At 70.8% G+C, this 106,415-nt stretch carries 94 protein-coding genes, 3 tRNA genes and 2 pseudogenes; 39 read left to right on the top strand and 60 right to left on the bottom strand.

All coding sequences use genetic code 11. The features are described 5' to 3' along the window. Window positions 1-338: 338 nt before the first annotated feature. From E0H26_RS24215 to E0H26_RS24185, 7 genes are all read right to left on the bottom strand, one after another. Complete coding sequence (locus E0H26_RS24215) at window positions 339-1,580, bottom strand: ATP-binding protein (RefSeq protein ID WP_131307552.1); 1,242 nt, start codon at window positions 1,578-1,580, stop codon at window positions 339-341. A gap of 162 nt (window positions 1,581-1,742) precedes the next feature. Further along, complete coding sequence (locus tag E0H26_RS30640) at window positions 1,743-2,516, bottom strand: LppU/SCO3897 family protein (RefSeq protein WP_131307550.1); 774 nt, start codon at window positions 2,514-2,516, stop codon at window positions 1,743-1,745. 132 nt (window positions 2,517-2,648) lie between these two features. After that, window positions 2,649-5,846, bottom strand: coding sequence for a UvrD-helicase domain-containing protein (locus E0H26_RS24205; RefSeq protein ID WP_131307548.1), 3,198 nt, complete (start codon window positions 5,844-5,846; stop codon window positions 2,649-2,651). A gap of 62 nt (window positions 5,847-5,908) precedes the next feature. Then, entirely contained in the window at window positions 5,909-7,189 is a 1,281-nt protein-coding gene (locus tag E0H26_RS24200; protein ID WP_131307546.1) for a metallophosphoesterase, read from the bottom strand. 13 nt (window positions 7,190-7,202) lie between these two features. Beyond that, window positions 7,203-7,451, bottom strand: a complete 249-nt coding sequence (locus E0H26_RS24195) for a MoaD/ThiS family protein (protein ID WP_131307544.1) — start codon at window positions 7,449-7,451, stop codon at window positions 7,203-7,205. A gap of 2 nt (window positions 7,452-7,453) precedes the next feature. Next, window positions 7,454-8,467: a GTP 3',8-cyclase MoaA gene (moaA, locus tag E0H26_RS24190; protein WP_131307542.1), complete on the bottom strand. Its 1,014-nt coding sequence runs from the start codon at window positions 8,465-8,467 to the stop codon at window positions 7,454-7,456. Then, on the bottom strand, window positions 8,464-9,378 hold the full coding sequence (locus E0H26_RS24185) for a fructosamine kinase family protein (protein WP_131307540.1): 915 nt from the start codon (window positions 9,376-9,378) through the stop codon (window positions 8,464-8,466). The genes moaA and E0H26_RS24185 overlap by 4 nt, the downstream gene beginning before the upstream one ends. A 228-nt stretch (window positions 9,379-9,606) precedes the next feature. Here E0H26_RS24185 and E0H26_RS24180 point away from each other — a divergent pair, with 228 nt between their 5' ends. Beyond that, the gene (locus E0H26_RS24180; protein ID WP_131307538.1) at window positions 9,607-10,644 is read left to right on the top strand and encodes a DUF4192 domain-containing protein; all 1,038 of its coding nucleotides are present in this window, start codon (window positions 9,607-9,609) and stop codon (window positions 10,642-10,644) included. A gap of 147 nt (window positions 10,645-10,791) precedes the next feature. Then, entirely contained in the window at window positions 10,792-11,505 is a 714-nt protein-coding gene (locus E0H26_RS24175; protein WP_131307536.1) for a GAP family protein, read from the top strand. A 9-nt stretch (window positions 11,506-11,514) separates the two neighbouring features. Here the strand turns inward: E0H26_RS24175 and fdhD are convergent, their stop codons facing one another. Next, window positions 11,515-12,366, bottom strand: coding sequence for a formate dehydrogenase accessory sulfurtransferase FdhD (gene fdhD / locus E0H26_RS24170; RefSeq protein WP_131307534.1), 852 nt, complete (start codon window positions 12,364-12,366; stop codon window positions 11,515-11,517). Between the two features lie 282 nt (window positions 12,367-12,648). On the opposite strand from fdhD, the gene mobA reads away from it, so the two are divergent. From mobA to E0H26_RS24155, 3 genes are all read left to right on the top strand, one after another. Then, window positions 12,649-13,377: a molybdenum cofactor guanylyltransferase gene (gene mobA, locus E0H26_RS24165; RefSeq protein ID WP_131307532.1), complete on the top strand. Its 729-nt coding sequence runs from the start codon at window positions 12,649-12,651 to the stop codon at window positions 13,375-13,377. Beyond that, entirely contained in the window at window positions 13,374-13,631 is a 258-nt protein-coding gene (locus tag E0H26_RS24160) for a DUF6457 domain-containing protein (protein WP_131307530.1), read from the top strand. The genes mobA and E0H26_RS24160 overlap by 4 nt, the downstream gene beginning before the upstream one ends. A 222-nt stretch (window positions 13,632-13,853) precedes the next feature. Continuing rightward, window positions 13,854-14,927, top strand: coding sequence for a T3SS (YopN, CesT) and YbjN peptide-binding chaperone 1 (locus tag E0H26_RS24155; RefSeq protein WP_131307528.1), 1,074 nt, complete (start codon window positions 13,854-13,856; stop codon window positions 14,925-14,927). A gap of 127 nt (window positions 14,928-15,054) precedes the next feature. Here the strand turns inward: E0H26_RS24155 and E0H26_RS24150 are convergent, their stop codons facing one another. Beyond that, entirely contained in the window at window positions 15,055-16,950 is a 1,896-nt protein-coding gene (locus E0H26_RS24150) for a beta-propeller domain-containing protein (protein ID WP_131307526.1), read from the bottom strand. 70 nt (window positions 16,951-17,020) lie between these two features. Then, window positions 17,021-17,479: an Lrp/AsnC family transcriptional regulator gene (locus tag E0H26_RS24145; protein ID WP_131307524.1), complete on the bottom strand. Its 459-nt coding sequence runs from the start codon at window positions 17,477-17,479 to the stop codon at window positions 17,021-17,023. A 59-nt stretch (window positions 17,480-17,538) separates the two neighbouring features. Between E0H26_RS24145 and ddaH the strand changes: the two genes are divergently transcribed. Continuing rightward, window positions 17,539-18,372 carry a dimethylargininase gene (gene ddaH / locus E0H26_RS24140; RefSeq protein ID WP_206025344.1) on the top strand — a complete coding sequence of 278 codons (834 nt, stop codon included), beginning with the start codon at window positions 17,539-17,541 and terminating at the stop codon, window positions 18,370-18,372. A 75-nt stretch (window positions 18,373-18,447) separates the two neighbouring features. Here ddaH and E0H26_RS24135 read toward each other — a convergent pair whose 3' ends face one another. Then, window positions 18,448-19,644 carry an ABC transporter substrate-binding protein gene (locus E0H26_RS24135; protein WP_131307522.1) on the bottom strand — a complete coding sequence of 399 codons (1,197 nt, stop codon included), beginning with the start codon at window positions 19,642-19,644 and terminating at the stop codon, window positions 18,448-18,450. Window positions 19,645-19,721: 77 nt separating this feature from the next. Beyond that, window positions 19,722-20,519, bottom strand: coding sequence for an alpha/beta hydrolase family protein (locus E0H26_RS24130; RefSeq protein ID WP_131307519.1), 798 nt, complete (start codon window positions 20,517-20,519; stop codon window positions 19,722-19,724). Window positions 20,520-20,620: 101 nt separating this feature from the next. On the opposite strand from E0H26_RS24130, the gene E0H26_RS24125 reads away from it, so the two are divergent. After that, window positions 20,621-21,226 carry a bacterial proteasome activator family protein gene (locus E0H26_RS24125; RefSeq protein WP_131307517.1) on the top strand — a complete coding sequence of 202 codons (606 nt, stop codon included), beginning with the start codon at window positions 20,621-20,623 and terminating at the stop codon, window positions 21,224-21,226. Window positions 21,227-21,352: 126 nt separating this feature from the next. On the opposite strand, the gene E0H26_RS24120 is transcribed toward E0H26_RS24125, so the two are convergent. From E0H26_RS24120 to E0H26_RS24110, 3 genes are all read right to left on the bottom strand, one after another. Continuing rightward, a complete protein-coding gene (locus E0H26_RS24120; RefSeq protein WP_131307515.1) occupies window positions 21,353-22,168 on the bottom strand; it encodes an HAD family hydrolase in 816 nt (271 codons plus the stop codon). Next, window positions 22,168-22,989, bottom strand: a complete 822-nt coding sequence (locus tag E0H26_RS24115) for an HAD family hydrolase (RefSeq protein WP_131307513.1) — start codon at window positions 22,987-22,989, stop codon at window positions 22,168-22,170. The genes E0H26_RS24120 and E0H26_RS24115 overlap by 1 nt, the downstream gene beginning before the upstream one ends. Before the next feature lie 203 nt (window positions 22,990-23,192). Then, on the bottom strand, window positions 23,193-23,915 hold the full coding sequence (locus E0H26_RS24110) for a hypothetical protein (RefSeq protein ID WP_131307510.1): 723 nt from the start codon (window positions 23,913-23,915) through the stop codon (window positions 23,193-23,195). A 149-nt stretch (window positions 23,916-24,064) separates the two neighbouring features. On the opposite strand from E0H26_RS24110, the gene E0H26_RS24105 reads away from it, so the two are divergent. The 3 genes from E0H26_RS24105 to E0H26_RS24095 all read left to right on the top strand — a co-directional run bounded on the left by E0H26_RS24105 (window position 24,065) and on the right by E0H26_RS24095 (window position 26,071). After that, window positions 24,065-24,496, top strand: a complete 432-nt coding sequence (locus E0H26_RS24105) for an OsmC family protein (protein ID WP_131307508.1) — start codon at window positions 24,065-24,067, stop codon at window positions 24,494-24,496. A gap of 456 nt (window positions 24,497-24,952) precedes the next feature. Beyond that, window positions 24,953-25,297 carry a metallopeptidase family protein gene (locus tag E0H26_RS24100; RefSeq protein ID WP_206025348.1) on the top strand — a complete coding sequence of 115 codons (345 nt, stop codon included), beginning with the start codon at window positions 24,953-24,955 and terminating at the stop codon, window positions 25,295-25,297. Window positions 25,298-25,354: 57 nt separating this feature from the next. Continuing rightward, entirely contained in the window at window positions 25,355-26,071 is a 717-nt protein-coding gene (locus tag E0H26_RS24095) for an AIM24 family protein (RefSeq protein WP_131307506.1), read from the top strand. A gap of 41 nt (window positions 26,072-26,112) precedes the next feature. Here the strand turns inward: E0H26_RS24095 and pheA are convergent, their stop codons facing one another. From pheA to E0H26_RS24075, 4 genes and pseudogenes are all read right to left on the bottom strand, one after another. After that, entirely contained in the window at window positions 26,113-27,069 is a 957-nt protein-coding gene (pheA, locus tag E0H26_RS24090; RefSeq protein ID WP_131307504.1) for a prephenate dehydratase, read from the bottom strand. 127 nt (window positions 27,070-27,196) lie between these two features. Then, window positions 27,197-27,652 (bottom strand): annotated as a pseudogene (locus tag E0H26_RS24085) (hypothetical protein); the annotation flags it as partial. Window positions 27,653-27,855: 203 nt separating this feature from the next. Next, on the bottom strand, window positions 27,856-28,314 hold the full coding sequence (locus tag E0H26_RS24080; protein WP_131307502.1) for a hypothetical protein: 459 nt from the start codon (window positions 28,312-28,314) through the stop codon (window positions 27,856-27,858). A 172-nt stretch (window positions 28,315-28,486) separates the two neighbouring features. Then, a complete protein-coding gene (locus tag E0H26_RS24075) occupies window positions 28,487-29,227 on the bottom strand; it encodes a hypothetical protein (RefSeq protein ID WP_131307500.1) in 741 nt (246 codons plus the stop codon). A 163-nt stretch (window positions 29,228-29,390) separates the two neighbouring features. On the opposite strand from E0H26_RS24075, the gene E0H26_RS24070 reads away from it, so the two are divergent. Continuing rightward, the gene (locus tag E0H26_RS24070) at window positions 29,391-30,590 is read left to right on the top strand and encodes an arginine deiminase (RefSeq protein ID WP_131307498.1); all 1,200 of its coding nucleotides are present in this window, start codon (window positions 29,391-29,393) and stop codon (window positions 30,588-30,590) included. Between the two features lie 69 nt (window positions 30,591-30,659). Here E0H26_RS24070 and E0H26_RS24065 read toward each other — a convergent pair whose 3' ends face one another. The 12 genes from E0H26_RS24065 to E0H26_RS24010 form a co-directional block, all read right to left on the bottom strand. Beyond that, window positions 30,660-31,544 (bottom strand): DUF5926 family protein, encoded by an 885-nt coding sequence (locus E0H26_RS24065; RefSeq protein ID WP_131307496.1) that lies wholly within the window; start codon window positions 31,542-31,544, stop codon window positions 30,660-30,662. Between the two features lie 82 nt (window positions 31,545-31,626). Next, window positions 31,627-32,040 (bottom strand): ATP-binding protein, encoded by a 414-nt coding sequence (locus E0H26_RS24060; protein WP_240742340.1) that lies wholly within the window; start codon window positions 32,038-32,040, stop codon window positions 31,627-31,629. 68 nt (window positions 32,041-32,108) lie between these two features. Then, entirely contained in the window at window positions 32,109-33,566 is a 1,458-nt protein-coding gene (locus E0H26_RS24055) for a PAS domain-containing sensor histidine kinase (protein WP_131307492.1), read from the bottom strand. 49 nt (window positions 33,567-33,615) lie between these two features. Then, entirely contained in the window at window positions 33,616-34,410 is a 795-nt protein-coding gene (locus E0H26_RS24050) for a glycerophosphodiester phosphodiesterase (protein WP_131307489.1), read from the bottom strand. A gap of 9 nt (window positions 34,411-34,419) precedes the next feature. Beyond that, window positions 34,420-34,755, bottom strand: a complete 336-nt coding sequence (locus E0H26_RS24045) for a rhodanese-like domain-containing protein (protein ID WP_131307487.1) — start codon at window positions 34,753-34,755, stop codon at window positions 34,420-34,422. A 58-nt stretch (window positions 34,756-34,813) separates the two neighbouring features. Continuing rightward, entirely contained in the window at window positions 34,814-35,755 is a 942-nt protein-coding gene (locus E0H26_RS24040; protein WP_476703381.1) for an LCP family protein, read from the bottom strand. 192 nt (window positions 35,756-35,947) lie between these two features. Then, on the bottom strand, window positions 35,948-37,138 hold the full coding sequence (locus E0H26_RS24035; protein ID WP_240742338.1) for an LCP family protein: 1,191 nt from the start codon (window positions 37,136-37,138) through the stop codon (window positions 35,948-35,950). Between the two features lie 184 nt (window positions 37,139-37,322). Then, window positions 37,323-38,549 (bottom strand): LCP family protein, encoded by a 1,227-nt coding sequence (locus E0H26_RS24030; RefSeq protein WP_131307485.1) that lies wholly within the window; start codon window positions 38,547-38,549, stop codon window positions 37,323-37,325. Window positions 38,550-38,616: 67 nt separating this feature from the next. Further along, on the bottom strand, window positions 38,617-39,591 hold the full coding sequence (locus tag E0H26_RS24025; RefSeq protein WP_131307483.1) for an NAD-dependent epimerase/dehydratase family protein: 975 nt from the start codon (window positions 39,589-39,591) through the stop codon (window positions 38,617-38,619). Window positions 39,592-39,668: 77 nt separating this feature from the next. Continuing rightward, window positions 39,669-41,336, bottom strand: a complete 1,668-nt coding sequence (locus tag E0H26_RS24020; protein WP_131307574.1) for a solute symporter family protein — start codon at window positions 41,334-41,336, stop codon at window positions 39,669-39,671. A 5-nt stretch (window positions 41,337-41,341) separates the two neighbouring features. Next, window positions 41,342-41,695 (bottom strand): DUF485 domain-containing protein, encoded by a 354-nt coding sequence (locus E0H26_RS24015; RefSeq protein ID WP_131307481.1) that lies wholly within the window; start codon window positions 41,693-41,695, stop codon window positions 41,342-41,344. Window positions 41,696-41,953: 258 nt separating this feature from the next. Then, window positions 41,954-42,721: a flavin reductase family protein gene (locus E0H26_RS24010; protein WP_131307573.1), complete on the bottom strand. Its 768-nt coding sequence runs from the start codon at window positions 42,719-42,721 to the stop codon at window positions 41,954-41,956. A gap of 531 nt (window positions 42,722-43,252) precedes the next feature. Between E0H26_RS24010 and E0H26_RS24000 the strand changes: the two genes are divergently transcribed. Both E0H26_RS24000 and E0H26_RS23995 read left to right on the top strand, forming a co-directional pair. After that, on the top strand, window positions 43,253-44,038 hold the full coding sequence (locus E0H26_RS24000; protein ID WP_131307477.1) for a helix-turn-helix domain-containing protein: 786 nt from the start codon (window positions 43,253-43,255) through the stop codon (window positions 44,036-44,038). Then, on the top strand, window positions 44,035-44,241 hold the full coding sequence (locus tag E0H26_RS23995; protein WP_131307475.1) for a DUF397 domain-containing protein: 207 nt from the start codon (window positions 44,035-44,037) through the stop codon (window positions 44,239-44,241). Before E0H26_RS24000 ends, E0H26_RS23995 begins: the two co-directional genes overlap by 4 nt. A gap of 226 nt (window positions 44,242-44,467) precedes the next feature. On the opposite strand, the gene E0H26_RS23990 is transcribed toward E0H26_RS23995, so the two are convergent. From E0H26_RS23990 to E0H26_RS23950, 9 genes are all read right to left on the bottom strand, one after another. After that, entirely contained in the window at window positions 44,468-46,159 is a 1,692-nt protein-coding gene (locus tag E0H26_RS23990) for an ABC transporter permease (RefSeq protein ID WP_131307473.1), read from the bottom strand. Then, complete coding sequence (locus E0H26_RS23985; RefSeq protein ID WP_131307471.1) at window positions 46,144-46,908, bottom strand: ABC transporter ATP-binding protein; 765 nt, start codon at window positions 46,906-46,908, stop codon at window positions 46,144-46,146. Before E0H26_RS23985 ends, E0H26_RS23990 begins: the two co-directional genes overlap by 16 nt. Before the next feature lie 143 nt (window positions 46,909-47,051). Then, window positions 47,052-48,692, bottom strand: a complete 1,641-nt coding sequence (locus E0H26_RS23980; protein WP_131307469.1) for a sodium/solute symporter — start codon at window positions 48,690-48,692, stop codon at window positions 47,052-47,054. Window position 48,693: 1 nt separating this feature from the next. Beyond that, window positions 48,694-49,044, bottom strand: a complete 351-nt coding sequence (locus E0H26_RS23975; protein ID WP_131307571.1) for a DUF485 domain-containing protein — start codon at window positions 49,042-49,044, stop codon at window positions 48,694-48,696. A gap of 270 nt (window positions 49,045-49,314) precedes the next feature. Continuing rightward, window positions 49,315-51,393, bottom strand: a complete 2,079-nt coding sequence (locus E0H26_RS23970) for a carboxypeptidase regulatory-like domain-containing protein (RefSeq protein ID WP_131307467.1) — start codon at window positions 51,391-51,393, stop codon at window positions 49,315-49,317. Window positions 51,394-51,517: 124 nt separating this feature from the next. Continuing rightward, the gene (locus tag E0H26_RS23965; protein ID WP_131307465.1) at window positions 51,518-52,288 is read right to left on the bottom strand and encodes a LytR/AlgR family response regulator transcription factor; all 771 of its coding nucleotides are present in this window, start codon (window positions 52,286-52,288) and stop codon (window positions 51,518-51,520) included. Beyond that, on the bottom strand, window positions 52,285-53,511 hold the full coding sequence (locus tag E0H26_RS23960) for a sensor histidine kinase (protein ID WP_131307463.1): 1,227 nt from the start codon (window positions 53,509-53,511) through the stop codon (window positions 52,285-52,287). The genes E0H26_RS23965 and E0H26_RS23960 overlap by 4 nt, the downstream gene beginning before the upstream one ends. A gap of 44 nt (window positions 53,512-53,555) precedes the next feature. Next, window positions 53,556-55,127 carry a sugar transferase gene (locus E0H26_RS23955; protein WP_131307569.1) on the bottom strand — a complete coding sequence of 524 codons (1,572 nt, stop codon included), beginning with the start codon at window positions 55,125-55,127 and terminating at the stop codon, window positions 53,556-53,558. A 267-nt stretch (window positions 55,128-55,394) separates the two neighbouring features. Further along, a complete protein-coding gene (locus E0H26_RS23950; RefSeq protein ID WP_131307461.1) occupies window positions 55,395-56,255 on the bottom strand; it encodes an Fpg/Nei family DNA glycosylase in 861 nt (286 codons plus the stop codon). A 24-nt stretch (window positions 56,256-56,279) separates the two neighbouring features. On the opposite strand from E0H26_RS23950, the pseudogene E0H26_RS23945 reads away from it, so the two are divergent. Next, window positions 56,280-57,362, top strand: a pseudogene (locus tag E0H26_RS23945) (glycosyltransferase); the annotation flags it as partial. 1,087 nt (window positions 57,363-58,449) lie between these two features. On the opposite strand, the gene E0H26_RS23935 reads toward E0H26_RS23945, so the two are convergent. From E0H26_RS23935 to E0H26_RS23915, 5 genes are all read right to left on the bottom strand, one after another. Beyond that, entirely contained in the window at window positions 58,450-59,163 is a 714-nt protein-coding gene (locus E0H26_RS23935; RefSeq protein ID WP_131307459.1) for a CDP-alcohol phosphatidyltransferase family protein, read from the bottom strand. Next, window positions 59,147-60,214 carry an iron-containing alcohol dehydrogenase family protein gene (locus E0H26_RS23930; RefSeq protein ID WP_131307457.1) on the bottom strand — a complete coding sequence of 356 codons (1,068 nt, stop codon included), beginning with the start codon at window positions 60,212-60,214 and terminating at the stop codon, window positions 59,147-59,149. Before E0H26_RS23930 ends, E0H26_RS23935 begins: the two co-directional genes overlap by 17 nt. Then, a complete protein-coding gene (locus E0H26_RS23925; protein ID WP_131307567.1) occupies window positions 60,202-60,933 on the bottom strand; it encodes a phosphocholine cytidylyltransferase family protein in 732 nt (243 codons plus the stop codon). The genes E0H26_RS23930 and E0H26_RS23925 overlap by 13 nt, the downstream gene beginning before the upstream one ends. A gap of 71 nt (window positions 60,934-61,004) precedes the next feature. Further along, window positions 61,005-61,775 (bottom strand): hypothetical protein, encoded by a 771-nt coding sequence (locus E0H26_RS23920; RefSeq protein WP_131307455.1) that lies wholly within the window; start codon window positions 61,773-61,775, stop codon window positions 61,005-61,007. Next, window positions 61,772-62,221, bottom strand: coding sequence for an NUDIX hydrolase (locus E0H26_RS23915; RefSeq protein ID WP_206025342.1), 450 nt, complete (start codon window positions 62,219-62,221; stop codon window positions 61,772-61,774). Before E0H26_RS23915 ends, E0H26_RS23920 begins: the two co-directional genes overlap by 4 nt. 179 nt (window positions 62,222-62,400) lie before the next feature. On the opposite strand from E0H26_RS23915, the gene E0H26_RS23910 reads away from it, so the two are divergent. The 3 genes from E0H26_RS23910 to corA all read left to right on the top strand — a co-directional run bounded on the left by E0H26_RS23910 (window position 62,401) and on the right by corA (window position 65,690). After that, a complete protein-coding gene (locus E0H26_RS23910) occupies window positions 62,401-62,925 on the top strand; it encodes an ester cyclase (protein ID WP_131307453.1) in 525 nt (174 codons plus the stop codon). Between the two features lie 130 nt (window positions 62,926-63,055). Beyond that, on the top strand, window positions 63,056-64,150 hold the full coding sequence (locus tag E0H26_RS23905; RefSeq protein WP_131307451.1) for an aminotransferase-like domain-containing protein: 1,095 nt from the start codon (window positions 63,056-63,058) through the stop codon (window positions 64,148-64,150). Between the two features lie 481 nt (window positions 64,151-64,631). Next, complete coding sequence (gene corA, locus E0H26_RS23900; RefSeq protein ID WP_420812872.1) at window positions 64,632-65,690, top strand: magnesium/cobalt transporter CorA; 1,059 nt, start codon at window positions 64,632-64,634, stop codon at window positions 65,688-65,690. A gap of 143 nt (window positions 65,691-65,833) precedes the next feature. On the opposite strand, the gene E0H26_RS23895 is transcribed toward corA, so the two are convergent. Continuing rightward, the gene (locus E0H26_RS23895) at window positions 65,834-66,592 is read right to left on the bottom strand and encodes a hypothetical protein (RefSeq protein WP_206025340.1); all 759 of its coding nucleotides are present in this window, start codon (window positions 66,590-66,592) and stop codon (window positions 65,834-65,836) included. A gap of 116 nt (window positions 66,593-66,708) precedes the next feature. Here E0H26_RS23895 and E0H26_RS23890 point away from each other — a divergent pair, with 116 nt between their 5' ends. Next, window positions 66,709-67,239 carry a peptidylprolyl isomerase gene (locus E0H26_RS23890; RefSeq protein ID WP_131307445.1) on the top strand — a complete coding sequence of 177 codons (531 nt, stop codon included), beginning with the start codon at window positions 66,709-66,711 and terminating at the stop codon, window positions 67,237-67,239. A gap of 134 nt (window positions 67,240-67,373) precedes the next feature. Continuing rightward, the gene (locus E0H26_RS23885; RefSeq protein ID WP_131307443.1) at window positions 67,374-68,282 is read left to right on the top strand and encodes a rhomboid family intramembrane serine protease; all 909 of its coding nucleotides are present in this window, start codon (window positions 67,374-67,376) and stop codon (window positions 68,280-68,282) included. Between the two features lie 95 nt (window positions 68,283-68,377). Here the strand turns inward: E0H26_RS23885 and E0H26_RS23880 are convergent, their stop codons facing one another. Continuing rightward, window positions 68,378-68,812: a PH domain-containing protein gene (locus tag E0H26_RS23880; protein WP_420812870.1), complete on the bottom strand. Its 435-nt coding sequence runs from the start codon at window positions 68,810-68,812 to the stop codon at window positions 68,378-68,380. Window positions 68,813-68,907: 95 nt separating this feature from the next. Between E0H26_RS23880 and E0H26_RS23875 the strand changes: the two genes are divergently transcribed. From E0H26_RS23875 to E0H26_RS23850, 6 genes are all read left to right on the top strand, one after another. Next, window positions 68,908-70,080, top strand: coding sequence for a thiolase family protein (locus tag E0H26_RS23875; RefSeq protein ID WP_131307441.1), 1,173 nt, complete (start codon window positions 68,908-68,910; stop codon window positions 70,078-70,080). A gap of 48 nt (window positions 70,081-70,128) precedes the next feature. Then, window positions 70,129-71,127, top strand: coding sequence for a phosphotransferase (locus E0H26_RS23870; protein WP_131307439.1), 999 nt, complete (start codon window positions 70,129-70,131; stop codon window positions 71,125-71,127). Between the two features lie 103 nt (window positions 71,128-71,230). Beyond that, on the top strand, window positions 71,231-71,743 hold the full coding sequence (locus tag E0H26_RS23865; protein ID WP_131307437.1) for a hypothetical protein: 513 nt from the start codon (window positions 71,231-71,233) through the stop codon (window positions 71,741-71,743). A gap of 70 nt (window positions 71,744-71,813) precedes the next feature. Then, window positions 71,814-72,506, top strand: coding sequence for a response regulator transcription factor (locus E0H26_RS23860; protein WP_131307435.1), 693 nt, complete (start codon window positions 71,814-71,816; stop codon window positions 72,504-72,506). After that, complete coding sequence (locus E0H26_RS23855) at window positions 72,490-73,887, top strand: HAMP domain-containing sensor histidine kinase (protein WP_131307433.1); 1,398 nt, start codon at window positions 72,490-72,492, stop codon at window positions 73,885-73,887. The genes E0H26_RS23860 and E0H26_RS23855 overlap by 17 nt, the downstream gene beginning before the upstream one ends. A 55-nt stretch (window positions 73,888-73,942) precedes the next feature. Then, the gene (locus E0H26_RS23850; RefSeq protein WP_131307431.1) at window positions 73,943-74,536 is read left to right on the top strand and encodes a hypothetical protein; all 594 of its coding nucleotides are present in this window, start codon (window positions 73,943-73,945) and stop codon (window positions 74,534-74,536) included. 24 nt (window positions 74,537-74,560) lie between these two features. Here the strand turns inward: E0H26_RS23850 and E0H26_RS23845 are convergent, their stop codons facing one another. After that, window positions 74,561-76,786 carry a hypothetical protein gene (locus tag E0H26_RS23845; protein ID WP_131307429.1) on the bottom strand — a complete coding sequence of 742 codons (2,226 nt, stop codon included), beginning with the start codon at window positions 76,784-76,786 and terminating at the stop codon, window positions 74,561-74,563. Between the two features lie 124 nt (window positions 76,787-76,910). Between E0H26_RS23845 and E0H26_RS23840 the strand changes: the two genes are divergently transcribed. Continuing rightward, entirely contained in the window at window positions 76,911-77,618 is a 708-nt protein-coding gene (locus tag E0H26_RS23840; RefSeq protein ID WP_131307561.1) for a glycosyltransferase family 2 protein, read from the top strand. Here the strand turns inward: E0H26_RS23840 and E0H26_RS23835 are convergent. Both E0H26_RS23835 and E0H26_RS23830 read right to left on the bottom strand, forming a co-directional pair. Then, on the bottom strand, window positions 77,615-78,511 hold the full coding sequence (locus E0H26_RS23835) for a transketolase family protein (RefSeq protein WP_131307559.1): 897 nt from the start codon (window positions 78,509-78,511) through the stop codon (window positions 77,615-77,617). The two genes, E0H26_RS23840 and E0H26_RS23835, sit on opposite strands and share 4 nt — an antisense overlap. Window positions 78,512-78,540: 29 nt before the next feature. Then, window positions 78,541-79,269 carry a transketolase gene (locus tag E0H26_RS23830; RefSeq protein ID WP_131307427.1) on the bottom strand — a complete coding sequence of 243 codons (729 nt, stop codon included), beginning with the start codon at window positions 79,267-79,269 and terminating at the stop codon, window positions 78,541-78,543. Between the two features lie 47 nt (window positions 79,270-79,316). On the opposite strand from E0H26_RS23830, the gene soxR reads away from it, so the two are divergent. Further along, on the top strand, window positions 79,317-79,754 hold the full coding sequence (soxR, locus tag E0H26_RS23825; RefSeq protein ID WP_131307425.1) for a redox-sensitive transcriptional activator SoxR: 438 nt from the start codon (window positions 79,317-79,319) through the stop codon (window positions 79,752-79,754). Between the two features lie 19 nt (window positions 79,755-79,773). Here soxR and E0H26_RS23820 read toward each other — a convergent pair whose 3' ends face one another. Continuing rightward, window positions 79,774-80,751 carry an NAD(P)H-quinone oxidoreductase gene (locus E0H26_RS23820; RefSeq protein ID WP_131307423.1) on the bottom strand — a complete coding sequence of 326 codons (978 nt, stop codon included), beginning with the start codon at window positions 80,749-80,751 and terminating at the stop codon, window positions 79,774-79,776. A gap of 167 nt (window positions 80,752-80,918) precedes the next feature. On the opposite strand from E0H26_RS23820, the gene E0H26_RS23815 reads away from it, so the two are divergent. After that, window positions 80,919-81,005: transfer RNA gene (locus E0H26_RS23815), tRNA-Ser, on the top strand. Between the two features lie 845 nt (window positions 81,006-81,850). Here the strand turns inward: E0H26_RS23815 and E0H26_RS23810 are convergent. After that, window positions 81,851-82,078, bottom strand: coding sequence for a winged helix-turn-helix domain-containing protein (locus tag E0H26_RS23810; protein WP_131307421.1), 228 nt, complete (start codon window positions 82,076-82,078; stop codon window positions 81,851-81,853). A 198-nt stretch (window positions 82,079-82,276) separates the two neighbouring features. On the opposite strand from E0H26_RS23810, the gene E0H26_RS23805 reads away from it, so the two are divergent. Continuing rightward, window positions 82,277-82,477, top strand: coding sequence for a hypothetical protein (locus tag E0H26_RS23805; protein ID WP_131307419.1), 201 nt, complete (start codon window positions 82,277-82,279; stop codon window positions 82,475-82,477). Next, complete coding sequence (locus E0H26_RS23800) at window positions 82,474-82,671, top strand: hypothetical protein (protein WP_131307417.1); 198 nt, start codon at window positions 82,474-82,476, stop codon at window positions 82,669-82,671. The genes E0H26_RS23805 and E0H26_RS23800 overlap by 4 nt, the downstream gene beginning before the upstream one ends. A 12-nt stretch (window positions 82,672-82,683) precedes the next feature. On the opposite strand, the gene E0H26_RS29430 is transcribed toward E0H26_RS23800, so the two are convergent. Then, window positions 82,684-82,839 carry a hypothetical protein gene (locus E0H26_RS29430; RefSeq protein WP_165521969.1) on the bottom strand — a complete coding sequence of 52 codons (156 nt, stop codon included), beginning with the start codon at window positions 82,837-82,839 and terminating at the stop codon, window positions 82,684-82,686. Between the two features lie 178 nt (window positions 82,840-83,017). Here E0H26_RS29430 and E0H26_RS23795 point away from each other — a divergent pair, with 178 nt between their 5' ends. Next, window positions 83,018-83,551: a YbhB/YbcL family Raf kinase inhibitor-like protein gene (locus E0H26_RS23795; protein ID WP_131307415.1), complete on the top strand. Its 534-nt coding sequence runs from the start codon at window positions 83,018-83,020 to the stop codon at window positions 83,549-83,551. An 86-nt stretch (window positions 83,552-83,637) separates the two neighbouring features. On the opposite strand, the gene E0H26_RS23790 is transcribed toward E0H26_RS23795, so the two are convergent. Then, window positions 83,638-84,348 (bottom strand): class I SAM-dependent methyltransferase, encoded by a 711-nt coding sequence (locus E0H26_RS23790; protein WP_131307413.1) that lies wholly within the window; start codon window positions 84,346-84,348, stop codon window positions 83,638-83,640. Window positions 84,349-84,557: 209 nt separating this feature from the next. Between E0H26_RS23790 and E0H26_RS23785 the strand changes: the two genes are divergently transcribed. Then, window positions 84,558-86,381, top strand: coding sequence for a hypothetical protein (locus E0H26_RS23785; protein WP_420812869.1), 1,824 nt, complete (start codon window positions 84,558-84,560; stop codon window positions 86,379-86,381). A gap of 6 nt (window positions 86,382-86,387) precedes the next feature. On the opposite strand, the gene E0H26_RS23780 is transcribed toward E0H26_RS23785, so the two are convergent. Beyond that, window positions 86,388-87,110 carry an IucA/IucC family C-terminal-domain containing protein gene (locus E0H26_RS23780; protein ID WP_206025346.1) on the bottom strand — a complete coding sequence of 241 codons (723 nt, stop codon included), beginning with the start codon at window positions 87,108-87,110 and terminating at the stop codon, window positions 86,388-86,390. 330 nt (window positions 87,111-87,440) lie between these two features. On the opposite strand from E0H26_RS23780, the gene E0H26_RS23775 reads away from it, so the two are divergent. Then, window positions 87,441-88,955 carry a peptide deformylase gene (locus E0H26_RS23775; RefSeq protein WP_131307411.1) on the top strand — a complete coding sequence of 505 codons (1,515 nt, stop codon included), beginning with the start codon at window positions 87,441-87,443 and terminating at the stop codon, window positions 88,953-88,955. Between the two features lie 206 nt (window positions 88,956-89,161). Here E0H26_RS23775 and E0H26_RS23770 read toward each other — a convergent pair whose 3' ends face one another. Next, entirely contained in the window at window positions 89,162-90,280 is a 1,119-nt protein-coding gene (locus E0H26_RS23770) for a globin domain-containing protein (RefSeq protein ID WP_131307409.1), read from the bottom strand. Window positions 90,281-90,496: 216 nt separating this feature from the next. On the opposite strand from E0H26_RS23770, the gene E0H26_RS23765 reads away from it, so the two are divergent. Further along, window positions 90,497-91,267 (top strand): CPBP family intramembrane glutamic endopeptidase, encoded by a 771-nt coding sequence (locus E0H26_RS23765; RefSeq protein ID WP_131307407.1) that lies wholly within the window; start codon window positions 90,497-90,499, stop codon window positions 91,265-91,267. A gap of 78 nt (window positions 91,268-91,345) precedes the next feature. Here E0H26_RS23765 and E0H26_RS23760 read toward each other — a convergent pair whose 3' ends face one another. Continuing rightward, window positions 91,346-92,071, bottom strand: coding sequence for a hypothetical protein (locus E0H26_RS23760; RefSeq protein WP_240742337.1), 726 nt, complete (start codon window positions 92,069-92,071; stop codon window positions 91,346-91,348). Between the two features lie 1,162 nt (window positions 92,072-93,233). Here E0H26_RS23760 and E0H26_RS23755 point away from each other — a divergent pair. From E0H26_RS23755 to E0H26_RS23730, 5 genes are all read left to right on the top strand, one after another. Beyond that, a tRNA-Ser gene (locus E0H26_RS23755) sits at window positions 93,234-93,324 on the top strand. 35 nt (window positions 93,325-93,359) lie between these two features. Then, a tRNA-Arg gene (locus E0H26_RS23750) sits at window positions 93,360-93,432 on the top strand. Between the two features lie 826 nt (window positions 93,433-94,258). Next, window positions 94,259-95,122: a hypothetical protein gene (locus E0H26_RS23745; RefSeq protein WP_131307405.1), complete on the top strand. Its 864-nt coding sequence runs from the start codon at window positions 94,259-94,261 to the stop codon at window positions 95,120-95,122. Window positions 95,123-96,012: 890 nt separating this feature from the next. After that, window positions 96,013-102,402 carry an RHS repeat domain-containing protein gene (locus tag E0H26_RS23735; RefSeq protein ID WP_338106230.1) on the top strand — a complete coding sequence of 2,130 codons (6,390 nt, stop codon included), beginning with the start codon at window positions 96,013-96,015 and terminating at the stop codon, window positions 102,400-102,402. A gap of 328 nt (window positions 102,403-102,730) precedes the next feature. Beyond that, a complete protein-coding gene (locus E0H26_RS23730; RefSeq protein ID WP_131307403.1) occupies window positions 102,731-103,624 on the top strand; it encodes a leucine-rich repeat domain-containing protein in 894 nt (297 codons plus the stop codon). A 122-nt stretch (window positions 103,625-103,746) separates the two neighbouring features. On the opposite strand, the gene E0H26_RS23725 is transcribed toward E0H26_RS23730, so the two are convergent. The 3 genes from E0H26_RS23725 to E0H26_RS30345 all read right to left on the bottom strand — a co-directional run bounded on the left by E0H26_RS23725 (window position 103,747) and on the right by E0H26_RS30345 (window position 106,127). After that, window positions 103,747-104,223, bottom strand: coding sequence for an IS3 family transposase (locus E0H26_RS23725; protein WP_131307401.1), 477 nt, complete (start codon window positions 104,221-104,223; stop codon window positions 103,747-103,749). A 25-nt stretch (window positions 104,224-104,248) separates the two neighbouring features. After that, window positions 104,249-105,523: an IS110 family RNA-guided transposase gene (locus tag E0H26_RS23720; protein ID WP_420812868.1), complete on the bottom strand. Its 1,275-nt coding sequence runs from the start codon at window positions 105,521-105,523 to the stop codon at window positions 104,249-104,251. Window positions 105,524-105,755: 232 nt separating this feature from the next. Continuing rightward, window positions 105,756-106,127, bottom strand: a complete 372-nt coding sequence (locus E0H26_RS30345; protein WP_165521968.1) for an IS3 family transposase — start codon at window positions 106,125-106,127, stop codon at window positions 105,756-105,758. Window positions 106,128-106,415: the final 288 nt, after the last annotated feature.

The raw sequence follows: 106,415 nt of genomic DNA, 5'->3' as shown, positions 1-106,415 counted from the left end.
TCGCCGCGAGGCTCGGCGTGATGGCACGTGCGGTTCAGCTCGACAGGGCCGTGCCACCGTCAGTTTGGTCGCCGCGAGGCTCGGCGTGATGGCACGTGCGGTTCAGCTCGACAGGGCCGTGCCACCGTCAGTTTGGTCGCCGCGAGGCTCGGCGTGATGGCACGTGCGGTTCAGCTCGACAGGGCCGTGCCACCGTCAGTTTGGTCGCCGCGAGGCTCGGCGTGATGGCACGTGCGGTTCAGCTCGACAGGGCGGCCGTGCCACCGTCAGTAGGTCGCCGCTCAAGGCGCGCCAAGGACCGCCAGCCCTGTTGCCGTCCTCAGTCGCGGACAGCTCAGTCAGGCGGGTTGGGTGCGGAGGTAGCGGCCGAAGTGCGGGACGGTGAAGGCGACGGTGCCGCGCTCTCCGGAGTAGATCAGGCCCTTCTTGATCAGGGCGTCGCGGGCCGGGGAGAGACTGGCGGGCTTGCGGCCGAGCGCACGGGCGATCTCCGCAGTCGGTACGGCCGCGTCCATGTCGTCCCGGCCGCCGCCGTCCGTCGCCCCCTCGACCAGGGAGAGTGCGGCCATCGCCCGCATGTACTCCCGTTCGGCCGGGGTGGCCCGCTCGAAGCGGGAGCCGAAGAAGCCCACCGCCAACTCCGCCTCGGCCTCGGGGGCGGCGACCCGTACGTCGGCGGCGGTGATCGGCGACCGGGGAGCATGGTCCCAGGTGGCCTTCCCGTACGCCTGGACGAAGTACGGGTATCCGCCGGACTTCTCGTAGAGCAGGTCGAGCGCCTTTGCCTCGTACTCGACATCTTCCCGCTCGGCTGGCGCGCAGAGTGCGTGGTCGGCGGCGATCCGGTCGAGTCGGTCGATGCGCTGGTAACGGAAAAGCCGTTCGGAGTACGACTTGGCCGCGCTCAGCACCGCCGGCAGGTGTGGCAGCCCGGCACCGACCACGATCAGCGGTGCGCCGAGTTGGGACAGTTCGTGACAGGCGGCGCAGAGCGCGGAGACCTCCTCCGGCCCGAGGTCCTGCATCTCGTCGATGAAGATGGCGATCCCGGTGCCGACGTCGCTGGCCACCGAGGCGGCGTCGGTGAGCAGCTCCACCAGGTCGATCTCGATGTCGCCGGAGTCGGCGCGCCCGCTGGCCGCCGGTACGTCGATGCCGGGCTGCCACCGGTCACGCAACTTGGGGGCGGCGCCGCCACGTCCGGTGGGGGCGCCCCGTTGGGCGAAGGCCTTGAGCACCCCGAGGAACGCGTCGATCCGCTCCGGTGCCCGGTGCCGTGGGGCGAGTTCCCGGGCGGCCATGTGCAGGGCGGCGGCGATCGGTCGACGTAGTGACTGGTCGGGCCGGGCCTCGATCTTGCCGCTGCCCCAGAGCCGGTTGATCGCCTGCGAGCGAAGGGTGTTCAGCAGCACGGTCTTGCCTACGCCCCGGAGGCCGGTGAGCATCAGGCTGCGCTCGGGGCGGCCCCGGGCGACCCGTTCCAGCACGATGTCGAAGACGTCCAGTTCCCGCCCCCGCCCGGCAAGCTCGGGCGGGCGCTGACCGGCGCCGGGGGCGTACGGGTTGCGGACCGGATCCACGAATCGCAGAGTATCGGGCCGTCTAGCCGAGAGGCTAGACATCGATAGACGAGGCTACCGGCGTGTCGGCCCTCGACATAAAACTAGTGCTGTCTAGCGTCCATGCTAGACAGCACTAGTTTCACCGATCGTCGGTCGCCGGAGCCGCTTCAGGTGCGTCGGTCAGCCGCGCCGCTTCAGGCAGAGCACGAAGTCGAGAGAGTCCAGCTCGCTGTCGAAGAAGTACCAGTTCGTGTAGCCGTCGACCTGGGCGCACTTCGCCTCGGCGTCCTTCTCGCCGCTGGTCTTGCCGTCGAAGCGTCGCAACACCTCGTACGTCGACGGCACGCAGTCGCTGATCAACAGCTTGGGCTTGCTGCCGGCCGGCGCGTCGTTGCGCACGCACTGGCCCTGCTGCACGAAGCGGGGATCGGTGGACGTGTTGCTGGCCGGCGTACTCGGCTCGGGCTCGTCGCCCTCATCCGGGTCCGCGGTCGGTAGCGGCGGATCCTGGGTCGGCGCGGCCACCGCCGTCGGCGTCGCATCGTCGTCCTGCCCCAGCAGGTAGTACGCCGTCCCACCGCCGAGCACCAGCACCAGCACCGCCACCAGCGTGGCGATCACCGGCGCACGCCCGCGCCGACGCTCCGGCGGTGGCGTCGGTTGGCCGGCGTACGCGTTGACCGCCGTGTCGTCCTGGTGGCCCCGGCCGCCCGGCGGGTACGCACCGTAACCGGGCCCGTCCGCGCCCTGCCCCGGTGCACCGTACTGCCCGGTGGGCCCATGTGGTCCGGGGCCGTACTCCGGCCCACCGGGTCGGTGCGGCCCCCCACCGTAGGTCGACTCCGCCCCATACCCCGGCCCCGAGCCGTAGACCTGACCGCGGCCGTGCACCTCGCCGGATCGCGGCTCCTGCCACGGCTGCGGGCCGCCGCCCGGTGGTCCGTAGTTCGCCATGCACGCCCTCCTGGATGGGATGCAGCCCGGCGGGTCATCACCGAGAACCCCCGCCACTACCCACGTCACCGTAGCGTGTGCGCCAGGTGGCTTCGGCCCGCACGGCAGCCCGGTCAACCATCGGCGGGTAGGTCAGATGAGCCGCAGTTGGCGGTCCTTCGGACGGCGGGGGCCGGCGCTGTCACCGAGACGCTCGAACAGGCCGGGATCGATCACGTCGAGGAACGGTGACGGCCGGGCGTCGCGTTCCGACCCGTGGCGGACCCGGGAGGCCGCGTGGCTGACATAGAGCCGGTCCTGTGCCCGGGTCAAGCCGACGAAGAACAACCGGCGTTCCTCGGCGACCGCGTCGTCGTCGGGCACCGAGCCCGGCCAACGTAGCGGCAGCAGCCCGTCCTCGGCGCCGACCAGGAAGACCACCGGGAACTCCAGGCCCTTGGCGGCGTGCAGGGTCAGCAGGGTGACCGCCTCGGCGCGCGGATCGAGGGCGTCCACCTCCGCGCCGGTGGCCAACTGGGACAGGAACAGCTCCAGGTCGTCGCCGCACCGCCGGGCCAGTGGCGTGAGCAGGTCCACCGCCGTTCGGACGTCCTCCGGGCGTACCCCGCCGGAACCGTCGAGGGTGGGGATGGCGAACCGCTCGGCGAGCACCTGTCCGGCCAGGCGTACCCGGGCGGGCAGGGCACCGTCCAGGCCCGAGGCGTGCCGCAGCTCGCGCGCGATGGCCAGCACCCCAGGTCGGTCCCGCAACCGGTCGTGCGAACGCTTCTGCACCGGGATGTTGGCCCGGGACAGGGCGTCCACGATCGGGGCCGCCTGCGCGTCGGTCCGGTAGAGCACGGCGATGTCGGAGAAGGAAAGGGTGGTCGACCGGCCGTCGATCCGGCCGGAGTCCAGCGACCGGTGGGAGAGACCACCGACCAGTTCGTCCACGGTGCGTACCACGAAATCGGCCTCGTCGGCGACGGAGGCTGCGGCGTACCGGCCCACCAGCGGGGCCTCCGGGTCGAGCCGGGCCGGATCCAGCCGGCGGCCCCGGACCAGCGACGACGGCGCGATGGCCTGCACCGAGGCGGCCAGGATCGGTGCCGAGGAGCGGTAGTTGCGGTTGAGGCGGACCAGTCGGGCGTCGGTGAAGTCCTGCGAGAAGCGCAGGAAGTATCCGACGTCGGCGCCCCGGAACGAGTAGATCGCCTGGTCCGGGTCGCCGATCGCGCAGAGGTTGCCGTCGGCCGGGCTGAGCAGCCGCAGCAACTCGTACTGCACCGCGTCGACGTCCTGGTACTCGTCGACGAAGATCCACCGCCAGCGGTTCCGGTACCGCTCGACCAACTGCCGGTCCTCGCGCAGCAGCGCCACCGGCAGGGTGAGCAGCTCGTCCAGGTCGACCATGCCCTGCTTGCGCAGCAGCGCGGCGTAGCCGGCGGGGTCGTCGCCGGCCTCCGTACGGGCCGCCGTCCGCTCGGCGTCGTCGGCGATCCGGAAGTCGTTCGGCAGGCCGGCCGCCTCCGCGTTCTCCCGCAGGATGCTCAGCCCGAGCGAGTGGAAGGTGCCCACCGTGACGTCCTCGGCGACCGGGCCGAGCAGGCCGTCGAGGCGGTGCCGCAGTTCCTCGGCCGCCCGGCGGGTGAAGGTGATCGCCAGGCACTGCTCGGGAAAGACGTTCAGCTCCGCGCAGAGGTACGCGATCCGGTGGGTCAGCGTACGGGTCTTGCCGGTACCCGGTCCGGCGACGATCAGTAGCGGGCCACCAGGTGCCGAAGCGGCTACCCGTTGCATCGCGTCGAGCCGGTCGAGCAGCCCGGTGCCGACCTCCTCCATGCCGGCGAGCATCGGCTCGAACGGCTCGTGTGGGGAGGGCTGCGGCGCGATCGGTGGTGGCGGCGGGGCCGGCTTGCGCTTCGGTTCGGCCTTCGGCGCCGGCCGTTTGACCTTGGCATCCGGCTTGACCGGTGAGTCGGCGGGCCGACGCTGGGCCGGCACCGGCACGTCGAACAGCGTCTCCTGCCCGCCCGAGGCGCCGCCACTGCCCAACTCCGCCGGATCGAACAGGGTGATCACGCCGTACTCGCCGTCGTAGCCGGGCACCCGGCGCACCTCGCCGCGCCGCAGCCGGCCGATGCCCTCGGCGAGCAACTCGCCGCCGACCCGGCCGATCTCGTCCAGCGGCGTACGGGTCAGGATCTCCAACTCGGGACCGAGTCCGGCGACCAGCTCGGTGAGCTTCCCCTCGACCCGCTTCGAGCGTGGGCCGACCTTGTTGATCTCACCGAGGATCTCGGCGAGCTGGATCAGGTGGGTCACCTCGCGAGCGTGCTCCGGCCGGTACCCCTCGGGGCGGTCCGCCAACTCCTCCACCCGGCTGAGTACGCCCACCGTCAACGGCTTGCCGCACTCCGGGCAGCGACCCCCGGCCTCCCGGGTGCGCTCGGGCGCCCAGTTCACCCCGCACAGCCGGTGGCCGTCGGCGTGGTACTTGCCCTCCTCGGGGAAGAACTCGATCGTGCCGGCCAGCCCGTCGCCGGTGCGCAGCGCCTCGCGGATGCCGAAGTAGTCCCGGGGTGCGGCGAAGACGGTGGCCTCGCGGGCCAGCGCGGGCGGTGAGTGCGCGTCGGAGTTGGAGACCAGCCGGTAGCGGTCCAGGCTGCCGACCCGCCAGTTCATCTCCGGATCGGAGGAGAGCCCGGTCTCCACCGCGAAGATGTGCTCGGCCAGGTCGGCGTAGCAGTCGGCGATGGCGTCGAAGCCGGACTTCGAGCCCAGCGCGGAGAACCACGGGGTCCAGATGTGCGCCGGGACCAGGTAGCCGTCGGGGCTTGCCTCCAGGGTGATCTCCAGCAGGTCGCGGGAGTCCAGGCCGAGGATCGGCCGGCCGTCCGAGCCGAGATTGCCGATCCGGCCCAGCGCGGCGTTGAACCGGCCCACCGCGTCCAGATCCGGCAGGTAGATCAGGTGGTGCACCTTGCGGGTCCGGTCGTCCCGCTTGTAGATCGTGGAGATCTCCACGCTGAGCATGAACCGGACCGGATCGGCATCAGCCTCGCTGGCCAGCCGGGGCGGCAGGCGGCGGGCGATGTCCCGTTCCATCTCCGGAGACAGCCGGTGCAGGCCGGGCTCGGCCGGATGCAGCGTCTCGCGCAGGTGGTCGTACCAGGCGGGATGGGTGAAATCGCCGGTGCCGAGCACCGCGATGCCCTTGCGCCGGGCCCACCAGCCGAGGTTCGGCAGGGTCAGGTCCCGGCTGCACGCTCGCGAGTATTTCGAGTGGATGTGCAGGTCCGCGACGAATGGCGGGAGGCCACCGGGGGGTACGACGCTGAACGGGGGCACGCCGCATCCTGCCACGACCGGCGGCGCTCCCGCTCGGCGCCACGCTCGGAAGGTGAGGTGCGCTATGCCGAGCGCAACTCCACCAGAGTGATCTGAGGCTCCGCACCGACCCGTACCGGCGGACCCCAGAAGCCGGCGCCGTTGGTGACGTACACCTTCGTGCCGTCCACCTCACCGAGACCGGAGACCACCGGCTGTTCCAGCTTGACCAGCAGGTTGAACGGGACGACCTGACCGCCGTGGGTGTGGCCGGACAGTTGCAGGTCGACGTCGTACTTGGCCGCCTCGAACGCGGCCACCGGCTGGTGGGCCAGCAGCACCACCGGCCGGGACGGGTCGCGGTCGCCCAGCGCGGCGGCGTAGTCGGCCGGCGCGGAGACTCCGGTGCCGGCCGCGCTCACGTCGTTGACCCCGGCCAGGTCGAGTACGCCACCCCGGGTGGCGATCTCCAGCCGCTGGTTCTGCAACACCCGCAACCCGAGCCGGTCGACCTCGGCCACCCACTCCTCGACGCCCGAGTAGTACTCGTGGTTGCCGGTCACGAAGTAGCTGCCGTGCCGGGCGCGCAGCCCACGCAGGGGTGCCGCCGCCTCGCCCAGCTCGGCCACCGTACCGTCGACCAGGTCGCCGACGACGGCGACGATGTCGGCGTCCAGGCGGTTGATGGCGGCGACGATCCGCTCGGTGTGCACCCGGCCGCGCAGTGGCCCGATGTGGATGTCGGAGACGGTGGCGATCCGCAGGCCGTCCATGCTGCGCGGCAGCTTCGCCAGCGGAATCTGCACCCGGTCCAGCTGAGGTGGGCCCATCGCGGTGCGTACGCCGCTGCCGACCAGGCCGGCGGCGGTCAGCCCGGCGAAGATCGCCGCACCCCGGGCGAGCAGCAGCCGGCGCCCAGGATCGTGGTCCGGCCCGAACGCGGCGGCGGCCGGCGGTTGGCTCGCCTGGTCGGCCGTCGGCAGGGTGCCGGTCGGTGCCGGCTCGTCGGTCGCCGGGGCGCCGGCCGTACCGACCAGCACCGGCTCCGGCGGGGCCACCGCCGCCCGGCGGCGCAGCACCAGCCGGGTCACCAGCATCGGGATCTCCAGCACCACGAGGATCACCAGCAGGTAGAACATCAGCGCGAGCCAGACGTAGCCCGGCCAGGCCAGCCAGTACATGCCCGCGCGCGTGCCGACCATGGTCGCCGGTACGAGCAGCGCCAACACCAGCGCGGTGACCGTCCCGATCCGCCGCCAGGGCCCCGCCTTGGTGGTGTCCTTGACCAGCCGCTTCCACAGGTAGAGATGGATCAGCCCGGTCACCAGGGCAAGAGTGGCCACGAAACCGAGTACCGCGAACACGTGTGAATTCCCCTCAGCCGCCGGCGAAGGGCGGTAGGACGTCGATCGTCACTCCGGCCGGCAGCGGTTTGTCACGATCATGACAGGTCACGCCGTCGACCAGAAAACTCGCCACCGCCAGCACGCCGACCAGTCGCTCCCCGTGTCGCTCGGCCAGTTCCGTCAACAACGCGTCAAGAGTACGACCGGCGGAAACGGTTTCCTCGCTGCGGCCGGCAGCGGCCCGCGCACCAGCGAAGTAACGAACGGTGACGGTTGCCATGGTCAGCCTCCGATGGCCGACATCGGCCTGGCGGGTTGCAGGAACGTCGGGTCGTCGATGCCGTGCCCGGCCCGCTTGCCCCAGGTCGCGGCCAACCAACGCCGGGCCAACTCGTCGTCGTCGGCCCCGGCGCGCAACGCCCCGCGCAGGTCCGCCTCCTCGGTGGCGAACAGACAGTTGCGGACCTGGCCGTCGGCGGTCAGCCGGGTCCGGTCGCAGTCGCCACAGAAGGGCCGGGTCACGGTGCCGATCACGCCGACCCGGGCCGGGCCGCCGTCCACCAGCCAGGTCTCGGCCGGTGCCGCGCCGCGTGCGGCCGGATCCGGGCTCAGCTCGTACGCGCTGCGCAGGGCGGCCAGGATCTGCGCCGCGGTGACCATGCTCGCGCGGTCCCAGCCGTGCTGTGCGTCCAGCGGCATCTGTTCGATGAACCGCAGCTCGTAGCCGTGGTCGAGGGCGAAGCGGAGCAACGCCGGTGCCTCGTCGTCGTTGACACCGCGCATCAGCACGCTGTTGACCTTGACCGGGGTGAGCCCGGCGGCAGCCGCACCGGCCAGGCCGGCGAGCACGTCGGCCAGGCGGTCCCGTCTGGTGAGCCGGACGAAGCGCTCACGGTCCAGAGTGTCCAGCGAGACGTTCACCCGGTCCAGTCCGGCGGCGCCCAGCGCCGGCGCCAGCCGGGCCAGGCCGATGCCGTTGGTGGTCAACGAGATCCGGGGACGCGGATCGAGTGCGGCCACGGCCGTGACGATGTGCACCAGGCCGGGGCGGATCAGTGGCTCACCACCGGTGAACCGGACCTCGTCGACGCCGAGCCGGTGCACCGCGACCCGGATCAGCCGGATCACCTCGTCGTCGGTGAGCAGCTGCTGCCCGGCCAACCAGGGCAGCCCTTCGGCGGGCATGCAGTACGTGCAGCGCAGGTTGCACTTGTCGGTCAGGGAGACCCGCAGGTCCCGAGCGATCCGGCCGTACCGGTCGACGAGGGGGCCGCCGGTCGGCGGCGCGACACTCATCCGTTGACCGTAGCGCGCCCGGACCCGCTCAGGGTGGCTCGGGCGAGCCCGATGACCGAATCTCGGTAAGCACTTCCGAACAAAGCGGTGTGCACGAGCATCAGGTGCAGCTGGTGCAGTGGCAGCCGCTGCCGCCAACCATCGGCCAACGGCCAGGCTTCGTCGTACGCGGCCGTGATCCGATCGGCGTGCGGCGGGCCGCCGAACAGCGCGAGTTGCGCGAGATCGGTTTCCCGGTGCCCGCCGTGGGCGGCCGGGTCGACCAACCAGACCCGGTCGTCGGCGCCCCAGAGCAGATTGCCGGGCCACAGGTCGCCGTGAATCCGCGCTGGCGGTTCGTCCCCACCGAACTCACCGATCCGGGTGACGACCTGCTCGACCAGGGTCACAGCGGTGCCGTCCAGGGCTGCGTTGTCGACCGAGCGGCGCAGGTAGGGCAGCAGCCTCGCCTGGGCGAACCAGTCCGCCCAGGGGCCGTCGTGCGGGGTGTTGTCCGCCGGCAGCGCCCCGATGAAACCGGGCCACGACGCCCCGAAGGTCGGTGCGCCGGCCCGGTGCAGCCCGGCGAGTTCCCGGCCGAAGCGTTCGGCGGCGTCGGCGCTGGCCTCGCCCGGCTCGATCCACTCCAACGCGAGCAACTCGGGCAACGCCACCAGCACCTCCGGCACCGCGACCGCGTCGGCCGCCCGCAGCCAGCGCAGCCCGGCCGCCTCGGTGGCGAAGAAGCCCTCCGGCACCGGCCGCCCCGCCTGCTCCGGCCACGTCTTGGTGAAGACCGAGTGGCCGTCGTCCAGCGTCAGTCGGGACGCCACGCAGATGTCGCCGCCGCCGACCGGCGTCTCCCGGATCCGCTGGTGGGTCAGGAAGGTCGGCAGGTGCTCCGGATGCGCCCGCAGGTACGCCAGATCCATGCCCCGCAAGGTATCGCCTCCGGCGAGAAGGAAGGGCACCTTCTTAACGCCTCCGGTAGAGGAAGGGCCCCTTGTTAACACCGTGCCAGGCAGGGCGGGCGGGTGCAGGTGGGCGACGGACCGTGGAGATTTCCCAGGAGCAGGGGAAATACGGTGGGTAGCTGTGGATAACCGGCGTGTCATCCACAGGGGCAGCGGTGCGTACCGGCCGGCTCGCACTCTGGCCGCATGAACTCGACGGAGATTCCCCGGCTGACCGTCCGCTCGCCCGCCGACCTGATCGCCGCGGTGCCGTACCTGCTCGGCTTCCATCCGACCGACAGCGTCGTGGTGGTGGCGATGTCCGGCTCCCGGGTCGTCTTCGCCGCCCGGGGGGACCTGCCCGGCGATGTTGACCACGGCGAGGCGGCCCGGCACATCGCTGCGGTGACCGCCCAGCAGGGCGCCGACTCCGCCACCGTGATCGGGTACGGCCCGGCTGCGCAGGTGACCCCGGCGCTCGACGCGGTCCGGGGTGCGCTGACCGTCGCCGGGTTGGCCGTCCTCGACGCACTGCGGGTCACCGACGGGCGGTGGTGGTCATACCTCTGTACGGAACCCGAGTGCTGCCCGCCGGAGGGAACCGCGTACGACCCACGGGGCAGCGCGGTACCGGCGGCGGCCGTCTTCGCCGGCCAGGTCGCGCTGCCCGACCGGGCGGCCCTGGTGGCCCAGGTGGCTCCGATCGGCGGGATGGCCATTCGGCAGGCCACCGAGCGGGCCGAGCAGCGGTTGACCGAGTTGCTGGCGGCGGCGCCCCCGACGGATCTGCTCGGCGCACGGGCCCTGCGGACGGCCGGGGTGGCGGCGTACCGCGTCGCCCGGCGCCGGTACGGCAACGGCGAGCACCTCACCGACGACGAGGTGGCCTGGCTGTGCGTGCTGCTGACCCACCTCCCGGTACGCGACCACGCCTGGGAGCGCACCGACGGCCGGGACGAGGACGTGGCGTTCTGGACCGAGTTGCTGCGTCGGGCCGAGCCGGGGCTGATCGGGGCGCCCGGCGCGCTGCTGGCCTTCGCCGCCTGGCGGGCCGGGCAGGGTGCGTTGGCGGCGGTGGCGTTGGAGCGGGTGCTGGCCGAGCACGCCGACTACTCGCTCGCCCTGCTGATCGACGACCTGCTCCGGCGCGGTGTGCCCCCGTCCCGGCTCGACGGTTGGCCGGTCAGCGGGCCGACGATGCCGCCGAGCCGAAAGCGGCGCCGGTCGCGCCGCCGCCCACGATGAGCCACGGGATGAGCCAGGGGGTGAGCCACGACAGTGCGGCACCGGACGGGGCACGACAGCGCAGCGGCAGGCATCGCCCTTGGGACAGCGCGGTCAGTCAGCGATGCTGGATAATCGGCAGATGTCCGAACCAGCGCCGGGGTACGCATGAGCGCCGCGCTGCTGCTCTCCCTCGCCGGGCTCGCCCTGATCGACAGCACCAGCATCGGCACGTTGTTCATCCCGGTCTGGCTGCTGCTGGCGTCCGGTCCGGTCAGCGTCCGGCGAGTGTTGGCCTACCTGGGCACCATCGCCGGGTTCTATTTCGTGGGGGGGCTGGCGCTCTATTTCGGGGGCAGTGGCCTGGCCGAGGTGTTGGGCGGCGCGCTGGACAACCGGCCGGTGCTCTGGGGCCAACTCGTGCTCGGGGTCGGCCTGCTGCTGTTGAGTTTCCGGTACGACGGCAAGCGAGGTGCCGGGACCGGCCGGGTGCTGCGTTGGCGGGATCGGGTGACCGCCGGTGACGCCTCACCACGGTGGCTGGTCGGGCTGGCGTTGTTCGCCGCGCTCGCCGAGGTGGCGACGATGCTGCCGTACCTCGGTGCCCTCGGCCTGCTGACCACCTCGGGTCTGGGCGTGCCGACGGTGGTGGCCCTGTTGGGTGGGTACTGCCTGGTGATGGTGTTGCCGGCGATGGTGCTGCTGGGCGCGCGAGTGGCCTGGCCGAGGCTGGTCGAACCGGTGCTCGCCCGGCTCAACGCGTGGATCGTGAAGTCGTCCGGCAGCATGCTCGGCTGGGTGCTCGGCATCGCCGGCTTCCTGATCGCCCGGGACGCGGCCGTCCGGCTCGGACTGTTCGAGATGCTGTTCACGAACCGCTGAGCGGGGACGTCAGCCGGTCACCCGGTGTGGGGCGGCGTAGACGTTCATGGTTCGGCCGCGCAGGAAGCCGACCAGGGTCAGGCCGGCTTCGGCGGCGAGGTCGACCGCGAGCGTGCTGGGCGCGGAGACCGCCGCGAGCAGGGGTACGCCGGCCATCCACGCCTTCTGGGTCAGCTCGAAGCTGGCCCGTCCGGAGACGAGCAGGACGTGCCCGGCCAACGGCAGCCGTCGCTCGCGTACCGCCCAGCCGACGACCTTGTCCACCGCGTTGTGCCGGCCCACGTCCTCGCGTAGCACCACCAGGTCGCCGTCGCCGGTGAACAGACCTGCGGCGTGCAGCCCGCCGGTGCGGTCGAAGCCCTGCTGCCCGGCGCGCAGCCGCTGCGGCAACTCGGCCAGCAACTCCGCCGCTACGGTCAGCGGGTCGCCGGCCACCTCGTAGCGCGAACGGGTCCGTACCGCCTCGATGCTCTCCTTGCCACAGACGCCGCAGGCGCTGGTGGTGAGGAACTGTCGGCTCGCCTCGACAGCCGGCTCCGGCACGCCGGGCGCCAGCGCCACGTCCACCACGTTGTACGTGTTCGGGGTCTCCGCGCCGGCACACAACTGCGCGGTGGACACGTCGTCCGCCGACCGGATCAGCCCCTCGGTGAGCAGGAAGCCGAGCGCCAGGTCCAGATCGGCGCCGGGCGTACGCATGGTGACGGCGAGCGGGCGGCGGCGAGCCGGTCCGGCCGCACCGACCCGGATCTCCAGCGGCTCCTCGGCGGCGAGGGTGTCCGGCCGGCGGGTCAGCGTGCGCCCGTCGGCGGCGTCGAGGTCCACGCGGAGCACCACGCGGCGGTCAGTAGCCCGTCCCACCCCACCATCCTGCCCCGACCCCCACCCCACCGCCCGCCCACCCCGCTGCCCACCCGACTGCCCACCCCACTGCCCGCCCACCCCGCGACCGGCCAGCGCCCTGCCACCCGGCTACCGACCAGCCTGCGGCCCGGTGGCCGGACCACCCGGGCAGCCGGCACTCGTGACGTGCTGACTGCGAACAGGGCACCCAGCGCCTGACCAGCCCACCGCCCGCCCAACTCGCCAGCCACCGTCCGGCCGGGACGGTCAGGGGGAGGGGCGGCGGGCTACGGTGGCCCGGTGAGGGCGTACGCGGCGGTGGTGCTCGCCGGAGGCGCGGCCCGCCGGATGGGCGGACTGGACAAACCAGCTCTGCCGGTCGGTGGTGTGCCGATGCGCGAGCGGGTGCTCGCGGCGGTGGCCGACGCGTCGCCCCGGATCCTGGTCGGCCCCGGGCCGGCCCCGGCCGGCGTACGGCTGGTCCGGGAGTCGCCGCCCGGCGGTGGGCCGGTGGCGGCCACTGCGGCCGGGCTGGCCCTGCTCGACGCCGACGTGGCGGCGGTTGCCCTGCTCGCGGCCGACCTGCCGTTGCTGACCGGCCCGGCCGTCGGCGAACTGTTGCGCCAGCTCGACGGCCCGCCGCCCACCCCGGCCAGCACGTCGGTGGGAGAGGGCACCCTCGACGGCGCGGCGGGAGTCGACGGCCAGGCGGGCGTCGACCCGCGACTCGCCGTCCGGTCGTACCGCACCGGGACCGGCCGGGACGCGGACGCCGAGGTCGACGGGGTCTGTTACGTCGACCAGTCCGGACGGCGGCAGCCGCTCTGTGGGGTGTGGCGCCCGGCGGCGTTGCGCGCGGCCCTCGACCGGCTGACCGTACGGCGTGGCGAGTTGGCCGGCGCCTCCCTGCGGGAGTTGCTCGCCGGGCTGGCCGTGCGCGAAATGACGTGGTCCGGTGAGGGCCCGCCGCCGTGGTTCGACTGCGACACTGAGCGGGACCTGCGGCGGGCGGAGGAGTGGTCGCGATGACGGTGATGGACGACTGGCTCACGGCGGCCGGTGCCGAGTTGGGTGTCGACCCGGCCGACGTGCCGGTACAGGCCGTGCTCGACCTGGCCCGAGACGTGGCCCATCAGGTGCTCCGGCCGGGTGCCCCGGTCAGCGCCTACCTGCTCGGCCTGGCCGTCGGGCGGGGTGCGGATCCGGCCACGGCGGCGGCCCGGCTGACCGAACTGGCCGGCACCTGGCCGGTCGAACTGGGTGGCGACCGCAACCCGGGCTGACCGGAGAGCCGGTCGAACAGGGTGGCGACCGCAACGCCGGCTGACCGGAGAGCCGGTCGAACTGGGCGACGACCGCAACCCGGGCTGACCGGACTGCCGCTCGAACTCGGTGGTGATCACAGCGCCGGCCGACCGGCGCGGGGGTGGCTGTCCGATCACGGTCCGGGCTGATCCGTCCCGGCGGCCGGCTGGGTAGGGTGGCCGGAACGGACGGAGGCGATCATGACGGCAGACCACCCCTCGGTACCGCCCGGCACGCCGGCACACCACGAGTCGATCCTGCTCGATGAGCCGAGCACGGCCGACCTGCGGGCGAAGGTGACCCACGCGTGGCGGGAGTTCGCCCGGGCGTTGGCCGACCGGTTGGCCGCCCTGCCGCCGGGAGCCCACCTGGAGTTGACCCTCGACCCGACGGCCTCCGGCATCGACGACGCCGTCTACTCCGTCAGCATCGAGGTCGCCGAGGAAGGTGGTCTGTCGGCTCGGGCGGTGGGCAACGCGACCCTGCCGCAGGGCTACCGGTTGGACCGGGCGGCCGTGGCCGACATGGTCGCGTTGGGCTGGTCGCCGCCGGGGGTGCTTGCGGGCTCGGGCGACCAGTTCGGCCTGCACTGTGCGGTGGACGAGAGCAGCCGGCTGGCTGCTCTGCTCTCGCGTACGCTGCGCGACATCTACGGCGCCCCGCACCCGGCGTTCCTGGTCTACGTGGTCGTGGACGCCGACGGCGAGCCGTTGCCCGGTGAGCCGCTGGGCACCGCGCGCAGTGAGTTCGGCACGGGTCGGGAGATCGAGACCGAGCTGGCGGAGGCGCTGACCGGTGGCTCCGGCGCGGACAGCGAGGTGCTGGAACTGGCCGAGCGGGTCCGGACGGTCGTGTCGACCATGCTCAAGTCCGACTCCGACCGGGTCCAGGTGGACTCCGACGGCGACATCAACATCCGCGCCGGCTCGGCGATGGTCTTCGTCCGGGTACGCGACAACCCGCCGCTGGTCGACGTCTTCTCGCCGGTGCTCACCGAGGTCGAGCCCACCGAGCGGTTGTACGTCAAACTCTCCGAGCTGACCAACCGGATGCCGATCGGGCGTCTCTACTGCGCCGACGACACCGTCTGGGCGTCGATCCCGGTCTTCGGCCGCAATTTCCAGCCCACCCATCTGATGCTCGCCGTACAGGTGATGACCGGCCTGGCCGACGAGTTGGACGACCGGCTGCACGGCGAGTTCGGCGGCAAGCGCTTCTTCGGCGAGGGGGACAAACCGGGTCGGGGTGAGCACCGCACCGGCATGTACCTGTGAGGGTGGTCGGCCGGTTCTCGCCCGGCTCGACCCAGTTCCGGTCTGCGGGCCGGAACTGGGATTGAGGTCGAGGGGTGGGGCCCGGAAACCCCGAGAAACCGAGCCCCACCCCTCGGGGGAGGGAGATTCAGGTCGTCGGGATCCAGTCGAGGCTTCGGGCCGTGGCCGGATCGGTGGCCCGCAGGCCGGCTTCGGAGACGGTCCAGAGGACGTCGCCGATCATCAGTGACCGGTGTGCGGAAGGCCACATGATGGCCCTTCCTGAGCTGGGTGTCACGTTCGGGTGGGCGATCCGGCCGATCTCGTCGATCTTGTTGTCGGTGACCCGCAGCAGCCGTAGGCCGTCGTCGACCGGCAGCACCACCAGGCCCGTGTGCGGCCAGTAGAGGAAGGCGTGCGGGTTGTACTCGACGGCGGACCATCCGGAGGGCAGGTGCCACTGGTCCAGGCGGGTCGGCCGGGTCGGATCGCGGACGTCGAAGAGGGACACCTGCACGCCCTCCGTACGCCCCTGCGCGTCGGCCTCCTGACCCACGCCGAGCAGTCGCCCGTCGGGCAGCGGGTGCAGGTACGCCGAGTAGCCGGTGATCTTCAGCTCGCCGGTCACCACCGGGGCGGCCGGGTCGGTCAGGTCGAGCGAGTAGAGCGGGTCGGTCTGCCGGAAGGTCACCACGTACGCGAGCGGCCCGAGATAGCGCACCGAGTAGATGCGTTCGCCCCGCCCGAGCCCGCCGACCGCCCCGACCGGCACCAGCGACCCGCCGTCGCGGCGCAGTGTGCGTACGGTCGACTCGGATCGGCGTCCCTCGCCCCAGACGTCGCCGACGGTGGTGGCCACCCGCAGGTGCCCGTCCCATTCGGACAGCGCGTACTGGTTGATCAGCCAGCCCGGTACGGAACCGGCGGCGAGATAGCGGGGTCGGCCCGGCGCGCCGGTGTCGAACTGGTAGATCTCGGTGATCTGGTCGCGGACGGTGGGCCGCCAGCGGAGCAGACCGGCCTCCCGTCGCGGCTGTTGGCCGGCGAGGTAGAGGCTGGTCGCCGTGCCGTAGACCGTGGTCGCGTCGGCGGCGACGCTGACCGGATCGCCGTTGCCCAGCCGGTCGGCGCCGACGTCGAAACTGAGCACGGTGAGCATCGAGGCGCCGGTCATCCGCTTCGGACGGCTCAGCCGATCGCAGTCGACCCGCCCGGTGTGCCGCTCGGCGCCGGCCGTCCACTCGTACGCCGGCAGCCAGGACTCGACGCCGGCGCGGTCGATCACCGCGCGGTTCTTCCTGGTCCGGGCCCGCTCGCTGCCGTCGCCGTCGAGCGGGAACTCGAACTGCGGCGCGGACCGGATCACGACCCGGGCGGTGCCGCCGGTCAGCCGGGCGTCGAGCAGGCTGCCCCCGATCCGGTACGTGCCGATCACCGTGGGCGCACCGGCCAGGTCGACCAGGAACAGGCGCGCCGCCTCGGCCGACGCCCCCGGCCAGGCCCGGTCGGCGGCGATGAACTGGGCCCCGTCCGCGAGCACCAGCGCTCGGTCACCGAGCAGCAGCAGGCGGTACGGCACCCAGTGCGCCGGCTCGTCGCCGGGCAGGTCGAGGTGACCGATGATCCGTCGACTGCCCGGGTCGATCACCCGCAGGACGCCGCCGGTGACCGTGACGATGCGTCGCCCGTCGGTCTTCACCACGTCCGGCTCGTCCGCGCCGGCCTCGTGGTTGTTGGTCGTGGAGTACTCCGGCGCGGCGCTGCCGCCCGCCTGGCTCCTCGCCTCCGCCCCGGTGGCGGCGACGGCCGCCCGGTCGCCGAACAGCGTGGCGCCCTCGAACCCGTACGGGCCGACCGACTCGCGGGCGGCGGCGCGCAGTTCGGTGAGGGCGTCGGCGCAGGAGTCGAAGGAGATCAGACCGGCCGCTGGCACCATCACCGGCCCGGTCGGCCGTTCCGGCGCCGAAGCAGCCGTGCTGCCGGCGAGCAGGGCCAGGGCAAGTAGGGTGCTCCCGGCCGCGACGACTTTGCTTCCCCGTTTCATGGCCGGTTCGACGCGGGACGGCCGCATCCGGTTCCGTACCGGATGCGAGGTCCCCGCGCGTCGATTCGGGTCAGCTGACCGACGGCCCGACGCCGGGGGACTCGACCAGCCGGGAGAGCACGATGGTGCTGCGGCTGGAGGTCACGAAGCTCTCCGCCCGCAGCCGCTCCAGCGCCTCTTCCAGGTGGGCGATGTCGGCGGCCCGCAGGTGCACGAGCGCGTCGGCCTCCCCGGAGACGGTGTACGCCCCGACCACCTCGGGGTGTCTGCGTACTGCGGCCCCGAGCTGTGCCGGGGTGGTCCGGCCGGCGCAGAACAGCTCGACGAACGCCTCCGTGGTCCAGCCGACCGAGGCGGGGTCGACGACGGCGGTGAATCCCCGGATGACCCCGGCGGCGCGCAGCCGGTCCACCCGTCGCTTGACCGCCGGAGCGGAGAGTGACACCCGGGTGCCGATGTCTGCGTACGAGGCGCGGGCATCGGCAACGAGCAACGCAATGATTCGCTGGTCAACCGCGTCGATCTGCAATGTTCCGCCCCTGAGAAGCAATGGTCGTGGCTGTTACTAAAGTTCTAGCCTACCTACTCTTGGTGACCGTGGACCAGCAGCGAGTGCCGCGAAAGCGGACATATCTCATGTGCTCGCCGGAGCATTTCGCGGTCGAGTATGCGATCAACCCGTGGATGGACGTGACCGCACCGGTCGACCCGGAGTTGGCGGTCAAGCAGTGGGACCGCCTGCGGGAGACCCTGGTCGGTTTGGGGCACGAGGTACACCTGCTGGCCCCCGAGCCCGGACTGCCCGACATGGTCTTCGCCGCCAACGGCGCGTTCGTGGTGGACGGGACGGTCTACGGCGCGCAGTTCAAGCACCACCAGCGGGCCGCCGAGGCGGCGGCGCACCGGGCCTTCTACGAGTCGCAGGGCTGGCGGTTCATCGCCCCCAACGAGACGAACGAGGGCGAGGGTGACTTCGCGTACCTGCCCGAGGCGCACGGCGGGCTGGTGTTGGCCGGGTACGGATTCCGTACCGAACTGCCCGCGCACGCGGAGGCACAGGAGGCGCTGGGCCGACCGGTGATCTCGCTGCGGCTGATCGACCCGCGCTTCTACCACCTGGACGTGGCGCTCGCCTCGATCGACGACGGCAACATCGTCTACTACCCGGGCGCGTTCTCCGCCGCCAGCCAGAAGGTGCTCGCCCAACTCTTCCCCGACGCGGTGCTGGCCGACGACTCCGACGCCCTCGCCTTCGGGCTGAACCTGGTCAGCGACGGCGCCAACGTGGTGCTCAACAGCGAGGCGACCCGGCTCGCCGGGCGGCTCAGGACGGCCGGCTACACGCCGGTGCCGGTGGAGTTGGCCGAGTTGAAGAAGGGCGGCGGCAGCGTCAAGTGCTGCATCGCCGAGCTGCGGCACTGAACCCACCGCCCAGCGGCACAGCCACGACGAGAGGGGTCGGCCCGCGCCGGCCCCTCTCGCGCGTCGATCGGGCGCTCAGCCCAGCGTGGCCAACTCGTTGACCAGGACGTTCGACAACACCTGGCCGTCGTGCTGCACCTCGCGCAGGTACCACTTCTGCTGCGGGGTACGCGGCTGGTTGAACTGCCACGCGCCACGCGGGCTGTCGATCTGACCGATCCGGCCCAGCGCGAGGTTGACCTCCTGCGGCGTGGGCGTCGAGCCGGCCAGCCGGATCGCCTGGTCGAGCACCTTGGCCGCGTCGTACGAGGCCATCGCGTAGGTGGTCGGCGAGGCGTTGTGCTTCTTGCGGTACGCCGATGCGAACCGGCGGTTGGCGGCGTTGTTCAGGTCGGCGGAGTAGTTCAACGCGGTGCGGATGCCGAGCGCCTCGTTGGCCGGCCTGATGCTCTCCAGCACCGAGCCCTCGGTGAGGAAACCGGGCGCGTAGATGCTGCCCCGGAAGCCGGCGTCGCGTAGCTGCATGATGAACTCCGCCGCCGCCGGGCCGGAGTAGAAGCAGAAGACCACCGTCGGGTTGCGGCTCAGGGCGCGTTCGATGTCCGTGACGTAGGTGCCCTTGCCCGGGTTCGGGCTGTTGGACGTGAAGACCACCGGGTCGGCGATCCGTGGGTCGGACTCGCCGAACTCCTGGCGGAAGCCGCGCAGCACATCATCTCCGCCGACGGCCGCCTCCGGCAGGATCATCGCCACCCGATCGGTGGGGCCGAGTTCGTCCTTGAGGTAGCGGCCGAGCGCCCGCCCGGCCTCGTCGAGCACGTACGAGGTGCGCCAGATGTAGACGACGCTCTGCAGGCTGGTGGGTGAGGCGTTGGAACCGATCAGCGGCACTCGGGCCTGCTCGATGACGTCCCGGATGCCGAACATGATCGCCGAGGAGGCGACCCCGGTCAGCGCGAGTACGCCCTGCTTGAGTAGCCCGTCCACGGCGGCCTGGCCGGTCTTGACGCTGTCTCCCTCGTCGGCGACGAGCAGTTCGACCGGGTGGCCGCCGAGCGCTCCGTCGCTGAGGTCCAGGTAGAGCTGGAATCCGTTGCGTAGCTCGTCGCCGATGGCCTTGCCGGCGCCGGACTGCGGTGCGATGAGCCCGATCTTGACCGGGCTTTTTGTGCTGGCCGGCTCCTCGGTGTCCGAGGCGCACCCGGCGAGGAGTCCACCTGTACCGAGCGCGGCCAGCAGTTGGAGTGCCCGCCTACGGTTCATCTGCGACACCGGGATCCCTTCAGATGCGTCACCGGGGCCTCCCGCCCCTTCGGCGTTCTACCTGTTTGGCGACGCTGCGTCAATGGTTAATGATCTTCGTGTAGAGACCGCAACCTGGCGGTTACCTGCGGCCAGGCTGGCGAATCCGGGTCGATGAGCCCGAAATGTTCGCACTCGGGCAGCTCCACAAGGTGCATATCCCCACCTGATGCCTGGGCTGCGGCCACGTACGCCCGGCTCATCTCTACCGGTACCTGCTGATCCAGGGTGCCGTGTATCACTACGGTCCGTGCTGGGAGCGGTACCACGATCAGCGGGTCCGCTTCCTCGTACCGCTCGGGCACGTCGGCTGGCCCGCCGCCCAGCAGCGCCGCCACCGCGCCCGAGTCCAGATCCAGCCGGTACGCCTCGGCCAGGTCGGCAACCGGGGCGAGCGCGAGCACTCCGCCGACGTCCTGCGGTGACCGTGCCGCCGCGTGCAACGCGAGATGGCCACCGGCCGAGTGCCCGACCAGGATCGGCGGCACCGGCGCGACCCGACCGGGCAGCGCCGCGGCGGCCAGCCGTGGCAGCGCCGACACCCCGCACCGTACGTCGGTCAGCGTGCCCGGCCAGCCGCCACCGGGTTGCCCGGTCCGGCGGTACTCCAACTGGGCCACCGGATACCCGAGCCGGGCCAGCGCGTCGGCCAGCGGATCGGTGTGCCGCCGGTCGTACTCCGCCCGCCAGAAACCGCCGTGCACCACGATCAGCAGCGGCCGGGGCGGGCCGGCACCGACCGGGCGACGCAGATCGGCGATCTGGTCGGGATCCTCGCCGTAGGCGACGGTCAGGTCCGGCTCCGGCGCGGGCCGGGTGAGCACGGCACGGGGATCGGAGGGCACCGGCCGACGGTAGCGCGATTCGCCGCCGGGCGAGGCCCCGGGTCGGCTGTGGTGATCGGGGTGCCGGGCCGGCGGGCGCGGACGGGGGTGACTGAGTAAAGATGGGTGTCATGACCGAAGCGCGCTCCGCTGGACAGAACGACGAGCCTGGCCGGGACGGCACCGGGCACTCCGGCACCGTGGTGGTGGTCGGGCCGGACGGCCGACCGGTCGGCACGGTGCATACCGACGACGAGCCGGGCGAGGACCCGACCCGCCTGGTCGAGCAGCCGGCCAAGGTGATGCGGATCGGCAGCATGATCAAGCAGCTCCTGGAGGAGGTGAAGGCCGCGCCGTTGGACGACGCGAGCCGGCACCGGATGCGCGAGATCCACGAGCGGTCGATCGTCGAGCTGAAGGAAGGTCTGGCTCCCGAGCTGCGTGAGGAACTGGAACGGCTCTCCCTGCCGTTCGCCGAGGACCAGGCACCCACCGAGGGCGAGCTACGGATCGCTCACGCGCAGTTGGTCGGCTGGTTGGAGGGGCTGTTCCACGGCATCCAGGCCGCCCTGGTCGCCCAGCAGATGGCGGCACGGGTGCAGCTGGAGCAGATGCGTTCCGGCCGGCAGGCGCTGCCGAGCGGGCCGAGCGGCGCGGTGCTGCCGGGAATGCCGGGCCTGGGCCAGGGAGCCGGCGGCGAGGGCCACAGCACCGGCCAGTACCTCTGACGGCGCCCGGGTGCGGCGGCCGGTGGCCTGCCGCACCCCGGGCCAGCCAGCCCGACAACCGGCCAGCCCGACAACCGGTCAGCCCGACAACCGGTCAGCCCGACAACCGGTCAGCCCGACAACCGGTCAGTCCGCGCCGAAGACCTTCTCCAGGTACGTCGCCACCCCGTCGGCGGAGTTCGCCGAGGTGACCTCGTCGGCGATGGCCAGTACGGCGGGGTGCGCGTTGGCCACCGCCACCCCCCGTCCGGCCCAGGTCAGCAGCGGTACGTCGTTGGGCATGTCACCGAAGGCCAGCACCTGGCTCGCCGCCACGCCGATCCGGTGGCAGTACCAGGCCAGCCCGGCCGCCTTGGTCACCCCGGCCGCCGAGATCTCCACCAACCCGGAATGCGAGGAGTGGGTGGCCTCCGCCAGGCCGGCGAGGGCACCGGCGACCAACTCGGTGAAGCGGTCCGGATCCTGCTGTCCCTCGGTCCGGGCCAGCAGCTTCACCGCCGGCAGCGAATGCAGTTCCTCCGGAGTCTCCACGGCCCGGATCGCCGCCTCGTCGGCATCCCAGCGCAGCGGGTAGTGCACCTCGTGCCGCATCTGCCGACTGTCGACGATCTCCACCGCGAAGCTCACCCCGGGCACCTCGGCCCGCAACCGGCGGGCCACCTCGGCGAGCAGCTCCGGGGCCAGCGGGTCGGCCCGTAGCACCTCGTCGTTGACCGGGTCGTAGACCACCGCGCCGTTGGCGCAGACGGCGGGCAGCGGCTCGGCCAGTTGGTCGTACACCAGCTTCAGCCAGCGGATCGGCCGGCCGGTCACCAGTACGACGGGCGTGCCCCGCGCGGAGAGTCGGGCCAGTACGGCCGCCGTGTGGGCACTGAGCGTACGGTCATCGCGCAGTAGCGTGCCGTCGATGTCGCTGGCGACCAGGCGTGGCGTTGCCTCCATCACCTGGACAGTAGCCGGTCGAGGTAGACCGCCACCCCGTCGTCGTCGTTGCGCAGTGTGAGATCGTCGGCGACGGCGCGCAGCGCCGGATGGGCGTTCGCGACCGCCACCCGCCCCCAGCCGGCCCACTCGAACATCGGCAGGTCGTTGGGCATGTCACCGAAGACCAGCACCTCGGCCGGGTCGACACCGAGGCGCTGCGCCACCACGCTCAGCCCGGTCGCCTTGTCCACCCCGGGTGGGCAGATCTCGATGAAACCGAGCCCGGCCTGGGTGAGCGTGGCCAGGTGCGGCGGGACGACCTGCCGGGCGACGGCCAGCAACTCGTCGACATGGTGGTCGGCGGTACGCGCGAACGCCTTGATCACGTCGCCGGCCAGGCACTCGGCGCGGTTGCGTACCTCGAACCGGTCCTGGTACGGCCAGTCCGGGTGGTAGTCGCCCCACAGCGGCGCGTCGTGCTCGTCGGACGCCTCGACCATCACGGTCAGCGGGCCGACCGCAGCTTCCAGGTCGGCCAACAGCGCGGCCAGGACCTCGCTGGAGAGTCGTTCGTCGCGCAGCACCACCGGCCCGACCGGGTCGCTCTGGTCGACCACCCGCCCGCCGCCGGCCATCACCAGGAAGTCCGCGGCCCGGATGTCGTTGCGGGTCAGTTCGGTCAGCCGTGGGCCGCGGCCGGTGGCGCCGACCACCGGAATTCCAGCGGCGCGCACCCGGTCGAGAATCTCGTGGGTATACGCCGAGACGGTGTCGTCGCTACGCACGAGCGTCCCGTCAAGGTCGGTGGCGATCAGCTTGGGCAGGCCCGGGCGGGTCATCGTTCCTCCTTCGCCCGCCGCCGTCGCGGCCAGCCGTTCCGGTCGCGAGTTGGCGACCCGGCGTGACGGCGGGCAGCAACCGTACCTCGCCGAACCGACCCCAACCACGACTTCCAGACGAATCGGTGCGGTACAAGGAAGGGCACCTTATTAACGCCTGGTGTATAGCAGGGGCCCCCTATTAACAACGCGGGGCAGCGCGATCAGTCCGGCCGAGCCTCGCGGGCGAAGGGCACGGTGGGGGTGACGGTGATGTCGATCGGCGGCCGGTCCGCTTGCTCGTCCGCCTCCTCGGCCTGCCGGCGGGGGCGCGGCTGACGCCGGCCCGGCTCGGCGGCCGCCGAGCCGTCCGGCCCGGAGCTGGTTCGAGCGAGGGCGGCGGCGAACAACAGGACGGCCACGAAGGCCATGATCAGACCTCGTCCGAACTCGACCGAGAAGCCGTCATCGCCGGAATAGACCACCGCCCGCCGGCCGCCGTCATCGAGGGAGACCGCGGTCGCCACCAGTACGGCGAGCAGCCCCACGGCCAGGGCGAAGCCGGCGACCCGGGCGTTGGGGCGTACGGCGACGGTGCCGCGTAGGGCGAGTGCGACCGTAGCGCCGAGCACGAGCATCCCGACCAGGTAACCGATGCCCAGACCGCCGATCTCGGACACGCTGCTCGGCATCTCGACCGGATCACTGCTGTCGGCACCACCGGTGGGAATCGTCACGGTGACCCACTCGCCGAGCAGCGAGGCGAGGGCGGCGGCGGTGCCGAGCCCGGCGAGCAGCAGCGGTACCCGGTGGTCGCGCCCGAGACCGGCGAGGGCTTGCCGCAACCGGCCCGTACCGGCGGGCTCCTCGTCCTCCGTGCCCCACTGGACGATGCTGGGGCCGTCGGTCCGGTCGTCTTGACGGGGGATGGGGAGGTCGTGGGTCACCGCTGCGCCTCTCCTCGTGGCCTGGTCGTACGCCCAGGGCGGGATCTGTGTCGCATCATGGCACAGCCGGCCATCCCCTTCACGGAACGTGGACGGGTAGCCGCGCTGGTCGGTCGCCTGCCGGCGCGTGGTCGACTAGCGTCAGGTGCATGCCTATTCGTACCGCTTCCGCACGCTGGCAGGGCAACCTCCCCGAGGGGTCCGGCACGATCCGCACCGGCAATGGTGGGCTGGAGGGCAACTACTCCTTCAAGTCCCGCTTCGAGTCCGGTGAGGGCACCAACCCCGAGGAGTTGATCGGTGCCGCGCACGCCGGCTGTTTCTCGATGGCCTTCGCCAAGGCGCTCTCCGACGCCGGCGCGACGCCGACCTCTGTGGAGACCACCGCGAAGGTGCACCTGGACAAGACCGAAGCCGGCTTCACGGTGACCCGCATCGAGCTGGAAACCGTAGGCACCGTGCCCGGCATCGACGAGGCCCAGTTCGCCGCCCTGGCCGAGACCGCCAAGCAGAACTGCCCGATCTCCCGCCTCCTCTCCCCCGCCGCCCAAATCACCCTCACCACCCACCTGACCCCCTAGGTTCTGTGTCGCGGATCTTGGTCCGGAATGGCCCCCATCGGGGCCGTTCCGAACCAAGATCCGAGGATGGGATCGGGACGCCGACCAGCGACGTTGGACCGCCCCGCGGACGAGCAACGCAGCCAGGCCGAACGCGACCTCAACGGCACAAGCACCGCCGCGACCAGGTACGACATCCCCGGTACCCACTTCCACGCCCTGCCCGACTCGCCGAACCTCGATCGGCCCACCCGCAACCCCCGACCCAACAAGAACCGCGAGACAGAACCTCACCCTCGCCCCCCACCCGCGCGTCGATCTTGCACTTCTGGTCGTGGCAAAACGGGATGAATGCCGCAAGTGATAGACCAGAAGTGCAAGATCGCGGGGAGTGGGGAGTGGGGGGGGTGGGGGTGGGGGTGCGTGGTGCGAGGGGGTGGGGGGAGTTGGTGGGTGGGGGAGAATGGGTGGGTGGCGGTGGAGATGGAACGGGAGCGGTTCGAGGAACTTGTGGGGGAGGCGCTGGATGAGGTTCCGGAGGAACTGCTGGGGCTGATGAGCAACGTGGTCATTCTGGTGGAGGATGATCCGCCACCCGGAGAGGACCTGCTCGGACTGTACGAGGGCCACGCGCTGACCGACCGAGGTTGGGACTACGCGGGTGTCCTGCCGGACCGCATCCTGATCTACCGCAACCCGATCCTGCGGATCTGCGACACCGAGGACGACGTCATCGACGAGGTGGCGGTGACCGTGGTGCACGAGATCGCCCACCACTTCGGCATCGACGACGCCCGCCTGCACGACCTCGGCTGGGGTTGACGGTTGCGCTGTTGACCTACCGTCTCGACCAGTCACGGCGAGTACGGGAGGGAAACCATGCGCAGCGAGCTGTTCTCGGCGGCGAATCTGGAGCGGGAGTCCACGCAGCCGGGCATGCGGTTGCAGAACTCCAAGATGCTGAAGATCGAACTGGACGGCGAGGTGTTGGCCCGCGTCGGTTCGATGGTCGCGTACCAGGGGCAGGTGCAGTTCCAGGCGCTCGGTTCCGGCGGGCTGGGCAACTTCCTCAAGCAGAAGCTGACCGGGGAAGGGGTGCCGCTGATGAAGCTCACCGGCCGGGGTGACGTCTTCTTGGCCGACTTCGCCAAGGACGTGCACGTCATCGATCTCGAACCGGGCGACGCACTGTCCATCAACGGCTCCAGCGTGCTGGCCTTCGACGCCAGCCTCCGCTACGACATCAAGATGGTCGGCGGGGCGGGCATGGCCTCCACCGGGCTGTTCAACTGCGTCTTCACCGGGCACGGCCGGATCGCCGTGACCACCCGGGGGACCCCCGTCGTACTCTCCGTCGACGCGCCCACCTACGTGGACCCGCAGGCGGCGGTCTGCTGGTCAGCCGGGTTGCAGACCGGCTATCACCGGGCCGACCAGGTCGGGCTGGGCACGCTGCTCGGCCGCACCACCGGGGAGGCGTACACGATGAGCTTCGCCGGACAGGGCTTCGTCGTCGTCCAGCCGTCCGAGGAACCGCCGATCATGGGTAGCGGCCAGCAGGATCAGGGCGGGGTGCTCGGCGGCCTGTTCCGGTGAGCGGACGCCAGGGCCGCCCATCACCGCACCGGCCCGGCTGTTCAGCTCAGCTCGCCAGCTCGGAGCCGGGCGAGCCAGGCGGCGGCGTTGGCGTAATCGGCGTCGGACCGTCCCTCCGGGGCGGGCACCGGGTGTTCCCCGGTGATCCCGCTCCACCGGTGACGCGGATAGGAGCCGAGGAAACGTACGTCGGCGCAGACCCGCCGTAGCCCGCGCAACGCCTCGCCGAGCCGGACGTCGGCGAGGTGGCCGGTGCAGTCGAGGAAGAAGACGTACCGGCCGAGCGCCTCGCCGGTCGGCCGGGACTCGATCCGGGTCAGGTTGACGCCCCGGACCGCGAGCTCCATCAGCACGGAGAGCAGCGCACCCACCCGGTCGTGCGCGATGTACACCGCCAGCGACGTCACATCGTCGCCGGTGGGCGGTGGCGGGGGACCTGGCCGGGCGACCAGCGCGAACCGGGTCACCGCGTCGGGGTGATCGGCGATCTTGTCAGCGAGCACGGCCAGCCGGTGTCGGGACGCGCCGACCGGAGCGCAGATCGCCGCGTCGTACTCGCCGGTGGCCGCACCGGCCGCCGCCGCTCCGTTGGAGAGTACGTCGATCACGGTCGCGTCCGGCAGGTGCGCCCGCAGCCAGCCCCGACACTGGGTCGACGCCTGGGGATGAGCGGCGACGGTACGCACCGCCGGCAGTTGGGTGCCCGGACGCGCACCGAGGACGAAATCCACCGGCAGGATCACCTCGCGGGTGATCACCAGCGGTTCTCCCTCGGCCAGCTCGTCGAGGGTCACCCCGACCGCGCCCCCGATCGAGTTCTCCAACGGGACCAGCGCGGCGTCGGCGTCACCCGCGCGGACCGCCTCCAACGCCTCGCCGACGCTACGGGCCGGCGTACGCGTGCCCTGCTCGGCCGCAGGAAGGGTGCGCAGCGCCTGCTCCGCGAAGGTGCCCTCGGGCCCGAGGAAGACGAAGCGTGTCGGCGGTGTTCCGGGCATGGCGCCCAGCCTACGCACCCGGGGTCGGCGAAGCGGTCGAAGGCGTCGCAGTGGGGGTCGTCGGCAGCGGAGTCGCACTGGTCGGCAGTGGAGTCGGCAGCGGAACCGTGACCGGGGCGTCATCGCCGCAGGCCAGCGTACGGATGCCAGGCGGCGCGGTGACCCGTACCTCGACCGAGCAGACATCGGTGCCGGCGGTGACCAACCGTGGCGTTCCCGCCCGGTCCCGGGTGACCACGTGCAGCGCTTCGTACCCGGTCACGTCGAGGGCGGTGAAGTGCCAGTCCGCGGCGCAGAGCGGGCCGTTGCGTACCTGCACCTTGGCGGTGCGGGGCAGCAGTCCATCGCGACCACGGATCAGGTCGACGATCTGCTGCGCGGACGGTCCGCTCCGGCACGCCACCGCGACCAGACCGGCGTCCGCCGACGGAGTGGGGGTACCGGCGACGGGCGGCCCGGCGACGGGCGGCGCCGACGTGGCGGACCCGCTCGCGCTCGGAGTCGCCGCGAGCGTCGGCAGTCCGGGGTTGCCCTGATCCGGAGGCTCGCCGCAGCCGGACAGCAGGAGCACGGCCAGCGCCAGGACGCCGCAGGCCCGCCGATAGGGGTGGAGGCCGCCGGACGGGCGGCCGGCAGCGGCGCGACGGAGCGGGGTGGGCGGCACGGGGTCGGTCCTCGCAGGAAGCGGCGGGGGATGGTGGGTGGCCGGCGGCCGAGCCCATGGTAGGAGGATCCGTTGCCACGGTGGAAGGGCCGCCGACCGATCGGCGGCGGCACGGCGTGGGCTCAGACCTCGGAGAAGAAGGTCAGCGAGCCGGCCACGGCGCCACCGGCGAGTACCGGTGTGGAGACGGCGTCGACGGTCGCGTCGGACCCACCTTCGATGGCCGTCTCGATCCGCAACAGACCCCGGGCCAGACGGCCGGAGGTGAGCGCGAGCAGCGGTGGGATCTTGTCGATCTCCGGCTCGGTCAGCTCGCCCCGGTTGGCGGTGAAGTCCAGCAGGCGCAGCCCGCCGTCGAGCAGCGGCAGCCCGATCAGCTCCTCCGGCGCGGCCAGGCAGAGCAACTCGCAGCCGGCGGCGGAGACGGCCACCACCCGGGTCTCGGCGTCGATCAGCAGGCAGGGCTCGTCGGCACTGGAGACCGTCGCCGACCAGCGGCCGAGGTTGTCGCACTCCTGCTCTGTCGGTGCCCCCGATGCGGGCGCGAACACTTCCGAGAGCGAGAGTTCGACGTGGGCCACCGAGCCTCCTATGTACACCGACGGTACGTCCACGCTAGCCGGTCGTCGCGGCGATCGCCGACCGTGCGATGCGCATCGGGGCCGTCGGTGTGATCGGTGCCCGGTCGGCGACCGCGCGGGCCGGCGGAGTACCGATCCGGGCCAACCCGGCCGCGTGGCGTCGCCGCAGACGTTACCGGTGGGTGGCCGCCTTGTCAGCGGCCGTTCGGCCGTCCTCGTACCACCGGTAGTCCGCCGCTGGCTGGTGGCCCCCGCTCATCCAGGTGCTCGGGTGCTGGGCCACTCGGGACAGTTTCTCGGCGGTGGCCGGGCTGATCCGGTTGCCCCCCGCGACGAGCAACCGGTCGAGCTCCCGGTGCGTGGCCATCAGACAGTCCTTCGGCAGGCCGTAGACGCTGATCACGCCGGAGCCGACGAAGGTCAGCACCGGCGTGACCGGAATCGGATGGCCGACCGCCGCGGTGAGGGCCTTGCTGGCCCGCCTGGCGTCCCGGCGGGCCTCCGTCACGTACGGCGGACGCTTGCCGTTGATCTGCACCACGTCGCCGGCGACCAGAACCCGGGCCCGACCGTGGTCGGCGATGGTGACGGCGAAGAGTCCGCTCGGCCCGATGGCGAGGAATCCGGCCCGGTTGTCGTCACTGTCATCGAGGAGCACTTCGGTGGCGTCCACGCGTGGCCAGTCGACGACGTGCCACGCCGGCCCGAGGTGGCCGAGTTGGCCCAGTGCCCGGTTGCCGGCCGCCTCCAACCGCCGGGCGCCCCGTTCGGCACGGCGACGGCGGGCCCACTCCAACGGGGACGGACGGGGGGCCGCAGTCACCCCTGGCGCCTCCGTCCGGGGGTGCGGTACCGCTACGGGCGGGAGCGCCCGGGCGGACGGTACGGCTCGACGAGCGGGGTAGACAGTCATCGCGACCTCCGGCAAAAGGTCCCTCGAAGTTACTTTCCCACTACCCTACGTTGCCGGTCCGGGTGGTCGGCAAGCCGGAGCGCCGGAATGAGTGCGGATGAATGCCTTATTCATCCACAGCCGTTTTCCCGGATGCCGCCAAACCCTGCCCTACGCTGCGAGAGTGACCCACTACGTGGACAGTGAGGTCGGTCGGCTGGGCTCCGTGTTGTTGCACCGACCGGGACCGGAACTCGCCCGGCTCACCCCGCGCAACAACGATTCCCTGCTGTTCGACGCCATCCCCTGGGTGGGGCGCGCACAGGAGGAGCACGACGCCTTCGCCGGTGCGCTGCGCGAGCGCGGCGTCGAGGTGCTCTATCTGACCGATCTGCTCACCGAGACGTTGGCCGTGGCGGAGGCCCGGGCCGAACTGACCGAGCAGGTGCTCAGCTCGCCCCGGCTCGGCGACACCCTGCGGGCCCGGGTCGCCGCGCACCTGTCGTACCTCGACCCGGCCGCGCTCGCCGGTGTCCTGGTGGCCGGCCTGGCCCACGAGGAACTGCGAATCGGTCGGGACCGCCCGGGTGGGCTGGTCTACACCCTGATGGACCGGCACGACTTCGTCATCGATCCGCTGCCGAACCTGCTGTTCACCCGGGACTCGTCGCTGTGGATCCGCGACCAGGTGGGCGTGACCAGCCTGGCCATGCCGGCCCGGCGGCGGGAGACCACGCTCACCGACGCGATCTACCGGTACCACCCGCGGTTCGCCAACACCCACTTTGTCTACCGGCCCGAGCTTGAGCACCTGGAGGGCGGCGACGTACTGCTGCTGGCGCCCGGGGTACTGGCCGTCGGGGTGGGCGAGCGGACCACCCCGGCCGGCGCCGAGCGGCTGGCCCGGCGGGTCTTCGCCGCCGAACTGGCACACACCATCCTCGTCGTACCGATCGCCCAGGAGCGGGCGACCATGCACCTGGACACCATCTGCACGATGGTCGATGTCGACGCGGTCCTGATGTACCCCAACGTCGCCAGCACGCTCTCGGCGTACACCGTGATCGCCGGCACCGACGGCGACGCCCCGCAGGTCGACGGCCCGGCGCCGTTCCTGCGGGCGGCGGCCGACGCGATGGACCTGGACCAGCTCCGGGTGATCGACACCGGGCTGGACCCGGTCACCGCCGAGCGGGAGCAGTGGGACGACGGCAACAACACGCTGGCGCTGGCACCCCGGCTCTGCGTCGGCTACGAACGCAACATCGAGACGAACGCGCAGCTGGAACGGGCCGGCATCGAGGTCATCCCGATCGCCGGCTCCGAACTGGGCTCCGGCCGGGGCGGGCCCCGCTGCATGTCCTGCCCACTGCTCCGGGGGTAAGGAGGGGGCCCTTCCTAACGCCTCCGGTAGAGGAAGGGCCCCTTCCTAACGCCCCGACGATGCTCCCGCTCAGCGGAGGGTGAGTTGGCGCCCGAGCAGACCCTGCCGGGACCGGCGAGCGGCCGCGTCGAGCGGCCCGGTCTCGGTGAGCGCCTCGGCGTACCGCTTGGCGAACTGGGCGACCGGGTCCTCCCAGTCGCCGGCCGGGGTGTCCTGGGGCAGATCCCAGACCGGCACCAGCCGCCCGTGGGCCCGGAACATGCCGGCGAACTTGGTCGACTCACCGAGGGTCAGCGAGCCGGCCGCGCTCAGTCGGGCCAGTGCGTCCAGGGCGGCTTCCTCGTCCTCCGGCAGCACCCAGCGCACGTGCGCCTTCTCCGGCACCTGACACCAGTACGCGGCCCGCGCGGCAGCCAGCCGTACGGTCGGGTAGATCGCCGCGTTGGCCCGCTCCAGCGACGCCTGCACGGTGGGGTCCTCGACGGCCTCCGGAACCAGCCAGAACTCGAAACCCTCGTGCAGGGTGATCTCCAGCGGGCCGTCGACCAGGATGTCCTGGAGACGGGGTCCGGGGCCGGGCAGCGGTGGCACAGCGACCGGGGCACCCGGCTCGGTCCGCAGCGCGCAGAGCAGCGACTCGGCCAGGTCCCGGGAGATGTCACCGGACTGCTGGTGCCGCTGGAGCCCGACGAAGACCTGCCCGTCCTGCCGGCTCATCGCCGGCGCGGCCATCGGCAGCACGGTGGCCAGCGCGATCGGACGGTCGCCGTACTCCTCGACCAGGGCCGGGGTGAGACGCAGCGGTGCGGAGGCGGCGGGTACCAGCTCTCGCAGCGCGATCCACTCCGGCTCGTCGGCCAGCCCCTCGAAGGGACGGGGGACGAAGATGTCGCGTACCCGCTCGCGCTTCCCGCTCGGCGCGGCTGCCCGCTGGTTCTTTCGACGCTTGCTCACGGCCTGACAGCCTAGAGGCCCCGGCGGTACGGCGTGGGCCGGACCCACCTCTGCCACCCCGACCGCCCGTCGGCGGAGTCGTTCAGCCGGCGGCCACCAGGCCCGGACGGTCCGGTACAGGGTCGAATTCGGCCCAGACGCTCTGACCGAGGCCGTCGCGCTCCACGCCCCAACGACTGGCCAGACCGGAGACGATGTGCAGGCCGCGCCCGTCGGCCGCGCCCGTGTCGGCCGGGCGGATCTGCGGGCCGCAGGCGGCACCGCCGTCGGTGACCCGGAGCCGGATCTGTGCCCCGTCGGCCGTGATCCGTAGCCGCCAGGCCACCCGGACCACCCCGCCGGGCAGCGGGTCGGCATGCCGGACGGCGTTGCCCACCAACTCGGCCAGCACCGCGACCAGGTCGGCGAGCACCGGTGGGGTCACCACCTCGGCCAGTTCGGTGGCGAGTCGGTGCCGGGCGACCCGTGCCCCGGTGGCATGGTGTGGCACCACCACACACCACGCTCGTTCGCCCGCTGCCGTCGACACCTCTGCCCCTCTTCCACCCCCGTGGTCCCCACCGCTCACCTGCGGGGCAGTCGCACCTCTGCGACCGTACCCCCACCTGTTCTCGGCCGAAGGAATACCCATCCATTCTGCTGTTCAACGATCCGGCGGACGAGATAGAGGCCCAGACCGGTGCCGGGGTATCGGCGCCGGTCGCCGGAGTCGCCCTGCCAGAACCGGTCGAAGGCGCGTTCGACGTGCTCAGGGCGTACGCCGATGCCACGGTCGCTGACCCGGAGGCTGACGGTTCGGCCGTCGGCCTCCGCACTGATCTCGATCGGTGAGCCGGGCGGTGAGTACTTGCCGGCGTTGGTGACCAGCTCGGTGAGCACGGTGGCCAGGCTCTGCCGGTGCCCGACCGCCCTCGGCAGCTCGGTCGGCAGCCGGACCATGGTCCGGCGGCGCAGGTCGGGAGGCAGGTCGGCGACCGCGGCCCGGAGCGTCTCGCCAAGGTCGAACGGTGCCGGTGGGCCGTCACCCGGCCAGACCTCGGCGGCGGAGGAGAGCAACCGGTCGAGCAGCCGGGCCAGTTCGTTGGCCCGCTGCCCGATGACTCGGGCGGCCTGCTTGCGGTCGGCCTCGCTCAGCGACTCCCAGTGGTCGTTGAGGGTGTCCGCGTACCCCTTGATGACGGTCACCGGGGTACGCAGCTCGTGGCTGGTGACCGCGACGAAAAGATCGCGCTCGTGGTCGTGCCGTTGCTGGTCGGTGGTGTCCCGAAAGGTGACCACCCGCAGCGTCCCCGGGCCGGGCAGCTCGCCCGAGGTGATCCGCAGCCAGCGCCCGTCCGGCAGTTGGTGGTCGAGGACCTGCCCGGACGGCGGCAGCGGGAACGGCAACGGACGGTTGAGCGCCTCGGCGGAGGAGCAGCCGGTCACCTGGGCGGCGGCCGGGTTCCAGAGCCGGACGTGGGCGTCGCGGTCGACCACGGCCAGCCCGTCGGCGAGTGCGGCCACCACCGGCCCGTCGCCGTGCACCGGCAGGCCGCTCTGGTCGCCGTACATGTGGGCGATGCAGGTGCCGAGGTAGCCGACCACGCCCCGCTGTTCGCTGCTCGGCTCGTCGGCGCCGGCGAGGTAGAGGGCGTGCAGGCTGCCGACCGTGTGGCCGCCGATCTCGGCTCGGGACACGACCATCCGCCGCAGGCCACGTTCGGCCAGCTCGACGGCGAGTTGGTTGGTCAGGTGATCGGTCCGTACGCACTGCACGCGGGGCCCGGCGAGCAGGCAGATGGTGGCCGGGTCGTTGGCCGGCAGGGGTCGGCCGATGGTCCACTCGGCGGCGCCGGTCGCGGCGATCACCCGTCCGCCGCTCGGCGCGAACTCCACGAACGCCATGCCGGCGGCACCGAGTGCCGGCTGGGCCATTCGGAGCAGCTGGGTCAGGACCGGCAGGCCCGCATCGCCCGAGTTGATCATCTCGATGATGACGGTGTGCCCGGCGATGAGGGCCGAGTAGTCGGTGCGGTCGGGCATGACCCCGAGTGTGCACTGCGCCTCGCGTTCCTGGGCACCCCCGAGTGGGTCACCGAGGTAACCGGGCGAGGGTGTGCGCCGGACGGTCGGTGATCACGCCGTCCACTCCGGCGGCCAGCACCAGGTCGAGATCGGCCGGCTCGTTCACGGTCCAGACATAGACCTGGTTGCCGGCCGCCCGCAGGGCCGGCACCAGCATCGGGCGGGCCCGTACCAGCCCGATGCCCGGCCCGGCGATGCCGGCGCCGAAGGGCAGCCGCCCCAGCCGCAGCCAGCGGGGCAGCACCTCCAGCAGCAGCACCGTCGGCAGCGCGGGGGCCAGGGCCCGGATCCGGCGTACGGCCAGCGGGGAAAACGACATGACGGTGACCTGCACCGGGGCGTCGGGCTGCGCTTCGGCCAGGCCGTAGCGGCGCAGCAGCGCGACCAGCCGGCGCTCGACGTGCCCGCCGTAGCGGGACGGGTGCTTGGTCTCCACCAGCAACCGCACCGGCCGACCGGCGGCGAGGACCGCCTCCAGCAGCCGTTCGAGGGTGAGCAGCCGGGTGTGCGAGTCGTCGAGCACCTCGTCACCGTCGGCCGGTACGCAGCCCGGGTGCCAGGAGCCGAAGTCGAGCCGCTCCAACTCGGCGAGGGTACGGGTGCTGACCGGCCCCCGGCCGTTGCTGGTCCGGTCCAGCCGGCGGTCGTGTACGCAGACGAGGTGCCCGTCGCGGGTCAGCCGCACGTCGCACTCCAGCCCGTCGGCGCCCTCGTCGAGGGCCCGCAGATAGGCCGCGAGGGTGTGCTCCGGCAGGTCGTACGACGCGCCCCGGTGCGCGAAGACGAGGGGTGGTGCGCCCATCGGTCCGCCCTACAGGACCCGGCCCGGCTGCCCGTCGGTGCCGATCACCGGCCGTCCGGCCGCCGCCCAGTCGCCCATCCCGCCCGCGACGTTGTGCACCTGGTCCCATCCGTTGCGCATCAGGTACGCGACGACCTGGGCGGAGCGCCCGCCCGAGCGGCAGATGACCGCCACGTTCCGGTCGGTCGGCACCTCGGCGATCCGGGCCGGCAACTCCATCATCGGCAGGTGGTGGGCGGCCGGCGCGTGACCGGCGGCCCACTCGTCGTCCTCCCGTACGTCGAGCAGGTACGTGTCGTCGGTGATCTCGGCAACGGTCACGGTGGGTATCTGGGATCCGAACACGGGTACCAAGGGTAGATCCTCTGACGGCCTGGTGGATTCGGCGCCGCCGGACGGCGCGTCAGAGCCGGGTCACCCAGCGCGGATGCGCACCGGCCCACTGGGGCATCCGGGTGCCGCGTACCGCCTCGAACAGCCCCTCACCCCCGTTGTCGAGCAGGACGTAGGACACCTGGTCGATGGTCTGTGGGTACGACGGCACCTGCACGCCGCGCAGCCCGTCGGTGGAGAGCCCGTGCAGGGCGAGCAGCAGGTCCTCCACCGGCACGCCGTTGGTGTCCACGGTCAGCGACTCGCCGACGGCCTCGATGAGCCGGTGTAGCTGGACGGGGTTGTTGCGTACCCGGGTCTCGCCCGCGCGTTCGAGCATCGCCCCCAGTAACTGCTGCTGATGGGTCTGCCGGTCGTAGTCGCCGCCGGGCAGGTCGTAGCGCTGGCGTACGTAGTCGAGCGCCGCCGCACCGTCCATCCGCTGGCAGCCCGGCGGGAAGACCCGCTTGGTGTGGATCGACCGCACCTCGGTCCGTACGCACATCTCGACCCCGTCGAGCAGGTCGATCACGCTGCGTAGGCCGGCGAAGTCGACCAGGGCGGCGCCGTCGAAGCGGATTCCGGTGAGCCGGGTCAGGGTGGCGGAGAGCAGTTGGGCTCCGGACTGGCCGCCTCCGCCGTACTCGAAAGCGGTGTTGATCTTGTCTTCGCCGCCCGGCCAGCCGGCCCCCGGTGGGATGGTGACCAGCAGGTCGCGTGGCACCGAGACGAGATAGCCCTCGCGTAGCCCGGCGGGGATGTGCACGATCAGGATGGTGTCGGTGCGTTGCTCCGGACCGACGTCACCGGGACGCCGGTCCGATCCGACGAGCAGGTAGTTGAGCGGGCCGTCCAGGTCGGTGCGCTTGGCGCGGGCGGACGGGTCCAGCAGTTGCTCGCGGGTGACGGTGCGTTCGTACCGGTCGGCGAGCACCCGCAGGCCGACCAGCGCGACCGCCGCGAGCAGCACCACCACCAGCCCGGTGCCGAGCAGTACGCGGGCCCACCGCGGGCGCCGGGGATGGACCCCCGCTGCCCGCTTCCCGCCGTGGTGCGCCCGCTTGGCCGTGACGCCCTCCCGTCAGCCCGACACGAACTCCGCTCATGTCAGGCTAGGGAAGGTTTACTCAGGGTGACGGCGTTTCGGGGTATCTCCGTCCGCCGGTCACTTCCGGTTGGAGATCACCTCGGGGTTGTAGAACACGAACTCGGCCAGATTGTCCTTCCGGACCGCCTGGAACATGTCCAGGGTCTGTTCGTCGAGCGCCTCCCGGCCGCCGCCGGTGGCGTTGTACGTGCCACCGTTGGTCTTGAGCATGATCAGCTCATTGCCGGTGACCCCACGCATGGTGAAGACGAAGTCCTCCACCGACACGCCGCCGGTGTCCAGGATGAAGGCCTTGCCGGCCGCCTTGATCAGCTCGTTCAGCTTCAGCGGGTTGGTCAGCGTGCCGTTCTGGGTGGCCTTCTTCGCCATCGCCTTGATCAGCTGCTGCTGGTTCGCCTGGCGGTCGTAGTCGCTGTTGGCCAGGCCGTAACGCTGCCGGGAGAAGTCCAGCGCGGCCCAGCCCTCCATCTCCTGGCAGCCCTTCTTGTGCACCACCGGAGTACGCGCCTTGCCGGTCTTCTTCGCGTCCGCGTTCCACATCGGCTCGCCGTCGACGTACGACATGTGGGTCGACTTGACGTCCTGCTTCGGGCAGATCCGCACCGAGCCGAGGGCGTCGATGACGTTCTTGAAGCCGCCGAAGTTGATGATGGCCGCGCCGTCGAAGCTGACGCCGGTCATGTTCTTGATCGTCTGAGCCATCACCTGGGCGCCACCCTCCCAGCCGCCGCCGTTGCGGGCGCCGACCTGGAACGCGGCGTTGATCTTGTCGACTCCGCCGGCATAGTTGCCCTTGGGCCAGGCCGGGATCCGCGCCTCGGTGTCCCGGGGGATCGAGATCAGGTACGCCTGGTCATGGGTGGCCGGGATGTGCAACACGATGATGCTGTCCGCGCGCACGTCGTCCTCGGCCCAGCGCTCCCGGGCGTCCACGCCGAGCAGCAGCAGGTCGATCGGGCCTTCCAGGTCGCCGCCGCCCTCCGCCTGGGTCTTGCCCGCATCGCCGATCAGGTTGCGCTGCGAGATGCTGCCGGTGGCCTGGCCGATCACCGCCTTGCTGCCGACGATGGCGACGCCGCTGGTCATCATCAGCACGGCTCCGGCGACCACGGTGAGTCGGGCCCAGAGCGGGTCCTTGCGTCGCGTCCGTCCCTTGCCGGCCTTGCCGGACCGGTTCTTCTTCCCGGCTGCCGGGGGTGGGCTGGACGCCGCAGGTGGGTCGAGCAAAGCGGGGCTCTGAACCGGCATGCGCGCTCCAGCTCGTGTGTACCAAAGGGGGCGGAGATACTTTACGTACGCATTCTCGCCGTGGCGAGTTCGTATGACGGTCAGTCACCGTTCTCCGCCGCGTCATCCTGGCGAAATAGCCGAACAGACAGATTCAAATGACCGATCGGCGGTTGGTTCACAGGAAGTATTCAGCGTGTGCCTGTCAGCCATTGTCGGTGGTCGCGGGCTGGTTTGCCTGCACCCACTCGGCCATCGTGTCGGCCGACATCGCCCGGTACATGGCCAGCGCCTTCTCCCGGTCGGAGACGACCACCGATTCCCCGTTGATGGTTTCGCTGCCCAGGTGCGGGCTGGTGACGAAGGTGAGGTTCTCGCCCCGCAGGTTGCGGAACTGCACCGCCATGTCGGTGAGCGAGAAGCCGTGGTCGACGGTGACCGCGTCGGTCACCGAGCGGAGGAAGGCGTTGAGCTTCTTCGGGTTGGTCAACGTGCCCGTGCTCGCCGCCTTGTCCATCAGGGCGCGGAGGAACTCCTGCTGGTGGCGCATCCGGGCGAAGTCGCCGTCGGGGAACTGCTTGCGCTGGCGGATCCAGTCCAGCGCCTCGGTCCCGTTCATGTGATTGGTGCCCTTGGTGAACTTCCGGTACGGCTTGTGGATCGAGGTGATGGTCCGTTCCACCTCCAGATCCACTCCGCCGAGGGCGTCGGTGACCTGCTTGAAGCCCGCGAAGTCGATCGCCATCACGTGGTCGATGTGCACGTCGGTGAAGCACTCGACGGTGCGTACCGCCAGCGGCAGCCCGCCGAAGGCGAAGGCGGCGTTGATCTTCCGACGCTGGCCGGAGCCGCAGTCCGCGCCGGCACTCTCCGGAATCGGCACGTACAGGTCCCGTGGAATGGAGACCAGGTACGCCTGCTCATGATCGGCGGGAATGTGCATGACGATGATCGTGTCGGCGCGCCACTCGCCGGCCCGGTCCATCGGCGCGTCCGGATCCCGTGAGTCGGTGCCCACCATGAGGATGTTCAGCGCGCCGTCCACGGACTTCGCCGGCCGGCCGCCGGTGATCTCCGAGAACGGATCCGTCCGGGCGAGGTTCTTGTCGAGGCTGCGGGCGTAGAACCAGGCCCCGCCGCCACCGATCAGGGCCAGCGCCAACACGATGACGCCGGCCACCAGGGCGATCCGCCGCCACCGTGGCCGGCGCCCCCGGGGCGGGACACTGCCGGGGCCACCCGGCCCCAGCGGCCCACGCGGGCCGCCCGGCCCGCCGGCCGCCACCGGGTCCTCGTCGTAGCCGGGGTACCACTGGGTGGTGTCGGCCGGTCGGGCGGCGCGCCCGCCGCGACCAGGGCCCGGCACCGCCGCGCGCCCGGCGCTGCGGTGCAGGTGAGGGAGCCGTAGGGCGGCAGGGATGGTCGCTGACATGTAACTCAGGGTACGCAGCCCCGGCCACTGTCGCCCTCAGCCTGAAGCCATGGGGGTGTCAGGCCGGCTACCCTAGCCGCTCGCGGAAGTGGTCGATCGTGCGTCGCAGGCCCACTTCCGGCGTCACCGTCGGCTCGTAGCCGAGCACCTCGCGGGCGAGCGTGAGATCCGGTCGGCGCATTTCCGGGTCATCCGCGCTGCGCGTGACATAGGTCACCTCGGACTTGCTCTCGCAGAGCGACACGATCGTCTCGGCCAGCTCCCGCATGCTCATCTCGTGCTCGGTGCCGCAGTTCACCGGCCCGCTCTCGGTCGAGTCGAGCAGCAGCAGGATGCCCCGGACCAGATCCGCCACGTAGCAGATCGAGCGGGTCTGGTTGCCGGTGCCGTGCACGGTGATCGGCTCGCCGCGCAGCGCCTGGGAGATGAAGGTCGGGATGGCGCGGCCGTCGTCCGGCCGCATCCGTGGGCCGTACGTGTTGAAGATCCGGACGATCGCGGTGTCCAGCCCCCGGCTGCGCCGGTACGCCATCGTCGCGGCCTCGGAGAAGCGCTTCGCCTCGTCGTACACGCTGCGGATGCCGATCGGGTTGACGTTGCCCCAGTACGTCTCCCGCTGCGGGTGTTCCTTCGGGTCGCCGTACGCCTCGGAGGTGGAGGCCAGCAGGAACCGGGCGCCGTCGGCGACCGCACGGTCCAGCAGGTGCAGGGTGGCCACCGAACCCACCCGCAGGATCTCCACCGGCAACTTCTCGAAGTCGGTCGGGCTGGCCGGCGAGGCCATGTGCAGAATCGCGTCGAAGCGCTCCGCCAGCGCCGGATGGGCCGGCAACCCGTCGGAGACGTCCGCCTCGACCAGCGTGAAGGTCGGCGTGTCGAGCAGGTGGGCGACGTTCTCCTTCGACCCGGTGACGAAGTTGTCCAGTACGACCACCGTGCAACCGCGTCCGATCAGGGTGTCCACCAGATGCGACGGAACGAAACCGGCGCCGCCGGTGACCAGAATCCGGTGACCGGGCCCGAAACGCTGCTCAACCTTCATGCCCGCCAGCCTATAAGGAGGGGCCCCCTGTTAACGCCTCGCGTAGTACAGGGGGCCCCTATTAACAAAACGGCTGGTCAGTGCGCGCCGGCGCCGGTGAGCGCCCGCACCTCCAACTCGGCGTACTTCTCCTCGTCGGTTTCCTTCGAGATGATCGTGCCGATGTAGCCGCAGAGGAAGCCGAACGGGATGGACAGGATGCCCGGGTTGGACAGCGGGAACCACTGCCAGTCGTGGTCGGGGAACATCGCCGTCGGCGCGCCGGACACCACCGGCGAGAAGAACACCAGGAACACTGCCGCGAGCAGGCCGCCGTAGATCGCCCACACCGCGCCGGAGGTGTTGAACCGCTTCCAGAACAGGCTGTAGAGGATCGCCGGCAGGTTGCCGGAGGCGGCCACCGCGAAGGCCAACGCCACCAGGAACGCCACGTTCAGGTTCTGCGCGAAGATCGACAGGGCGATGGAGACCGCACCGATCACCAGCGCGGAGATCCGGGCGACGTTCACCTCCTGCCGCTCCGAGGTGTTGCCCCGCTTGATGACGTTGGCGTAGAAGTCGTGCGCCAGGCTGGACGACGAGGCCAGGGTCAACCCCGCGACCACCGCGAGGATGGTGGCGAAGGCGACCGCCGCGATGATCGCCAGCATTGCCGCACCGCCGAGATCGCCGCCGAAGAAGTCGATCCCGAGGGCCTCGGCCAACTGTGGTGCCGCGGTGTTACCGGCCCGGTCCTGCTCCCGGATCGCCTCGCCACCGACCAGCGCCGCCGCGCCGAAGCCGAGCGCCAGGGTGAGCAGGTAGAACGAGCCGATGATGCCGATCGCCCAGAGCACGCTCTTGCGGGCCGCCTTCGCCGTCGGGACGGTGTAGAAGCGGATCAGGATGTGCGGCAGGCCGGCGGTGCCGAGTACCAGCGCGATACCGAGGGAGAGCAGGTCGACCTTGTTGTAGAAGGTCTGTGTCGCGTTGCCGGCGACTTCGACGCCGTACCGTAGCCCCGGTTCCAGGAAGGCCGCGCCGTTTCCGGAGCTGGCAGCCGCGTCACCGAGCAGCGACGACAGGTTGAAGTTGTACTTCGCCAGCACCAGCACGGCCATCAGCAGCGCACCGCCCATGAGCAGGAACGCCTTGACGATCTGCACGTAGGTGGTGCCCTTCATGCCACCCACGGTGACGTAGATGATCATGAGGGCGCCGACCATGATGATGGTCGCCACCTTGGCGGTGTCCGCGTCCATGCCCAGGAACGTGGTGCCCGGCCGGATGCCGAGCAGCAGCGCCACCAGGGCACCCGCGCCGACCATCTGGGCCAGCAGGTAGAAGATCGACACGGTGATGGTGGAGACCGCTGCCGCCGTACGCACCGGACGCTGGCGCATCCGGAACGCCAGCACGTCGGCCATCGTGTAGCGACCCGAGTTCCGCAGCAGCTCCGCGACCAGCAACAGCGCCACCAGCCACGCCACCAGGAAGCCGATGGAGTAGAGGAAGCCGTCGTAGCCGTAGAGCGCGATGAGGCCGGCGATGCCGAGGAAGGACGCGGCCGACATGTAGTCGCCGCCGATCGCCATGCCGTTCTGGAAGCCGGAGAACGACCGACCGCCCGCGTAGAAGTCGGTGGCGGTCTTGGTCTGCCGACTGGCCCAGATCGTGATGGCCAGGGTGGCAGCCACGAAGGCCAGGAACAGCACGATGGTCAGGTTGCGGGCGGTGGTGTTGCCCGCGTCGACCGCGAGAATCATCGAGTTCACGACTCACCTCCGGTGAGCTCTTCGCGGATCTTGTCGGCCACCGGGTCGATCTTCCGGTCGGCGTACCGGGAGTAGAGCCAGGCGATCAGGAAGGTGGAGACGAACTGGAGCAGGCCGAAGACCAGCGCCACGTTGATGTTGCTGCCGAACAGTCGCGTGCCCATGAAGTCTCGCGCGTACGCGGAGAGGATCACGTAGAGCGCGTACCACAGGAAGAACGCGATGGTCATCGGGAAGACGAAGCCACGCAGGGCGCGGCGCAGCCCGGCGAACTCATCCGACCGTTGGACCGTGAGATACCGCTCCGGCATCGAATCGGTCGGTGCGTCAGCGGGTGTGTCCGTGGACATTCTGGGTCACCACCTTCACAAGCGTCAGGTTTCTCGCGCACGGTAAGAAGCGCGCCCCTCGCCGGAAAAGATGGAGATCGGTGCCGGTCGGCGGGTGCGCCGAACGGCAGCATGGCTGCGCCCAGTGACCTAGCTCACTCCGTTGAGCGGTCGTCGAGACGGGCTCGCTGGTTGTTCCCGGCCGCGCCTCGACACCTCGCCGGCGCCTGCCGGCACCGCCTGACGAATTACCTGGTCACTCCGCCGATCGTGGCTGACTCAGGACAGCTCGTGGTAGCGGCCACGGTGGTGCAGCAGCGGGTCGCCGTCGGCGGTCAACTCCACCTGCTCGATGGTCGCCTCGACCAGCAGGCCCCAGCCGTACTCGCGGGCGCCGTCGAGCCGACAGCCGGCCCAACTGCCGGCATCGGCGGGCACCGGGCCGTACGGCGTCTCGGTCCAGTTGTCGATGGCGAACAGGCCACCGGGTGACGGGAACAATCCGGCGAAACGGTCGGCGAGCTGCCGATGCGCCGGGCCGAGCGGCGCCACGGCGAACCGGCCGGCCTCCTCGACCGCCGCCCAGAGCTCCGACTCCGCGTCGATCAGGCCGAGCAGCCGCCCCGGGTCGCCGTCCGCCACCAGCGTCGAGGACACCGTCAGCCCCGCCGGGCCGGGCGCCGTCCACAACGTCACCGGCGCGGCGAGTCGACCCCGAAACTGGCGTACGGCCGAACGCTGGCCGGCCGGCACGGCGAACGGGTCGGTGTGGTGGATCTGGGCACCCGGCTCTGGATTCACGTGAAACATTGTGACCTGCTCGGCCGGACCACGGGCCCGTGCCCAGGTCAGGAACCGGTCGTGTAGGCCAGCGTGGTGAAGCTGCCCGTCGAGCTGGCTGAGCTGGGCGTGGGCCTCCGCCATCAGCAGGCCGAGGTACACCAGCAGCGCGGTCCGATCCTTGCGGTACTCGACCAGCAACGAGAGCCGGGCCGGCTGGCAGGGCCAGTGCGCCCCGCACGCTCGACAACGCCACAGCGGTCGCATCGGCAGGTGCGGCACGAAGCGGCTCACGGTCGAGTCGACCGTACGTGCCGGGCTGATCTCTCCGGCGCGGCAGGCGCCCCGGTCACCAGCGGCCCCCGTTCGCCCGCCAGGTCTGTGCGGGAGTGAGCCAGCCGGCCCGCCCGGGCCGGGGCTCGGCGACCGTCGGCCAGGAAGCCCAGCCCGGAAGCTGATTCGCCGGACGCCCCGGCACCGAAGGGCCGGCGTGCGAGCGTGGCTCGGGTGCCGGTCGGCCGGTGTCCGGGTTCGTTGTGGGTGGCGACATGCGGCGGTACGACAGCAGCACGGCGTTTCGACACCTGCGGAACACGTTGGACATGGGGCCTCCTTCGATCCGGGGGGGTCGCCCCGGCCGGGGGGAATGACCGGGGCGACCCGCGCAGGACCGGCCACCGGGTCGTCGCCTCCACCGGCCGGGCCGCGCGATTCCACCCTGGACTCCGGGCGCGCCGCAGGGGAGGATGCCAGCGGTTACTACCCAGCGCGTTCGCGTACTTACCAGATGGGTGAGTGATGAACTTCGAGATGTGGATCAGGGCGTTGAAGGCCGCCCGTGCCGCTGCCGGTGTGTCCCAGGAGGGCCTCGCGGCCCTGATCAAGTGGAGCCCGTCGCTGATCGCCGCCATCGAGACCGGCCGCCGCCGGCCGACGATGGAATTCGCCGTGGCCTCCGACGAGGCGTTGCAAACCGGTGGCCTGCTCGCCGCACTGCTCAAGGAAGCCGACCGGGAGCGCGGCCCCTCCTGGTTCGCGGCGTGGCGCGGCTACGAGCAGGAGGCGACCCGGCTGCGTGCCTTCGAGCCCTGTCTGGTGCCGGGCCTGCTCCAGACCGAGGAGTACGCCCGCTCGGTCATCTCGGCCGGCGGGCTACAGCCACCGGCAATGGTGGACGAGCTGGTGGCGGTCCGAATGGAGCGGCAGCAGGTGTTGCATCGGGAAGATTCACCACAGTGCGTCTTCCTGCTCGACGAGACGGCGGTGCGGCGGCCGGTCGGTGGTCCGGCGGTGCTCGACGCTCAGCTCGGTCGGCTGCTGGAGGCGACGGAGTTGCCTCACGTCCGGTTGCACATCCTGCCGGTCAGCGTCGGTGCGCACGTTGGCTTTGGTGGCGGATTCGTGCTTGCCGAGCTGTCCGGCGGTGAGCAGGCGATCTACCTGGAGAATGCCGCTCGCGGGCACGTGGTCAACGACCCCGAGATGATCCGACTGATGGACCGGAAGTGGGATAGCCTGCTCGGCGAAGCACTGTCCACGAGCGCCTCGCTGGATCTGATCCGAAAGCTGAAGGTGACGCCATGACCGCTGCCGCACCGCGCTGGCGCACGTCGACCCGCTCGACCGATTCCGGCGGCAACTGTGTCGAGGTGGCGGACAACCTGCCCGGGGTGGTGCTGGTGCGGGACAGCAAGGATCGCTCTGGTCCGTCGCTCGCCTTCGCGCCGACCGCTTGGCGGTCCTTCCTCGACGCGGCCCGAGAGGCATCGAGCCACGCCGCCCACTGACCTCCGCCAACCGGCTGTCGCCGATGTGGCTGCATCGGCGGACGGCGCCCCGTGCCCGCCGACCACCCGCCTCGTCTTCACCAGTTGCGGCTTCCCGCCCGCCCTCTTGCTGCGTCACCCTGGCCGTCGATGCACGAGGCGGAGCCGAAGGCACGTGGGGTGGCTGGGCGCCCAGCCACCCCGGCGGTGCTGCTCGCCGCCACGGTCGACGGGCCGACGGCGACCGTCAGCGGCGGGGAGTGACCGTCGACAGCAGTTCGGGCTGGCGGCGGTCCAGTGCGTCGCCGGCCAGGTAGCCGCCGAGCAGCGCCGCACCGACGCCGTACCCGACGCCCAGCGGCAGTCCCAGCCAGAGCCAGGCGTCGCCGAGCAGCGCGGCGGCCACCACCGCGGGTACGGCAGCCGCGGCGGTGGCGACCATGGCCAGCAGCGCCAGCAGGCTCTTGGTCACCCCGGCGCCGCTGTTCATCGCGAACGGGTTGCTCGTCTCGGGCAGCGAGTAGGCGCCGAACACCGAGACGAAGGAGTTGACCGCCAGCCCCGCGCCGTAGGTGGCGACCAGGGTGCCGGCCATGAACCCGATCCAGGTCGGCTCGCCGAGGATCAACGCCATCACCACGGCCACCACCGCCAGCATCGGCAGCACGTAGAGCGAGAAGGCGACCATCCGGGCCTGTAGCTCCAGGCGGCCGGGTACGCCGGCGATCACGTTCGCCGCGTACGCGCTGCCGTCGAAACCGAACTGGTTGGCCAGGGTCATCGCGGCGAGCAGCCCGACGAAGAGCATGGAGAGGCTGACCAGCAGCGGTGAGGTGTCGCCGGTGAGGCTGAATCCCTGCTCGCTGTCGAGGGTGAAGCCCTGCCCGCCCAGGTTGACCATCACCGGCACGAAGAGGCCGACCACCGCGATGGTGATCAGGTTGGCCCGCCGCCGGGCGTCCCGCCACCAGTAGCGGGCATCCCGGGCGACCAGGGCGCCGAACCGGTTCCGGCGCAGCCGACCGGTGACCCGGGGGAACAGTTGGGCCACGGCGCCGCCACTGACCTGCGGCTTACCCCGGGCCGGGCCGGTGCTCGCCGCACCGACCATTGCCGACTCCAGCGAGCGCGACCACCAGGCCAGCAGTGCGGCGATCGTGACTGCGGTGATCAGAAGCTTCGGTGCCGCCGCCCAGGCCCGGCCCTGCGCCACGTCGATGCCGGCCGTCCACGGTGCGCCCAGCGGTGTCCAGCCGATCACGGTCGCCACCCCGCTGAGCCGGTCCCAGTCGGTGTCCTGGATCGCGGCCAGGCCGGCGATCTGCAATGGCCCGAGCAGCGCGGCGGCCACCGCGAGCAGGACCGCCGCCAGATCACGCACCCGACGGGACCGGAGCATGGTGGCGAAGGCGCTGGTCACCGCGCGTGCTGCGGCGACGCAGAGGAACAGGCCGGAGAGCACCCCGAGGGCGCCCACCGTCGCGGCGACCCAGCCACCGAGCACCCCGGCGGTGACCACCAGGCCGGAGAGCGCCACCAGTACGGCGATCGTGGGCACGCTCACCAACGCCGCCGCGAACAGCCCGGTGACCAGGGTCCGCCGGGACAGCGGCAGCAGCGCGAAGCGGGCCGGGTCGAGCGTCTCGTCGACGCCGAAGAAGACCAGCGGCAGCAGCAGCCAGCCGAGTACCGTCAACCCGCCGGCGAACGCGGCGACCAGCAGCGCGTACCGGCCCTCGCCGGCGAGTCCGGGTGCCGCCAGACCGAAGAAGGCGCCGATCGCGATCCAGAGGCCGATCAGCGATCCGATCACGAACAACGCGGCCCGCCAGCTCTGGCCCCGGAAGTTGTTGCCCATCACGCGCAGCTTGAGCCGGACGAAATGGCGCGCCGAGACCGGCCGTACGCGGCTGGCCGGTTCGCTCACCGGGACAGCCACGACAACTCCTGACCGGTTGCCGTACGCCCGCCGACCACCTCGACGAAGACCTCCTCCAGGGAGCGGGCGCCGCGTACCTCCTCAAGGGTGCCGACCCGCTTGATGGTGCCCCCGGCGAGGATCGCCACGTGCGAGCAGAGCCGCTGCACGACCTCCATGACGTGACTGGAGAAGACCACCGTCCCGCCACCGGCGACGTACCGCTGGAGGATGTCGCGGATCAACGCCGCCGATACCGGGTCGACCGCCTCGAACGGTTCGTCCAACACCAGCAGCCGGGGACCGTGCAACAGGGCACAGGCCAGGCCGATCTTCTTCTTCATGCCGGCCGAGTAGTCCACCACCAGGGTGCGGCCGGCGTCGGCGAGGGCGAGCACGTCGAGCAACTCGGCCGCCCGCTGGTCGACCACCGCCGGGTCCATGCCGCGCAGCAGCCCGTGGTACGCCAGCAGTTCGGCGCCGTTGAGCCGGTCGAAGAGTCGTACGCCGTCGGGCATGACCCCGAACAGTCGTTTTGCCTCGACCGGGTTGGCCCACACGTCGTGGCCGAGCACCCAGGCGCTCCCGGCATTGGGTCGCAGCAGCCCGACCGCCATCGACAACGTGGTGGTCTTGCCGGCGCCGTTGGGGCCGAGCAGCCCGTAGAACGAGCCGGCGGGTACGTCCAGATCCACCCCGGCTACGGCGATCTTGTCGTCGAACCGTTTGGCCAGTCCACGCAGCGCCAGTGCAGGGTGTTCGCCAGTCATGTGCCCGACCGTATCCGGTCCGGGCCAGCGCTCCGCCCGCCCGCAGGACGATGCCTGGATCATCCGCGAGGTGTAGGCCGGCCCGCCGGGAGTGTTAATAGGGGGCCCTTCCTATACCGGAGGCGTTAATAAGGTGCCCTTCCTTACAGCCGCAGGCTGTCTGGAGCGTGTAGCCGGAGCATGGTGCGGCCGGTGTCGGCGGGGGCCCGTCGGCGGGTGGCCAGGGAGACCGCGACCATCACCGTGAAGGCCAACGGCACCGTCCAGGCGGCCGGCTGTGCGGTCAGCGTGGCTGGCCAGCCGGTCAGCGGCGGGCCGAGCACGGTGATCAGTACGGCGGTCACCGCCGCGCCCCCGCCGACCAGGATGCCGGCGGCCGCGCCCGCGTCGGTGAGCCCGCGCCACCAGATGCCGAGCACCAGCAGCGGGCAGAAGCTGGACGCGGCGACGGCGAAGGCCAGCCCGACCACCTGGGAGACATCCAGCCCGGAGACGTTCAGGGCGAGGATCAGCGGCACCCCGCCGGCGATCACCGTGGCGATCCGGAAGCCGCGTACCGAGCCACGGCCGAGCACATCCGTGGAGATCACTCCGGCGACGCTGGTGAGCAGCCCGGAGGAGGTGGACAGGAAGGCCGCGAACGCCCCGGCGGCGACCAGCGCGGCCAGTAGTCGACCGGTGGTACCGGCGCCGAGCGCCGCCTCGGGCAGCAGCACCACCACCGCGTCGGTCTGGCCGCTGACCAGCAGTTTCGGGGTGTAGATCCGGCCCAGTACGCCGTAGATCGTGGGTAGCAGATAGAAGCCGCCGACCAGGGCCAGCACCACCAGCGTGGTCCGGCGGGCGGCGGCGCCGTCCGGGTTGGTGTAGAAGCGGACGAGCACGTGCGGCAGCCCCATGGTGCCCAGGAACGTGGCCAGGATCAGCGAGTACGTGGCGAACAGCCCCCGGTCGTCGGAGCCGGCCGTGCTGGGCAGCAGCCAGTCGCTGGCGCGGGTGGCCACCCCGGAGACCTCCGGCACCGGCTCACCCGCCGCGAAGGTCAACTCGTCGCCGGGGCGTACCTCCCGCGACTGTCCGTCGGGCAGGGTGAGGACGGCACGATGCTCGACCACCACGGTGGTCGCGGTCCGGAAGATCGGGCCGTCCGGCGGCGTCACCTCCGGTCGCCCGTCGGCCTGCCAGTGCAACGCCAGGAAGATCGCCGGAACGGCGAGCGCGGTCAGTTTCAGCCAGTACTGGAATGCCTGTACGAAGGTGACCGCGCGCATCCCGCCGAGTGCCACGTTGGCGGTCACCACCACGGCGACCACCAGGGCACCCACCGGGTACGGGGAACCGGCCAGGGTGGCCAGCGTCAGCCCGGCGCCCTGCAACTGGGGCACCAGGTAGAGCCAGCCGATGAAGATGACGAAGGCGGTGGCCAGCGTGCGCAGCCGGCGGGAGCCCAGCCGCAGTTCGCAGAAGTCGGGCAGGGTGAAGGCGCCGGAGCGGCGCAGCGGCGCGGCGACGAACAGCAGCAGGGCCAGGTAGCCGGCGGCGAAGCCGACCGGGTACCAGAGCACGTCCACGCCGTACTTGAGGATCAGCCCGGCGACGCCGAGGAAGCTGGCCGCCGAGAGGTACTCGCCGCCGATCGCGGCGGCGTTCCAGGTCGGGCTGACCACCCGCGAGGCGACCAGGAAGTCGGAGGTGGTGCGGGCCAGCCGTAGCCCGTAGAAGCCGATCGCGACGGTGACCAGGGTGACCGCCACGATCGCCGGTACGACGAAGTCGTTGCTCACCTCAGCGCTCCGGCCGCTGGACCAGGTCGGCGAAGTCCTGTTCGTTGCGTTCGGCCAGCCGCACGTACGTCCAACCCACCGCGACCAGGAACGGGAAGGAGAGCACGCCGAGCAGCAGCCACGGCAGGTTGACCCCGAGCACGGTCATCCGGCCCACCGAGGGGGCGATGGCGAACAGCCAGGGCAGCCCGCCCAGCCCGACCAGGACCACCGCCGAGAGTTGCACGGCCAGCGCGAGTTGGGCGCGGACCAGGCCACGGATCAGCGTTTCACCGACCCGGGTCTGCTGGGTCAGTTCGGTGCGGGTGCCACCGGCCCGGTGCTGCCGGCGGGACACCTCGGCGAGCACCACCCGGGTACGTCCGGCCGGCCCCGATGCGCCCGGCTGCGCGGCGGCCCGGGACGGCTCGGGTCGGCGGGGTGCCGGTGGTGAATCCTCGGCGGCCACCCCGGCAGTCTCGTCCGCCGGACGGGATTGTCAAGAGGGCTGTGGACAACATGTGGATAACCCGCTGGACCTGTGGACGAAGCGCGTCCGGGTCCGCGGCGACCCGGGCGGCGAAGAGCGAAGGACGGGGGTGGCCCGCCGTGACCGGCCACCACCCCCGTCCCCCGGTCCGACTCAGCTGGTCGGGATGACCATGTCGACGCTCAGTGACCCGCTCGCGGGCACGGTGAACCGGGCCAGCCGGCGGACGCCGTCCGGATCGGTCACCTGGTACCGACCCGAGTGCATCTCTCCCTCGTTGACGTAGACGTCGTAGCTGAGGAAGATCCGCTGCCGCCCGGTCATCCGGATGGTGAACTGCCCGTTGGCGACCGAGCCGCTGCCGGCGATGTCGCCGGTGTCGACACTGTGGGCCAGCACGTAGCCGTCCCGCATCGGCGTGCCCTCGGTGCTGGCGATGGTGCCGGTGACCTCGACACCGCGACCGAGGGCCGCGTCGAGGGTGGCCGCCGAGTTGGCGGTGACCGTCACCGCTGCGGCGGTGAACCGACTCGTCGCGTCACCCGACCAGACCGTCGCGTACGAGCCACGACTGAAGACCACCGGCCAGGCGTACGGGCCCAGCCGGGTCAGGGTGTAACGACCCTGGTCGTCGGTGTACGCGTCCTGCGCGCCGACGCCCGGGTGACCGGTCAGCACCGACACGTCGACGTCCCGCAGCGGGGTGCCGGTTTCCGCGTCCGTGACCTGGCCGGTGATCTGCCCCGCCCGGTCGAGCCGCACCGTCGGCCCGGTGGCCACCTCACCCACGGTCGTGGTGACCGTGGCGGCCTCGCGCTCGTCACCGGTGCCGCCGTTCGGGCCGACCCACTGCCGGCCGTACGTCAGGTTCTGCGGTACCACGAAGAGCCTGTGGTCACCGGCCTTGAGCGGGCCGACGGTGACCTGGCCGTTGCGGTCGCTGCACATGAAGTTGGTGTCGGGCAGGACTACCCGCTTGGCCAGGAACGCCTCGACACACACGCCCTGTAGGGGCGCACCGCTCTGCCGGTCCACCACGCTGGTGGTGATGGCCGCTCCGGGGCGGAGCTTGACGGTCAGTTCGGCGGTCTCGTTCGCCCGGACCCGTACGCCGGTGCGCTCCCGGGGGAAGTATCGGCGGTCCGGCGCGTACAGGTAGATGTCGTGCCGGCCCTCCGGCAGATCGGTGAGGAGCACGCTGCCGGTGCCGTTGCTGCACTGGTCGCTGGCGCAGAAGTTGGCCACCGGGGCACCGGTCACCGAGTCGACCGCCCGGACCCGGAGCGCACCGGTGCCGAGCAGGGCGTCGGTGATGCTGGTCCGCTGCCCGCCGTGCACCGTCACCAGGTCGGCGCGCTCCGGCACCAGTTGACCCCGGTAGTACTGCTCGCGGTCGCCGGTGTACAGGCCGACCCGGTACGCCCCGGCGAGCACCCGGACGTCGAACGTCCCGTCCGCGTCGGTCTGCGCCCAGGTGGCGCTGTACATGTTCGGCGTGTACACGGAGATGTCCGCGTTCCGCAGCGGCTGGCCATCGGTGTGGGTGAACCGGCCCGACAGGTTGCCGACCGGCAGCACCGTGTCGTCGGCCACGATCTGCGCGTCGGCAGTGACCTCGAAGACGGTGGCCTCGTTCTGATCGATCTTGGATGGCACGTACTGGGTCTGGTAGGTGCCCTGAACCGGCTCGAAGGTCACCCGGTACCGGCCGGCGAGGACCGTCATCTGGTACCGGCCGTCGTCGTCGGTGAACGCGCTGCCCCAGTCCGGGGAGCCGATGGGACGGCCTTCGATCCGCAGGTCGCGGACTGGCTCGCCGGCGGTGTCGACGATCCGGCCGGAGATCGTGCCGGTGCCCACCAACTGCTCGTCCACCGTGCTGGTGTTGCCCACGGTCACGATGACCGGGTCGGCCTCCCAGGTCCGGAACTTCTGCCGGTGGTACTGCTCCGGCTGGCCGCCGGGGCGGTAGCCGACGGTGTAGGAGCCCGCCGCCAGCCCGGCGAGGGTGTAGTTGCCCTCGGCGTCGGTGGAGGTGCGGGCGACGACGGAGGAACTTCCGGTCCGGTAGACCGAGACCGGGACGTCGGGGGCGGCGGTGCCGGCGCTGGTGGTGAGCCGACCACCTATCGCTCCGGTCGACGCGGCGAGCGCGGGGGTGGCACCGGGCAGCACGACGGCCACCACGGCGATGCCGGCCAGCAGGGCCCGGCGGATGAGAGACAACTGCATCAGGATCCAAACGTGAGGGTGCGGGGCGGCCTGAGCAGGCACCCGCCCGCACCGACCCGCGCCCCGTATCGGATCGGCCCCGAAAGGATAGGCCAATACGGATCTTGTTCGTCCGGTGTGGAGGTCAGCGGCTCCACTCCTGCTTGGCGGCGCGGACCAGCTTGTCCTTCAACTCCCGGGTGTGCCGCCGGCTCACCGGCAGTTCCGTGCCGTCGACGATCACCACATATCCGGAGTTGACCAGTCGCAGCTCGGCGATCAGCCGCAGCTGCACCAGGTACGAGCGGTGGATCCGAACGAACCCGGCATCGGCCCATCGGTCGGCGAGCGTCGCCAGGGAAACCCGGACCAGGTGCGAACCCTCCGTGGTGTGCAGTCGGGCGTAGTCGCCCTGGGCCTCCACCCAGCGCACGGCGGAGCGCGGCAGCATCCGGGTCGAGCCGGCCAGCTCCACGGGGATCGTCGGATCCTCCTCGGCGCGGGCCAGGGCGGCCGGATGCGACGGCACCACCCGCGACCCGACCACCCGGCGCAGCGCCTCCGCCAGCCGCTCCGCGCGTACCGGCTTGCGGACGTAGTCGGTGGCGCCCAGGTCGAAGGCGTCGGCGGCACCGTCGTCGTACGCGGTCACGAAGACGATCGCCGGTGGCCGGGCGAACCGGCGCAGCACCCGGGCCAGCTCCATCCCGTCCAGGCCGGGCATCCGGATGTCGAGGAAGATCACGTCCACGTCGTCGTCGCGGAGCACCCGCAGCGCCTCGGTGGCGTCGCCGGCCGTGTGCAGCCGGGCCACCCGGGGATCGGCCCGCAGGTGGTACGCCAGCTCGTCCAGGGCCGGTGGCTCGTCGTCCACCGCCAGCACCCGCAGGAAGCCCGGTCCACCATTGCCGGTCACGAACGTGCCCGTACGCCGGGGTGGAACTTCGGCACCCGCATGCTCACCTTCGTGCCCGACCCCACGCCCGTCTCCACGACCAGGCCGAAGTCGCTGCCGAACACCGACCGGAGCCGTGCGTCGACGTTCGAGAGACCGACGTGCTGGCCCGGGTCGTCCCCCGGGTCGCCGGTGGCTCCGGCCAGCTCGGCGATCCCGGCGGTCAGGGTGCCCGGATCCATCCCCACTCCGTCGTCCTCCACCGTGATGTGACATTCGGCGCCCGCGTCCCGGGCCTCGATGCTCACCATGCCCGTACCGGGCTTGCGCGACAACCCGTGCCGGACGGCGTTCTCCACCAGCGGCTGTAGGCACAGGAACGGCAGGGTCACCGGCAGCACCTCCGGGGCGATCTGGAGGCGTACCTGCAACCGGTCGCCGAACCGGGCGCGTTCGATGGTCAGGTACCGGTCGATCGACCGGAGCTCCTCGGCCAGCGTGGTGAACTCACCGTGGGCACGGAACGAGTAGCGGGTGAACTCGGCGAACTCCAGGATCAGCTCCCGCGCCCGCTCCGGATCGGTGCGGACGAACGAGCCGATCGCGGTCAGCGCGTTGTAGATGAAGTGCGGGCTGATCTGCGCCCGCAGCGCGCGTACCTCGGCCCGGGCCAGCCGTTCCCGGGAGGAGTCCAACTCGGCCAGGGCGAGCTGACTGCCGGCCCAGCGCGCGGTCTCCAGGGTGGCCTGCACCAGCCCCGGGGCGGGCACGCCGTCGGTAACCGCGACCAGGGCGCCGGCCACCCGGCCCTGCGCGCCGGCCATCGGTGCCACCACCGCCCCCCGGACCGGGCAGTCGACCCGGTCGCAGAGCAGCTCCGACTCGCCGAGCACGGTGGAACGCTCCGAGGCCACCACCCGCCGCGCCGCCGCGCGCAGTTGCTCCCCGTGGTGCGCGCCGCGCCCGTCGAGCGCGACCACCTCTTCGGTGTCGGTCAACGCCAACCCGGCCGCGCCGATCAGACCGCGCAGGTGCCGGGCCGCCTTCGCCGCGCCGGCCGGACTGAGCCCGGCTCGCAGCGGCTCGGCGGCCAACCCGGTGGTGTGCAGCACCTCGTAGGTGGCCCGCTGGCTGGCCGTGGCGATGCCCCGCCGGCCGCGCAGCCGGGCGACCGCGACCAGAGCCGCGGTCAGCACGATGACCAGCGACAAGACGCCGATGCTGGCCGAGAGGTTGCCACCCACGCCGATGATCCTGCTGGTTGTCGGGGCTCGGGGAAAGGGCTGATTCAGTACGCGCCCTTGCGCGCCAGCACCACGCCCACCGTGCGCCACAGGATGCTCAGGTCGTACGCCAGGGACCAGTTGTCGACGTAGTAGAGGTCCAACCGGACCGCCTCGTCCCAGGACAGGTCGGAGCGTCCGGACACCTGCCACAGGCCGGTCATACCGGGTCGGACCAGCAGCCGGCGCCGGACATCGCCGAGGAAGTCGCCGTCGTCGGCGGGCAGGGGACGCGGCCCGACCAGGGACATCTCGCCCTTGAGCACGTTGATCAGCTGGGGCAGCTCGTCCAGCGACGAGGCGCGCAGGAAGCGGCCCACCGGGAAGACCCGGGGATCCTGCTTCATCTTGAACAGCATGCCGTCGGTCTCGTTCTGGTCGACCAGGCTGGCCAGCCGGTCCTCCGCGTCGACGTACATGGTGCGGAACTTCCACACCCGGAACGTACGTCCCTCGTGCCCCACCCGGGGCTGGCGGAAGAAGACCGGGCCGGGGTCGGAGATCCGGATGGCGACGGCGATGACGAGGAAGACCGGGATCAGTGCCAGCAGGCCCAGGCCGGCGGCGATCCGATCCATCATGCTCTTGGCCAGCAGCGCCGGCCCGGACAGGGTCGGCTCCTCGACGTGCAGCAGCGGCAGGCCCTCGATCGGGCGGATGTGCACCCGGGGGCCGGCGATGTCGGTCAGCTGCGGGGCCACCACCAGGTCGACCCCGGAGCCTTCCAACTGCCAGGCCAGTCGGCGTAGCTCGCCCGGCTCGGCGCTGGCCGACCCGCAGACCGCGATCGTGTCGCCGCCCACCTCGCGTACCAGGGCCAGCACGTCACGGCCGGCGTAGACCGGTACCGGGGTCTGCACCCCCTTGGCCGCCGCGTACCCGTCGGTGATGTGGATGGCGACCGGCACCAGGCCGGCAGCGGGGTTGCGGGTGACCGCCGTGTACACCTCCAGGCACTCCGGCAGGGTGCCGACCAGCACCATCCGGTGGGCCGCCTGCTGGGTGTTGCGGCGCATCACGTGCAGCACGAAGCGGGTCAGGATCCGGCCCAGCAGGATCAACAGCAGGGCCAGCAGCAGGGCGGTGCCGACGGTGAACCGGGACAGGTCGGTCTTGGTGGCGAAGGCGAGGAACGACACCGCGGCACAGACCGTCACACCGGCCCGGATCACCCGTTTGAACTCGTCCGGCCCGAGACCGAGACAACGCCGGTCGTAGGCCCCGTTGAACCACAGGATGACCAGCCAGCCGAGCGGCAGCAGCAGGAAGCCGACCGTGTAGAACCAGGTCGGGTCGTTCTGGGCCTCGTGGAAACCGGCGGTCGCCTGGTCGAAGGTGCGGACCGCCGTGTAGCTGGCGAAGGCCGCCGCCGCGAAGTCGAGCAGCAGCAGGATCGCGGTGTAGGGCCGGTGCCAACGGGAGACGCGCCGCCGGGCCCGCGCCCACACCGATCGAGGTACGCCGTTGGGTGACGGCGGGTTCGGCGGCTGGATCTCGAAGCTGTCGACGTGCCGCACGAGTCTGCTCCGGCCTTCGTTGGTTACCGGGCGCTGGAGGCTTGTCGTCACCTCACCCATGTCCTCCCGCATGACCCGCACCGCTTACTCGCCGTAAGGGCCCGAGTCGCCCACCGTTCCAGTTTCCCACGCGGACTCCGTCTCGACGCCGACCCGAGGGACATTGCGTGACGGACTCGTGTTCGCCTGGGAGCTGGCCGGCTCCACGCCATCCGGAAGCCGGGGACCGGGCCACTATACCGATGGATGGCGGCCCGGGAAGAGTGCCGGACCGGAGGTTGCGTACCCCGCGTCCGATTCCGCTCCGTAGTCAAAGCGTGTCGTTACTCACCGTACAAGTTTGGACAGCCTTCGGTCAGCAAGAGGCTTGCCGCCGGTCTGGCAGGTCGGGCAGTACTGGAGGCTGGAATCGGCGAAGGAGACCTCGCGGACGGTGTCCCCACAGACCGGGCAGGGCAGCCCGGTGCGGGCGTGCACCTTCAGCCCGGACCGCTTCTCGCCCTTCAACTCCGCGGCCCGCTGCCCCAGCGAGCGGGTGACCGCGTCGCCGAGCACCCGCCGGGTGGCCGCGTGCAGGGTCGCCATCTGGTCGTCGGTGAGCCGATCGGTCAGGGCGAACGGGGACAGCTTCGCCGCATGCAGGATCTCGTCCGAGTACGCGTTGCCCACCCCGGCCAGCACCGCCTGATCGGTGAGCACCCCCTTCACCTGCCCCCGCCGACTGCGCAGCGCCCCGGCGAAGGCGGCAAGATCGGCCGCGAGCGCGTCCGGCCCGAGCTTGGCCACCCCGGGCACCGTCTGCGGATCGGTCACCAGGTAGACGGCGAGCTTCTTCTGCGTACCGGCCTCGGTCAGGTCGAACCCGGAACCGTCGTCGAGGCGGACCCGCAGCGCGATCGGCCCCTTACCCGGACGAAGCGGGACGGTCGACGCGAACGCCTCCCGGTAGTGCAGCCAGCCGGCGCGGGCCAGGTGCACCACCAGGTGCAGGTCACCGTCGAAGACGACGTCGAGGAACTTGCCGTGCCGGCGAGCGTCGGTCACGGTCCGTCCGGCGACCGCAGTGGGCGCCGGGTCGTACGTCTTCAGGGCGCTGATCGCAGCGACCTCCAGCCGGTCGACGCGGCGGCCCACCGCGCGCTGGCGCAGGTAACCCGCGAGCGCCTCCACCTCCGGTAGCTCGGGCACCATCCAACGGTAGCCTTCTTTGCCGTGAGAATCGTCGTGGCGCACAACCGGTACCGGGAAGCTCAGCCCTCCGGTGAGAACACCATCGTCGACGCGGAGATCGCCCAGCTCACCGCCGCTGGTGTGGAGGTGCTGCCCTTCCTGCGCAGCTCCGACGAGATCCCGTCGATGCCGAAGACGGCGAAGGCGCTGTTGCCGATCTCCCCGATCTACGCGCCCCGGGCCCAGCAGGAGTTGGCCCGGCTGCTCACCGAGCACCGGCCGGACGTGTTGCACCTGCACAACCCGTACCCGCTGCTCTCGCCCTGGGTGGTGCGTACCGCGCACCGGCACGGCGTGCCCGTGGTGCAGACGGTGCACAACTACCGCCAGGTCTGCTCCTCCGGGCTCTACTTCCGGGACGGCGTGATCTGCCAGGACTGCCGAGGGCGGGCGCTGGGCGTGCCGGCGGTGGTGCACCGCTGCTACCGGGGCTCGCGGGCCCAGAGCGCGCTGATGGCCACCACCCTGGCCGTACACCGGGGCACCTGGAAGTCGGTGGACCGGTTCATCGCCCTGACCAGCGCCGTCGCCGACCATCTGCGTGACTACGGCATCCCGGATTCTCGAATCGTCGTGAAACCGAACGGGATCCCCGACCCGGGCACCCCGACGCCGCTCGGCCGGGGTTTCCTCTTCCTCGGCCGACTCTCCCCCGAGAAGGGGCTCGGCCTGCTGCTGGAGGCGTGGCGCCGGCACCCCGACGGGGCGCTCGGGCCGCTGCGGGTGGCCGGTGACGGCGAGTTGCGTCCGCTGGTCGAGGCGGCGGCGGCCGAGCGCGCCGACGTGACCTTCCTCGGCCCACTGGACCGGGCCGGCGTACGGGAGGCGCTGGCCGCCAGCGCCGTGGTGCTGGCGACCTCCACCTGGCACGACGTGCTCCCGACCGTGATCATCGAGGCGTTGGCCAGTGGCCGTCCGGTCCTCGGCACGGCGCTGGGCGGCATCCCGTACCTGGTCGGCGCGGACACCCCCCGCGAACCCGCCGGCACCGGCCCGGCCGTGATCGCCTCAGCCCCCGCCCCACCCAGCCCCGGCGGCCCAGCCGCTCCCAGCGACGTGCCCGCTCCCAGCGGCGTGTCTGCTCCCAGCGGCGTGTCTGCTCCCAGCGACGTGTCTGCTCCCAGCGACGTGTCTGCTCCCAGCGGCGTGCCCGCTCCCAGCGACGTGTCTGCTCCCAGCGGCGTGTCTGCTCCCAGCGACGTGTCCGGTCCTGGCGGCCTGGGTAGTCCGGGTGGGTTGGCCGGTCGAGACGGGCTGAGCGGTGCCGATGGCCTCGCCGGTCGAGATGGGCTGGGCGGTGCCGGTGGGTTGGCCGGTCGAGACGGGCTGAGCGGTGCCGATGGCCTCGCCGGTCGAGATGGGCTGGGCGGTGCCGGTGGGTTGGCCGGTCGAGACGGGCTGAGCGGTGCCGATGGCCTCGCCGGTCGGGACGGGCTGGGTGGTCCTGGTGGCCTGGCTGGTCGGGACGGGCTGGGTGGTGCGGGTGGCCTGGCTGGTCGGGACGGGCTGGGTGGTGCGGGTGGGTTGGCCGGGCTGGGCGGGGCGTCCGAAGCGGGTGCTCTGCCGGCCGGGATCCAGGCTGGTGAGGCCGGTTGGGTGGTGCCGCCCGACCCGGCGGCGCTCGCCGCCGCGCTGCCGCTGGCCGCAGCCGGTGCCGCCGCACTCTCCGCCTCCGCCCGGTCCCGCTACGAGCGAGTCTTCCACCCCGACGTGGTCACCAAGCAACTCCTCGCCGTCTACGCGGACCTGTCCCGTTCCTGATCAACTCCGACGCCGGCCGGAGGTGCACGAGCCTGCGGCCTCGACGCGTTCCGCCGGAATGCGGGTGTCCCGCCCGCCCGGATACCGCCATTCCGGCGGAACGCAGTCGATCACCTCGCTAAGTCACCGCACTCATTTCGAACGGAGTTGGTGATGGTGATCAGGCGATCGACGTCGGACGGGAACATCGCTTCCGAGCCGGCCGCGATGTCCCTGCGAATCTTGGTACGAAAATGCCCCTCTGAGGGCCTATTCGTACCAAGATTGGTATAGGCAGATGTGTTGAGGCAGGGAATGTCCAGGTGGGGGCGGGTGGGGTGGGGTGCTGCTGCTTGCCGCGTGTTAATAGGGGGCCCTTCCTATGCACGAGGCGTTAATAAGGTGCCCTTCCTTACAAGCTGGCGCGGGCGGAGAAGGCGATGCTGGCGAGGAGGAAGCCGCCGTTCACGATCGTGAACGCGATGATCGCCCAGAAAGCCAGCGCCGGGGCTACCGCCAGGATCAGGGCGGCCACGAAGATCACTGCGCCGTAGTCGCGGACCAGCTTCACCAGGCGTACCGGCAGGGACGTGGAGGTGACCATGCTGGCCGCGTTCGGGCCGGACTGCATCACCGAGGTGACCAGGTTGACCATCCAGGTGCCCGCGAAGGCGGCCACCAGCCAGGTCGGCGTCGAGGGGCGCTGCGCGACGGCGGTGGCGGACAGGGCGGCCACCAGGGCGATCTGGGCGGCCACGTCACAGAGCACGTCGACCCGGGCGCCGGCCGCGCTGCCCTGCCCGGTCACCCGGGCCAGTTGGCCGTCGGCGCAGTCCAGGGCGTACGCGATCTGCCAGCCGACCAGGGCGAGCAGCCCGACCACCCAGGCCGGCACCTCGCCCGCCGCGACCGGGCCGGCGAGGGCGACCACGGTCACCGAGGTGGCCAGCCCCAGCACCAGGTTGGTGATGGTCAACGCGGTCGGCCGGAGCCCGAGCCGCTGGGCGACCAGCGCGAAGACCGCGCCGATCCACTGGCTGATCGACTCACTGAACAGGCCACCGCCCCGGTTCACCCGGTGGAAGTCGGCGACCGTGGGGTGGGATGGCTCAGCCAAGGTGCTCACGGAGGGCGTCAACGTAGTCTCCCAGCCGGGTCCGGACGTCGTCAGCGGACAGCGCGAGGTGTTCGAGGATCGTGTAGCGGTCCGGTCGGGTACGCGGCGCGAAGGCCACCGCCTCGACGAACTGCTCGTCGGTGAGGCCGAGATCGCCCGGCCGGGTGGAGAGGCCGTGCCGGTGCAGGCAGCGGGCCAACTGGCCGAACCGCTCCAGGTCGCCACGGAGGAACGTGCAGAACAGCGCGCCCAGGCCGACCTGCTCGCCGTGTGAGCCGGTGCCCGGGTAGAGGTGGTCGATGGCGTGCGAGATCTCGTGGTCGCCGCCGCTGGCCGGCCGGCTGGAGCCGCAGATCGACATCGAGATGCCGCCCAGGATCAGCGCCTCGGCCAGCGTGGTCAGGAAGGCGTCATCGGTGATCTTGCCGGGGTGGTTGACCAGGGCCTCCGCCCCGGTCCGGGCCAGCGTCACGGCGAGTCCGTCGATCGGCTCGTCGCGTACCTCGTGGGCCAGTTCCCAGTCGGCGCAGGCGCTCAGGTTGCTCACCGCGTCGCCGATGCCGGCCTGGGTCTGCCGGTCCGGCCCGTTCTCCACGAAGTCGAGATCGACCAGGACGGCGATCGGGATGTGTACGCCGTACGACCCCTTGCCGCCCTCGTGGGTCAGCGACGCCACCGGAGAGGCGATGCCGTCGTTGGCGAGGCTGGTCGCCACGGTGACCATCGGGATGCCGTAGCGGGTGGCGGCGTACTTGGCCGTGTCGATGGTTTTGCCGCCACCGATGCCGACCACCGCGTCGTAGTGCCGGCGGCGGAGTTGGTCGCCCAGCTCGTTGGCCGAGTCGACGCTGCCGCCGCTGACCGTGAAGATGTCGGCCGAGCCGAGCGAGGGCTGGCACAGCTCGGCGATCTTCTCGCCCTGCCCGGGGCCGACCACCACCGCGACGTCGCCGCCGCCGGAGATCCGCCGGTCGGCCAGCAGCGCGCCGAGGTCCGCCACCGCACCCCGGCGGACCTCGATCGCCAGCGGGGTGGTGACGGTACGGGCTAGCAGTGGCACGCGATCTCCCGAGCCCGCGCCAGGTCGTCGTGGTTGTCGACCTCGACCCAGGCGACGTCACCGATCGGGGCGGCCCGCACCTCGCCGCCACGGTCGGCGAACTCCTGGTACCCGTCCTCGTAGTAGAGGTTCGGGTCGCGCTGCCAGGTCGCCTCCAGCGCGTCGGCGAGCGCCGCGGCCACCTGCGGCTCGATCAACGTCGCTCCGATGTACTCGCCGTACGCCTCGGCCGGCTCCATCAGCTTGGTGATCCGGGTGAGCTGGCCGGCGGCGTCGAAGGTGGTCTTCATCTCCTCCTCGGCCAGTTTCTTGATCGTGTCGATCGCGAGCAGGATGCCCGGGCCACGCTCGGCCAGCAGGGTCTTCTCCACGCTCACCGGGTGCACGGTGTCGCCGTTGACCAGCAGTACGCCCCGGGCGAACCAGTCGCGGGCCAGCCAGAGCGAGTAGGCGTTGTTCCACTCCTCGGCCTTGTCGTTGTGCACGAGGGTGATCGTGACGCCGTACCGCTGCTCCAGCTCGGCCTGGCGCTCCCGGACGGCGTCCGCGGCGTAGCCGACCACCACCACGATCTCCGTCAGCCCCACCTCGGCCAGGTTGCGCAGCGCGATGTCGAGGATGGTGATCTCGCCATCCACCGGCACCAGGGCCTTGGGCAGGGTGTCGGTGTACGGGCGTAGCCGGCGACCCGCGCCAGCTGCCAGCACCATTCCGACCATGCCGGCATCAGTTTCTGTTTTCACGGCGTTCACCGGAGGAGGATAGCGCCGTCGGTCGGGCCGCTGTGGGGTCAGCCGGGCAGCGCGGCCAGGTCGGCGAGCAGGTCCAGTCGCTGTGCTGCGGTCAGCGCGGCGTACGGGCCCGCCACCCGCCGGTCGGTTTCCAGCTCGATGGCCCGCCATTGGGCACCGTCGGCCAGCTCGGCGATGCTCTCGGCGGTGTGGCCGGCCGCGGTCCACGCGGCGGCGTGCGCGTCGGACCGGTGGTGCCGCAGCGCGCTGAGCCGGTTGAGCAGCAGCACGCCGGGCGCAGTGCCGTCGGGTTCGTACGGCGGAGCGAGCGCGGTGAAGGCGGAGCCGCCGCCGGGCCCGTCGCCGGCCGCAGCGGTCGACGCGGCGGCCACCAGCCGGCCGGCCGTTGCGGCGAGCCGGCGCACCCGGTCCTCGTGCCCGGCCCAGAGTTCCTCGGTCACCTCGGCGTGCACCTGGTACAGCTCGGCGAGGAAGGCCGCGCCACGGTCGGTGGCGGCCAGCGTGCCGTCCGACCGTCGGTGGATCATGCCGTACGCGACGTGCCGGTCCACGGCCCGACGACAGGCGGTCGGCTCGCGGTACCGGGTGACGGCGGCGAACCCCGGTGCGTCGACCGTGCCGCCCGGTGCGGCCAGCCGGGTACGCAACTCCACCAGGAAGCCGGTGGCTGCCTGGCCGCCGTACCGCTGACTCAGTTCGGCCCCGCCCCCGTCCAGGCCGGCCTGCATCGCCGCGACGCAGACCCGGTCGATGGCGGGCGCGATCAGTGCGGCGTACCGGTGTGGAGCCAGCCCGACGCTGTCGCTCACGAAGGTGTCGACCGCAGCACGGCGAAGGCCCGCTCCGCGATCTGGCGGATCAGGCCGTCGTTGACGTGGCGGTGCTCGTCCAGCAGGTCGATGTCGTCGGGGCCGAGCCAGCGGTACTCGGTGTGCTTGCCCGCCTCCAGCACCGGCGCGGCCAGGTCACCGTCGACCCGGACCAGCCAGTCGGACTCGATCCGGGTCAGGCCGTCGTCGCCGACGTAACGGTATTCGCCGACCTGGCCGAGGATCTCCGTCACCCGCCAGCCGGTTTCCTCGGTGACCTCCCGGCGCAGGGCCGCCTCGACGGTCTCGCCCGGTTCGAGGTGGCCGCCGACGATGTCCCAGCAGTTGGGGAAGAGGCGCCGGTCCGGCGAGCGGCGCTGGAAGAAGAGGCGTCCCTCGGGATCGACGATCAGCGCTCCGGCGCAGCGCAGCGGCTCGGTGGGCACCCGCAAACAGTAGCCGCCGCCCACCAGTTGCCGATGCGCTGCCGGTCCGATCCGGCCGGTCGTCGGGCTGGCGGGCGGGCGAAACGGCACATCGCGGACGGTTGTCGGTGTGGCGGGGCGGGCCGGAGGGTAAGGATTCGCTGCCGGCGTGGGCCGACCGGGCCGGCGGGGAGGCCAGGATGCGCGGCGCGGACCGGTTGATCGAGTTGCAGTACGCGATGCTGCTGCGGCGGGACGTGGCCCGCCTGCCCGAGCTGTACGCGACGGACGGCAGCTATGCCATGCCCGGTGTGACGGTGCGCCCGACCGAGTTGCCGGCCCTGCTGCGTACCTGGACGGGTGCCTTTCCCGACCTGCGGGTCGATCCACTCGGTGCGGTCCGCACGGCCGGCGGGGCAGCGGTCGAGCAGCGGCTCACCGGCACCCACAACGGGGTGCTGCACACTCCGTTCGGCACCGTCGCGCCGACCGGACGCACCGTCTCCTGGGAGGTGGTGGACATGGTCCGGGTGCGGCGGACCCGGATCGTCACCTGGCGGTCCTACTTCGACTGGGGAAACCTGGTCACCTCGCTCGGGCTGCACGTGGCGGGGCTGTCCCGGCAGGCGCAGCTGGCATCCGTGGGCTCGGCGCCGGACAGCGGGCCGGTGTTCGCCGGCCCGGAACTGGCCTGGCCCGGGCGGGCCGCGTCCGCCGCCGCCTGACCTGCTCCGCCGTCCGGCTGGCACCTGCCGACTCCCCGGGCGGTTCTGCTCACCCGACCCGGTGGCTCAGGATGCGGACATCGCCGTGCCGTCCGCGTACGCCCCACCAGCGCACGTACGCTGAACAGCCATGACCGCCGAGCAGCTGATCTCCTTCGCCCGTGGCGCGCCTTCGCTGGACATCGTCGATGTCGAAGGGCTCAAGGCCGCCGCCGTCCGCGCCTTCGACGCCGATCCCGCCGGGGTGACCGCGTACGGCACCTCCGTCGGCTACCTTCCGCTGCGCAAGTGGATCGCCGAGAAGCACGGGGTCGAGGCCGACCAGGTGTTGATCACCAACGGTTCGTTGCAGGCCGACGCGTTCCTCTTCGACCACCTGGTGCGTCCGGGTGACGCCGTGGTGGTGGAGCGGCCGACCTACGACCGCACCCTGCTCAACCTTCAGCGGATGGGCAGCGAGTTGCACGGGGTCACCGTCCAGCCGGACGGCCTGGACACCGCCGAGTTGCGCAAGTTGCTGGAGTCCGGGGTGCGTCCACGGCTGGCGCACGTCATCCCGAACTACCAGAACCCGGCGGGCGTGACGCTCTCCCTGGACAAGCGCCGTGAGCTGCTGGAGTTGGCCAAGGAGTACGGCTTCATCATCTTCGAGGACGACCCGTACGCCGACATCCGGTTCCGTGGCGAGCCGCTGCCGTCGATGCTGTCGATGGACACCCGTGACGTCGTGGTGCACGCCTCCAGCTTCACCAAGACGGTCTGCCCGGGGGTACGGGTGGGCTACCTGATCGGCCCGGCGGACCTGATCGCCGACATCGCGAAGAAGGCCACGAGCCTCTACATCGCACCGGGCATGGTGTCCGAGGCGATCGTGCACCAGTTCTGCGTCTCCGGTGACATCGAGCGGTCGATCGAAACGGTCCGGGCGGCGCTCGGCGAACGGGCGCGGGTGCTGGCCGAGTCGCTGCGCCGGCACATTCCCGAGGCCCGTTTCGTGGAGCCGGACGGCGGCTACTTCCTCTGGGTCGAGCTGCCGGAGGACGTCGATGTCGACAGGCTCGCCCCGGCGGCGGCCGAGCGCGGTGTCGCGGTGGTGAAGGGTAGCGACTTCGTCGTCGATGGTGGGCGGCACGCGCTCCGGCTGGCCTACTCGGCGGTGACGGCGGACCGTATCGACGAGGGTGTACGGCGGCTGGCCGAGGCGATGGAAGCGGTCCGCAGCTGAAATATCTGTCGGATTTACGACAGAAAGGCGATCCCGGCCGCTCCAGGACTCCCGCTGGGGCGGCCGGCGGCCCACAATGCTGCGAGCGTCACTCGCCATGCGTACCGGCGGCCTACCGGCTCCGGCCACCGCGGACCGTACTCGGCGCGAGTCGGCCGCCCGCACGTCCGGGTGACGCGGCCAGCATCAACCCCCGCCCCCACGGCGCCGGGCGGGCCGGATCGCCCCCTCACCCCCCGTAGCGGTCCGGTCCGTCCGGCGCCACCCCCTCCGGGCAGCGGAAGCCGCCATGATCGGTACGGCGGCGTACCCTGCAAGCCGCAGGCCGGCGCGCGGAGGGAGCGTGATGACCGATCGGATCGGACGAGGCCGGAACACCTCCACCGCAGGCCACCGGACGTCCCCCCTCGACCAGGGGCGGACGCAGCCGACGGACGGTGGCCGGGCGTTGCGGCCCCGCAACTGGTCGCCGGTGCGGGCCATGACGCGCCGACTCAGTCCGGACGGAACGCCGGCCGTGCCGGCTCCGTCCGGCCCGCAACGCAGCGCGGTGGTGGACTGCGCCCTCTACCTCGATGGTCGGCGGCAGCCCGGCGACTGGGACTTCGCGCAGGCGTTGGCTGCGGCCCGCAGCGAGGAGACCGGCTTCGTGTGGCTCGGGCTGCACGAGCCGGAGCTGGCCGAGATGACCGAGATCGCCGCCACCTACGGGCTGCACGAACTGGCCGTGGAGGACGCGGTCAAGGCCCAGCAGCGGCCCAAGCTGGAGCGCTTCGGCGAGGTCAGCTTTCTGGTGTTGCGTACGGCCCGCTACTGCGAGCACACCGAGCTGACCGAGAACTCCGAGGTCGTGGAGACCGGGCAGGTGATGCTCTTCATCGGTCCGCACTTCCTGATCAGTGTCCGACACGGCGACGCCTGCCGGCTCGCCCCGGTGCGGGAGGAGTTGGAGGCCCGGCAGGAACTGCTGCTGCACGGCCCCTGGGCGGTGGCGTACGCGATCACCGACCGGGTCGTCGACCTCTATCTGGAGGTCGCCGACCAGCTTGAGGACGACATGGACGTGTTGGAGACGGAGGTCTTCGACCGCCAGACCACCGGCCGGATCCAGCGGATCTACCAGATGAAGCGGGAGCTTGTGGAGTTCAAGCGCGCGGTGATGCCGTTGCAGCGTCCACTGCTCGCGTTGACCACGCAGATGAACCGCGACGTGCCCAAGGAGGTACGCCGCTACTTCCGTGACGTGCAGGACCACCTCAGCCGTACGGTCGAGCAGGTCAACTCGTACGACGACCTGCTGAACTCGATCCTCCAGGCGCGGTTGGCCCAGGTCACGGTCGACCAGAACAACGACATGCGCAAGATCGCCGCCTGGGCGGCCATCGCCGCCGTCTGGACCGCGATCGCCGGCATCTACGGCATGAACTTCGAGTTCATGCCCGAACTCAAGATGACCTACGGCTACCCGGTCGTCCTGGCCCTGATGCTCACCATCTCCCTGGCCCTCTACCGCTGGTTCCGCCGCAACGACTGGCTCTAACCCACCCCACCCCCGCCCCACCCCCACGCCCCTCCCCGCCGATCTTGCACTTTCGGTCGCCGGTTCGGGGCTTTCGCCCGTTACGCACCGACACGAAGTGCAAGATCGGCGGGGTCAGGAGGGGCGGGGTCAGGGGGGTGGGGTCAGGGGCGGGAGTTGGAGTTGGTGGGTGAGTTCTTGATGGCCTTGGAGAGGTCGTCGGCGGGGCGGCCGCTGGTGGTGCGGGCGCCCTCGGCGACCGAGGGGACCTTCTCGGTGGGGGTGGGCTTGGGTGGCGGGGCGGTCTTGGTGGTGGTGGAGGCACTGTCGCCGCTGGCCACCGCGGAACTGCCCGCGCCGGTCGAGGCCTTGCCCGCACCGGCCGGTCCGGCCGTACGCACCTCGATGGTCTCCACCTCCTCGCGCATCGGTTCGAGTGCCGCGCCCGTGTCGTACTCGGCCCACACCTGCTGTTCCCGGTAGCGCCGCAGGGCCATCGCGCCGGCCAGCCCGGCCACCGCGCCGGCAGCGAGCAGACCGACCATCATGGGCCCGCTACGGCGGGACTTCTTCTTCGCCTTCATGTTCTTCGCCTTGACCTTCCTGGTGACCGCAGCCTGCTTGGTGGCGGCGGCCTTCTTCCCGGCAGCGGCCTTGCCGGCTGCCTCGGCCTGTGCCTGCCGTACCGCCATGGCCAGGGGTGCGAGCGCCGCTGCCGTCGTGGCCAGGCCGCTCGACGTGCGGTCCCGAATCATCACGGTGGCTGGCGTCACGGCACTGCGGGCCGCCTGGACCCGTGGACCGACCGTGGCGCCGGCGCCCCTGGCCGCGTGCGTGGCGGCCTGCCGCAGGTGGCCAACACTGCGGTTCAGTTCAGCCCTGGCAAGTTGCCCCTGGGTCTTGCGCCGCCCGATTCCAAACACGGTCCCACCTCCTGGGAGTTGTCCTTGCTCATCCTCCACCTTCGGATGCCTCCGCACGTCCAGATCGGGCACATGGGAGGATCCGCATGGAACTGACCAACGAGTAAGGAGTACCCGTGGCCGAGGCTGTCTACGCCACCGTGCACACCAACGCCGGCCCGATCCGGCTGGAACTCTTTCCCAACCACGCGCCGAAGACCGTCCGCAACTTCGTCGAGTTGGCCGAGGGCACGCGCGAGTACACCGACCCGCGTACCGGCAAGCCGGGCAGCGGTCCGTACTACGACGGCACCATCTCGCACCGGGTGATCAGCGGCTTCATGATCCAGATGGGTGACCCGACCGGCACCGGCCGGGGCGGGCCCGGCTTCACCTTCGCCGACGAGTTCCACCCCGAGCTGCGCTTCGACCGGCCGTACCTGCTGGCGATGGCGAACGCGGGCCCCGGCACCAACGGCTCGCAGTTCTTCATCACCGTCTCGCCGACGCCGCACCTGACCAACCGGCACACCATCTTCGGTCAGGTGGCCGACGAGCAGTCCGCGAAGGTCGTCGACTCGATCGCCAACACCCCCACCGGCCCGAGCGACCGGCCGCTGCAGGATGTCGTCATCGAGCGCATCGAGATCGAGCGTCAGGGCGCCTGACCCGCGTGCCCTGCCCGCCGCCCAGGGCCTGGGCGCGGCGGGCGGGACCGGCCGGGTTCACCTCGATCGGCCGCACTGGCGGGTCGAGGTACCTTTGCTCGCATGATTGAGCGCTCGGGCACCTGGGGCCTGCGGTGAGTGAGTCCGCGCCGACCACCCCGGCCTGTTACCGCCACCCAGGTCGGGAGACGTACGTCAGATGCACCCGATGCGATCGATCGATCTGCCCGGACTGCATGCGCGAGGCTTCCGTCGGGTTCCAGTGCCCGGAGTGCGTGGCAGAGGGACGCCGTAGCATTCGGCCGGCGCGTACCGCCTTCGGTGGCGGTGCCGCCGGCCGGCACGGCTACGTGACCAAGGTCCTGATCGGCCTGAACCTCCTGGTGATGCTGGTTTCCATCGCCTCCGACCGGGGTGGCGACGCGGCGGCCGGCGGCACCGGCTTCGGTGGCCTGATGGGTGGCAGCACCCCGCTCACCGAGTGGGGTGCCGTGCTCGGCCGGGCGATGTTCCCCGACGGCCACATCGGCGGGGTCGCCGAGGGCGAGTGGTACCGCCTGGTCACCGCGATGTTCCTGCACTACGGCGTGCTGCACCTGCTGCTCAACATGTGGGCGCTCTGGGTGCTCGGCCGGTCGCTGGAGGCGGTGCTCGGCCCGCTGCGCTTCGCCGCGTTGTACTTCATCGCCGGCTTCGGTGGCAACGTCGCGGTGTACGTGTTCAGCCCGCCGAACCAGATGTCGGCCGGTGCGTCCACCGCGATCTTCGGTCTCTTCGCGGCGACCTTTGTGATCATGCGGCGGCTCGGGCGGGACACCTCCGCGATCCTGCCGATCCTGGTGATCAACTTGATCTTCACGTTCACCGTGCCGCAGATCTCGATCGCCGGCCACCTGGGCGGCCTGGTCTTCGGTGCGCTGATGGCCCTGGTGCTGGCCTATGCTCCCCGGTCGCATCGCACCCTGGTGCAGGCCGTCGGCGGCGGGCTGATCATGGTGGCGCTGCTCGGCCTGGCCCTGATCCGTACCGCCGCGTTGCTCTGACCGGGTCGGCCCGCCGCGCAGATCGACAACCGTTCCGGCGGAATCGCGCGATCCCGCCGGAACGGACACCGCCACACCGGCGGAACCACGCTCGATCAGGCAGTTTCCGCAGGCCGGGCGGCGAGCAGCGCATCGGCCACCTCGTGCGGGTCGGTGCCGAGGTCGAGCCGGCTGAACAGGTACAGCGAGTCGCCGGTGTCGATCTCCAGCGTCGGGCCACCGAGGCCCCGGCCGGACCGGCGTTGCACCCGGATGGTCTCCACCGCCGGCCAGGGCAGGTGTCGGCGACCCGTCCAGCCCGCCGGCACGGTGACGCCATCCGCGTCCACCGTCAGCCGTACCGGCGCGACCAGGTCCCGCACCGCCCAGCCGGTGAGGGCGGCGGCGGCCAGCGCGCCGAGTACCGGCTGGAGCAGGTCACCCCCGGCGAGCAGGATTCCGAGGGCGAGCAGGCCGGCCGCCGCGACCAGCTTGAGCACCGGTAGGGCCGGGGGTATCCGCCACTGCGATGTGGCCGTCTCGAAAGGCACGCCGACCAGCATGCCAGCGCGGCGCGACGGCGCGGGCGGACGCCTGGTCGGCGTCGGCGTAGGATCGGGGCCAGCCAAGTTACCGGGGAGTAAACATGAGTGACGCGGTTATCGTCGGCGCGGTGCGTACCCCGGTCGGGCGGCGCAAGGGCAGCCTGGCCGACGTGCACCCGGTGGACCTGTCGGCGCACGTGCTGCGTGCCCTCGCCGAGCGTACCGGGATCGATCCGGCCCAGGTCGATGACGTGGTGTGGGGCTGTGTCTCGCAGGTCGGCGAGCAGTCCTGGAACGTCGCCCGCAACGCCGTACTGGCCGCCGGCTGGCCCGAGTCGGTGCCCGGCACCACGCTGGACCGGCAGTGCGGCTCCAGCCAGCAGGCCCTGCACTTCGCCGCCGCGACCGTGCTCTCCGGCCAGGCCGATCTGGTCGTCGCCGGTGGCGTGGAGTCGATGACCCGGGTGCCGATGGGCTCCAGTGTGGCCGGTGCGCTGCCGTTCAGTGCGCAGATCCTGGCCCGCTACCGGGGTGTGGAGGGCTTCGCGGCAGATTCCCCGCTGCCGTTCAACCAGGGCGTCGGCGCGGAGCTGATCGCCCAGCGCTGGCGGCTGTCCCGCACCCAGCTTGACGAGTTCGCCCTGGCCAGCCACGAGAAGGCCGCCGCCGCCCAGGACGCCGGAGCGTTCGAGGCCGAACTGGCGCCGGTCGCGCTGGCCGACGGTGGCAAGTTCGCGGCGGACGAGGGCGTGCGGCGGGACACGTCACTGGAGAAGCTGGGCGAACTGCCCACCCCGTTCCGCCCGGACGGCGTGGTCACCGCCGGTTCGGCGTCGCAGATCTCCGACGGCGCCGCGGCACTCGCCGTCACCACCAGCGAGTGGGCCAGCCGGCACGGCCTGCGACCGCTGGCCCGGGTACACACCGCCGTGGTCGCCGCCGACGACCCGGTCGCCATGCTCACCGCGCCGATCCCGGCCACCGCGAAGGCGCTGCGCCGCGCGGGGCTGGGCATCGAGGAGATCGGGGTGTACGAGGTGAACGAGGCGTTCGCCCCGGTGCCGCTGGCCTGGCTGGCGGAGACCGAGGCGGACCCGGAGCGGCTCAACCCCCGGGGCGGGGCCATCGCTCTGGGGCACCCGCTCGGCGGATCCGGCGCCCGGATCATGACCACGATGCTCGCGCACATGCGCGACAGCGGCATCCGCTACGGCCTCCAGACGATGTGCGAGGGCGGCGGAATGGCCAACGCGACGATCATCGAGCTGCTCTGAACCCGAAACCTGGTCGCGGCGGGCGGCCGAGCGGGCTAGCTTGCCCGGGTGACCGCCGCTGCCGTACCGCACACCGGATGGGATGACCCGCACTGGCAGGCCGCCGCGCTGGACTGGGTGACCGAGGCGCTCGCCCGTACCGGCCGTCGGGTCACCGGCCCGGTCGAGCCCCGGATCCGCCCGTGGTCGCTGGTCTGGCGGGTGCCCACCGACGCGGGCGCCGTCTGGTTCAAGGCGAACAGCCCGGGCACGAGGTACGAGGCGGGGCTGCTCGCCACGCTGGCCCGGCTGACGCCCGGCCGGGTACTCGACCCGATCGCGGTGGACCTCGACCGGGGCTGGGCTGTGCTGCCGGATGGCGGGGCGACCCTGCGCGAGGTGGCGGGCGGCGAGAGTGACCCGTCCCGGTGGGAACGGGTGCTGCCCGAGTACGCCGAACTCCAGCGGGTCACCGTCGCGCACGTCGACGAACTGCTCGCCCTCGGGGTGCCGGACCACCGTCCCGAGGTGCTGCCGGAGCTGTTCGCCCAACTACTCGACGACCGGGCGGCCCTGCTGATCGGTACGCCGGACGGGCTGACCACCGAGACGTACGACCGGCTGCGCGGGCTGCTGCCGGCGTACGCCGAGCGCTGCCGCTGGCTGGCCGGCAGCGGGGTCGCGCCGTCGATCCAGCACGACGACCTGCACGACGGCAACGTCTTCGTGGCCAGCACCGGACACCGCTTCTTCGACTGGGGCGATGCCTCGGTGGCCCATCCCTTCGGCACGTTGCTCGTCACGCTGCGGTCGATCGCGTACACCACCGGACGCGCCAGCACCGACCCGGCACTGGTCCGGCTGCGCGACGCCTATCTGGAACCGTGGACGGACCGGTTCGAGCGGGATGCCCTGCGGCGGATGGCGGGGGTGGCCGCCTGGGTGACCGTGGTCAGTCGCTCGCTCTCCTGGCGCCGTGCCCTGGCCACCGCCGACCCGACCCGGGCGGAGTACGCCGCCGCCGTGCCGGGCTGGCTGGAGGAACTGCTCGCCGACGAGCCGGACTGAGCCGGACCGGGCGGCACCGATCGGCCCGCCGCGTAACGTGGAATTTGCAAAAAGCAGATGCATGAGCCACGTCACCGGCGCGAGCAGGGTCGTTGGGCAAGTCATGGACGTCTTCTCCCGAACGTTCCTGCCAGCCGCCGCCGAAGCGGGGCTGGCGGTGCAGACCGCCACCCGGCACATGCCGGTATTCCGCCGCTGCGTCGGCTCCAGCGACGCCACCGTTCTGGTCACCCGGTGCAGCCGGCCCGACCGGCCGATGTCCGGGGAGTATCTCCTCCTGCTCACCCATCGGCGCATCGTGATCACCCGGCAGACCCGGGTGCTGCATCGGCTGCAACTGCATCTCAACACCGAGTTGCGGGAGTTGAGCAACGTCACCTGGAGCCCCGACCCCCGGCTGCACTCGGTCGAGTTGGCCGCCACCGCCATCGACGGCATCCGCGAACGCTTCCTGATCCGTACCCAGCAGCCGAGCCAGGTGTGGCAGCTCGACGCGCTGTTCAACCATGCCTTCCGCACCCGGGTACGCAGCGCCCAGCCCCGGATCGTGGCCACCGTGGCCGAAGCGGTCACCGCCCCCCGGCGTCCGGCGTTCAAGCCCGCAGTGGCCCGCTGACCGGGCGTTCTTACCCAACCCGAACATTGGCGCAGGTCCGGGCGACTCGGCAATCGGCAATCATGGCCGGGTGACCGTCGACAACCCGAGGCCCGGGCTGGTCCTCGTCGTGGAGGACGAGCCGAGCATCGCCGACCTGGTCCGGCTCTACCTCAGCCGGGACGGCTTCGGCGTACACGTCGAACGGGACGGCGAAGCCGGCCTGGCGGCTGCGCGCCGGCTGCGCCCGGTGGCCTGCGTGCTCGACATCGCGCTGCCGGGCCTGCCCGGCACGGAAATCTGCCGGCGACTGCGGGAGGCCGGCGACTGGACACCGGTCATCTTCCTCACCGCCCGCGACGACGAGGTGGACCGGATCGTCGGTCTGGAACTGGGTGCCGACGACTACGTCAGCAAGCCGTTCAGCCCACGTGAACTGGTCGCCCGGGTCCGGGCCGTGCTGCGGCGCACCGCTGGCCCGCCGGAGGGGGCCGGACCGCCGGTCGTACTCGGTCGGGTCGCGCTCGACCCGGGCCGCCGCGCGGTGACCGTGGACGGCGCCCCGGTGCAACTGACCAGCACCGAATTCGACCTGCTGGCCTATCTGATGGGCCGGCCGCGTCGGGTCTTCACCCGCGAGGAGCTGCTGGCCCGGGTGTGGGGGTACACCGCGCACGCGGGCACCCGCACCGTCGACGTGCACGTGGCGCAGGTCCGGGCGAAACTCGGCGCGGCGAGCGTGATCCGTACCCACCGTGGCGTCGGTTATGCCGCCGACGCCTGACCCGCCCGGTCGTACGCTGACCGCCCGCGCGGTGCTGGTCACCTGCGCGGTGGCCCTGGTGTCGGTGCTGGTCACCGCGTTGGTCGCGGTGCCGGTGGCGGTCCGTGCCGCCGAGCGGCGCGACCAGCAGGCGCTGGCCGCGCAGGCGCAACTCGCCGCCGACCTGTTGCGGGCCCGTCCGGGCCGGGTTCGGGACCTGGCCGGTGAGCGGCTGGTGCGGCAGTTCGTCGCCCAGGGCATCACGGTCTACGTCATCTCCGGCGGCGCCGCCGACCGGCCCGGCCTGCCACCGCAGCTGGTGAACCGGGTGGCCGGCGGCGGGGACGTCTCCGGCCGGCGGCTGATCGCCGGGCAGCGGGCCCTGGTCGAGGGACGGGCGCTGCCCGGCGGCGACGGCGTGGTGCTGACCAGGTCGGCCGGCGCGGGCGTCTGGCGGCAGGTGCTGCGCGGGCTCTGGTTGCCGCTGCTGGCCGGCCTCGCCGCCGGAGCGCTCGCCGGGGGGTTGCTCGCCCGCCGGCTGGCCGGGCCGATTCGGCGGGCGGCCAACGCCGCCACCCGGCTGCGCGCCGGGGACCGGTCGGTACGGCTGCCCGTCGAACCACCCGCCGAGGTGGCGGATCTGGCGTACGCGCTCAACGAACTGGCCACCGCCCTGGCTACCAGCGAGGGGCGACAGCGGGAGTTCCTGCTCTCCGTCTCGCACGAGTTGCGGACCCCGCTGACCGCGATCCGGGGCTATGCCGAGGCGCTGGCCGACGGCGTGATCGCGCCCGAGTCGGCGGCCGAGACCGGGGCGACCATGCTGGCCGAGGCGGCGCACCTGGACCGGCTGGTCGCCGATCTGCTGGCGTTGGCCCGCCTGGAGGCGGTCGACTTCCCGCTCGAACCGGCGCCGGTCGACCTGGCCCGGTTGGCCGCCGACGCGGGCCGTACCTGGGCCGATCGCTGCGCTGCCGTCGGTGTCCGCTTCAGCTTGGAGACGGCCGCGCAGCCGGTGCCCGCGTACACCGATCCGGGGCGGATCCGGCAGGTGGTCGACGGGTTGTTGGAGAACGCGCTGCGGGTCGTACCGCCGGGCGCGCCGGTGGTGCTCGCGGTTCGCCCGTCCGGGCCGGACCCGGCGGCCGGCGCGGTGATCGAGATTCGCGACGGCGGCCCCGGGCTGACCGACGAGGACCTGGCGGTCGCCTTCGAACGCGGCGCGCTGCACCAGCGGTACCGGGGGCTACGCAAGGTCGGCAGCGGGCTGGGACTGGCCCTCGCCGCCGGTCTGGTCCGCCGGCTGGGCGGGCAGATCGCCGCCAGCCACGCCCCCGAGGGCGGCGCGGCCTTCACCGTCCACCTGCCGCCGGTTCCTTACCTGCCCCGAACATCGTCCTGACGGCTGTCTCATCCGGGTCGGTGAGGCTGGGGCATCACCGATGAGAGGACGAGACATGGCACGCAGGAGATCCGTCACCGCCACCGGTGCACTGCTGGTGGCGATCACGTTGGGCGCCACCGGCTGCGGGGTGAACCGTACCGGCCCGGACACCGCCGCGCAGGCCGCCTTCGACGTGGTCGCGGCGATGGGAGCGGAAGGTCAGGCCCTCGCCGCGCTCGGCTTCGACCCCGCCGAGCTGGACCCTGAGCCGGCCGCCTCCGAACCGTCGACCGAGCCGTCCGCGACCCCCGGCAGGACCCGCGAGGAGCGGGCCGAGGAGTGGCGCAAGCGTCGGGCGGCCCGGGTGCTGCTGCGCCGCGACACCCTGCACGGCGAGGCCGTCGTCCAGACCCGCGACGGCGGTACGAAGACGATCGCCGTACAACGCGGTGAGGTGACCGCCGTCGAGGGTGACAAGATCACCATCAGGTCGACCGACGGATTCACGCAGACCTGGACCCTCGCCGCCGACCTGCGGGTGATCGAGCGGCGCAAGACGATCCAGCCCACCGACATCAAGGTCGGCACCACCCTCGGTGTGGCCGGCGCCAAGACCGGCGACAGCCCCACCGCCCGCCTGATCGTCGTCCCCTTCACACAGAACTGAGGGCGGTCTCCGCAGGGCCGGTGCTCAACGGTCGGGCAGGGCGTAGCCGACGTAACTGCGGAACTCGAACTGCCAGCCGTCCGGCACCAGATCCGCGCAGAGGGTACGGCTGCCGACGCAGACGATCGCGTCCACCGACGCCGGGTCGGCCGCCGGGCGGTCGTCCAACACCGACTGGAGCGCGACCAGCTCAGGTGGCCGGCCGGCCTCGTCACGCAGCAGCAGCCACCAGGGATACTCCCAGTCGTCGTTGCGCTGTGACAGGCCGATCCGGCGCGCGTCGGCGGCCCGTACCGCGTCGGCCGCCCACCGGTACTCCTCCGCCCACTGCGGACGCCGCAGGAAACGCAGATCCCACTCGGCGGTGGTGAAGACCGAGCCAGCGCCGACCAGCCGGCGGGGGAAGCCGTACGACACCGCCAAGACGCCGGCCAGCGCACAGGTGGCCAACACTGCCACCACGAGGGACGCGGCGATCGGCCGGCGTCCACCCCCGGCCGGGCTGGTGAGCCGCGCCGAAGCCGACCGGCGAAGCAGCGCGTCCAGCCAGAGCCCGGCCAGCGGCACCGCCACCACCACCGCGTAGAGCAGCAGCCGGTTTCCCCAGGGCTGCCATTTGATCATCGCCGTGTGCAGCAGTACCGCCGTGACGACCGCCAGGCTGTACGCCCGCAACGCCCCGGCGGACTCGGCGCTGATCCGGCCCGGCCGGCGTACCGCCGCCACGACGGCGAGCAGTGCCAGCACCCCGGCCAGCGGGAAGGCCACCCGGTCCTCGTCCGGATACCAGGACGGCTCCGGAAAGCTCTCCCTTCCGAAGGTGATGGCGCGGTCCTGCGGATCGACCCCGAGCAGTCCGGCCACCCCGATGATCGCCTCGGCGGTGACGTGGCGCAGCGGAGCGAGCGGGGTGTCCAGCGCGGTGTGCCCGATGCGAAGCGCGTTCACCAGCACCGACGGCGGATCGTGCCGTTCCATCGGCACCGACTCGCGGAGCCGATCCGGCCCGAGTGGATGACCGAACTCGGCGTACACCCGACCCAGGAAGGGGCCGACCACGGTGCCGGCGACGACCAGGATCAGCACGGACGCGCCGACCGTACGGGCGAGGCCGCCGGCCGGGATCCGTCGTCCGGCTGGCCGGGCGAGGTACGCCAGGCGCAACTGGCCCAACCCCCAGAGCACCAGCAGCGGCCCCACCGCGAGCAGCCCACTGGTCTTGGTCACCGCGGTCAGCCCGGTGGCCGCACCCAGGGCGAGCAGGTCGCCCAGCCCGGCCCGGCGCCGCAACCCGTCCAGGGCGACGGTGGCCGCGCAGACCACCCAGGCCGCGCAGACCAGATCGGTCTGGGTGCTGGTGGCCTGAAGCGTCACCATCGGCGTGGTGGCCAGCACGAACGCGGTCAGCAGTTGGGCCCGTCGTCCGCCGCCCAACTGGGCGGTCAGCCGGGCCACCGCCAGCAGGCAACCCAGCCCGGCGGCCCACTGGACCAGGTGGTACAGCGCGTCCGAGCCGGTGAACAACCGCAGGTGCAGCAGCAGGTACTCGGCACCCGGTGGAATGGTCACCTGCCGGTGGATCGCGGTGGCCCAGAAGGACAGATCACCCTGCGCCACCCAGCGTTCCACCTTCGGCAGGTGGTACGTCTGCGAGTCGAAGTTGTTCGGTGCGGCCAGCAGCGCGATCAGCAGTTCGACCAGGACCAGCCCGCCGATCGTGCCGGCGAGCAGCCGCTCGCCCCGACCCGCCGTACGCCAGAATCCGGTGACCGCCGCCCACCAGCCGGCTGCTTCCGGTGCCGGCTGCGCGCCGCCGGTCGGTGCCGGCGGGTTCGGATCGGCGGGCCGCAACCCGGTGGCCGGTGCGGCTACCGGCGCGCCCGACGCCGCCCCGACCAGGGCGGGCGGCGGTGGGGCAGCGGGTCGGCCGGCGGAGTCCGGAAGGGACGCCACCCTTGCCGCGTCCGACGTCGGCTGTGCCCGGTCGAGACGGCGGCGCCACCCGGCCGCCACCGCACAAACCGCCACGAAGAGTAGCCACGCCACGGCGAACGCGGGCACCGTCAGTAGTCGCAGCGCGCCCAGCACCTCGACGGCCAGCACCGCGAACGCGCCGGTGGCCAGGGCCGCCCGGACTACCGCGAGCCGTCGAGGAGCGACGGTGTCCCGGGCCTGTGGCCGTAACGCCGTGGTGAGCAGGACGATGGCGGCGACAGGGGCCAGAATGAGCGGAAAGCCGGCGGCCGACATGGCCGGAAGTAAACACCATCAGCCTGGGCGCCCGATCCCCGATCTCCATCGGTAGTCGCCACCACAGTGCTGAGCTGCCAGGCTAGGCTATGGCCGACACACTGCCGCCCTCGTGGAGATTCCCGTGAAGCTGTCGATCCTCATGCCGGTATACAACGAGGAAGAACGCATCGCGGACGCCCTGAAGCAGGCGTTGGCCGTGGAGTATCCGTGCGAGATCGAACTCCTGGTGGTCGATGACGGCAGCCGCGACGGCACCGGAGAGGTCCTCGGGCGGGCCGACGATGCGCGACTGCGTGTGATCACCCATCAACGCAACGCAGGCAAGGGTGCGGCCATCCGTACGGCGGTCGCCAACGCCGAGGGTGAATACATGGTCATCCTCGACGCCGACCTGGAGTACGACCCGCAGGACATCCCCCGGCTGCTCGCCCCGGTGCTCGACGGCCGGGCCACGGTCGTCTACGGCAACCGCACCTTCGGCAGCCACAGCGCCTACAGCTTCTGGTACGTGATGGGCAACAAGGGCGTCACCATGGCGGCCAATGTGCTGTTCAACTCCTACATCGGCGACCTGGAAACCTGCTTCAAGCTGATGCCGGTCGCGCTCTACCGCTCGCTGGACGTCCGCTCCCGTGGCTTCGGCATGGAGGCCGAGGTGACCGGCAAGCTGCTGCGCCGCCGGATCCGGCCGTACGAGGTGCCGATCAGCTACCGGGCCCGGGGCCGTGAGGAAGGCAAGAAGATCACCTGGCGGGACGGGGTCGAGGCGCTCTGGATCCTCGGTCGCGAGCGCACCCGTCGCCGCCCCGCCGACGACACCCGGTCCTAGACGGCGGCCGTGGCCGGAGTGAGGAACCTGGCCACCGCCTGACGCAACCCGGCCGGATCCAGGCCGTGCCAGCGGAGATGGTCCTCGGCCGCACCGTAGCGGCGCAGTTCCTCCCGCCCCACGCCGAGCGTGAGTAGCCGGTGTGGCCGGTCCGCCAGTGCCGCCGAGAGCAGGCGGGCGGAGGTCCCCGCCAGGTAGGGCTCGACCAGGATCACCTCCGTGCCGGCGAGGGCACGCAGCCCGGCGACGTCGAACGGACGCGGCCGGTGGGTGTAGGCCACCGTCACCGGCAGCCCGGTGGCGGCGGCCAGCGCCGCGTCCAGCACCGGGCCGACCGCGACCAGCAGGGCCGCGCCGGGACCCGCGTCCCGCACCACCACCAAGTCCCCGGCACCGGCGTACGGGTGGTCGTTGCTCAGCGCCGACAGCCGCAGGTACGCCGAAGTCTCGGCGGCCACCGTCGCGCGCAGCAGTCCGGGCACCTCGGCCGGGTGCCCCGGAACGTGCACGGTCCAGCCGGACAGGGTGTCGAGCAACGCGACATCGGCCGGGCTCAGATGGGTCCGCCCGGCCGCCGCCCGGTCGAACGAGGCGCCGACGCTGACCAGCACCGCGCTCGCCGCCTGGTGGTCGAGGTCGAGCTTGATCTGCTCGTACGCCCGCTCCACCAGGAACGGCGCGTAACTGTGCACGATGGGGCGTAACCCGGTCAGCGCCAGCCCGCCGGCCACCCCCAGCATCAACTGCTCCCGGATGCCGACGTTGAGCACCCGGTCCGGATGCCGTGCCGCGGCCGGGGCGAACGAGGCGGCGGAGATGTCGGCGAGCACCAGCGCGGTACGCGGATCCTCGGCCAGCAGATCGGTGGTGGTGTCGATAAAGCTTTCCCGCATGCCCAGGTCCTCTTCCACGCTTCGCTCGCTCATGCTTGGTTGTCCACGACTGCGACGACGACGTGTGGCCGGTGGCCGTGCTGCCCGGTCAGGGCGGTGTGCAGGGCGTCGGGGTCCCGGCCGTCGACAGTGGCGGCGGTCCACCCGTTGACCGTGAAGCGGGTGGCCACCCCACCAGACCAGCCGTGCGTGGCGGAGGAGTTGTCCACCACGATCGCGGTCAGGTTCGCCAGGCCGGCGGCGCCCGCGTACGCGATCGCCTCGTGGTTCGAGCCTTCGTCCAGTTCGGCGTCGCCGACCAGCACGTACACCCGGGGGTCGAGCAGGCCCTGGGCACGCAGCCCGAGCGCGGTGCCGACGGCCAGGCCGAGCCCGTGCCCGAGCGAACCCGAACCGATCTCCACCCCGGGCACCAGGGTCCGATCCGGATGGTCGCCGAGCCGGCTCTCCGGCCCGCCCTGGTCGTCCAGCCAGTCGGGCGGGACGAAACCCTTCGCGGCCAGCACCGCGTAGTAGCCGGCGACCGCATGCCCCTTGGAGAGCAGGAACCGATCCCGTTCGGGGTCGTCGACGGTCGCCGGAGTGATCCGCAGGACGCGGTCGTAGAGCACCCAGAGCACGTCGAGGGTCGAGTACACGTTCGGGCCGAATTCCCGGCCGGCGCGGACCCGCTCCAACAGCGGGGTGACCGGATGCCGGCCGTCGAGGGGCGCGGCCGCCTCGGCGACCCGGGTGGCGATGGTGGCGAGTGAGGTCATGCGGCTAGCCTGCAAGTTGAAGCGAGGTTCAACACAAGGCGAATGTGATGCAGGAATCACTCACCATCGGTCAACTCGCCGCCCGCAGCGGGGTGGCCCAGTCCGCGCTGCGCTACTACGAACGGTTGGGGCTGATCCACGCCGACCGGACCGGCGGCAACCAGCGCCGGTACCACCGCAGCGCGCTGCGTCGGGTGGCCTTCATCCGGATCTCCCAGCAGGTCGGCATCTCGCTGGAGGAGATCAGATCCGCGCTGGACTCGCTGCCCGCCTCGCGTACGCCCACCGCCGACGACTGGGCGCGACTCTCGACCACCTGGCGCAACCGGCTGGACGAGAAGATCAGACTGCTGAGCCAGCTCCGCGACGACCTCGACGGCTGCATCGGCTGCGGCTGCCTGTCGCTGCGGCGCTGCGCGCTCAACAACCCGGACGACGAACTCGCCGGCGAAGGACCGGGCGCCCGGCTGACCCTGCCCCGCTGAGACTCGGCCCGCGCCAGGCTCACCCGACGGTCAGCAGCACCTTGCCGACGTGTTCGTTCGACTCGACCAGGCGGTGCGCCTGCGCCGCCTCGCTGATCGGCAGCCGCCGGTCGACAACCGGCCGCACCCGACCCGCCTCGATCAGCGGCCACACCTGGTCGCGTACCCCGCTGACGATCGCGGCCTTCTGCTCCGGCGGGCGGGACCGCAGCGCCGTGGCGGCCAGGGTGCCACGCTTGGCCAGCAGCGCACCGAGGTCCAGCTCACCCTTGCGCCCGCCCTGCATGCCGATCGTCACCAGCCGCCCGTCGACCGCCAGGGCGGCGACATTGCGGCCCAGGTACGACGCACCCATGATGTCGAGGATGACGTCCGCACCCCCACCAGCGGTGACCTTGCGGACCTCCGCGACGAAGTCCTGCTCCCGGTAGTCGACCAGGTGGACCGGGCCCAGCGCCCGCAACCGATCGTGCTTGGCCCCCCGGGCGGTCGCCACCACGCTCGCGCCCAACGCGATGCCAAGCTGGATCGCGAAGGTGCCGATCCCACTGCCGCCGCCGTGCACCAGCAGCGTCTCGCCCGCTGCCAACCGGGCCACCTGCACCACATTGGACCAGACCGTGGACGCCACCTCGGGCAACGCGGCAGCATCCACCAGATCAACCCCCTCCGGTACGGGCAGCAGCTGCCCCACCGGCACCGCCACCCGCTCGGCGTACCCGCCACCGGCCAGCAGCGCACAGACCTGCTGCCCCACCGCCCAGTCGCGCACCCCCGAGCCGACCTCGGTGATCACGCCCGAGCACTCCAACCCGAGATACTCCGGCGCACCCGGCGGCGCCGGGTAGTGCCCCTGCCGTTGCAGCAGGTCGGCCCGGTTCACGGCAGTGGCCCGTACGTCGACCAGCACCTCACCCGGCCCCGGCTGCGGGTCGGGCACCTCGCTCCAGCTCAACACCTCGGGTCCGCCAGGCTCGGTGACGATGATCGCGCGCATGTGCCAGTCATACCCGATGCGTCCCGCACTGCACCTGACGCCGACCACCCGCCCGCCGGGGCCGCACGCCACGCAGGGTGAGTGATCATGGCGGAACGGGTAGCTCCGGCCGTTCGGCGCTCCACCCGACGTGGCAAACTAGGCACGACCGCGCGGCGCGCGGTCTGGGAGGGTTCGCCTAGTGGCCGATGGCGCTGGTCTTGAAAACCGGTAAGGCAGCGATGTCTTCGTGGGTTCGAATCCCACACCCTCCGCACTCTTGGACAGCAAAAACACCACCTGACCAGCGCGAACGCCGGTAAGGGACGGTATCGGCCTGTTCGTCGGTGCCCAACGCTGCCTGGATCCGCTTCCGGGCCGCCTCGTCCTGGCTGCCTCGTCCTGGCCGTCGATGTACGAGGCGTAGACCATCAACCTGCCGGGGAGAAGTTGCCGCTACGGGCCGCGGTCGTGATGTTCGCCCCACCCTCGGCCGGCAGTACCAACGGCGACTCCTTGCGTCCGCCCGTCCGCCCTCAATCAATGGCGAGACCACGACGACGCTCACTTCGCCCGATGCGTCATCTGTCGGCAGCAGCACCTTTCCGACAGCGTCCGACTTCGCCGTCGCAATAAATCTGACCACCGACGTCAACCAATGACACTTCCGCTTCCGGAATCCCGAGGAAAGAACAACCAGCGTCGCCCTCCGCACAGACATTCACCCAGAGCTGTAGGTCCACGTTGGCGGGCTCACCGCCACCACACCCGGCTGCGCCCGTCACGGCCAACATGACCCCGAAGAGGGGTCCGAGCCTCGCAAGGCTTCTCCCCACGGGATCCTCCGTTGTCGACGGACCGAGCCTGCCGGCCATCCTATCGACGCATAACCACGGCCAGTCCGACGCGCGAACCACACGTCCGTGACGAATGCGTGCCGCAGTTGACCGCCCCAGGCAGCGCCGAGCAGGCCAGGCTTGAGCGTGCCGCCCTGGATCGGGGAGATCTTGGTACGAATGTGCCCCTTGAGGGGCGCTCTCGTACCAAGATCTCGGGTGTCTTGGGGTGGCAGCGAGTGGAGGGATGAGGGGTGGCTGAATGACCTGCTCGCTGGTACGTCTCAGGCTGGCGGGTTGGTCGCCACGAAGGATCCCTTGCCCTGGTGCGTCTCGATCCAGCCCTGACCGTCGAGCATCCACAGCGCCCGCTTGATCGGGGTGTCGGAGGCGCTGTACTGCTCGGCGAGCTGTGCGATGGACGGCAGCTTGTCTCCGGGCTTGAGTGTGCCGGAGCGGATCGACGCGGTGATGTCGTCGATGACCTGTTGGTAGACGGGCGTGCGTGGCATTGTCGGGTCCCTCTCGTCGGCCCTTCAAGCCTTGCACCCGACATGACGCACCTAGGACACACCGTTGACTCTGGGTACTTAGGGTCCTATGTTCGCGGTACGGCATCTCGTCGGCAGCGCGATGCCAGCCGACGCGGAGGCTTCCCCTCCGCCTCCGCGTCGGCGTGTCCCATCCCTCCTGCTCTCAAGGAGGCACCGATGTTGCACGAGCGTCCGTACGACGGGTCGTGTCCGCCCGCGTACCCCGCCCTGCATGGTCGGCCGCCCATCCCCGACGGGGAGCGTTATCCGGTGCCCGACCCCGTGCCGTTGCCACGCCGGCAGCTCGCGGCCGGCTGGATCGTCGCCGGCATGGTGGTGGTCGTGATGGTGGCCGGCATCGTCGGGTGGCTTCCGTGACGTCGATGTACGACGAGGTGGGTATGCGCGACCTGGCCATGGCAGCGGGCGTCGTGCTGAGTCGGCATCGGGACAGCGGGTGCGAGGTGTGTACGCCGGATGGGTGCCGGGAACTGGCGTGGGCCGGGCCGGTGGTGGCGGCGTGGGAGCGGGAGTGGGCGGCGGTGGTCGACGCGGCAGCGGGATCGTGGTGACTTTTCGGTGCCTCAGCGCTCCGGCCGGCGTACCTGCTGGTCGTCTCGGATCTTCTGGTCGGCGAGCTTCGCCACGGCACGGCGGCGCTCGGCGCGTAGCGCCTGCTGGTCCGGGCGTCGGAAGACGTCGACCAGCGCGGTGAGGAAGTCGCGCCAGGTGCCGGCCACAGAGCTCCTTCGATCGGACAGTCGCAGGGTGACAACGCGGTGGGTGGCTTTCGGTTACGGCGATCATGAGCCGGGTTTCGTTACGGCAGGGCGCAGCGTGCCGATTCCTCGAATGCTGGGGCCGTACAGGGTATGAAGGGGGCGCAGAACGCCACTTCCACCGGAAGGACCTGTCTCGATGACCTTGGAGCGATCCATCGCCCCGGACCCGTACGAGCTGCTGCCGACGGTCGCCTCGTTTACGCTGACCAGCCAGGATGTCCAGAACGGTGAACCGATGGACGCGGCCCACGCGCACGGCAGCACCGGCGGCGGCAACGTCTCACCGCAGCTGGCCTGGTCGGACTTCCCGGCCGGGACCAAGGGTTTCGCGGTGACCTGCTTCGACCCGGACGCGCCGACCGGCAGTGGATTCTGGCACTGGGTGCTGGTGAACCTGCCGGCCGACGTGACCGAGTTGCCGCGCGGGGCCTCCAGCGACGAGTTGCGCGGTGCGTTCACCGTCCGCAACGACTACGGCGAGCAGGGTTTCGGTGGGGCGGCGCCGCCGGCCGGTGACCGGCCGCACCGGTACGTCTTCGCGGTGCACGCGCTCGATGTGGAGCGGCTCGACGTCACCCCGGAAGCCACCCCGGCCTACGTCGGCTTCAACCTGACCTTCCACACCCTGGCTCGGGCGACCATCCGACCCACCTACCAGATCGCCGCCTGACTTCCGACCGGAACATGGAGTTGGCGAGGTGCCGTAGCGACCTCGCCAACTTCATGATCGGGGAGCGCGGGTGAGACCCGCGCGGATCAGCCAGGGGTACGGGCCACGGCGAAGACGGACTGACCGAAGGGCGGGCGGACGACCTGCTCGGCGGCCTTGGTCGCGGGCAGCACCAGGGTGTCGTAGACCTTCACCATCGGGCCCTCCTTCGGCATCAGCCGGAAGACCTTGGTGGCCATGAAGTAGCCGATCAGCCCGAGCGCGTTCGCGTAGTGGATCTTCTCCACGCGCAGGCCCGCCTCGGTCATCGCCGCCGCCAGGGTCTTCTTCGTGTAGCGGCGTACGTGGCCGGTGGCGATGTCGGCGGGGCTCATCGCGAACTGGAAGGCCGGCACGATGATGACGACGGCTCCGCCGGGCCGGACCAGCTCGCCCATGCTGCGCAGCGCGCCGACGTGGTCCTCGATGTGCTCCAGCACGTTGTACGACACGGCTGCGCTGTAGTCGCCCTCCTCCGAGTGCGGCAGCAGCATCTGGCGCACCTCGATGTTGGGCCGGTCGGCGAGGCGCTCCTTGAGCGACACCAGGCGGTCCGGGTCGGCTTCGGTGGCGGTGAACCGGGGGAGCTGCTCGGCCCACTCCAGTGCGTAGTCGCCGAGGCCGCTGCCGACTTCGATGGGGTTCTCGCCGAGGTAGGGCACGGCCAACTCGACGAACCAGCGTCGGTGGTTGACCGCGGTGGCGAGGCCCTCCAGGACCTCGGACTGCACGCGCTGATCCCCAGTGATTTCTGCCATGCGTCGATTCCTCACGATACGACTCGACCGCGCCAGGACCGACTGAGTGAACCATCCGCCGGGGCGGCGGAAATTATCGGGGCCTGGTACGGCCGAATTGGTCGGGGCTAGCTGCACGATCGGTGGTGGTCAGCGAACTTTGCAGATGTTACGCCAGTGTCCCGAACCCTGCACGGCGGCCCGATTGGCCGACTACGCTCCGAATTGTTATGACTACTCCTGAATCGGGCCGCCCTGTCGAGGAGTCCGGGGTGGGAGAGCCGGCGGACAGGTCGGCGGGTGCGGGCCGTTTTCGCAGCTCAGGGCGGTGGAAGGATGTCGCCGCCGTGGTGAGCTTCGCGCTGCTGGCGTTCTGGGTGACAGCCCGGATGTGGTGGAACCCGACGCACGGCATTCGGGACAACAAGACGGATATGGCGCAATTCGAGTGGATGATGGCGCACGGCGCCCGGGTGGTGACCGAATTTACCTACCCATTTTCGTCGGATCGCATGAACGTGCCCGAATCTGTCAATCTCATGTCAAACACCTCAGTGCTGTCGGTTTCGGTGCCAATGACACCGGTCACCCTGCTGTTCGGCACCCGCAGCGCGTTCCTGCTCTTTCTCACGCTGGGCATGATCGCCACGGCGACCGCCTGGTATCTCGTGCTCTCCCGGGTGCTCGTCGGCGCACGCGGCCCGGCCTGGCTGGGGGCCGCCTTCTGCGCGTACGCCCCGGCGATGGTCTCGCACGCCAACGCGCATCCGAACATCGTGTCGCAGTACGTGGTGCCCCTGATCGTCTGGCGTACGGTGCGCCTCGCCGAGGCCGGCCGCTGGCTGCGTAACGGCATCCTGCTCGCGTTGGTGATCGTCTGGCAGGCCTTCCTGAACCTGGAGATCCTGCTGATGACCGCGATCGGCATCGGCGTGGTGATCGTGGCACTGGCCCTCGGCCGGCCCGAACTACGCGGCCGGACCCGTACCTTCCTGGCCGGGCTCGGCGTGGCCGCGGCGGTGTCCGCCGTGCTGCTGGCGTACCCGCTGTACGTCCAGTTCTTCGGTCCGGGCGCCTACAACGGGCTGTCCTGGCTGATCCGGGGCTACTCCACCGACCTCGCCTCGTTCGTCGCGTACGCCCGGGAATCGCTGGCCGGCGACGCGCGCAGCGCGGCCGGCCTGGCCAAGAACCCGACCGAGGAGAACGCCTTCTTCGGCTGGCCCCTGGTGATCCTGGTGGCGGCGCTGGTGTGGTGGCTGCGGCGCAACGTCGTGGTGCTCGCGCTGGCCGCGCTGGGCCTGGTCTTCGCGGTGCTCTCGCTCGGTCGGGAGATCCGCTTCGACCGCGAGGGGACCGGCATACCGGGGCCGTGGGCGGTGCTGGAGGACCTTCCGGTGCTGCACTCGGTGGTGCCGACCCGCTGGGCGTTGGCGATCACCCCGATCATCGGGCTGCTGCTCGCCTACGGAGCCGCGCGGGCCCGGGAGTTGGCGTCCCGCTATCCGGCCCAGCGGTCCCAGATCCGCTTCGGCACGGTGACCGTACTGGCGATGGCGCTGGTGCCGGTGCTGCCCACCCCGCTGCCGACCAAGCGCCTCGAACCGACCCCCGAGTTCGTCACCTCCGGTGCCTGGCGCCCCTACCTGGCCGGCGGACGCAGCCTGGTCACCCTGCCGCTGCCGGACACCGAGTACGCCGACCCGCTGCGCTGGTCCGCCCAGACCCGACTGGAGATGCCGATCGCCCGTGGCTACTTCCTCGGCCCGGACACCCGCCCCGGCAAGGACCTGGTCGCCCTGTTCAGTGCGCCGCCGCGCCCGACCAGCAGCTTCTTCGCCGAGGTACGGCGCAGTGGCGAGGTGCCCCCGGTCAACGAGCAGGACCGCCGGGAGGCGGTGGCGGATCTGCGCTACTGGCGGGCCGGCGCGGTGGTCCTCGGCCCGCAGGAGAGCGCGGACGCGCTGCGGCAGGCGATGACGGCGTTGACCGGCATCGAGCCGGTGCACACCGGCGGCGTGTGGCTGTGGGACGTCCGGCCGCTGACCGGTTGAGTGCGGTCAGGCGGTGCGCAGGCAGCAGCCCTGACACACCTTCGGCTTGGGGAGGGTGAAGGCCAGGCAGCAGGTGCGCCGCTGCACGGTCGGCTCGCCGTCCGGACCGGGCACCAACTCCACCAGATCGGCCAGGTCGAGCGTGCTGAGCAGGGTGTCGATCGACTCGACCGCCGAGCCGGGCAGCCCGTCGGCGGCCCGCAGCAGCCCGTGTGCGATGCCGGAGGCCACCGAGCCGAGCAGGATGCGGGTGCCGACGCGGACCTCACCCTGGATCGCGGCGATCAGCGGAGCCAGGTGCGCCTCCAGCAGCGTGGCCCGCAGCGTCGCCAGTAGTTCCCGCTCGTCGGCCACGACTCGGACCCGGTGCGGCTCGGTGACGGCCAGCGGATCGCTGGGCAGCACCGCGACCTGGGTCGACTGACGCAGGCCCAGGGTCACCAGCGTCTGCTGGTCGGCGAAGTGGATGAGCGTGCTGGTGGCGTCGAGCAGCGGCACCCGCCGGGCGGCGGCCCAGCCGAGCACCACCGGCAGCGCCGCCCAGTAGCTGTACGCCTTCCAGGCCAGCGCGGCCGAGGCGTGCGTGCTGCCACCCCAGAGGCGGACGGCGGAGTCGAGCAACTCCGGCAGCCGGGTGCCGTCGGTCAGGGTCGTCGCCGGGGCCCAGCCGGTCTCGTCGGTGACGAGCAGTCCCGGTGCCAGCCCGGGGAGGGCGTCGGTGCCGAACATGGCCCGCAGGGTCGCGGTGACCGGAGCGAACGCCGTTGCCGAGAGGTCGTGGACCGGCAGCACCGTTGTCACCTGTTCCACCCCCGTCCGAGATCCTCGACTAAGGCTAGCCTAACCACACTTCGTCGCGTGGGGTAACCCTCGACGGGGCACGAAAGGAGAGGCCCGGGTCACCTGCGCCGGCCGGTTACCCAGCGTGCATCCCCGGAAACTCGACGCAGTATCGGGGTAAAACGCCCAACCGTCAAGCGTCTTGTCGAGAAGATGCCAGTCCTGTACACGTCCCGGCACCGAACGTGAAACTTGGTACTCCCGGCCACGAGGAAGCTGATGACGACCTCACCGCTCGATCGGGCTGCCGACTCCTTCGCCGCCGAACTCGCCCGACACCGAACAGAGCGGGGGCTGTCCAAGAAACAGCTGGCCACGCTCATGGGCTTCGACCCGTCGTACGTCAGCCACGTCGAGGGACGGCGGCACCGACCCACCGAGGACTTCGCCCGGCGTGCGGAGGCCGTCCTGGAGGCCAGCGGCGCGATCTGGCAGCGTTTCCGAGAGTACGACCACCTGCGCCACACCCGCGCGGAGCGCGACCAGCGGGAGCCCGACCCGGCCGGCCGGTGGATGCCACCGGGTGCCGGCCTGATCGTCGAGAACGAGTTGGCCATCCTCACCCACACCGAGGACGGATACCGCTGCCTGATCCGCCGGGAGCTGTACAACGCCGGCAGCGAACCGGTCACCCGCTACCTGGTCCGGATCGCCGTGGACCGCTATCCCAACGATCCGGGGCGGTCCAACCGGCACCACCGGGAACGCCCGCTCACCTTCGCCGAACTCGGCCTACGCGCCTACCGCGAGGAATCCGGCGAACGCGAAGCCATGCACTGGCGGGCCAAGTACGACCGGGACGCCTTCAAAGAAATCTGGCTGCTCTTCGAGAACGGCGATCGGCGGTTCCCGCTCTACCCCGGTCACCGCGCCACCATCGAGTACACGTACACCGTCGGGCGGGACAAGTGGGGTCCGTGGTTCCAACGCGCGGTCCGCGTACCGACCCGGCATCTTGCCGTACGCCTCGATCTGCCGGCCGAGTTGGATCCGCAGGTCTGGGGCGCGGAAACCTCGCTGTCGGCGGAGGAGGGCCCGCTGCGCCGGGCGGTCGCCCGGCGCGACGAGGGCGACCGGGCCATCTTCGACTGGGCGACCGACGACCCGCCGCTCAACGCCCGGTACCGGATGCAGTGGCGGTTCCGCGCCCAGCCCGAGACCGAGCCGGAGGGTGAGCGGGTCCGGCCCTCCGATCGGATGCGCGGGCTCGGCATTCTCCAGCGCGGCGCCGACCTGCTGCGGCAACCGGCCCGTCCGTTCGACCTGCCGCGCGAGGGGCGGGCCGCCCGAGAGGTGGTCGACCGGCTCGTCGCCGCGCTGGCCCGCCTCGACGAGCTGCACCCGTTCGCCAAGGGGGTAGGGATCGCCGCACCACAGTTGGAGATCGACCGGGCCGCGGCGGTGATCCGTCCGCCCGACCGGACCGCCGAACCCCTGGTGCTGCTCAACCCGCGCGTGGTCGACGCGGCACCCGACATCGACGAACAGTACGAGGGCTGCCTCTCCTTCTTCGACCACCGCGGACTGGTGCCGCGTCCACTCCGGCTGGACGTGGAACACGCCCAGCTCGACGGCGGCCGGGTGATCACTTCGTTCGAGTTCGGCATGGCCCGGTTGGTGGCACACGAGGTCGACCATCTGGAAGGCCGGCTGTACGTCGACCGGATGGCCCCCGGGGTGCCGTTGGTGCCGATCGAGGAATACCGCGAGTCCGGCCACCCCTGGCGCTACTAGCACCGGCTGCACGACCACGCCTGGTCCGGGTGGGAATGACGCCGGCCGGGTGTGGCGTCTGTTGCTGCACGACCACGCCCGGTCCGGGTGGGAATGACGCCGGCCGGGCGTGGTCGTGCGGGCGGTGCCGGTCCGCCCGATCGGGGGACCGGGGCGCGTGCCCCAGGGGGCAGGGGCACGCGCCCCGGTGCGGGGGGAGAAAAGCTCTAGAGGTTGCCGAAGGTGTCGTACCGGGTGTGCTGCGGCGGAACATCGTCGGCGGCGAGTACCCGCAGCGTCGACCGCACCATCGCCGCCGAGCCGGAGACGTAGCAGTCGTGCGTCGTCCATGGGCCGTAGCGGGCCACCACGTCGGAAATGTCGCCGTGCTCGCCGTCGAAGTCCGGGTCGTCGCTGCAAGCGGGGGTGACCGACAACCACGGGTGGCTCGCCACCAGCTCGCGCAGCCCGTCAAGCCCGTAGAGGTCGGCCTCGGTACGCGCGCCGTAGAAGAGGTGCACCCAACGGGCCCGGTTGAAGCCGGCCAGCTCCTCCACCAGCGCCTTGATCGGAGCCAGCCCGACGCCACCGGCGACGCAGAGAACGTCCCGATCCGACGAGCGGTCCAGGGTCATCGAACCCATCGGGGCGGCCACCCGCAGCAGGTCACCCGGCTTCACCCGGCGTACCAGGGCGCCGGAGACCCAGCCGGCACCCTCCGGCGTACGGACGTGGAACTCCAGCACGTTGTCGTCGTTCGGGGCGTTGGCCACCGAGTACGTCCGCCACACCCGGGGGTGGTAGCGGGGCGCCTCGACGCTGACGTACTGGCCCGCCTTCCAGGACAGCGGGTGTTGCAGCGCCCGACAGGTGAACACGGCGGTGTCCGGCCCGTACCGCTCGTGGGTGAGCACCTCCGCGTGCCAGAACGGAGGGTTGGTGTCCGCCGCCGCGCCAGCGAGCATCTTCTCGCTGATCGCCGCGTACGCGTCCCGCCACGCCTGGTCGTACTCCAGGTTCCAGCCGTCCCCGGCGATGCTGCGCAGCGCGTCCAGCAGCGCCACGCCCATGGTGTCGTAGTGGGCCGTCTCGACGTGGTACTTGCGGTGGTCCCGGCCCAGCGCGCGGAGGAACTCGTCGAAGCCCTCCGGATCGTCCACCGTGTGGATCGCCGCGATGATCGCTTCCAGTAGCCGGTCGCCCTGCCCGGCCATCTGTACGGGGAAGAGTTTGCGTAGCTCCGGGTCGAGGAGGAAGAGCCGGGCGTAGAAGTGTTCGGTCAGCCGGACCCGGTCCTCCTCGACGAGGGTCCAGCTCTCCTTCAGCAGCCGCGCGAAGTTGTCCACCGGGGGCGCTCCTTCTCTGACGGCGGTTCGGGGCCCTCATAGAATGTCCACGGAGCGTGTATGAAGGTCGCACAGAATGTGCGACCGCATCATGAGGCCGGCTCAGTGGTGCCCGGCCGCCACCGCGTCGACGGAGCCGACCCGGCGCAGGCTGCCGCCGCACCCGGTGCAGGACGCCGGATGCCACCGGCGGTGCCGGTCGGGCAGAGTGGTGCGGTGACCGTTGAGCTGACCCGCCCGGTGTCCCGCCGGATGCTCGGCACCGAGACCCTCCTGGTGCTCGGCCTCTCCCTCGCCCAGTCGGCCGTCTACGCCACGGTGTCGATCATCGCCAAGCTGACCGCCGAGGGTGGGCTGTCGAGGCAGACCGCCGCGCTGAACACCTCCGCGTCGGCCCGACCGTACCTCGATCTCACGTATCAGCTGCTCGGCATCACGTTCGCGCTGCTACCGGTGCTGCTCGCCGTACATCTGCTGGCGCGCGACCCCGGCGACCCGGTGCGGACCCTCGGCGTGGACTTCCGGCGACCCGGGTCCGACCTCGCCCAGGGCGCCGGGCTGGCGGCGCTGATCGGGTTGCCCGGCCTCGCCCTCTTCTGGGCGGCGGCGCAACTCGGCCTGAACGCGACCCTGGTCCCGGCGGCGCTGCCCGACCTCTGGTGGACCGTGCCGGTGCTGATCCTCGCCGCCTTCCAGAACTCCATCCTGGAAGAGGTGATCGTGGTCGGCTACCTGATGACCCGGCTGCGCCAACTCCAGTGGCGGGTCGGCGCGATCATCGCGACCAGCGCCCTGCTCCGCGCGTCCTACCACCTCTACCAGGGCTTCGGCGCGTTCGTCGGCAATGCCGTGATGGGCGTCGTGTTCAGCTACTTCTACCTGCGGACCCGCCGCGTCATGCCACTGATCGTGGCCCACGCTCTCCTGGACATCGTCGCCTTCGTCGGCTACAGCCTCCTCCCCTCCTCCTGGTTCACCTGGCTCTAACCCCTCCCCGGCCTTTGCCGCGGTTGATCAAGAAGTTTGCGTCTCGGTGCGCCCCTGCGGCTGACGCAAACTTCTTGATCAACTAGAGGATCGTCGGTGTGGGCGGTAGGTGGTGATGGTTCGGGCCGTCAGGCGTTGGGTCGTGGCGGTGCCGCCGGCGGCTGCGGCCAGCAGCGCGGCGCCGGGCAGCAGGCGGGACGCCAGCCGCAGGGCCAGCCAGCCGCCCGCCTGGGCGGCCAGCGGGGCGGCCAGACGCCAGGCCGCCTCGACCGCCCGAAGCCCGGGCTCCTCACCCGGCCCGTCCGCCGCCCGGGCCGCCGCCAGCGCCGACTCTGCGGTCTCCAGATCCGGATGCACCTGGGTCAGCACCAACAGCTCCGCCGCCCGGTCCGGATGCGCCGGATCCCGGCCGTACGCCGCCGCCAGGTGCAGCACCAGGTTCGCCTGTGACCAGAGCACCACGGCCAACTCGACCACGGGCGCGAAGGCGCCAGCCAACGCCGCGCTCGCCCCACCGACCGCCGCCTGCCGGACGAACCGCTGACCGGCCAGCCGGGCCAGGCCGTCGGCGCTCGCCTGCGGATACGTCTCACGCAACCGCCGAGCCCACTCGGCGGCGCGAGGTCCGAGCGCCTCGACAGCCGTCAGCGCCAGCAACTCCGGCGCGAAGCCCGGATGGTCCAGGACACGCGCGACGAGCGCCCGCAACTCCAGATCCGGCGTACGCCCAGAAGCGGTCCCCCCGCCGATCAAGTCCGACCCGGCCAGCGGAGCCTGTTCCTGCACTGCCCTACTGGTCGTCATTCGGACGGACGCCGTGCTGATGGCGGTTGGCTCCGGAGTGGCCGGGCCGGCCAGCGCTGCCGCCTTGCGTACCGCTGTCTGCCCGGCCCCGCTCGCCCCTGCGTCGGCTGCTACTGCCGTGACCTTGCGTGCCGCCGCCTTCTTGGCACCGCCCGGTTCTGCGTCGGCTGCTACTGCCGTCACTTTGCGTGCCGGCGCCTTTTTGGCACCGCCCGGTTCTGCGTCGGCTGCTACTGCCGTGACCTTGCGTGCTGCCGCCTTCTTGGCAGCGCTCGGCCCTGCGTCGGCGGCTGCTGCCGTGACCTTGGCTGGCGCCTTGCGGGTTGGTGCCTTTCTGCTGCTGGCCGGCTCGGGGTTGGTCGCCTCGGCAGGGGCGGCAGGTGAGGGGGCCTTGCGTGCTGACGCCTTCTTGGTGCTGGTGGGTTCGGGGTGGGTTGCCTCGGGCGGGGCGGTTGGTGAGGGGGTCTTGCGTGTCGGTGCCAGCTTGGCGCCCGTCGGGGCAGCCGCCTCGGCCGTGCCCGTCGGCGGCGCCGCCGCCATCGCGGGCGCTGCCTTTTCTGCGGGCACCGCCTTCTTCGAAGGTGCTGCCTTTCTCGCGGCGGATTTCCTCACTGCTGGGGCAGTCGGCTGCGGCGCCGATGGCTCCGGCTGCTCCCCACCGCCGTGACCGTTGGGCGCCGACCCGCTCCGCGTGACCCTGCTCTCGTCAGCGTCAGCAGCTTTGGCGTCAGCGGCGGCGGGCGTGGCTACGAACGGCGGCGCGGGTGAGGACGGCGGCGCGGACGATGCTGACCGGGCCTGACGTGGCAGCGGCTGCTCCGGAACGGGCGGAGGTTGGAACAGCACCCCGGGAGCCGCCTTCGCGCGCCGAGGACGTGCTCCGCCGGATTCCTCCCGCTCATCCTGGTCAGACGTGGGTGGTGCCGGAGGTGGCGTGAAGGTCGCCTTCGGGGAGCGCCCACGTGCTCCCTCAGCAGGTTCGGAACGGTTCTGCTTGCTGGGCGGCTGCTCCTGCATGTCGATGGAGCGTAGTCCCGATCACGGCCGCGCACAGGGGTGAAGTTCCGGTCCGCCCGCCACGGTCGAGCGGCACCCGATAGTCGCTTTGCTCCCGACCGGGCGGGACCTGTATCCTCGGGCCCGGTGGTCTGCGGGCCACCAGGGAGACTTCGCCTAGTCTGGTCTATGGCGCCGCACTGCTAATGCGGTTGGGGTCTTAAAGCCCCTCCCGGGTTCGAATCCCGGAGTCTCCGCGCGAAGGCCGGGTGTGTAGACTGGCCGAGCACCAGCGCCCGTAGCTCAACGGATAGAGCATCTGACTACGGATCAGAAGGTTAGGGGTTCGAGTCCCTTCGGGCGCGCAATCCGATCAAGGCCATGACCAGCGGAAACGCCGGTTATGGCCTTGATGCTTCCCGGTATGTGCCGTGATCTTCCACGATGTGGGAGCTTGATGCTCCGTTGGTGCTCCAAAGTTCGAGTGCCGTCCGAGGGGCGGTTCGTGCGCGTGGGTGCTGGCCAGTGCGTTTGCGTGCCGCCCAGTCTGGATCATGGCTGAGGTGTCCGTCGGCCGACCGTTGACGGGTGTCCACTGTGGCCAGTGATGTGGATCTTTGTGGTGGGCGTTGCTGCGGGGTGTCGCGGTCGGTGCTGAGCTGGGTCGGTGCCCTGGCGTGGGCGGGGCGGCACGGCCGGCTGGGGCGGGTGGTTGGTGGTGACGGTCGTGTGGTCCGCGCATCTGTTTTCGGCCCAGCTGATCTGGTGGCGTGGCGGGGGAGGGGCATCCGACCAGGAGGGCTGAACGGCGGCAAGGATGGCCGAAGCCGACCGCGTCACGCGTGGGGCCAGGTGCTTGATCGAGGCCCCGCATGCGGTGACGTGCGGCACGCAACACGGCGCGGCCGACCGTGAGGACCGGTCGGGCCGACGCCGGAGTCGGCCAGCCGGCGCGGCACCGAGTCGGCCAGCCGCCTACCCGCGAACGTTGTCTGCGTTGCCGGCGGCTCATGGCGGCGGTCGACCGCGCACGCTCTAAGTAGCCGATGAGCGGTTGGTGCGCGGACGCCGAACCGCTCTGCACCTATGGTCCGGGTAGGAGCCATGCCAGGTGACGGATCTGGCTGGGCGGTCGCGAACTGCGGTGTGCATCTACTCGGGTCAGGCACAGGATGTGCCAGTATTCGGGTGGTGCGTTCAGCCAAGGTCTTGTTGCCGCTGTTCGGTCTGGTCGGAGCAGCCTGCGTGATTGTGGCTCTGATCGACGAACGGGAATCTGCGCGGTTGGGAAGCATTGCGTTGCTGGTCCTGTCGTACAGCGTGGCTGTGGCAGGCCGGGCAGGCTCCACACGCGGACGGGGAATGATTAGTGGTGGCTTAGGGCTGCTTGCTGTGGCTTGGGCGGCAGACTTCTGGTGGGGCGCCGAGGCTGCTGAAGGGCTCGGACAGCGCCTGGTTATCGCGGGGCCGGGCATCGAGGGTGCGGGCGGTTCGTCCTTAGCGGCGAGCGGTAGGGAGTGGGTGGTGGCGCTGGTGCAGCTGGTCGGCCTGCTAGCCCTTGCCGTCGGCCTAGCGCTGCTACCCGGGGCGGCGAGGCGCAGGTCGCGGGCAGCTCAGACGACACTGGGCGTTGCGGTCGTCGTCCTGCTGCTCGGTGTGGTTGCGGTGCCCGTCGCCGTCGGTGTCGGCGGCGGCCAGGTGGCCGAAATGTGGCGCATTGCCTGGCCCATGGTCCTGGTGACCTTGGCTGCCTTTGGCACCACCGTGGTTTCGACGTGGTACGCCGACCGTTGTTGGCTGGTGCCGGCGGGGGCGGTCCTGCTCGAGGCTTGGGCGGCACTGTCTCTATACCAATCCATTGGCGAGTGGGTCGCCTGGTCGTCCTTCTGGCCCTCGACAGGCACCGGGCATGGGATCGTCAGCACGGCTGCCGCCGGGGGAAGCCTGAGTGGTTTGGATGCCGCTGCTGGGCTGGCCGCAGCCTGCGCCCTGGGAGGAGCGGCGCTGTTGGCTGGCGGGGCCTTTCGGCCGGGTTGGGGACGTCGGGCTGCCTGATCCCTGCCACTCGACAGGCTCGACCCACGCGACGGACGTCTGCGCTACGTCGGCCACACCGTCCCGCTGTCCACGGCGCAGCGCCACGAACTCGGCGCCCTGCTGCCTGTCGTCGCCTGGCGCGGACCAGGGCGGCGGCATCCATGGCCGCAGCCCTTACCGGCCGGGTGGCTCGGTCGGTTCGACCGGCCGCAGCCCGTCGATTACATCGCAGTGGAGCCGGTGATGGTGGTGGAGGTCAACGCGGACATCGCATGGGAGCACGGCCGGTGGCGTCACCCTCTGGGGCTCCTCCGAGTCAGGCTGGACCTCTGGAAGCGTCGGATGTCGCCTGCTGGGCTCCCGGTTAGCAGCACAGGACGGCAGCTCTATCGCGAGTCGGCGCGTCGCGGGCTTTTGTCGACGGCAGGCCAACTAGGGCGTGTCCTGTATGGGTTTTGACCTGGGGTGGTTGATCATGCTCGGGTGGTGGGTCGGGGTCGTCGGTGGCGTGATCACCGGCAGGTGATCGACGCGATTCTGTGGAAGCTGCGGACCGGCAAGCCTCACTGCGGCGATCTTTCCGCCAACTGAAAATTTGCTGAAGATTGCTTTGCGTGAGCGTGTCGGCCGGGTGGTGATGGCGCGGTGAGCTTGGTGCGAGTTTTGTGTCGCTAATCGGCGACGGCAGCGACGGACCTTGCACGTGGATGTGTGCGGAGGGTGATCGTCCCTGGTAGACGGTGCCCTTCGTGCGGCCGGTCGTGCTCTTGTGTCGGCGTCCCCGGGGTGTCTAGCGTGTCGATCACTTTTCTTGATCGACTGGGAGTGTCGTCATGCTTGCTGACCGCCATGGGGGCACTGCCTTTAACCGTTTCGGCGCACGAGGTAGGGCCAGGGCTGGAGTCCTGGTGGTGGCGGTGCTGCTGGGCCTGTTGCCGGTGGTGCAGCTGCAAGCCCCGGCGGCGGCTTCTGCGGTGGCGCCGGTGTTGGAGCCGGGTGATTCCACGTCGGTGGCGAGCGTGGCGGTGCGGCAGCAGGTGCAGGATCCGGATCCGGATGACGAGGTCACGGTGACGGATCCCCTTCCCGCGGGCACGTTCCCCGAAGGCGGTGAGGCGGTCCTCGACCTTCAGAGCGACGCCGAAGACCGGGAGGCTTTCGGGCTGACGGTCGAACCGGCCAGCGAGTCGACCGCGGGCGAGGGTGTGGCCGGGCGAGGCCTGTCGGCTGCTGGGGTCGGGTCGGTGCGGGTGCGGTCGTTTGACCGGGCGGCGTCGGTGGCGTTGGGTAACGCGGGCCCTCTGTATTCGCTTGCGCGGGCGGACGGTTCGGCGGCGGCGGGTGCAGTGCAGCTCGTGGTCGACTACTCCGATTTCGCGCAGGCGTATGGGGGTTCGTTCGCTGACCGGTTGACGTTGGTGCGGTTGCCAGGATGTGCGGCGACGACGCCGGAGGTGCCGGAGTGCTCGGCGGATCCGGTGTGGGTGTCAGCTACAAACGATCCGCATGCGAAGACGTTGACGGCGGTGGTGGACGTCGGCGGTGACCCGACCGGTGCGGGGCGTCGGACTGGCGTGTTCGAGGGTTTCGCGCCGGAGTCGACGGTCGAGTCGATGGGGGTGTATGCGCTGGCGTCGTCGGCGTCGGGTGGGTCGACGGGTTCGTACACGGCGTCGGATTTGAAGCCTTCGGGGTCGTGGCAGGTGGGGGAGAGCGCGGGCTCGTTCTCCTACACGTATCCGTTGCCGGAGCCGCCGCTGCCGTACGGGCAGACGCTGGGCCTGCAGTTGTCGTACAGCTCCTCTGCCGTGGATGGGATGACGCACGGCACCAACAACCAGTCCGGTCCGGCGGGGTTGGGTTGGTCGTACTCGCCGGGGTACATCGAGCGGACGTACAAGCCGTGCCGGACGCACAAGACGGAGATGTGTTGGGAGTCCCCGGACGGTGAGGACGGGGAGGCGGCCACCAACGACGTGACCGCCTCGCACATCACGATCTCCCTGCAGGGGCAGTCGACGCAGATCGTGAAGACCACCGCCGGGGTGTGGAAGCCTGTCGATGATCTTGGGTGGCGGGTGGAGTTTCTGCCGGGTGGTGCTGAGGACGATGGTTATTGGAAGGTGTGGACGCAGGACGGTACGGAGTATCGGTTCGGGTTCGTGCGGGATTCGGTGTGGAAGATGTCGTTCCTCGGTGACGAGGCCGGGGAGCCTTGCCACGATGTGTATCCGGCGTCGTGTCGGGATCCGTGGCGGTGGAACCTGGACCGGGTTCGGGACGCCAACGAGAACGAGACGTATTTGCACTGGACGCGGGAGACGAACCACTACAAGCGGGCGTTGAGCGGGTCGATCCTGGAGTACGACCGGGGTGGGTACCTGTCGGAGATCGAGTACGCGAAGAACGTGACCGAGGCGGGTGCGGTCCCGGTCGGCAAGGTGGTCTTCGGATGGGCGCACCGGTGTGTGGAGCGCACGGCCGAGGATGATCCGTTCAACAACGATCCGGCGTCGTGTCCGTCGTTGTCGTCGAACCCGAACTCCTACCCTGACGTGCCCGGTGACCTGGTCTGTGGGTCGTCGTCGTGCGGGAACTACACCCAGTCGTTTTTCACCAGCAGGATCCTGGACCGGGTCACCTCGTACCAGTGGAACGCGAGCACCGGAGCGTGGAACAACATCACCCGGGTGCAGCTGCGGTACAAGGTGTCGAACCCGACCGGCCTGACCGAACGGTCGTTCGTCCTGGACTACGCGCGGCCGATTGGCCTGATCGGCGCGGACGCGAACAAGATCGACCTGCCGCCGGTGGACTTCGACTACGTCGACGGTGTGCAGCCGAACTTCCGTGATGGCCGCGTCGACTACGACGAGGCCGGCCTGGGTGTGTCCGCGATGCGGATGCCACGCCTACTGGTGGTCCGCAACGGCTTCGGCGGGCGGACGGAGATCACGTATGGGACGCAGAAGCCGTGTCCGCAGGGCGGGTCGAACCAGTCCGGGTTTAACAGTTGGCACAACGGCAAGGTAGGCAACTGGGACATCAACACCGAGGACTGCTACCCGATCTTCCACACCCCACCCGGCGCGGACCCCGGCTTCGGCATCTTCCACAAGTACCTGGTCAAGAAGATCGTGGTGAAAGACCAGGTCGGCGGCTCGCCGGACCAGGTCACCCAGTACGACTACACCGTCGGGAACCCGGCCTGGAAGAACCCCAACAACCCGCTCGTACCCGACGAGTACGAGTCGTGGAGCAATTTTGCCGGCTACAACCGCGTCCGCGTGCTCCAAGGCTCCGGCACCGACCCATCGAAGTACACCGTGTGGATGTCGAACTACTTCCGCGGCATGTACCACGACATCTACGACCAGGCCAGCGGCGGCGGCATCAAACAAACCACCGTCACCGACTACGACGGCAACACCTACGACGACCACTACGCCCGCGCCGGCCGGACCCTGCAAACCCGGCAGTACCGGATGACCACCTACAACGCCAACCCCGCCACCGCCACCTACACCGAAGTCGCCAGCACCCGCTACGACCACACCATCCAAGGCAGCTACAACGGCCCCGGCTACGCCAACCCCCGCCAAGTCCGCACCGGCCTAAAGAACACCCGCGTCAAACTCGACGACGGCAGCTGGCGGCACAGCGAAGAGAAGACCATCTACGAGTCCACGTACGGGCTGCCGATCCGGTTCCACCAGTACAACCAGGTCGGCGTAGCCGACAACACCTGCACCTCCTACACCTACGCCCAGCAGAACGCCCCGAACTCCTACTACATGATCGGCTTTCCGGAGCGGGTGGAGACCTGGTCCGGGGACACCTGTGGCTCAGGAACACTGCTGTCCCGCGCGGTCACCTTCTACGACACCTACACCGTCGAAGGCTCCCAGACCCCGTTCGACGGCAACGTCGCCGAGGTCCGCACCTACACCAGCCCGACCACCTATCTGTCCAGCGGTCGCAGCACCTACGACAACATGGGCCGGCTCCGCACCGCGACCGACCCGGCCGGGCTGACCACCACGACCAGCTACAGCCCGACAGTGAACTGGCCGGACAACGGAATCACCAACACCATCGGCGGCGGCTTCAACCACACCACCACCACCCTGATCGACCGGCACACCGGGCAGCCGTCCAAGGTTACCGACCCGAACGGCAAGGTCACCGACCTGGTCTACGACTCGCTCGGCCGCGTTGCCGAGGTGTACCTGCCGGGACAGGCGAAGTCCTCGGCGGTGCCGTCGCTGCGCTTCGGCTACCAGATCACCTCCAGCGGCATCGGACAACCCACCGCACCAGCGCGCACCAAGACCGAGACACTGCAATCCCACAGCGGCAGCCCCGTCTACCTGACCTCGTTCCAGCACCTGGATGGTCTCGGCCGAGGCAGGGAAATACAGCGGCCCGGTCCGAACGGCGGCCGGGTCGTCACCGCCACGACCTACGACGCCCGCGGCAACGTCGCGGCCACCACCAGCCCCTTCCACAACAGCTCCACGGCAGGGTCCGGGCTCGTCAACCCCAGCCTCACCACCGTCCCGGCCGTCCAAGAAGTCACCTACGACCACCTCAACCGGGCCACCATCCAGGTGGACAAGAAACTCGGCACGGCGTGGCGACAGACGACCACCAGCTACCACGGCGACAGTGTCACGGTGGTGCCGCCGACCGGTGGCACCAAGACCGTCAGCCACCTTGACGTGCGTGGCAACGTCACCCGCCTCGACCAGTACAACTCGTCCACCAACCCGAACACCTACCAGAGCACCAGCTACACCCACGACCGCCTCGACCAACTCACCAAGGTCGTCGACCCCGCCGGCAACACGTGGACCAACACCTATGACCTCGCCGGCCGCAATACGCAGAAGGTCGACCCGGACTCCGGCACCACCACCACCCACTACGACAACGCCGGCCGACTCGCCTACACCCTCGATAGCCGCGGGCAGAGGATTTCCGCCGAGTACGACACCATGTCCCGCGCCGTCGGCCGCTGGTCCGGCAACGTGGGCAGCGGCACCAAACTCGCCAGCTACGTCTACGACACCCTCGCCAAGGGACAGCTGACCTCCTCCACCCGCCACCACGGCGGCGGCAACTACACCACCGCCGTGACCGGCTACACCGACAGCTACCAGCCCACCGGCACCACGGTGACCATCCCGGCAGCCGAAGGTGCCCTCGCTGGCACCTACGGCACCACGTTCACCTACGACAAGGCCGGCCACCTCACCAGCAGCAGCCAACCCGCCGCCGGAGGCCTACCCGCCGAAACCCTCACCTTCGGCTACGACAACAACGGCTACCCCACCACCATGACCGGCGCCGAAACCTACATCGCCGCCACCAGCTACTACGCCCACGGCCCCACCCACCAACTCCTCCTCGGCGCCAACGGCAAACGGGTACGACTGACCAACACCATCGACCAGCAGACCGGCCGACTCGACGCCACCAGCATCGACCTCGAAAACACCCCCGGCACCTTCACGACCAAGTACGGCACCGCCTACCGATACGACGCCATCGGCAACATCACCTCCACCCTCGGCAGCACCAACGGCACCGCCGACCAGATCGAATGCTTCCGCTACGACCCCCTACGCCGACTCACCACCGCCTGGACCGGCAACACCCCGACCACCACCGCCTGCGACCAAACGCCACAACGAGGCGGCACCATCGACCCCTACTGGCGATCCTGGGAATTCGACGCCGTCGGGAACCGCACCAAACAAACCGACCACAACCCCGCCGGCAACACCACCTGGACCTACACACACCCCAACCCCGGCGCCAGCCGACCCCACGCCCTCACCACCGTCACCGCCACCGGCCCCCTCGCCGCCACACCCACCCGAACCTTCACCTACGACGCCGCCGGGAACACCATCACCCGCCACACCGAATCCGGTGTAGCGCAGCAACTGGAATGGGACGCTGAAGGCCGTCTCGACACCCTGAGCGAAGGCACCGACGAGACCACCTACGTCTACGACACCGAAGGCAACCGCCTTATCCAACGCGCGCCGAACAAGACCACCCTCTACCTCGGTGCCACCGAACTCACCCTCACCACCGGCAGCAACCAACCCGACGGCACCCGCTACTACAGCGCCGCCGGCCGCACCATCGCCGTCCGCACCCTGGCCAGCCTCGTTTGGAGCGGAAGCGACCACCACGGCACCGAACAAGTCCAAATCAACGCCGACGACCTCACCACCAGCCGTAAGCGCCGCCTGCCCTACGGCGAAAACCGAAGCGCCACCCAACCCACCTTCTTCGGCACCCGAGGCTTCGTCGGCGGCACCCAAGACGACACCGGCCTCACCCACCTCGGCGCCCGCGAATACGACCCCACCCTCGGCCGCTTCATCAGCGTCGACCCCATCCAAGACCTCACCGACCCCCAACAGTGGAACGGCTACAGCTACGCCAACAACAACCCCACCACCCTGTCCGACCCCACCGGCCTCATCCCCTGCGGAGATGACGCCTGCCAAATAACCCCGCCAAGAACCCCGGGCGGCGGCAACGGCGGCGGCAACGGCGGTCGCACCGGCGGCGGCAACGGCAATGGTGGCGGCAATGGTGGCAGCCCCGGCAACCCCTCCAACCCCAACCCTTGCGGCAGCATCAAAGCGTGCGAGCGAGAAACCGACGACCGCGCTCGTACGCTCGCAAGCGGAATATCGCTGGGCGGCGTCCTAGTCATCGCACCGACGCCCGAGGCCCTCCAAGAAGCACTCGACGAAGCCGAGCGCAAGGCTTGCAGGTGGACGATCTTTTGCAGCAGGGAAGACGAGTTCGTCGCCGGCGACATGATGACCGATATCTGCAGTAGCCGCAGCGGCTGGTGCGAATTCCAAGACGTCCTTCCGGTTCAGGAGGTTCCTGCCGAAGCTGGTGTGGGTGGCCAAATTCTGCGGGCGGTTCTTCCGAAAGCGCTTACCTTGGGGCGAAACTCCACCGGCGGATACCGCGTCTACATGGGCTATGGCGAAGACGGAACGAGTTGGGTGTACTCGGGCATAACCAGGCAAGGTATCGCGAAGCGGCAAGGGCAGCATCGTAATCGGTTCACAATCAGGGAAGTAACTTCCGACACCGTAACGAAAGGCGAGGCTCGAGCGATTGAACAAGCACTGATCGTCCGACATGAGGGTCGGGGATTGAATAAAATAAATAGTATTAGCCCTAAGCATTCCTACTACGAGCGTGCACGAATCTGGGGTGAACAGTGGCTGCAGGCAAAGGGAACCGTGACCAACTAGGCCGCCAATCGGCTGTGCCCGGCCTGGTCCCCGTCACGGACCCCGGCGACGCCGCCGACGTCGCCGCACAGGCCATCGGCGCGCCGCGACAGCTGAACGGCCTTGTCACGGCGGAAAACCGATGGGGGAAGCGTCGTATCGGTCATGGTTTTCATCGGGGTGCCGATGGCTGCTTTCGGGATGATCGGCAGCTGGTCCTGCTAGCATCGTTTGAGGCAAGTCGTCGTTTGTTGGCAGAGGTGAGGTTTTCGGCGTGTTAGTGCATCTAATTATCAGAGACGCGCGAGACATTGCTAAGCTGCAGCATCTGCCGGAGTTGCCTGAAGTGGTGCAGTTCGAGCAGCCCTTAACTGCGGACGGTTACCGGGCACTGGCGAGTATTATCCAGGACAACCCACAGATCACGCTCCGCGCATACGGGTCCGACCGTGAGCTTGCGGAACTTCGATTCCTGGAGTGGTTCCCAGGTCTCCGACGCTTTAGTTTTGCGCACCTGTACGGCGTTGAAAGTCTCGAACCGTTGGCCCGGCTTGCACCCGAGTTGGAGTTCCTTAATGCTGGCGAGACTAAAAAGGCTCTCGATCTCGGCCCCATAACTCAGTTAACGAACCTAAAGGAGCTCCGTGTTGTCTCGCATCGGAAAGGCCTCACAGAGCTCCTGGAGGCTAATTCCGGCCTTCGATCCCTAGCTCTGTGGCGTCTTCCGCTTGACCGATATCTCCCCGCAATTCCGCCGAGTGTCGACGCATTGGCGCTAACCCTGGGCTCTTTGACTGCGGACCAATGGCCCGACGCTGTCGGCAATCTGCGATACCTCGCTATTCGCGGTGTGCGGGGGGTGAACGAGTTGAAGCGCCTAAACGAGATCGAGGCACTGGAGTGGCTTTGGCTTGATGACCTAACAAAGCTCAGCGAGCTGCCCGACTTTGCGCAGTTCAGGGCGCTGCTGAGGTTGGACCTCACCGGGCTGAAGAGCCTGCGGGAAGCAGATGCCCTTCGGTCTTTGAGTCGCGCCCCCCGGATCGAGGAACTTCTCGTCGCTGACTCCCGGCTCCCGGTTGAAGCATTTCGACCGCTTGTCGGACACCCCACCTTGAATCGTGTGGGCGCGGGACTGGGAAGCGAGCGCAGAAATGATCAGGTGGATGAGCTGCTTGGTAAGCCGATCCCTAGCTCATTCCGTGACTTCGCCGCCCGTATTCGCGTGACCCAGATGCTCTGATCCGGGTCGGGTGCGGTGCTTCTCGCCGTATACCGAAGCGGTGAGGATCTTGCAGGTGGGTATACAAGAGTTAGCCCGGATGGGGTTGACCCGGTTTGACGGACAGGGTCGATAAGTTGATTTCACGCTACCTTGCTGGTTGGCCTGCGGAGTTGGGCGGTCGCTTCGTACTCGGCCGGACTCATGTAGTCCAGGGTGGAATGGCGGCGACGGGTGTTGTACCACCCCTCGATCCAGTCGAAGATCGCCGCACGGGCGGCAACACGGGTCGGCCACGCCCGCCGGTCCAACAGTTCTGTCTTGATCGTGGCGAAGAACGACTCCGCGACCGCGTTGTCCCAACACTGACCCCGCCCACCGACCGACAACAGCACCCCGTTGCGGTCGGCGAGACGGGCGTACTGGGCACTGGTGTACTGACACCCGCGATCGCTGTGAAAGATCACCGACCCGGTCGGGCGTCGAGCAGCGATGGCGTTGGACAGGGCCTGGGCGGGCAGATCGGTACGTAGATGGTCGGCGGTGGCCCAGCCCACGACCCGACGCGAGGCGATGTCGATCACGGTGGCCAGGTACAGCCAGCCCTCCCAGGTGGGGATGTAGACATCCCACGCGGGTCAGTTGTCAAGCGACGGATGGTTCTGGTGTCGAGCCGGTTGTTTTCCAGGCGGCGTGGTCGTTCCAGGTTTCGTGGTGTTGTAGGCACCACCAGAGGCGTCCGACGAGTTTGTTCGCGAGGTTGCGTAGGGCGGCGTTGTGGTGATCGCCGGCAGCTCGGCGGCGGTCGTAGTGCGCGCGGGCACCGGCCGATTTTGTGATGGTGACGAAGGCCCACCAGTGGCAGGCGTCGCCGAGTCGCTTGTTGCGTACTTTTCGGGCTTTGACGTAGCGCGAGCGGCCGGAGGCGCGGGTGACCGGTGCGGTGCCGGCGAACGCGCGCAGTCCCGCTGCGGTGGTGAATCGGTCGGGGTCGTCGCCGACCTCGGCCAGGACTCGGGCGGCGAGCACCGGGCCCAGGCCGGGCGCGGATCGCAGGATCGTGGCCAGCGGGTGTCGATCGAACTCGACCGCCAACGCCTGTTCGAGCTCGGTGACTGCGGTCTGCATCGCCACGATGCTGGCGATCAGTCCGCGGGTGGTGACGCCGTAGGCGGCCTCGACGACGGCGGGCTGCCGCAGCGCGGGAGTGTGCAGGTCGGTCAGAATACGGTCGACCAGGGATGCGTCGTTGCGTCGTCCGCATCGGTGTAGCAGCGTGGTGATCCGACGGGTGGTCAACCCTCTCCCGGCTTCAGGAGTCGGGGCGGCGCCCAGGATAGCCAGTGCCGCCTTGTGTTTGAGGTTGGGGAAAGCGCGGATCGCTTGCGGGTAGAACTCCAGCAGCAGCGATCGCAGGCGGCTGACGGTCTGGTTGACCGCCCAGATCGCGTCCTGGTGCTGGCGGGCCAGCGCCTTGATCGCTGAAGCGTGGTCGCTGACTGCGGGCAGCGGCCGGTGCTGGTGCCGGTCAGTGCGCAGAAGGTCGGCCAGCACGAACGCGTCGCCCGGGTCTGACTTCTTGCCGGACTGGCCGTGCCGTTCGCGATAGCGGGCGACCGCTCTCGGGTTGATCGCGAACACGGTCATCCCGGCGGCCTGCAACGCGACCACCAGCAGGTTCTTGTCGGTCTCGATCGCGACCGGCACCGCCGTGATCTGGTCCACGTCGTCGACGTGCTCGCCGAGCAGCGCCATCAGACGCGTGAATCCGGTCGCGCCGGAGTCGATCCTGGCCCGGGCCAGAACGCCGCCGCCGGCGTCAAGCACCGCAACGTCGTGGTGCGCCTCGGCCCAGTCGATCCCGCAGGTGATCTGCACTTTTGTCCCTTCGTGGTCAACAACAGTTGAGCCCGAGGGCACGTGCGGCGACCTAATGGAAGCGCTCGATGGCGCGGCATCTCACAAGCCGATCACGAACCCGACGACTGGCAGGGCCACCGTCTACCTTCAGGCCTCGACGGCCGGTTGCATCATGCGAGTGGACGCCGGCCAGCGGCTCACCCGACACCCTGCACCCGACCTTGGGCCGGTGATATCTCAGGGGCCCCTGCCAGTCGACTTCGAGCACCGGAACATTCATCCGGCCCAGCCATTAGGTGATGTCGCCGCACCAGCGGGTGTCGACCCCGGCGGCGCAGGTGGTGAAGTCCCGGCGGATCCGGTCGGCGGCCAGGGCCGCCCTCGGGTCGGGCACGGTAGTGGTGCGCCACCTCTTCGGCGTCCGCCCGCACAACCCGGCACCCCGCATTAGCCGGGCCACCCGCTTACGGGAGTGCCGCCGCCCCTGCGTGGCGAGTTCGGCGCGCACCCGAGGAGCACCGTAGGTGCCCGCCGAGTCCGCGTGGACATCCGCGATGCGAGCGGTCAGGTCGGCGTCGTCACGCTCCCGCCGCGACGGCCCGGTGCTGCGGTGCTGGTAGTAGGCGGACCGGGAGACCTCCAACAGCTCACAGGAACGCTTCACGTTCCCGTCGCGCCGTACTGTTGTTCTGGCGTCAGCTGGGCCGCGAGGTGGGCGTCGCGTAACGCGACTGATCAAGCGGGCGCGGATCGACTGGCCGGCCACGGGTCTGGCCTCAACATCGACTGGACCTGTCTGGTCGGTTCTTTGTCCGAGTGTCCCTAAGAGCGACCGGCAATAGGTGGGGCGTCTGGGCGGGTGGGACCCCGGGGTAGCAAGCAGGCACGGGTCCATTGATCATCGGAGTTCTCTACGCTTCGTGACCGATGGAGTCCCGTGCCTGCGCTGCCA

Source organism: Micromonospora zingiberis, from assembly GCF_004331455.1.
Classification (GTDB): Bacteria; Actinomycetota; Actinomycetes; order Mycobacteriales; family Micromonosporaceae; genus Micromonospora; species Micromonospora zingiberis.
The sequence above is the reverse complement of the archived record's forward strand: the minus strand, read 5'-3'. Positions and strand labels throughout refer to the sequence as shown.

Excerpts from the sequence above, each read along its gene's own strand:
- E0H26_RS24075 (WP_131307500.1), bottom strand. The coding sequence starts at position 29,227 with ATGACTGTCTACCCCGCTCGTCGAGCCGTACCGTCCGCCCGGGCGCTC.
- E0H26_RS23780 (WP_206025346.1), bottom strand. The coding sequence starts at position 87,110 with ATGTTCGGCACCGACGCCCTCCCCGGGCTGGCACCGGGACTGCTCGTC.
- E0H26_RS23790 (WP_131307413.1), bottom strand. The coding sequence starts at position 84,348 with ATGGCAGAAATCACTGGGGATCAGCGCGTGCAGTCCGAGGTCCTGGAG.
- E0H26_RS23910 (WP_131307453.1), top strand. The coding sequence starts at position 62,401 with ATGCGCGGCGCGGACCGGTTGATCGAGTTGCAGTACGCGATGCTGCTG.
- E0H26_RS23830 (WP_131307427.1), bottom strand. The coding sequence starts at position 79,269 with ATGACCTCACTCGCCACCATCGCCACCCGGGTCGCCGAGGCGGCCGCG.
- E0H26_RS23760 (WP_240742337.1), bottom strand. The coding sequence starts at position 92,071 with ATGACGACCAGTAGGGCAGTGCAGGAACAGGCTCCGCTGGCCGGGTCG.
- E0H26_RS24020 (WP_131307574.1), bottom strand. The coding sequence starts at position 41,336 with ATGATTCTCGCGGTCGACGCGGGCAACACCACCGCCCGCAACCTGACC.
- E0H26_RS23865 (WP_131307437.1), top strand. The coding sequence starts at position 71,231 with ATGGACGTCTTCTCCCGAACGTTCCTGCCAGCCGCCGCCGAAGCGGGG.
- E0H26_RS24000 (WP_131307477.1), top strand. The coding sequence starts at position 43,253 with ATGAACTTCGAGATGTGGATCAGGGCGTTGAAGGCCGCCCGTGCCGCT.
- E0H26_RS23905 (WP_131307451.1), top strand. The coding sequence starts at position 63,056 with ATGACCGCCGAGCAGCTGATCTCCTTCGCCCGTGGCGCGCCTTCGCTG.
- E0H26_RS24120 (WP_131307515.1), bottom strand. The coding sequence starts at position 22,168 with ATGGAGGCAACGCCACGCCTGGTCGCCAGCGACATCGACGGCACGCTA.
- E0H26_RS23955 (WP_131307569.1), bottom strand. The coding sequence starts at position 55,127 with ATGGGTGAGGTGACGACAAGCCTCCAGCGCCCGGTAACCAACGAAGGC.
- E0H26_RS24015 (WP_131307481.1), bottom strand. The coding sequence starts at position 41,695 with ATGTCCACGGACACACCCGCTGACGCACCGACCGATTCGATGCCGGAG.
- E0H26_RS24025 (WP_131307483.1), bottom strand. The coding sequence starts at position 39,591 with ATGAAGGTTGAGCAGCGTTTCGGGCCCGGTCACCGGATTCTGGTCACC.
- E0H26_RS23820 (WP_131307423.1), bottom strand. The coding sequence starts at position 80,751 with ATGCGCGCGATCATCGTCACCGAGCCTGGCGGACCCGAGGTGTTGAGC.
- pheA (WP_131307504.1), bottom strand. The coding sequence starts at position 27,069 with ATGCCCGGAACACCGCCGACACGCTTCGTCTTCCTCGGGCCCGAGGGC.
- E0H26_RS23785 (WP_420812869.1), top strand. The coding sequence starts at position 84,558 with ATGACTACTCCTGAATCGGGCCGCCCTGTCGAGGAGTCCGGGGTGGGA.
- E0H26_RS24095 (WP_131307506.1), top strand. The coding sequence starts at position 25,355 with ATGCGCAGCGAGCTGTTCTCGGCGGCGAATCTGGAGCGGGAGTCCACG.
- E0H26_RS23845 (WP_131307429.1), bottom strand. The coding sequence starts at position 76,786 with ATGTCGGCCGCCGGCTTTCCGCTCATTCTGGCCCCTGTCGCCGCCATC.
- E0H26_RS24185 (WP_131307540.1), bottom strand. The coding sequence starts at position 9,378 with ATGGATCTGGCGTACCTGCGGGCGCATCCGGAGCACCTGCCGACCTTC.
- E0H26_RS23875 (WP_131307441.1), top strand. The coding sequence starts at position 68,908 with ATGAGTGACGCGGTTATCGTCGGCGCGGTGCGTACCCCGGTCGGGCGG.
- E0H26_RS24035 (WP_240742338.1), bottom strand. The coding sequence starts at position 37,138 with ATGCCGGTTCAGAGCCCCGCTTTGCTCGACCCACCTGCGGCGTCCAGC.
- E0H26_RS24150 (WP_131307526.1), bottom strand. The coding sequence starts at position 16,950 with ATGAAACGGGGAAGCAAAGTCGTCGCGGCCGGGAGCACCCTACTTGCC.
- E0H26_RS23925 (WP_131307567.1), bottom strand. The coding sequence starts at position 60,933 with ATGGTCGGAATGGTGCTGGCAGCTGGCGCGGGTCGCCGGCTACGCCCG.
- E0H26_RS23775 (WP_131307411.1), top strand. The coding sequence starts at position 87,441 with ATGACGACCTCACCGCTCGATCGGGCTGCCGACTCCTTCGCCGCCGAA.
- soxR (WP_131307425.1), top strand. The coding sequence starts at position 79,317 with ATGCAGGAATCACTCACCATCGGTCAACTCGCCGCCCGCAGCGGGGTG.
- E0H26_RS24160 (WP_131307530.1), top strand. The coding sequence starts at position 13,374 with ATGACGGTGATGGACGACTGGCTCACGGCGGCCGGTGCCGAGTTGGGT.
- E0H26_RS24115 (WP_131307513.1), bottom strand. The coding sequence starts at position 22,989 with ATGACCCGCCCGGGCCTGCCCAAGCTGATCGCCACCGACCTTGACGGG.
- moaA (WP_131307542.1), bottom strand. The coding sequence starts at position 8,467 with ATGAGTGTCGCGCCGCCGACCGGCGGCCCCCTCGTCGACCGGTACGGC.
- E0H26_RS24105 (WP_131307508.1), top strand. The coding sequence starts at position 24,065 with ATGCCTATTCGTACCGCTTCCGCACGCTGGCAGGGCAACCTCCCCGAG.
- E0H26_RS23810 (WP_131307421.1), bottom strand. The coding sequence starts at position 82,078 with ATGCCACGCACGCCCGTCTACCAACAGGTCATCGACGACATCACCGCG.
- E0H26_RS23985 (WP_131307471.1), bottom strand. The coding sequence starts at position 46,908 with ATGACTGGCGAACACCCTGCACTGGCGCTGCGTGGACTGGCCAAACGG.
- E0H26_RS30640 (WP_131307550.1), bottom strand. The coding sequence starts at position 2,516 with ATGGCGAACTACGGACCACCGGGCGGCGGCCCGCAGCCGTGGCAGGAG.
- E0H26_RS24010 (WP_131307573.1), bottom strand. The coding sequence starts at position 42,721 with ATGCGACCGCTGTGGCGTTGTCGAGCGTGCGGGGCGCACTGGCCCTGC.
- E0H26_RS24155 (WP_131307528.1), top strand. The coding sequence starts at position 13,854 with ATGACGGCAGACCACCCCTCGGTACCGCCCGGCACGCCGGCACACCAC.
- E0H26_RS24180 (WP_131307538.1), top strand. The coding sequence starts at position 9,607 with ATGAACTCGACGGAGATTCCCCGGCTGACCGTCCGCTCGCCCGCCGAC.
- E0H26_RS23795 (WP_131307415.1), top strand. The coding sequence starts at position 83,018 with ATGACCTTGGAGCGATCCATCGCCCCGGACCCGTACGAGCTGCTGCCG.
- E0H26_RS24125 (WP_131307517.1), top strand. The coding sequence starts at position 20,621 with ATGGGTGTCATGACCGAAGCGCGCTCCGCTGGACAGAACGACGAGCCT.
- E0H26_RS23995 (WP_131307475.1), top strand. The coding sequence starts at position 44,035 with ATGACCGCTGCCGCACCGCGCTGGCGCACGTCGACCCGCTCGACCGAT.
- E0H26_RS24055 (WP_131307492.1), bottom strand. The coding sequence starts at position 33,566 with ATGCCCGACCGCACCGACTACTCGGCCCTCATCGCCGGGCACACCGTC.
- E0H26_RS23835 (WP_131307559.1), bottom strand. The coding sequence starts at position 78,511 with ATGCGGGAAAGCTTTATCGACACCACCACCGATCTGCTGGCCGAGGAT.
- E0H26_RS23805 (WP_131307419.1), top strand. The coding sequence starts at position 82,277 with ATGTTGCACGAGCGTCCGTACGACGGGTCGTGTCCGCCCGCGTACCCC.
- E0H26_RS24195 (WP_131307544.1), bottom strand. The coding sequence starts at position 7,451 with ATGGCAACCGTCACCGTTCGTTACTTCGCTGGTGCGCGGGCCGCTGCC.
- E0H26_RS24030 (WP_131307485.1), bottom strand. The coding sequence starts at position 38,549 with ATGTCAGCGACCATCCCTGCCGCCCTACGGCTCCCTCACCTGCACCGC.
- E0H26_RS23850 (WP_131307431.1), top strand. The coding sequence starts at position 73,943 with ATGGCACGCAGGAGATCCGTCACCGCCACCGGTGCACTGCTGGTGGCG.
- E0H26_RS23970 (WP_131307467.1), bottom strand. The coding sequence starts at position 51,393 with ATGCAGTTGTCTCTCATCCGCCGGGCCCTGCTGGCCGGCATCGCCGTG.
- E0H26_RS24175 (WP_131307536.1), top strand. The coding sequence starts at position 10,792 with ATGAGCGCCGCGCTGCTGCTCTCCCTCGCCGGGCTCGCCCTGATCGAC.
- E0H26_RS23855 (WP_131307433.1), top strand. The coding sequence starts at position 72,490 with ATGCCGCCGACGCCTGACCCGCCCGGTCGTACGCTGACCGCCCGCGCG.
- E0H26_RS24050 (WP_131307489.1), bottom strand. The coding sequence starts at position 34,410 with ATGGGCGCACCACCCCTCGTCTTCGCGCACCGGGGCGCGTCGTACGAC.
- corA (WP_420812872.1), top strand. The coding sequence starts at position 64,632 with ATGACGCGCCGACTCAGTCCGGACGGAACGCCGGCCGTGCCGGCTCCG.